Raw genomic sequence first — 112,969 nt, forward strand, 5'->3', positions numbered from 1 at the left:
ATATAGCATTGCGCACGAATCCGCACCGCTGCATGATGCAGCAGTGGACTCGCGGGAACCTTCTGACACGAGCGACTCGGCGCGACTTGTGTGCGCTTTCGCTTAATATTGACCTCGGCGGGTCTTATTGATTGCCACGCCACAGCGCCGTAACTTTTGACCAGCAACCATGCGCGGCGGCTGCGACTCGATTACATGCTAGCAAACATATTGCAGGAAACCAAGGAAAGATTCCACATGAAAGAACGTTCCGCGCTTTCGCGCGGCTGTCGTTCGGCATTTTTTTCCATCGTCGCCTGCGGCCATATCGGCCGATCAATTCGCAATGCAATGAAGAGGAACCTCTAAAGAAACCATATAACTTGCTTAAGCAAAGACGCCACGCAGATTACGCGCCGTTTCACCTGCGCCGCTCGACGCGCACTTCACACGCGGCACACTTCTTAAGATTGGTTTAAGTCTGAGAGACTAAAACGTCATCAAACGCGGGCAAGATAGTGCCCCTTGCAATTTGCTTCGTATCGGTTTTCACGAAAACGTCCACGCGGATGGTCAGGCCGGGCAACGCCGCACGCGCAATCCAACAGCGCGATCAGGCGCAGGCGACGACCATCCCATTCAGCCCGGCAGAAATGCCGGGCTTCTTTTTAACCGCGCCCTCCGCGCACTTGCGGCGCGCCATTGCCGGTCTGCGTAATGGCGACGGGCAGATCGAAGTGAAACGTGGTGCCCGTGTCTTTCGAATCGATCAGGCGAATCTGGCTGCCGTGCAATTGCAGCATGCGTTGTACGATGAGCAGCCCTAGCCCGCCGCGATGCGCGCCGCCCGAAGCGAACGGACGCATGAAAAGCGCCTTGCGCATTTCCGGCGGAATGCCCGTACCCGTATCGCTGATCGTGACTTCCACTCTGTCAGATTGTTCGCGCGCAAGTGCAAGTGTCACGTCGACGACGCCTTGCGCAGGCGTATGACGGATCGCGTTATCGAGCAGATTCGTGAACACGCGCTCGATCATGCCGAGATCCGCCGTTACGTTCGGCAAGCGTGGCGCGATCTGGGCATTCAGGCGCACGCCCCGCGATTGCGCGGGCAGTTCGAACTTTTCGAATACGTCCTGCACCAGATCGGCGAGAGAGAACGCCTCGGCTTCGGGCGCGACCATGCCGTGTTCGAGTTTCGCCAGTTCGAACAATGACTGCGCGAGATGACCCACCTTCGCGCTCTGTGCAAGCGCGATCGACAGATAACGACGCCGATCGGTATCCGGCAGCGTGTCGGACTTGAGCGACAGCGTCTCGAGATAACCATGCAGCGATGACAGCGGCGTGCGCAAATCGTGCGAGATGTTCGCGACCATCTCGCGACGCTCGCGATCCTGCTGACCCAGCGCGCGCCACTGCTCGCCGATGCGTTCCGCCATCTGCGCGAACGCGCTTTCGAGCACGACGATCTCGTCGCGTTCGTTCGCCCGCGCATCGGGCGTGTCGATGCGCGCGAGCGCCGGCGGTTCTGCTGGCGCGCCACGCGCGTCGAACTTGCGCATTGCTTCGGTGAGGCGGCGCAGCGGCCGCGTAACGAGCCCGAATGCAACCAGGCCCGCGACGAGCCCGAGCAATGTGACGAGACCCATCGACGCGAGCGTGGTGCGCAACACCGCGCTCGCCGATGCCTTCGCAGCCAGCGCATCGTGCTCCTCGCCGAGCAGCACGACATAGACATAGCCGAACGGCGGCTTGCCGGGCGCGGCGAGCGGCGCTGCGCTGAAGACTTTGCGCTTGCCCTCGCTGCGCGGATCGTCACCGAGAATCGGCAACACGGCGCCGTCGAGGAACTGCCGCACCGGCGCGAGATCGACATGATCGCGCTTGAGATGTCCGGGCGGCGCATCGTCGGCACGCACGCGCCCCGTGTTATCGAGCAGATAGACTTCGACGCTCGGGTTCACCACCATCAACTGACTGAAGAGCCGGCGCACGGCGGGCGCATCGATGTCGTTGGCATCGGCGAGCGCGCCGTCACGCGCGATATGCGCCGCAAGCCCGCGCGAAAGACTCTGAATGACTTCCTTCTCGCGCAGATCGCTCGCGCGAATCTGCAGCCACGCCGATGCGCCGCAGCACGCGAGCAACAGCACGCAGAACACCGCGAAGAGCCGTTGCGACAAGGTGAGCTTCACGACGCGCCAACCTTGCCGTCAGGCGATTGCGCCGCGAGCTTATAGCCGTGGCCCCATACCGTGAGAATGCGCTTCGGATCGGCTGCATCTTTCTCTACTTTCGCGCGCAAACGATTGATATGCGTATTGACCGTGTGCTCATAACCTTCATGCCGATAACCCCACACCGCATTGAGCAGGTCCATGCGCGAGAACACCTTGCCCGGATGACGCGCGAAGTGATAAAGCAGATCGAACTCGCGCGGCGTGAGTTCGATGCGCGCGCCATCCACCCATGCTTCGCGCGCGAGCGGATCGATCGCGATGCCCGCCACTTCGATGCGCCCCGTCTCCAGCCGCGAGTCCTTCGCGACCGCATCGACGCGGCGCAGCAGCGCCTTCACGCGCGCGACGAGTTCGAGCACCGAGAACGGCTTCGCAAGATAGTCGTCCGCGCCGAGTTCGAGGCCGAGAATGCGATGCACCTCGCTCGAACGCGCGCTCGTGATGATGATCGGCGTATAGCGTGTCATCGCGCGCGCACGCCGGCAGATTTCGAGGCCGTCGACGCCGGGCAGCATCAGATCCAGAATCAGCGCATCCCATCCGCCCTGTTCGAGCAGGCGCAGCCCTTCGGCGCCATCGGCGCTATGCACGACTTCGTAGCGTTCGTCGCGCAGGTTGAGACTCAGCACATCGGCGATATGCATGTCGTCTTCGACAATCAGAATGCGTTTCGGATGATCCATGAGGAATGTTATCGGCAGAGAAAAACACGCGCGCCCAATCCGCAGAACAATGGACGGGCGTCTGTGCCATTGTGCAGAAAAGCGCGCGGCCAAGTATCACATTTAATTTAACTTTCGGTGAGGACTCGGGGATGCGCGCGCGAATACGATGCCGGTACACCACTCGAACCCGAGGCACGCATCATGCAAACCCGCCGCCGCTTTCTCCTCACAGGCACCGCGGCCGCCGCCGCAGCGTTCGCACTGGGCGGACGCTTTCGCGCGCTCGCGGCCGATCCGAAGACGCAGGAAAGCTTCGAAATCGTCCATAGCGACGATGAATGGCATCGTCTACTCGATCCGGTGCAATTCGACGTATTACGCCGCGAAGGCACCGAACGCCCTTATACGAGCCCGCTCAACGACGAGCATCGCGCGGGCACGTTCAGTTGCGCGGGTTGCAAGCTGGCGGTGTTCTCCTCGCGCACCAAGTTCGACAGTCATACCGGCTGGCCCAGTTTCTGGGCGCCGCTCGATCATGCGGTCGCGACGCGCATCGACGGCTCGTTCGGCGTCGTGCGTACCGAAGTGCATTGCCGGCGCTGCGGCGGTCATCTGGGCCACGTCTTCGACGACGGTCCGAAGCCCACGGGCCTGCGCTACTGCATGAACGGCGTCGCGATGAACTTCACGCCCGGCGCAGCCTGAATCGCGCCAGCACTCCGATCAACCTCGACCACCCGATACCATCATGCTGCTCATCGTTCTTGCCTATCTCGGCGGCGCGCTGACGATTCTCAGTCCGTGCATCCTGCCGGTGCTTCCCTTCGTGTTCGCGCGCGCGGATCAGCCGTTCGTGAAAAGCGGCTTGCCGTTGCTCGCGGGCATGGGCCTGACCTTCGCCGTCGTCGCGACGCTCGCGGCCGTCGGTGGCGGCTGGGTCACGCAGGCCAATCAATACGGTCGCTGGGCGGCCATCGTCCTGCTCGCAGTGTTCGGCCTCACACTGCTGTTGCCGAGTCTCGCCGAGCGCGTGATGCATCCGCTCGTGAGCGCGGGCAATCGTCTCACCGCATTCGCGCAACGCGGCGACGGCAAGCCGAGCTTCGTCGGATCGTTCATGCTCGGCATCGCGACCGGTCTTCTGTGGGCGCCCTGCGCAGGCCCGATCCTCGGACTCGTGTTGACGGGCGCGGCGCTCAACGGCGCGAGCGTCGGCACGACTCTGCTCCTGCTCGCGTATGCAGCGGGCGCGGCGACCTCGCTCGCGGTTGCCTTGCTGATCGGCGGACGCGTGTTCGCCGCGATGAAGCGCTCGCTCGGCGCAGGCGAATGGGTGCGGCGCGGCATCGGCGGGGCGATGCTGCTCGGCGTTGTCGCGATCGGGCTCGGGCTGGACACCGGCGTGCTCGCTCGTGTATCGACGGTCGCGACCTCGGGGATCGAACAACAGCTCGTCGACAAGCTCTCGAACAAGAACCAGGGCGCGATGATGATGTCCGCGAACGCGGCGAACGTCGATAACAACGGACCCGCGATGATGCGCGCGAGCACCGAGCCGCCGAAGTCGCCGAACCCCGCGCCGCTGCCCGTGGAAGGCACGCTGCCTTCGCTCGATGGCGCGGTGCAATGGCTCAACTCGCCGCCGCTTACAAAGGAAGCGTTGCGTGGCAAGGTCGTGCTCGTCGATGTATGGACGTACTCGTGCATCAACTGCCTGCGCACGTTGCCGTATGTGAAGACGTGGGCGCAGAAGTATCGCGATCAGGGGCTTGTCGTGATCGGCGTGCATGCACCGGAGTTCGCATTCGAGCGCAACGTCGATAACGTGAAGAAGGCGGTTCACGATCTCGGTATCGATTATCCCGTTGCGATCGACAACAACTTCGCGATCTGGCGCGCGTTGAATAATCAGTACTGGCCGGCGCATTATTTCATCGACGCCAAGGGGGATATCCGCTATCACCACTTCGGCGAAGGCGATTATGCGCACTCCGAGCAGGTGATTCAGCAACTGCTTGCCGAAGCGGGTCACGGCGCCGCGCCTGCCATGGCGATGAGCGCGAAGCATGACGATAACGACATCGGTCAGGGCGCGATGATGCAGGCCGACAACGCGGACATGCGTTCGCCTGAAACGTATATCGGTTACGAACGCGCGCAGCAGTTCATGTCGCCGGGCGGCGAAACGCAGGATCGCATTCACGACTATGCCGCGCCCAACGCCCTCGACGTCAACGACTGGGGACTCGCGGGCGCGTGGAAGGTCGGCGCCGAGCACGCGACGCTCGAAGGCGCGACGGGGCGCATCGTGTATCGCTTTCATGCGCGCGATCTGCATCTCGTGCTCGGGCCGTCGAAAGATGGCAAGCCGGTGCGCTTTCGCGTGAGCATCGATGGCGCGGCGCCGGGCGCATCGCATGGCAGCGACATTCAGGCGGACGGAAGCGGCACCGTGACCGAACAGCGCCTCTATCAGTTGGTGCGGCAGGCGGGCCCCGTCGCCGACCGCACGTTCACCATCGAATTTCTCGACCCCGGCGTCGAAGCGTATGCCTTCACGTTCGGTTGAATGCGACTTCTTGAGGAGCAGACATGTTCAGGACCAACAGCATGACATTCAAGGCCGTCAGCGTGGCCGTATTGTTCGCGGGCGCGTTCGCACTGCAGCGCGTCGCGCATTCGAGCGAGGAAGCCGTGAAGATTCCGCCGCCCGTGCATGACGAAAGCGCGACGGCCGTGCATACGGAAACGGCCGTATTCGCGGGCGGCTGCTTCTGGGGCGTGCAAGGCGTGTTTCAGCACGTTCGCGGCGTGAAGGAAGCGCTGTCGGGCTATGCGGGCGGCGCGGCCGGCACGGCGCAATACGATCGCGTGAGCGGAGGCGATACCGGTCATGCGGAATCGGTGCGGATCACGTATGACCCGGCGCAGGTGTCGTACGGCAAGCTGCTGCAGATCTTCTTTTCGGTCGCGCACAATCCGACGCAACTGAACTATCAAGGCCCCGATCACGGCACGCAATATCGCTCGGCCGTATTCCCGACGAACGCAGCGCAGCGCGAAATCGCCAATGCGTATATCGCGCAGCTCGACAAGGCGCATGTGTATGGCGGCAGGATCGTCACGAAGATCGAAGACTACAAGGGCTTCTATCCGGCCGAACGCTATCACCAGAACTATCTGACGGAGCATCCGGAAAGCCCTTATATCGCGATCAACGATCTGCCGAAAGTGGCGAACCTGAAGCAGATGTATCCGGACGCCTATCGTCAGGACGCGGTGCTCGTGACGGTCGCATCCAAATAGGCATCGACGATCGCGAGCACATCGGGCATGTTGCGCCTGCCGAAACCGAGGCGCACATGCTCGTCGCCGTGATCGACCAGCGTCGAGGGCAAGAGCAGGACGCCCGTGCGTTCGAGCAGTTCTGCGCAGAACCGCTCGGCGCTTTCGCGCTTCAACCGCACGAAACCGATCGTGCCCGCGCGCGGACGATGCCACTCGAAACGATCCGCATGGCGCGCGAAGAAGGCGTCTAGCACGCCCAGATTCGCGCGGATGATCGAAACATTGCGTTCGATAAGCGCATCAGTGTGGCGCACTGCAATCGCCGACAGATACTCGCTCGGCGCGCTGTTGCTGATGGTGAGATAGTCCTTGAACGTGCTCATGCGTTCGAGCACTTGCGCGCTCTTCGTCGCGATCCAGCCGAGGCGCAGGCCGGCGAGCCCGTGCGTCTTCGAGAGCGCACCGAGTGAAATCGCGCGCTCGTACACATCGCATGCGGCGGGCAGACGATCCGCGCGATCATGTTCGAGCCCGCGATACACCTCGTCGCTGAATAGCCATAGTCCATGCTTGCGCGCGAACGCGACGATCGCATCGAACACGTCGCGCGACGGCAGATAACCGGTCGGATTGTGCGGCACGCACATCACGAGCGCGCGTGTGGCCGGCGTGACGAGCGTTTCGAGCTCCGCCGGATCGAGCGACCAGCCCGCTTCTTCGCGCGCCTTCCACGGCGCAACGCTCACGCCCAGCGCCTCGGCCACCGTGTAATGCGACTGATAGCCCGGCATATGCACGATCATCTGATCGCCTGGCGCGAGCATCGTGTTCATGAACGAATAGATCGCTTCCTGAGCGCCCGTGTGCACGATGATCTCGTCAGCATCGATGTTCTCGTACAGCGTCGCCAGTTCGCGCCGCAGCGCGGGTGCGCCGGGATATTCCGTATAACCGAGCCAGGTATCGCGCAGACCGTCGATCGAGTCCGGTTCATATGCAAGCAGTTCGCCGATCGACATCGATTCGGGATCGGAACTGCACAACAGATGGCGCGCGGTGAATTCGTGCTGCGAGAAATAGCGTTCGAGTTTGAACGGGTTCGGTTGCATCGCGTCGCTTGATCGGAATGGAAGAAGGCTCTAGTTTGCGCGTCTGATGTACATTCACGCAGCTAAACTTTCTAATTCCGATTAAGGAACGCTAATGCTCGACTACGCTCTCCTCGATTCGCTGCTTGCCGTCGTGCGCACCGGTTCTTTCGAGCGTGCGGCGCGCGAACTGAACGTCACGCCTTCGGCCGTCTCGCAGCGCGTGAAGCTCCTTGAAGAGCGCGTGGCCGCCCTGCTCGTCAAGCGCGGCCAACCATGCGAAGCAACCGCTTCCGGCGCGCTCTTGTGCCGCCACACCGAACGCGTGCAATTGCTCGAAGCCGAACTCGGCGGGCACATGCCAGCCTTGCCGGGCGCGCAGAGCGGGCGGCGCGCGAAATTGCGCATCGCGGTGAACGACGACAGCATGAGCACATGGTTCATCGACGCCGCGGCGGACTTTTGCATCGAACGTGAACTGCTGCTCGATGTCGTCGTCGACGATCAGGATCACACGGCGCAACGCATCCGCGAAGGCGATGTGCAAGGCGCGATCACCACGCAAGCCGAGCCCGTTCCCGGCTGGCGTTCGATGAAGCTCGGACGCATGCGTTATCGCGCGGTATGTTCGCCCGCGTACTTCGCGCGCTATTTCGCCGATGGCCTCACGCGCGATGCGTTGCGCCGCGCGCCCTGCGTCAATTTCAACGAAAAGGATGAATTGCAGAAGCGCTTCATCAAACGCATGAGCCGCGCGGAGATCGAACCGCCCGCGCATGTCGTGCCGCATGGCGAGGGCTTCGTGCGCGCGTGCACGTCGGGGCTGGCGTGGGGAATGTGTCCGCAACGGCTCGTCGCGCAGCACGTCGAAAACGGCGACCTGGTGGAAGTGTCGCCCGGTGCGCGCTTCGACGTCGATCTTTACTGGCAGAGCTGGCGTCTTTCGATCGGCTGGCTGGACGACTTCAGCGCGATGCTCAAACATCGCCCCAGATCGTTCCTCGATTGAGCATTACGCTTCGCGGGTTTCGATCGAATCCACGCGATCTCGATAGAACGCGAGATGATCTTTTATCGACGCAACAGCCTCATAAGGAGACTCATACGACCACACCGCGTTGGCCGACTTTTGTCCACCTGAGGGGATACTGTAATAGCTGCACTCACCCTTGTAAGGGCAGTATGTCGTGTGCGACGTGCGTTCGAGTTGCGACATGTCCACGTCCTTGCGCGGCACATATAGCACCTCGGGATACGATGCCTCGCGCAATGAAAGCGCTTCGGTCGTATTGGCGATCACGCGTCCGCCCGCTTTGACCAGCACGCGCGACGGACTGCGCTCGATCGTGATCGGATGATCGGGACCGGGAATCTTGACGGCTTTATCCATGAGTGTCTTCCTGCGAACGAACGCACCATAGCGAACGGAAGAATCGATGGTAACGCCGTTGCGTCGAACACGCAGAACCCGGCCCCTCGCAGCATCAATGACCGAAATAAAGGGGCTTGGTGCCGTCGTTGTCCATCCGCGGCATCGCGCGCATGCCTGCAGCCGAGCGGCCGCTGGTTGCGCCGCCGTAGGAATTCATATCGGCGTTATAGGCATTGTTCTGCCCCGATGCGCGGCGCTCGGCGCGCTGGATATCCGACGGATACGAAGTCTGGTCCGAGCGCGACGGATCGTAGCCCGCTGCTTCGACCTGCCTCAGATCTTCCTTCACCTGACCCCGCGTAAGCGACGAATCGGTTTGCGCGAATGAAAGCGCCGGCGCCACCACTACAGCGGCGACGGCCACGGCTTTGACGAACGATTTCATGGTGAACCTCCGGTATGTTGGCCTGCGCACGGTGATTTCTGTGCGTGCTTCATACTCAGCATCGCCCGTGCCCGGCAACGACCGTCGTCCGTCTAGAACGCGCCTACGAACCCTTGCTCTCGATTGCCTTGACGAGCGCATGCAGCACGCGATTCGCCGGCGTCGGCACGCCGAGCGCTTCGCCACGCCGCACGATCAGCCCGTTCAGATGATCGATCTCGCTCTTCTTGCCGCGCGCGAGATCCTGCGCCGTCGACGAGAACTGATTCGGCATCGTCTCGGCGATACGGCGCACGGCGGCATCGACATCGCCGGGAATCGTCACGTTGTCCGCTTTCGCGACCGCAAGGCATTCGTCGACGACATCGCGCATCGTGCGTGTAATGCCCTCGCCCTGCACGAGCTTTCCATAAGGCAACTGCGTGATCGCGGACAGCGCGTTGTAGGCGCAATTCAGCACGAGCTTCGCCCATAGCGCGCCGCGCACGTTGTCGGAGATTTCGGTCGGCACGCCCGCCGCCACGAGCGCACGCGCAACGCCTTCGCTCTTCGTCGATGGCTCGATCACGAGTTCACCGCGTCCGTTGTGCTTCACGTGCCCCGGCCCCGCCATTTCCGTCGCGACGTACACGACAGCGGCCGCCGCCTCTTGCGGCAACAGTTCGCGCAGGCGCTCCGCATTCTCGACGCCGTTTTGCAGCGACAGCAGCAGCGCATCGTGTTCGAGATAAGGCGCGAGTGCCTTCGCGGCGCTTTCGGTGTCCGTGGACTTCACGCAGAAGAGCACGAGTTGCGCGCCCTTCACGGCGCTCGCATCGGTGCTCGCGGCGACGTGTACCCGTTCGTCGAAATGCTGCGTGTCGAGCCGCAAGCCGTCGCGTTCGATCGCCTCGACATGCTGCGGCCGCGCGATCAGCACGACCTCGTGACTCGCGCGCGCGAGCATGCCGCCGTAATAACAACCGACCGCGCCCGCACCCATGACGGCGACTTTCATGTTTCGCTTCTCCCGTTGCGATGTTGAACTGTGGCTCGAAAAGGTAACACATGGCTGCGGACGGTCCGTTACGTCACGGATGTTGCGCAAACGCTTGCGGACTTCGCATGGATTCGCGCATCTGCCCGTGTCCACGCGATTTTGTGGTCGGACGCACCATAGTCAGTCGAATTCGCGGCTCACCATATTGTTAAAACGGGCCACGCACAATACGCTTCTTTCAGCGGATCGACGATGCTGTCCAAACAATGCCGACCGCTGCGGGGTGTGCGGCCAAGGCCGCATCGAGTAGTCAAATCCGGGGGACCAAATACACGGCGTGCCGGGCAAGCGCATCGCGCGAGCGGTCGACCGTGCGGCGCACCGAGGCGCCGTGAACTTAGACAAGCGCTGGCCTTGCCGCTCGGCGACGAGCAGCTCGAAGCCGCAGGCGCGGGCGTTATCACGAGAACAAAAACATGAATCATGGATATGAAGCATCGCTCGTCAAGCGCGTGGTGAATCAACTCGTCGCGGGCATCGTGAGCGGCGAATACCAGGACAACGTGCTTCCGCCACAAGTCATTCTTTCGAAGAAGCACGGTGTGAGCCGGACCATCATGCGAGAGGCGTTGAGCATTCTCATCTCGCGCCGCATGCTCGACGTGCGGCCCAAGACGGGGACGCGCATCAAGCCTGCACGCGAATGGCTCATCATGGACCCGGAAGTCGCCGAGTGGCGCATGCGTGCGCTGCACGATCCCGACTGCATCCGCAGGCTGATGGAATTTCGCGCGCTCGTCGATCCGCCTGCCGCCGCGCTCGCCGCGACGCGTGCGAACCGGCATCAGCGCATCGCCATCAACGCGGCCTATCAGCGGCTCCTGCATGCGAGCCCGTCCGAACCCTTGCAGTCCGCCGCCGAAGAGGCGCTGCAGGCCGCCATCGTCGATGCAAGCGGCGATGAAGTGCTAAGGCAGATGGGCAGCGTCGTGCGCGTCGGCATCCGCACCATGAAGGCGGCGCTGCGCAATCAGCCCCATGCGCTGCCGCGCGTGCCCGATTCGCAGCTCGGCGATTACGGCAGGCTCGTGCGCGCGATCGAAACCGCCGACGGCGACGGCGCGCGAGCGGCCATGTCGCAAGTGCTATCGCGCACGGCCTCGCTCTGGATCGAAGAAATCGCCTGAAGCCGGTTCTGAATCACCATTCGGATGCAGCGGCGGGCAGGCCGCCCGCATCGCCTCCATGGCCCGCCGGGAGCGCATCTTGCGCGCCCGGACGCCGCACTTTCGCCTCGCATGCGCCGCGCGCGTGACTACAATGAGTCATGCCTGTGCATGCGCGGCGTTGGAAAACGGAGGCAAGAATGGCAGAGCTCGAAAAGGAAAGGGTCGTCGGCGTCCTGAACAAGATTCTCGAATCCGAACTGGCGGGTGTCGTGCGTTACACGCACTATTCGTTTCTCGTCTTCGGCTTCGGACGCATTCCCATCGTCTCGTGGCTGCGCGCGCAGGCCGATGAGTCCCTGCTGCACGCGCATCAGGCCGGCGAATGGATCACGACGCTCGGCGCGTATCCGTCGCTTGAGATAGGCCCGCTGCTCGACAATCACACGTTCGACATCGCGACGATCCTGCGCGAATCGCTGCAATCGGAAAACGTCGCGCTCGGTCAATATCGCGAGTTGCTCTCGCTCGTCGAAGACCGTTCCGTCGCGCTGGAGGAATACGCGCGGCAGATGATCCAGGTCGAGGAACTGCACGCGGGCGAAGTGGACAAGATGCTGCGCAGGCCCGGCGAAGTCGAAACGTCGCCCGAGCGACGCACGGGGCATAACTGAGCGAAATGAAAAGCGCCGGTCCGCATTTCGCGGGCCGGCGCCTGAGACGCCCGGAAGCGCCGTGTCTTACTTCGGCTGCGCGACCGTGCGCAGATAGGGCTTCAGCGTCTTGAAGCCTTCGGGATACTTCTTCTTCGCGTCTTCATCCGAGACGGACGTCGGAATGATGACGTCATCGCCCGGCTTCCAGTTCACCGGCGTCGCGACCGTGTGCTTCGCGTTCAGTTGCAGCGCGTCGAGCAGGCGCAGCACTTCGTCGAAGTTGCGGCCCGCGCTCATCGGATACGTGAACGTGGCCTTCACCTTCTTGTCCGGACCGACGATGAACACCGCGCGGATCGTCGCGTTGTCGTTCGCCGTGCGCGGATTCGCGCCGCTCGCGTTCGGATGGATCATGTCGTAGAGCTTCGCGACGTTGAGATCCGCGTCGCCGATCATCGGATAGTTGACCGCCGCGCCCTGCGTTTCCTCGATGTCCTTCGCCCACTGCGAGTGATTCGTCACCGGGTCGATCGAGAGGCCGATCACCTTCGTATTGCGCTTGTCGAACTCGGGCTTGAGCTTGGCCATATAACCGAGCTCGGTCGTGCAAACCGGCGTGAAGTCCTTCGGATGCGAGAACAGGATTGCCCATTTGTCGCCGATCCACTCGTGAAAGCGAATCGTGCCTTCGGTCGTCTCTGCCGTGAAATCGGGGGCTTCATCACCAATGCGTATAGCCATATCAAATCTCCACGTGAGGAAAAGGCCGGTGAACGTTCCATATGCATAAGAACGGTTTCCGGGTTAAGGATTGCAATCGTGAATGTGATTATAGTGCGCGATGCATCGGCAATTGATGACCGCTGGCGTCGTGTGGTCATGCGTCGCGCCGCACGAGCCACGGCGGATATAGTCAGCGGCACGTTTCCTGCTCCGTACCCGCGACGCCGTGAATAAGCATATTTCGTAAATGTCCGTTGCTCGCGTTTCGCACGGCGCCGCGCTCGAATTCGCCGGCGAAATCTGCTATCACGAGACACATACGTCAGACCGAACGTGCAAGTGCAAGGCCGCAGGCACCTGGATCATCGCGCAGTCGAACAGGCGACAGAATTCGCCGCGCCACCCGGCGTGGCCACGCTGCCGCCGCATAAGGAGGCGATCGTGACCGTCATGCAAAGAAAGTCCGTTGCTGCGTTGCAAAGCGAAGCGGCCGAAAGCGAGGAAGTGCTTCAGGAACACGGCGGCCACGCGCTGAAGCGTTCGCTCACCGCGCTCGATGTCGTGTTGCTCGGCATCGGCTGCATCATCGGCGCGGGGATTTTCGTGCTGACGGGCCACGCGGCCGCCACCAACGCCGGCCCCGCGATCATCATCTCTTTCGTGCTCGGCGCAATCGTTTGTGCGCTCGCTGGCCTGTGTTATGCAGAGATGGCTTCCACCGTGCCCGTATCGGGGAGCGCGTACACCTACGCTTATGCGACGATGGGCGAACTGATCGCGTGGCTCATCGGCTGGGATCTGATACTCGAATACGCGGTCGGCGCAACGACCGTCGCGATCGGATGGTCGGGTTATGTCGTGAGCTTTCTGCATTCGATCGGCATCGACATACCCGAACAGCTTGCGAAAGCGCCGTTCGCTTACGATCCCGGTCACGGCTGGAGTCATGTCGGCGCGATCCTCAACGTGCCCGCGATGGTGATCGTCGGGCTCATCACGATTCTTCTGGTTATCGGCATACGCGAGTCGGCGCGTGTGAACAGCTTCATCGTCGTCATCAAGGTGCTGATCGTGCTCGCGTTCATCGCGGCGGGCATCGCCTATGTCGATACGAACCACTGGGTCACTCCGCAAAATCCGACCGGCGCGTTCATACCGCCGAATACCGGCGAGTCGGGCGTGTTCGGCATGAGCGGCGTGTTGCGTGGCGCGGCCGTCGTGTTCTTTGCCTATATCGGTTTCGATTCGGTATCGTGCGTCGCGCAGGAGACGCGCAATCCGCGACGCGACATGCCGATCGGCCTTCTCGGTTCGCTCACGATCTGCACCATTCTCTACGTGCTCGTTTCGTACGTACTCACCGGCATCGTGTCTTACGACAAGCTGAACGTGTCGGACCCGATCGCAGTCGGCGTCGATGCGATCGGCATGCGCTGGCTTTCGCCCATCGTGAAACTGGGCGCGATTTTCGGTCTGACGTCGGTGATTCTCGTGCTGTTGCTGTCGCAGCCGCGCATCTTCTATTCGATGGCGAAGGACGGACTCTTGCCACCGTTCGCATCGAAGATTCACCCGCGCTTTCACACGCCCTATATCACGACCATCATCACCGGCATCATCGTGATGATTCTTGCGGGACTGTTGCCCATCGGTCTCGTCGGTGAACTCGTGAGCATCGGCACGCTGTTCGCGTTCATGGTGGTGTGCATCGGCGTGCTCGTGTTGCGCATCACGCAGCCGAATCTCGAACGCGCATTCAAGACGCCCGCGGTGTATGTGGTCGCGCCGCTCGGCGCGTTGTCATCGCTCTTTCTGATGTCCGGCCTGCCCGCCGATACGTGGATACGGCTCATCGTCTGGATGGCGATCGGCGTCGTCATTTACTTCGGCTACGGCATACGTCATAGCAGGCTGCGCAATCAGCGAGAAGCCGCGCCGCGTCGCCCCGCTCGCGGATGACATTCGAAGGGCCGCTCGAATCGCGGCCCTTGCTTCATTCCGACGCGCGTTTCGATTCGTGTTCGCGCGCTTCTTCAGGGCTTTCGTAGATATACGGCGCGACGCCGCGACGTTTCAGTGCGTCGCCGAGTTTCAGCCTTAGAAAGCTGCTCGTCGTATAGCGCGTCACGCGGTCATAGTGTCCATCGACGAGCTTCGTGACCATTTCCGAATACGCGTCGAGCATGTCGGGGCGAATCGAAAAGTTATCGTAGTTCACGATCGCGTGCGGCTTCGTCGTCACGCCCGCTAACTGCTTTTCGACTTCGCGGCGAATCGCTTCGACATCGCTCAGGCTCTTCACTTCATGGCCTTCGAAGTTGATGAAGAAGAGATTCTTCTCCGCGTCGTAGCTGAAGCGTTCGGAGAGATCGAGCCTCAGCAGGATATTGCGCAAGCCCATTGGCGCATCGCGGAAGATGCGTTCGTCCATCAGACGCGGCGGCGTGTCCATGATCGGCGCGAAACCCATTTGCGCGACGATGTCTCGCTCGATATCGACGCCCGGTGCGACCTCGGTCAGCGCAAGTCCCTTGTCCGTGAGTTCGAACACGCAACGCTCGGTGATATAGATCACGGTCTGCCCGCGCTCCGCCGCATAACGCCCGCTGAACGTGCGATGCTCGACGGCATCGACGAACTTGCGGCATTCGCCTTCGCGGCGAACCTCGAGCTTGCCTTCGTTGATCGCGACATCGAGCTTGCCCGCATTGAAAGTGCCGACGAACACGACCTTCTTCGCCGCCTGGCTGATATTGATGAAGCCGCCCGCGCCCGCGAGCTTCGGCCCGAACTTGCTCACGTTGAGATTGCCTTCGCCGTCCGCTTGCGCAAGACCTAGGAACGCGATGTCGAGGCCGCCGCCATCGTAGAAGTCGAACTGATACGGCTGATCGATGATCGCCTGCGTATTCGTCGCCGCGCCGAAATTGAGGCCGCCCGCGGGAATGCCGCCGATCACGCCCGGCTCCGTCGTCATCGTGAAGAGATCGATCACCTGCTCTTCGTTCGCGACGCTCGCGATGCCCTCCGGCATGCCGATGCCGAGATTCACGACGCTATTGGCCATCAATTCGAACGCCGCTCGCCGCGCGATGATCTTGCGTTCCGTAAGCGACATCGGCGGCACCGAACTCGCGGCCACGCGCAATTCGCTCGAAAACGCCGCGCTGTATTGCTCGCCGAAGGTCTGCCAGTGATTGTCGGGCTTTGCCAGTACGACGCAGTCGACCATCACGCCGGGTATCTTCACTTGGCGCGAGTTGAGCGTGTTCGATTCCGCAAGCCGCTCGACTTGCGCGATCACGATGCCGCCCGAATTGCGCGCGGCCATCGCGATGGACAACGCTTCGAGCGTCAGCGCTTCCTTTTCCATCGTGACGTTGCCGTTGAGATCGGCGGTCGTGCCGCGCACGATGGCGACGTCGATCGGAAAGGTCTTGTAGTAGAGATAATCCGTGCCGTCGATCTCCATGAGCCGCACGAGATCTTCCGTCGTGCGCGCATTGAGCTTGCCGCCGCCGTTGCGCGGATCGACGAAGGTGCCGAGCCCGACCGTCGAAAGTTGCCCTGGCCGATGCGCGGCGATATCGCGAAAGAGCTGCGAGATCACGCCTTGCGGCAGGTTATACGCTTCGATGCGATTCTCGATCGCCATCTTCTGAAGGCCCGGCACGAGTCCCCAGTGCCCGCCGATCACGCGCTTGACGAGCCCTTCGCGCGCCAGATGATTGAGGCCTTTGCTGCGGCCATCGCCCTGGCCCGCCGCATACACGAGCGTGAGGTCCGCGATCGGATCGTCGCCTTCGACGAAGCGTTCTTCGAGCGCGATCGCCACTTCCTCCGCGAAGCCGATGCCGACGAAACCGCTCGTCGCGATCGTGTCGCCCGAGCGGATCAGACGCACGGCCTCGCGCGCGGACGAGATCTTGCCGCGTTCGACGAGGCGCGCTGTCGATGGAAACGGATGGCGGGTCGGCGTGTTGCTGGCGGTCATGGCGTCTCCTGTCTGCCGCATTTCTTATCGTGAGTTTCGCTTGAATACGCGCCGCCTGCTTGCGTCGAACGCACGCAAATCAGCTGATTTGCGCCGTCATATCTCGACGCGCGCGCCGAGTTCGATCACGCGATCGGCCGGTAATCGCAAATAGGCCGCGACGTTGCCGACATTGTGCAACATGATCGCGAACAGCCGTTCGCGCCATAAGGCCATGCCGGCGCCGGGCGTCGGCACGACGGTCGCGCGCGACATGAAGTACGAGATCGTCGCGCGATCGAATTTCAGCCCGGCCCCGCGGCACTTTTCCAGCGCGGCGGGAAGATCGACTTCGTCCTTGAAACCGTAGTTCACCGTCACCTGGAAGCAGCCGTTGCCGAGCGTTTCGATCGACACGCGGCGCGCTTCGTCGACCCATGGCACAGGCTCGGTCGCGACCGTCAAAAAGACCGTGTGTTCGTGCAGCACGCGGTTATGCATGAGGTTGTTCAGCAGCGAATGCGGCACGCCGCTCGGATCGTTCGACATGAAGATCGCCGTGCCTTCCACGCGCGCCGGCGAACGTTCGAGCAGGTTGGCGAGAAACGGCTTGAGCGGCATCGTGCCCGCACGCGCGCGCGCTTCCTGGATCATCATCTGCGCACCGCGTCCCCACGTCGCCATGATCGTGAACATCACGAGACCGATCGCCACCGGGAACCAGCCGCCGTCCGCAATCTTCAGGCAATTCGCCGAAAAGAACATCGCGTCGATCACGAAGAAGAACGCGGTGGCGAAGATACATAGTGCCCAGTTGTATCGCCACGCATAGCGGATCACGAAGAACGTCAGCAACGTGGTGATGAGCATCGTGCCCGTGACCGCGATGCCGTATGCGGAGCCGAGCGCCGTCGACGAGCCGAAGCCGAGCACGGCCGCGACCACTGCGAGCAGGAGCGTCCAGTTGATGCCCGGCACATAGATCTGCCCGATCTCCCGAGCCGATGTGTACACGACGCTCATGCGCGGCAGAAAGCCGAGCTGCATCGCCTGCTTGGTCATCGAATAGGTGCCCGAGATCACGGCCTGCGATGCGATGACGGTCGCGATGGTGGAGAGCACGACCATCGGATAGAGCATCCACGATGGAAAGAGCCGGTAGAACGGATTCTGCAACGCGGCGGGATCGGCGATAAGAAGCGCGCCCTGACCGAGATAGTTGAGCGCGAGCGCGGGGAAGACGATCGCGAACCATGTCAGGCGGATGGGCCGCGAACCGAAGTGGCCCATGTCGGCATAGAGCGCTTCGGCGCCCGTGAGCGAAAGCACGACCGCGCCCAGCGCAACGAACGCGAGCCACCGATGCCGCATGCAGAACTCGAGTCCTTCGAGCGGATTGAGCGCCGCGAGGATATGCGGCGATTCCTTGATGTTCATGAGCCCCGACACGGCCAGCACGATGAACCACAGCACCATCACCGGCCCGAAGACGGCGCCGATGCCCGACGTACCGTGCTTTTGCATCACGAACAGCGCGACCAGCGCGACGAGCGTGAGGGGCACGACATAAGGCTGAAGGCCGGGCGCCGCCACTTCGAGGCCTTCCACTGCGCTCAGCACGGAAATGGCGGGCGTGATGACGCCATCGCCGTAAAAGAGCGCCGCGCCCATCACGCCGACGAGCAGCAGCACATGCTTCAGCCGCTTCTTCGATTCCACCGACGATGCCGCGAGCGCGAGCAGCGCCATGATGCCGCCTTCGCCGTGATTGTTGGCGCGCAGGATCAGCGTCACGTACTTGAGCGACACGATGATGGTGAGCGACCAGAAGATCAGCGACACGATGCCGATCACGTTCGCCGGCTGCAAAGGCAGGCCGCCCGCGGGATCGAACACGGTCTTGAGCGTATAGAGCGGACTCGTGCCGATATCACCGTAGACTACGCCGAGCGCCGCGAGCGAGAGCCCCATCAATGCCGGATGGCCGTGCGGCTTCGGCGCGTGATTGTCATCGGCCGGCAAGCCGGGTGCAGTCGATCCCATGATTCCTCCCTGCTTTTCCGAGCCGCGCATGCGGGCGGCCTATTTGTCAGAGGATGAGCGTCTGCCTTGCTGTGTCGATAAAAGTATAGGAACGAAGCGCGGTTATGTCCGCGCAGGCTTCGTTACGCGTATTTGATCTGAGCGACCGCGCGCAGCTCGTCGGCAGTGGCGGTGCCGTAGCCGAAGAACTCCAGATACGCCGGAATCATCTCGAACAGCATGTCCGTGCCGACCTGCACGGCGCAGCCCTTGTCTTTCGCGGCGCGCAGGAGCGGCGTGTATTCCGACTTCATCACCACTTCGCCGACGAACGTGCCTGGCGCGATGCGGTCGATATCGAACGGCAGCGGGTCCGTGTCCTTCATGCCGAGCGGTGTCGCGTTGACGATGACGTCGAAGCCGTCGGGATCTTTCGTATCGGTTCTGACGATCAGGTTCGGATAGTGCTCGCGCAAGCGCGAGGCGAGCCCTTCGACGGACGCCGTGTTGGTGTCGAAGATAGCGAGTTCCGCGACGCCCGCCGCCGCGAGCGATGCCGCGATCGGCGAGCCGACGCCGCCGCTGCCGAGCACGAGCACGCGTGTGCCCGCGAGTTTGCGGCCCTTGCGCTCGACGCCGCGCACGAACCCAGCGCCGTCGAACTGATCGCCGACGAGCGTGCCGTCTTCGCGCTTCAGGATTGCGTTGCAGGCTCCGGCGATGCGCGCGGTGGGACTCACTTCATCCATCAGGCCGACGGTCGTGATCTTGTGCGGCATGGTGACGAGCGCGCCGCGGATGTTCGTCAGCTTGAACAGATGCGGCAGGAACGCGACGTAATCGTCGGGTTTGACGCCCATCGGCACGACGACCGCATCGATGCCCTGTTTGTCGAACCAGGGGTTGTAGATCATCGGCGCCTTGAACGCTTCGGTCGGGTAGCCGAGGTGAGCAATCAGAGTGGTCTTGCCGCTGATCATGGCAGCTCCTTTCACGATGTCGGACGCGCGCGGTCGCGCTCCGATCATGATAGAGCGGATTGCGTCTGCCGCAGTGCGGCAATCAGTGACTCGCGCCGAGGTAGGCCGCCTTCACCGACGGATCATTGCGCAACTGCTCTGCCGGGCCGTGCGTCGCGACGCGCCCGTTTTCGAGCACGTAGCCGTAATCCGCGACATTGAGCGCTGCGGCTGCGAACTGTTCGACTAGCAGCATCGTGACGCCGTCCGCTTTGAGGCGCTCGATGATGCGAAAGACTTCGTCGACGAGAATGGGCGCGAGACCCATCGACGGTTCGTCGAGCAGGACGAGGTCCGGATTGAGCATGATGGCGCGCGCCATGGCGAGCATCTGCTGTTCGCCGCCCGATAGCGTGCCGGCGAGTTGATTGCGACGTTCTTTCAGACGCGGAAAGAGTTCGATCGCGCGTTCGAGATCGGCGCTGACATCGCCCTTCGGGCGCGACCATGTGAGACGCGGAAAAGCGCCGAGCAGCAGGTTATCGGTGACGGACATGGTCGCGAATACGCGGCGTCCTTCCGGTGAATGCGCGAGTCCGAGGCGCGCGATCTTGTGCGAATCGAGCGAATCGATGCGCTTGGAGTTGCTGCCGACGCCCATTGTGATTTCGCCTTCGGTCGGCTTGATCATGCCGGAGATGGCGCGCATCGTCGTGGTCTTGCCGGCGCCGTTCGAGCCGATCAGCGTGACGACTTTTGCCTTCGGCACGGTTAGTGAGATGCCGTGGAGGACTTTGACTTTGCCGTAGCCGGCGTGGAGGTTTGTTATCGTCAGCATTTTTCTTTTTCGGCTTTTGGGGGAATCCTGTGATCGTGTCGGTCTATTAGCACTGCCCCTGTGCGGGGCGGCACTCACTTTCTTTGCTGCTGCAAAGAAAGTAAGCAAAGAAAGCAGCTTCCGATACGCCCGCGGTCACACGCAATTTGGGTAGTCCTCTCGTCCTTCGTGGGCTGCCTAACGAGTGCCCTCATAGGTCCCATCGGGCTTGGCTCGCGCACGGTCCGCCTCGTCGCACCACACAACAAACTGGTTCAGCACCAAACAGCTCCAGCCCGCTTCGCGGCCGACCGGTCAATCGGGTCCGCGCGTGCTTCTCTACTAACGTCTCCATCTCACTGCAATCGCCGCCCTTTGGTTTCCCTTGCGGACCCGGCGGCAGCGCGTAGCGCTGTGCCGAAGCTCTTTCGTGCTGAACCAGCGGCCATCTAAAACTAGCTCGTCAGACCGTGCGCGATCCAAGCCCGATTGGTCCTTTGAGGGCGACACTTAGGCGAGTGCCACCGAGGACGAGAGAACTACCCAAATTGCGTGTGACCGCGGGCTTGAAAAGCTGCTTTCTTTGCCTACTTTCTTTGCAGCAGCAAAGAAAGTAGGTGCCGCCCCGCACAGGGGCAACGCTAATAGACCACTAAAAAAACGGGATCCGGCGAAAACAAAACCTAAGCCACCTGCGCCGCCTGCCCCCCCAAATAAGCCTCGATAACCTTCTCATTAGCCTGAATCTCGGAAGGCTTCCCTTCGGCGATTTTCTGCCCGAAGTCCAGCACGGAAACCGTATCGCAAACGCTCATCACCACATCCATATGATGCTCGATCAACACAAGCGTGATGCCATGATTGCGCACCTTGCGAATGATCGCGACGAGTTCGCGAATATCCGGCGCGGTCAATCCGGCCGCGGGTTCATCGAGCAGAAGCAATTGCGGATCGAGCGCCAACGCACGCGCGATTTCAAGCAGACGCTGCTTGCCGTAGGGCAGATTGCGCGCTTCCTCTCCGGCGACATGCTCCAGGCCCACAAAACGAAGCATGTTGAACGCACGCTCGCGCGCCGAGCGCTCTTCGCGCCGATATCGCGGACTCATCACGCCGACATCCGCGATGTTCGATCTGAACGTGTGATGCAAGCCGACGAGCACATTCTCCAAAGCCGTCATCTCGCCGAAGAGCTGCACGTTTTGAAACGTCCGAGCGATGCCCGACAGCGCAATCTTCGACGACGTACGCCCCGCGAGCGATTGCCCCTCGTATTCGATCGCGCCAGCAGTCGGGACATAGATGCCCGTCAGCACGTTCATCATCGTGCTCTTGCCGGAACCGTTGGGACCGATGAGGCCGTGGATCGTGCCGCGCTTCACAGTGAGATTCACATCGTTCAACGCCTTCAGGCCGCTGAACTGCATCAGCACGCCGCGCACGTCGAGGATCGTATCCGCGCCTTCCGTATCGACCGCCGCGACGGCATCGTCCTGGCGCGTATGGCTCGCGAGCTCATCGGTATCGACCTTCGTCACGCGCACGCGGCCAAGGTTCAGCGTCTTGCGCACGAAGCCGACGATGCCATCCTGCAGGTAATAAACGACGAGCAGGATCATCAGACCGAAGATGGTCAGACGCCAGTCGGTGAGCGCCTCGATCCAGAACGAAAACACCGCTAGTCCCGCCGTGCCGACGATCGGCACCGCAACGCGCTGCGGCGTCGTCGTCTTCTTCGCGAGCGCAAGCGCGGCGCCCGCGACGACGACGACCGCCAGCGCCGTCGCGACGACGCGGAAGTTGGAGATATCGTCGAGCAGCTTGGGTAACATGACGATCACCGTCGAACCGATGATCGCGCCCGTGCGCGTCTTGCGTCCGCCCATGATGATGGCGAGCAGGAAGAGGATGGTCAGTTCGAAGTTATAGGTGTTAGGCGAAATGTATTGCTCGGAATACGAGTACAGGCAGCCCGCGAGGCCCGCGAATCCCGCACTGATTACGAATGCAATTACCTTGTAGCGATACACCGACACGCCCATGCAGTCCGATGCGATCGGGCTGTCTCGCAGCGCTTCGAATGCGCGCCCGAGATGCGACTTCAGCACGCGATGCACGACGATCAGCGACACGACGAGCAGCGCCGCGACGAGCCAGTAGTACTGCACCTCGTCGAGCCTGTGTCCCGCGAACATCGGCTTCGGGATCTTGAGACCCATCGGTCCGTTGGTGAGGAAATCCATCTCGTTGATGAGAATCTGGATGATCGTGCCGAACGCGAGCGTCACCATCGCGAGATACGGACCGGACACGCGCAGCGCGGGCAATGCAAGGATCGCGCCGAAGCCGGCTGTGATCAGAATCGAAAGCGGCGCGGTCAGATAGAACGGCATGCCGAGCTTGATGAACAGCACGCCCGCCGTGTATGCGCCCACGCCGAACAATCCCGCGTGACCGAGCGACACTTGCCCCGTGTAACCCACGACGATATCGAGCCCGAACAGCAGGATCGCGTAGATCATGATGGTTTCGACGAGGTGGATGTAGTACGGATTGCCTGACGCCACCGGGAAAATTGCGAGTGCGGCGAGTCCGACGAGCGCCGCGATCCAGTTCTTTGCTTTCATCGTCGCCGCCTCAGACTTTCTTGATCGCCGTCTTGCCGAAGAGACCTGCGGGCTTGACCGCGAGCACGATCAAGAGCAGCACGAGTCCCGGCACGTCCTTGTAGCCGGTGGAGATATAGAAGCCGGTCGTCGTCTCCGCGATGCCCAGGATCATCCCGCCGACGATGATGCCCATGCCGCTCGACAAGCCACCGATGATCGCCACGGCAAACGCCTTGAGGCCGAGCACCGCGCCCATCGTCGCGCCGGTCAATGTCAGCGGCGCGATCAAAACCCCTGCAAATGCAGCGGTCAACGAGGAAAGCGCATATGAAAACGTGATGACGAGGCCGGTGTTGATGCCCATGAGCGACGCTGCATCGCGATCGTTCGCGGTCGCGACCACGGCCTTGCCGAAGATCGTCTTGCGGTTGAAGAACTCGACCGCGAGCATCATCACGAGCGCGCCGCCGACGACGAGCAGTTCCATCGGCAGCACGTTTGCGCCGAAGACCTTCAGTGGCGCTTCGGGCAGGGGCGAAGGAAAGCGCAGATCGTCGCGGCCCCAGACGTTTTCCGCGACGTTCTTGAAGATGATGCCGAGCGCGATCGTCGACATGATCCAGCCGAACTCGGACTTGATCTTGATGGCGGGCCGCACGCCGATGCGTTCGACGAACGCGCCCTGCGTGAGGCCGAAGAGACACACGAGCGGAATCATCAGCCAGTAGTTGACGCCAGCGGATACGAGCGTGAGGCCGACGAGCGCGCCGAGCATCAGGGCATCGCCCTGGCCGAAGTTCAGCGTGCCGGATGTGGCGAAGGTGAGTTGATAGCCGAACGCGATCACGGCGTAGATCATGCCGAGTGCTATGCCGCTATAGACGAGTTGAAGGAGGATCATGGTCGGGGTTTTTCTTGTGCAGGTCTGCGCTTCTTGAGATTCCTGATTTCGCTTCGGTCTATAGCTTTTGCGTGATGCTGTTTTGCTGGATCGCGTTTTCGTGTCGGCTCGGTGTCGTCGCCGGATCCCGCTCTCGCGTCGGTCTATTAGCACTGCCCCTGTGCGGGGCGGCACTCACTTTCTTTGCTGCTGCAAAGAAAGTAAGCAAAGAAAGCAGCTCCTGATACGCCCGCGGTCACACGCAATTTGGGTAGTCCTCTCGTCCATCGTGGGCTGCCTAAAGAGTGCCCTCAAACACCTAATCGGGCTCGGCTCGCGCACGGTCTGTGTCATCGCACCACACAACAAACGGGTTCAGCACCAAATAGCTCCGGCCCGCTTCGCGGCCGACCGGTCAAGCGGGGATGCATGTGCTTCTCTACTAACGTCTCCATCTCACGGCACTCGCCGCTCGCCGCTTTCCCTTGCGGACCCGGCGGCAGCGCGTAGCGCTGTGCCGAAGCTCTTTCGTGCTGAACCAGCGCCCTTCGAAAACTGGTTCGGCGGACCGTGCGCGAGCCAAGCCCGATTGGTCCTTCGAGGGCACTCTTTAGGCGAGTGCCGCCTGGGACGAGAGAACTACCCAAATTGCGTGTGACCGCGGGCTTGAAAAGCTGCTTTCTTTGCCTACTTTCTTTGCAGCAGCAAAGAAAGTAGGTGCCGCCCCGCACAGGGGCAACGCTAATAGACCGACACGAATACGGGATCCGGCGATATAAAAAAATCAATTCGAAGCAGTAGTGGTCTGCTTGGACCGCAGAGTCCCGCCGCCTTTCTTATCGGCGTCATACGCATAGATCACCCGCCCGCCCTTCACCTCCCCGATAACCGGCACATTCGGCGTAATAGCCTCGTGATCGCCCTTCGTAAAGGGCTTGTCGTACACCATCACGACACCTTCCACCTTAGTGTTCAAATTCTCGAGCGCTTCCTTGACCTTCGGCCCATCCGTCGTCCCCGCCTGCTTGATCGCCGCAGCAAGCAAATACACCGAGTCATAACCTTGCGCAGCAGAAACCGGCGAATCGATCCGCTCGTTCTTCGGCTTGAATTCCTTCAGATAAGCCTCGATGAAGGCCTTGCGCTTCGGCGTGTTCGCTTCCTGAATGAAAGTCTGCGGCATGCGCGCACCTTCGCCGTTAGTGCCGGCATTGTCGATGTAATTGGCCATCGAAAGCGTCCAGCTACCGATCAAAGGCACCTTCCATCCAAGCTTGGCCATGCCGTTCGCGATCTGCGCAAGCTCGGGCCCGATGCCGTAAGTCAGCACCGCTTCCGCACCCGCCTCCTTCGCCTTCAGCAACTGGGCCGTCATGTCGACGTCCTTGATGTTGAACTTCTCCACGGCGACGGGCTTCACGCCTTTCGCGGCAAGCGCCTTTTCCAGATCCTCGCGGCCGAGCTGGCCGTAGTTGGTCGAATCGGCGAGAATCGCGACCTTCTTGAAGCCACGCTTCGTCACCGCTTCCTCGACGATCATCGGTGCCTGAATGCGATCGGCGGCAGCGTTGCGGAACACGTAGTTATCGGGCTGATCGTCGAATTGCTTCGTCACCACCGTGCCGGTCGCGACATTGTTGAACACCGGAATCTTCGCTTCCTGAAAGAAGCGCTGCGATGCGAGCGCTACGCCCGTGTTGATATAGCCGACAACCGCGACAACCTTCTCCTTGTTGATGAGCTCCTGCGCGATCTGCACGCCGCGCTCGTTCTTCGCTTCGTCATCGCGCTCGACCAGCACGATCTGACGCCCAAGCACGCCGCCCGATTTGTTGATCTCGGCGGTGGCAAGACGCACGCCATCGCGCATGCTGACACCCATGGAAGACGAACCGCCCGTGAACGGACCATCGACGCCGATCTTGATCGGGTCGGCCGCGTGCGCCAACGAGAAAACGCCGAACGCGAGCGTGCTCGCAATGAGCTTCATCTTCATGTGTGTCTCCGTCGCCTGATTCGTTATTTGAAAGTCCCATGCAACGCGGCGAATTTCGCAATGCCTTTTAAACGCATTCCGCGTTATCGATTACATAGACTGTGAGCGAGTTTAGAAAAATGTAAGGATATGACCATATTCGGACATACCCGAAGAGCACGAGCGTTAGGCCACACCCAATGCATCGCAACTGTGCAAAGCCCGGCATAACCCGGAAAAGATGCGAATTTAGACAGCATCCCAAAGCGTTTTCATGGCTTTCGAAACGGAGAAAACAGCGGGTATACGCGTAACGCCAAAGAAAAAAACGCGCGGCATCCCGGAGGATGACCGCGCGTAACCTTGCGCACTCTTCAGGCTATCGCAGCGATGACAGCGTTTGCGCGATGCACTTGTTATCGCGGCGCACCGGTTTCGATCGCGTGCGCGAACTGACGCAGCACCGCGCCCGATGCATCGGTGACGGCCCAGAACGTCATGCCATCGTGATTCCAGCGCGCGAGCGCGTAACCATCGTCGGATTGCGTGACGACCGGCTCCGTCTTCGCTTCGCCCTTGCGCTCGGGAAATACGTACACGTCGATCGGATGCTTCAGGTAGCGATACACGACGACCGCCACCGGCCGATGATCGATGTAATCCAGCCGTCCGCCGACGAGCGCGAAGCCCGGACCCGCCGGATCGATCACCGGCGGCGCATAGTCGATCCGGCCGTTGAACCACGGCTTAACCGTGTGCTTGTCGCTGGACAACACGTCGATCGGACGATCCGACATCAGCGCGCGCACATGGCTCGACACGATCTCCTGCGCGATGGGCGAGCCCGTCGATACGGACGAGACGAGCGGCAGCGCCTGGAACCACAGCATCGTGCCGAGCACGAGCGCCGAGAGCGTCGCGCCCGCGAATGCGCCGCCGAAGAACGGCCACGGCGCGGCAAACGGATTGCGCGAGCCGCGTTTCGCCGGACGCGCCGGCTCGCGCCTGCACGCCTCTTCCTCGGCCTGAGCCCGCACGCGCGCCAGCACTTGCATGCGCAGATGCACCGGCGCGCGCTGATACAGCGAACCATCGGTAAGCCTCGCATCGAGCGAGGCAATGTCGTTATTTTCCATTTCCCGACTCCTCTGCGTGACCCGGTCCCGCGCGGCGCACGAGCCGCACGCTCGGCTTGTCCTGCCCGCCCTGGGCCGCGCGCACCGCCCCCGCCAGCATCTTGCGGCCGCGCGCGAGCCGTGACATCACCGTGCCGATCGGCACGCCGGTCACGGAAGCGACTTCCTTGTAGCTCATGTCTTCGAGTTCGCGTAACACCAGCACCTCGCGAAAGGCGATCGGCAGCGCCTCCAGCGCGCGATGCACCAGATGAATTTCGTCGCGGCGCACGGCGAGCGTTTCGGGATCGGCCGCGCCTTCCTCCGACCATCCCGGCAAGGCTTCGTCGCCGCCCAGTTCCTCGTCGTAGGGCGTCGCGTCGGCGAGTTGCACGCGCCGCCGCCATTCCGTGAACCACGTATTGCGCACGATCGCGAGCAGCCACGCACGCGCGTTCGCCTCCTCGCCGCCTTCGAATCCGCCGAAGAAACGGAACGCGCGCAGATAGGCTTCCTGCACGACATCGTCGGCATCGTTCGCGCTTCCCGACAGCCAGCGCGCGAGGTTGTACGCGGCGTCCAGATGCGGCATCACCGTCGCTTCGAAGCGCGCGTGTGCCGCCTCGGCGTCCGCCTGGCCGCGGCGCCCGGACCTGTCTTCTTTCGACCTGCCTGGCCACATCGCGCGGGTCTCCTTTCCACAATCACGTTCGGAAAACTTCGTTCGGGCGCGGCGGCATCGCTTTTCCGCGCCTTCCCATCCGTTACTCCTCACGCGGGCGCTTTATTCCCGTTTGCAACGGCGACTCAAAAAAATATAGCGGGAATATCCCGCCGCATTCGCTGGTTCGATGGACGGATGCCAACGTGATCCTGCCCGCCGCAACGGGCATCGCCGGCTTCGCGCCCATGCACCGAGCCGCCGTGGGCCCGACTTCACCGATTCGAACGACAAGAACCGCGGCCGTCATCATCAAAGGAACCATCATGAAACCCGACCCGAACGCACTGCCGCCCGCGCAGCAACGCGACGAACTCGACGAGCACGGCAAGCGCCGCCGCACCGCACTTTCGTGCATGGCCTGGGCGGGCGCCGGCGTCATCTGGACGGTGAGCGGCGGCGTGCCCGTTTCGCGCCTGATCTCGTCGGCGGAAGCGGCCGAGCAGACCGGCTCGTTCAGCTTCGTGCAGATCAGCGACAGTCACATCGGCTTCAACAAGGATCCGAACACGGAGCCGACGAGCACGCTCGAAGAAGCCATCAACCGCGTGAGCGCGATGGAAAAACGCCCCGCGTTCATGATCCACACGGGCGACATCACGCATCTGTCGAAGCCCGCGCAATTCGACACGGCGACGCAGATCATCGGCAAGTCGGGCATGGACGTGCATTACGTTCCCGGCGAGCACGACGTGCTGGTCGAAGAAGGCAACGCGTTTTTCGACCGCTTTTCCGGGCAATACGGCAAAGGCAGCACGCGTCACTGGTACAGCTTCGATCAGGGCGGCGTGCATTTCATCGGCCTGACCAACGTGATCGACCTGAAGGGCGGCGGCCTCGGCTTTCTCGGCGATGCGCAGCTCGCGTGGCTCAAGGCGGATCTGCAGGGCAAATCGAGCAGCACGCCGATCGTCGTGTTCGCGCACATTCCGCTGTGGGCGTTGTATCCGCAATGGGGATGGGGCACCGACGACAGCGCGCAGGCGCTCGCGCTCTTGAAACGCTTCGGCTCGGTAACGGTGCTGAACGGCCACGTCCATCAGGTGGCGCAGAAAGTGGAGGGAGAGATGCGCTTTTATTCGGCGATGTCGACGGCGTTTCCGCAGCCCGCGCCGGGCGCACCGTCCGGTCCGGGGCCGATGAAAGTGCCATCCGAACAATTGCGCACGATGCTCGGCCTGCGCGAAGTCACGCATATCGCGGGACGCGGGCAACTTGCCGTCACCGATACGTCGCTCGCGGGGGTGCAGTCATGATCGCATCGACGATTGCGCACTACGTTTCGCCCGACAATCTCCGCCCGCTCGCCGGCAAGCTGCTGCGCCAGGCCGCGCTTGCGCTGGTCGTGAAAGGCGTCATCGGCGTGGCGATTCCGTCGGCGTGCGCGGCAGAACCCGCGCAACAGGTCGCGCTGGCGAACGCGCCGACCGTTTCCATCGACAACTTCGCGTTCAATCAGGCGACGATTACCGTGCCCGTCGGTACGAAGGTGACGTGGGTGAATCACGACGACATGCTGCATACCGTCGCCGACGAGGGAAAGAGCTTCAAGTCCGATCCGCTCGACAGCGGCGACAGCTTCTCGCATGTGTTCGACAAACCGGGCACGTACAAGTACTTCTGTTCGCTGCATCCGCACATGACGGGGACGGTCGTCGTGCAATGAGTCGCGTCAGCCGCGCGCCTTCGCGATCGCGGCGAGATTGCCCTCGCCGAATCCGTGATGCCCGCGCCGCTCGACGATCTCGAAGAACATGTCGCCGGGCTTGCGCTCGACGAACGTCTGCAGAAAAAGCTGCGGCGTGCCGTCTCCGAGAATCTCGCCGTCGACGAGAATGCCGCGCGTGCGCAGCTTTCCGATGTCGAGACCGTGGCCCGGCAGACGCTCGTCGATCTCGTCGTAATAGCGCGGCGGCGGCTGCAGGAAGCGCACGCCGCGCGCCATCAATGCATCGACGGAAGCGAAAATATCCGCCGATGCCAGCGCGATATGCTGCACGCCCTCGCCTTCGTGATCGGGCAGATATTGCTGCATCAGATCCGTGCGATAGGTGCCTTCCTCGTACACCGGAATGCGGATCGAGCCGCACGGCGAAAGCGTGACGGCGGAATCCTGCGAGACGTGCCAGTCCGGATGCACCTGATGAATCTCCGAGAAGTGCAGCACTTCCCGATAGAAATCGAGCCATTCCTGAATGCGGCCTGCGCCGACCGTCTGCGTGAAGTGGTCGACTTCGAGCAGGCCGGTGCCGTTGAGATCCGCGCGTGCTCCGGGAATCGGACGAAAGTCGATGTCGTAGATCGACGTCTCGCCGCTGTTCTTGCCCGGCCAGTGATCGACGAAATAGATATGGGAATCGCCGATGCCTTGAATCGCCGGAATCGCAAGCTCGTTCGGGCCGATTTTTTCGCCCTCGAAATCCCACGCGCCGTATTCGAGCGCGCGCTCGTGGGCGACCTGCGCATCGAGCACGCGAATGCCGATCGCCGCGATGCCGACGCCATGCGACTCGGCAAAGCGCGACGCGAACGAATCCGGCTCCGCGTTCAACAGAAAATTCATGCTGCGCTGGCGAAAGAGCGTCACCGCCTTGCTGATGTGCTGCGCGACGGGCACGAAGCCGAGCGTCTCGAACAGTCGGGCGAGCCCTGCAGGATCGGGGCTGGAAAACTCGACGAACTCCAGCCCCGCGATGCCGAGCGGATTGTCGCCGAGGTTCGAATCGGGCGTCGCGCGGGCGGAGGAAGAGGAGTCGGGCTGGGTCATCGGCAATACCTCGAAAATGTACGATCTGGTTCACGGACGCAAAACTACCACGACCTGCTGCTTCCGTGCGACCGGCGGCTTCATCCAAATGGCCGCGACGATGCGCCTAGAGTAGCGGCAGCGGGATTGCCGTGTCAAAGCCGGGGCCGCCCGACGCGTCCCGGCCGATCGTACGCGCCTTCAGGCGGCGAGGCGCGCCGCGCTCATCGACGGACGCTTCGCTTGCGGCGGAAACACGTTCCAGGTGCCGTCGTCATGACGGAAGAAGATGATCGCGAGCGGGCCGCCCGGATGCTGCGCCTCGATGCAGACGTAGCGCGCGCCGGTGACATGCGAACGGCACAGACGCACGACGCGTGCCGGATGCGCGGCAGTCGGGGCGAGCCATTTGTCGACGGCCCAGTGCAGCGAGTTTTCGGTGGTTTGCATGATGGTCTCCTCGGAATCGATCGGCAAAACGTGAGGTTCAGGCTGCGAGCGCCACGTTCATGCGGCGGCGGCGTTCGGCGGCGACATAGGCGCGGAAGAGTCCCGCCACGGCTCTGACGGCCGCGTGGGGATCGATGAAGCACGCTTGCACCTGACGGCTGCGGGCGCGGCCGTCGAGGCACCACGTAACGAAGTGCTCGCAGTTGTTGGTGAGCAGGTGATAGTTGTCTTCGCCGAGGCGGCTGCGGGCGCGGCGCACCGCTTCCATGCCGACGAACTTCGCGGCCGGGTTCTGGCGGATCGTGACTTCATGACCGGCGGCGAACTGCTCGACCGGGACTTCCTCGACCGGGCCGCGATGCAGCGACTTCGCGAAACCGGCATAGTGGATGACCATGCCGTTGCCGGCATAGATGCCGTGATGTTCATAGCCGGAACGGCGCGTGACGAGTTCGGTGCCGAGCGCGGGTTCGTCGTCGAGCGAGAAGCCGTTCGCGGCGGCTTGCTGTTCGATCAGTCCGATTTGCTGGATGGTTGACATGGCTGGCTCCGATTTTTCTTTGCCTGGCGCCAGGTGTTTGTTCGGCGCCGGGTTGCCTAGCCTTTCGCATCTTCCTTGCCAGTTCCGATAAGCCATTGATTACGCGTGGTTATTGCGGAATCGGGAGCGTGTTTCGACGGCGTTGTGTTTTTCATCGGCCAACAGTTTTCTTGCGCGTTTGTTGGACCTGCTGCACCAGAATTCGCGTCGTGCGGGCCGATCGGACGCGCGCCGCGTGTGTTGGTTATGCGGCGCGACGCCAACATCGCTTGTTGGCGACGATCCAACGGATGCGATTCGGCATGCAGCCAGCCTCGTTTGCGCCGATGCCGCCAGGACGCCGTCCCATCGGCGATTCGGACGCAACCTCCGCCATTTGGCGTGCGTCGGCATGGGCCTTGCATTGATCCGTGCGTCCTGCTCACAGGCCATCCCGGAGAAACGACATGTGCGCCTTGACCGTCAGCGATCTCGAATACGACCGCGTGCTGGATCACGCGGCGATGTCGGCCATCAGCGGCGGAGGCGGTGCGCCGTGGGTGTTCGGCTGGATCACGCCTTTCGTGGAGCGTTCATCGGGCGGCGGGGCCGCAGCCGGCGCGATTACGCTGGTCGATGTGACCAACAACATCTACGCGGTCACGAACAACATCACCAATAACGTGACGAACATCACGGTCGGCCAGATGGTCAATCAGTTTCAGAACGTCGCGGTCAGCAATACTGGCAACGGCGCGAGCCTTACCGTCAGCCCGAATTCGGTCGCGGGGAATCGCGCGGGCTAAAGCGGTGCAGATCAAGATTCGCTTCGGACGCGCGTTGGTACACAATGAGCGGGATCGTCCGCAAGGCCCGCCCGACGCCGCGTCACCCAGCATTCCGGAGGTTGCCGTGACCTTCACCACCGAGTTTCGATGGACATCCGCCGCCCGCACCGACACCGGCTGCGTCCGGCAGATCAACGAAGACGCGCTGCTCGATGCGCCCGAGCGCGGACTGTGGGCCGTCGCCGATGGCATGGGCGGCCACGCGGTCGGCGATCTGGCGAGCCGGATGGTGATCGAGAGCCTCGCGAAGGTATCGCCGGCGAACGATCTTGCGGGCACCATCGCCGATGCCCGCGCGCGTCTTCTCGACGTGAACGACAAGCTGCGTGCGGAAGCGGCGCGGCGCCAGGTGTCGCGCATCGGCAGCACGGTCGTCGTGCTCGCTGCGCGCGATGGCGCGTGCGGTTATGTATGGGCCGGCGACAGCCGCATCTATCTGCTGCGCCAGGGACGGCTCGTGCAGCTCACGCGCGATCACAGCCACGTCGAGGAACTGAAGGCGCGCGGGCAACTCACGGCGGAAGAAGCGCTGCATCATCCGGCGCAGCATCTCATCACGCGCGCGGTCGGCGCGCTCGATGTGCTCGAACTCGACGAGAACACGCTCGCCCTGAACGACGGCGATACGTTCCTGCTATGCAGCGACGGTTTATCGAACGAAGTCAGCGAAGCCGAAATGATGAGCGAGCTCGCGCCGGGCAATTGCGATGTCGCCGCGCAAAGGCTGCTGGAAATCGCGCTCGCGCGGGGCGGGCGCGACAATATTTCAGTGGTCGTCGCGCATGCGGTCGATTTGATGGCGACGGATAAGACGCAGGTGAATCCGTCGATTTAAAGGCGGCTCAACCGCCCGCCTCCTTGTTCTTCTGCGCCGCCGCTCGAAACTCCTTCGAATGCAGCCCGTGCTTTTTCAAAAGCATCTGCAGATGCGAGCGGTTCATCTCGTACCGTCTCGCAAGCTCGGCCACCGTTCCGCCGGTTTCCTGCAAGCCTCGTTCGAGAAACGCGCGCTCCGCTTCGTCGCTGGCGACGCGCTTCGCTTCCGCGAGCGAGCTCGCCGTCGCGATGCCGTTTCCGCTCGCCGCCGGCCCGCCCATTGCGAGCGAGAGCGATGACTTCGGCCGTATGTCGACCGGCAGATGATCGATGTCGGCCATATCGCCCGCAAGACACGCGAGGCGGTACACCACGTTCCGCAACTCGCGGATGTTCCCCGGATAGTCATAGTTGCGCAGAAAATCCCGTAGCCGCGGCGACAACTTCACCGGCCGGCGCTTCAATGTCGCGGCCGCTTCGTCGCCGAAATACGCGAGCAGCAGCGGAATTTCATCGCGGCGTTCACGCAAAGCAGGCAGCGTCAGATGAATGACGCTCAGCCGATAAAACAGATCCTCGCGAAAACGCCCCTCGTCGCAGAACTTGCGCAAGTTGCGATTCGTTGCCGCGACGATGCGCGTATCCACCGCGATGGGCTCGTCCGAACCCACGCGCTGAATTTCATGCGCTTCCAGTACGCGCAACAGCTTCACCTGCCCCTGCAAAGGCAGTTCGCCGATCTCGTCGAGAAAGATCGTGCCCGTGTGCGCGCTTTCGAATTTTCCCTTGCGATCATTGCTCGCTCCGGTGAACGCGCCCTTGCGATGCCCGAATAGTTCGGACTCCAGCAGATTGTCCGGAATCGCGCCGCAGTTCACCGAGATATACGGCTTGTCGGCACGCGATCCGTTCGCGTGAATGACCTTCGCCATCAATTCCTTGCCGGTGCCGCTTTCGCCATCGATCAATACCGGCAAGTCCGTCGGCGCGGCTTTTTCCGCGATTTCCAGCGCTTCCAGCAACTTCGGGTTATCGCCGAACGTGCCTTCGAATACGAAGCTGCGTTCGATCAGCGCCTGCCGCCGCGCGCCCGGCGGAAGATCGCGCTTCGGTTCGGCGGCCGCCGCCTGCACGAAGCGCTCCTTGTGCGACAGTTGCATGACTTCGTCGCGCAGGGTGCTCGCCTGCCGCAACAGCTTTTCGATCTCGGGACGCTCGAGCCGCGAGGTCCATCGAAGCGTCGAGCGCAAGATCTCGATCTTCTCGATGAGCCCCGCATACGAAATCGCCGATGACGCGGGCGCGCTGGTATCGCTTTCCGGTTGGTCGAGTATTTTCATGCTGCGCTCAGTTGCTTTTGCACGAGTTGGTAGTACATGCCCTTTCTCGCGACGAGTTCGTCATGCTTGCCCTGTTCGACGATGCCGCCTTCGTACAGCACGAGAATCTTGTCGGCGCGCATGATCGTCGAAAGGCGGTGCGCGATGATGACCGCCGTGCGCCCTTTCAAAATCTCCTGCATGTTGCCGAGAATATTGCTTTCCGATTGCGTATCGAGCGCGGACGTCGCTTCGTCGAATACGAGCAGACGTGGATCGTGATACAGCGCCCGCGCGATGCATAAGCGCTGAATCTGTCCGCCCGACAATCCTACGCCGCGCTCGCCGACCACCTGCTCATAACCGAGCGGCATCTTCGCGATGAACGCGTGCGCGTCGGCCATCTTCGCGACTTCTTCGATACGCCTTCTGTCCGGCGCTTCATCGCCGCTCGCGATGTTCTCCGCGATCGTCCCCGAAAACAGCAGGTTGCTCTGCATCACATAGCCGATCTGCGCGCGAAAGAAACCTTTATCGACGACGTTGATATCGTAGCCATCGACGGTCATCTTGCCTTCGCTCGGCGCATAGAAACCGACGAGCAGTTTCGCGAGCGTCGTTTTACCGGATCCGCTGCGCCCGACGATCGCAATCAGCTCGCCCGGCTTGATATCGAAGCTGATGTTCTCCAGCACGTAGGGCGCATCGCCTTCGCCATAACGGAAGTACACGCCGTTGAAACTGATATCGCCCTGCAGGTCGGGCAGCATGACGCGCTGCTGCATGTCTTCGGGCTTCTGCTCCGGCTCGATATCGAGCACGTCGCCGAGCCGCTCCATCGCGACGCCCGCATCGTTCAGCAGGCTCCACAAGTTGATGAGACCCATCAGCGGCGCGAGCACGCTGCCCATGTAGGCATTGAACGCGATCAGTTGCCCGATGGTCAGTTCGCGCGCAAGCACGAGATTCGCGCCGACCCATAACACGCCGATGGTCGTCGCCGCATTGAGCAACTGGCTGCACAAGCCCACCACGATATTGAAGCGCTGCGACTTGTATTGCACTTCGAGCGACTTCGCATACTTCTTTTCCCACTTGAGACGCACCGCGCGCTCGATACCCATGCCCTTCACCGTCTCGACGCCGCCGAGTGCTTCCATCAGATACGAACGCGCATCCGTTCCCGCTGAGAACGTTTCGCGCGCGTTCTGCTTGATGCGCGGCGTCGCGACGACCGTGAGCACCATCATCGGGATGACGAACGCGATCAGCAGCAACGTGAGCTTCACGTTGTAGAGGAACATGATCGTGAAGTAGATGAAGATCATCAGCAGGTTCAGCACGGTCGATACCGTCGATTCGGTGAGAAACGCGCGAATCGTGTGATTCTCCTGAAAGCGCGCGAACACATCGCCGGTCTTGCGCTTCGCGAAGAAGCCGAACGGCAGCGAGAACGTGTGCCTGAAGAACTGCGACATCATCGCGAAGTCCATGTTGCGGACCATGAAGTTCGCGAGATACGCGCGTATCGTCGTCATGAGCTGCGTGAACAGGCTCGCGATGATGAGCCCTGCGATCAGCACATGAAGCAGGTTCACGTTCTGATGCACGATCACGCCATCGAGAATGTTCTGGATGATGAGCGGCGGTATCACGCCCAGCACTTGAATGACGAAGGTCGCGAGAAAGAGATGCAGCAGGATCTTCTTGTACGGCTTCAGATAGCCGACGAAACGCAGCCACGGCGAACGCGACACGGCCTTTTGCGTAAGATCCTGCCCCGGCGTGAAAAGCAGACACGTGCCGCTCCAGCCGCGCTCGAACTCGCCGACGGTCATCTTCCTGAAGCCGATCGCCGGGTCCGCGACCCATACGTTCTCGCTCGACACGCCATAGACGATGATGTAGTGGTATCCCTCCCAATGCGCGATGAACGGCATCTCGAAGCCGCGCAACGATTCGAACGTGCACTGCACGCCGCGCGTCGTGAAGCCGAGCGATTCGCCGGCGCGTGCGAGTGAATCCAGCGTCGCGCCGGATGTCGTGACGTTGGCCAGTTCGCGCAGCTTGCCGAGCGTCATGTTGATGCCGTAGTGACGGCAGATCATCGCGAGACAGGCCGCGCCGCAATCCATCTCCTCCGCCTGCTCGATCCACGCGAAGCGCTTGATGACGCGCTCGCCCAGTTCGGGCTTCGTGTGCAGATCGAGCATTGCGGGCAGCTTGCGGCGCTCGGTGATCTTCTTCTGCCGCTGCAATTCGCGCTCGGTAAAGCGGATGCGCTCTTCGAGCACTTCGCGCAGCTTCACGTTTCGCTCGATGATGAAGTGCACGGTCTTCTCGGGAATCACGAGCAGGCGCGTATCGGTGCTCGCGATGGCGGAGGCCATCTGCTCCTGGCGCATCACGCAGGCCTTCTCGCCGAAGATCTCGCCGGGACCGAGCGTCGCGAGCACATGCCGCTCGCCGCCCTCTTCGCGCACGATCCGCACTTCGCCTTGCCGCACGACATAGAGACGCCGGTCGTCGCGCGACTCCTGCTTGAGAATCTCCTTGCCTTCCGCGACACGCTTCACGCCGACGCTGCGCACGCATTCTTCGAGTTCGGCCTTGTCGAGCTTGCCGCGCAAATCGAAGAGCTTTGCGACGAAACCGCCCGCCGAGTTAATGGCGACATAGCTCGTGACGAAGGCGAGCGCGGCGGGATTCTTCGCGATGACGGGGTCGATCGCCGTGCGCGGGATGAACAGCAGCTCGGTCTTGCCGGAGGAGCGCACCGACGACTCATGGCGATAGTCGCGCAGCATCGCGATATCCGCGAAGGTCTCGCGCTCCTTCTTCACCCCCATGCTGATTTCCTTGCCGTGCTCTTCGGTGAAGATACGCACGGACCCCGCTTTCACGATATAGAGTCCATCGGCCGCATCGCCCGCATTGCACACGGTCTCGCCGAAACCGAAGCGCCGCGACTCCGCTTGCGCCGCGAATTGCTCGATTTCCTCGCGCGTGAAGGGCGAAAGAATCTCCACCGACGAAAGAAAGTCGGCAGGCGAATCAAGGCTCGATGGAGCGTCCATGTCGTGTCGCGTTCCGGTCGATCAGCGTGCTTCGATGACGTGTTCCTGCGCACGCGCCATCATCCAGTCTTCGCGCAGCAGGCGGCGAATTTCCGCGGACACGTCCTCGTCGAGCTTCGCCGGATACTTCGCCGTCACCGCGAAAATCTCATACGATGCGCCGTCCGCCGATACGAACGGCCCGAGCAGATCGCCGACCTCCGCGTTGAAGACTTTCGCCTCGACGTCCGGTTTCATCTGTCCGCGCATCACGCGGCCGATCACGCCGCCCGCGTCGCGCGTGTCGGCGAGCGAGTGCTCGCGCGCCATGTCGGCGAAGCTGTCGGGATCGTCGTTCAGATACGAGATCATTTCCTTCGCGCTGCCTTCGGTGTCGAGCAGGATATGACTGACTTCGATGCTGTCGAACTTCGGCGAGTTGAGCTGGAAGTACTCTTCGATCTCGCGCGCCGTGCCTACCTTGTCGAGCATCTTTTCCTGATACAGCGTGTCGGTGATGAAGACCTCGAACTCGTCGAGGCTCACATGCAGCGCATCGAGATAATTGTTCATGTCCGCCGCGCGATGCAGACCGCGAATGCGCCGGAACTGATCGGCGCGATTCTGGATTTCATCGTCGCTCACGGCGATACCCGACTTCTTCGCCGCGCGCACCGTGAGCTTGTCGCGCACGAGCTGCTCGATGAGACTGTCGAACTGACCATTCAACTTCAATAACCTGATGAATTCGCCGACGTCGACCACTTCGTCGTCGATACGCACAATCGCCGTCATATCGTTCTCCGTTCGGTTCCATGTTGAATTGCGCATCATGTTCGCGTTGCGGCGCCCGTGTAACCCCCCATATTTATCCCGCTACATTGCGGAACGGATCCAGCCCGAGATCGATGAGGCGCCGCTCGCGCACGACGATCTCAGCGGTCGCCGTCATGCCGTAACGCAGCGGATACTTCGTGTCCGCGATCTGATAGGAATCGCGATCGAGCGTCACGCGTCCTTCGTAGACGGGTTGCTTGCTCGTCGGGCTCGGCTTGGTCGCGGGCGAAATGAACGCGAGCGTGCCCTCGATCACGCCATAGCGCTGATAAGGAAACGCATTGAACTTGAGCTTCACGCGCTGCCCTTCGCGCAGAAACGCGCGGTCGTGCTCGGCGATCTCGATCTTGAGCACCGGCTTCGCATTGGCCGGCGCGATGCCGCCGAGCGGCGTGTTCGCCTGTATCTTGTCGCCGGGCTGCGTCGATGTCACGTCCGTCACCACGCCGGACACCGGCGCGAGAATCAACAGGAAATTGTCCTTGTCGATGTTCTCGAACTTGATGCGCGCGGCCGCATCCGCGACGAGGCGCGCGGTCTGTAGTTGCAAACGCAACTTGTCTTCGGTGCTCGCGACTTCGCGCATCGCGGCTTCGTATTGCAGACGCAGGCTCGTCGCTTCCTGACCGCTCGTTTCCAGTTGACGCTTGGCCTGCGTGAAATCGTGACTCAGACGGAAGTCGAGTTCCGCGAGCCGCGATTGCTCGACGCGATACGCGCCGTCCGCTTCGAGATAGGCATTGCGTTTCTGATCGACCTGCGCTTCCGCAATGCCGCCGCCGCCCGGCAACGCGAGCAGACGCTGAAAGCGGTCGAGTTCGACCTTCGCGGCATCGCGGGCGCGGCGCGCGTTTTCGAGCGTGCTGCGTGCTTCCTGCAACTGCGCCTTCTGACCTTCCGCGAGCTTGCTCGTGCCTTCGGCCACGCGCTGCTGATGTTGATGCTCTTCCACATCCATCTGATCCTTGAGCGCGGCGATCTTGCGCTCCATCAGCAGCTTCTTTTCGGGGAACTGCTTCCATTCACGCTCGGCATCGTCGAGCTTGAGCTGCGCTTCGAGCGCATTGGTCGCCGCTTCGATCGCACCGCGCGCATTCAGGCGCGCGACGACATCGTCCTTGCGCACGGGCTGCCCTTCGGCGATATAGAGATCGGCGAGCTCGCCGTCGATCGGCGCATAGAAACGCCGCACTTCCGATTCCGGCGCGAGCGTGCCTTGCGCCGTCACCATCACGTCCGCATGGCCGACAAACGACCACACGAGCGCCGACGCGACGAGCGCCACCATCGCGAAGACAAGGCCCTGCGTGAGCCGCGCGGGCTCCGCCGTGAGAATCGCGATGCCTTCGGCGCCGTGTTCGCCTAGCGCCTCCGACAGCGGCTTAAGGTGTGCGTCTCTCTTCACTGCTCGTGCCTCCGCCGATCAGACTCAGCTTGGTATTGAGAAGCCCCGGTTCGAGCACCATCCGCAGATCCTGCAGCGAACGCCGTTGCAGATCCGCTTCGGTGTCGATCTCATTGGCGAGCGCGGTCCACTTCGCCGTCGCGCTGTCCGCCTTCACCTGCCGGAAAATACGCATGCCGCGCGTGGCCGCGTCTTCCGCGTCGGACAGCAGCCGTGCCTGCGTCCGGAACACATCCGACACGCCCGATTCGAGCCGCTGCGATCCGCCGATGCCGCCGTTCGTCCGATACTGCTGCCACGACGTTTGCGCCTGCGTCATCAACGCTTGCGCGCGGGCCGTCGCCCTGTCCTTCAACGCGGTGAATTCGGGCGCGACGGCTTTCGCGTAGAACGCGTCGCTCTCGAGATCGAGCGTCTCGTAGAACGACAGCAGCGCGTCTTCGTAGCCCTTCGAGCCGCGCGCCTTTTGCAGCTCGGCGAACTGCGCGGCCACGGCTTTCTTGTGCGCGAGTTCCTTCTGCACGGTCTGCGTCCACGAGCCTTGAGGCAGCTTTTGCAGCGCGTCGATCGCCTGCGCGCTCTGTCCGCGATTCCATGCATCCGCGACGCTCGTGTATTGCGCGAGCACGTCGGGCGGCGGCAACTGGCTCGCGGTCATCTGCCGAAATTTTTCCTGGAACGGCGGCGTCGAGAAATGGGCCTTGCTGACCGAACCCGCGAGCGGCGCGAGGCTCGCACCGTTGATGCTGCGTCGCAAGCCCGCGTAGGCATCGAGATCGGCGCGCACGCGATCGAGACCCGCGAGCCGCGGATACTTGTCCGCATATTCCTTCAACGCCGCACCGATCGCATCGGGATCGTCCTGGCCGAGATTCTTCGCGATGCTGGCATCGAGCCTCTCGATGGCCGCGAGATACACCGAATCGTCGCTTTGCAGCTTGCGCAGATGACTCAGCGCGAGCGCATACGGATCGCGGAACTCGGGCACATAGCCCGCGATGCGGTCCAGATCGCGCTGATGTCCCGCCGCGTCCGCTTCCCAATGCTTCAGGATTGCGCCGATGCGCGGCTCGTCGCCGTACATGCGGATCGGCGCTTCGGCGCCGCCACGGCTCATCACAAAACTTTCCAGCTTGCCGATCCATTCGAGTTCGTCGATAAGCGAATGCACGTCTGCGTTGTGCTCGCTGAGCGAACGCATCTGCGCGATGATCGCGTCCGCGTTCGCGAAATCGCCCTTTTTCAGTGCAGCAAGCCAGCGCGGCACGTTCGACTTGAGCACGGCCTCGGTGTTCATCGACGTGAACGGCGCGTCCTTCGGATGCGTCTTCAGATATTCGTTCGTGACGGCCGCGGCCTCGGCGTACTCGCCGTGCTCCATCAGCGATTTGGCCTCACGCTCGTTCGAACCGCTATAGAAAAGCGCGGCGCCGACTGCAACGAGCGCCGTCAGCACGCACGCCACGATGATGCGCGTGCGGCGCGCGGCGCGCGCATCGTCGTTCGCGAGCACACGGCGCAACTCCGACACGAAGAGCCCGAACTTGCTGCGCTTCGCGGCGCGCGCGTCCGGGCGCTTTTCCTCGGCGGGTGTCGGCTGCGCCTCTTCGTTGACTTCATCCTCGCGCGCCGCGGCCTGATCGACGCAGAAGATGTCGAGAAACGAATGCGCCGAGCCGACGAAGGTCGTCTTGTCGCTGTCGGATTCGTCGTCGTGCGATGGCGCGGCGACCTGCGCGACGATTTCCGTGAGCGTCGATTCGCTTTCGTCGCCGTGCAGATGCACCACGTACGCGAAGTGCGTTCCGCCGAACGCGACGGTATCGCCGTTCTTCAGTTCGACCGCCGACGCGCCGAGCCGCTCGCCGTTCACGAACGTGCCATTGGTGCTGCCGAGGTCTTCGACGAACGGCGCGCCGCTCTTGATGAACACATGCGCGTGGCGCCGTGACACGTAATTGACCTGATGCGGATACTCATCGCGATAACGCGAAAACGTGTCGTCGGTCTTGCTGACGAGAAACGGAAACTGCGCGAGTTCGATCGGCCGAAGACCGAGATCGTCGCGCTGCGGCGTAAGCGTGAGGCCGATTGGTTTCGGCGCATTCGGACGCCGCGCGCGCGGCGCGAACTGCACGCGATACGACAGCTTGCTGCCGAACGAAATGACATCGCCGCTTCGCACGCGCGCGGGCGTCTCGCGCACGGGCGTGCCATTTACGGCCGTGCCGTTCTTGCTGGCGAGATCGGCGATATAGACGAACCCGTGCTCGATGAAGATGCGCGCATGACGGCGCGAGAGCTGCGCCACGGCTTCGGGCGGACTCGTATCGAACGGCGCTTCGGCGCGGCCGATAGCGAAGAGATTTTCGTCGATACGGATCTCCGTGAGTCTCTCCGCCAGCTCGCGCGCAAGCTCGCCATGCGGCGCGGGCTTCAGGACGACGTCGAACGCCTCGCCCACGCTCGGCTGCGGATCCGCCACGGAAAAGCCTTGAGCCATGTCCATGTCACGAGGTACGTCCAGCCGCTGCCGCCGACGCGCCAGAGGATTGCCCGGCAACGTCGGGCGCATGGACAAGTTGGACCGCGCCGTAATCGAAGTCATTTGCAGCCGGCGGCTGTTGAGAGTTTAAGTCACGCATCGTCGTAGTCAATCGTGCTGCAGCGCTGCATCACGCCATCCATGAGCGATTCGGCACGATCGTTAGCAATTCATATTATTAATTTGGTGCACATTATTCATGGAGTGCTTCACTTCAATCCGTCCTTGCTTGCGCTTTGTACATCGACGGTCGGCCAGCCGCCGCCGAGCGCCTTATAAAGCGTCACCGTGTCCGACAGAATTTGCTGATGGTTCGCGAGCAGCGCGAGTTGCGCCGCGAGCAGCGTGCGCTCCGTCTCGAACACCTGAAGCTGCGAGATCACGCCCTCTTTCAGTTGCGCGTCGATCTGCGCGGCGACGATCGTCAACTGGTCCACTTCCTGTTGCAGCTCGACGCGCTGCTTCGTATGCGAATCGAGATTGACCAGCGCGTTCTCCACTTCTTCGAACGCGTTCATCACCGTGCTGCGATATTGCTGTTCGGCCACCGTCGTCTGCGCCTCGGTCGTCTTGACGTGAGCGCGCACGGACGGATCGAGAATCGGGATATTGATGCTCGGCACGAAACTCAGCGTGAAGATCTTCAGGAGATCGGTCAGTTGAAAGCTTGCAGTGCCCGCGCGTCCAGTCAGGTTGATGGTCGGCAGTTGCGCGAGCTTTGCCTGGCCGACGAGGTCATACGCTTCGAGCACGCGATATTCGGCCGCGATCAGATCGGGGCGACGCGCGAGCAACTGCGATGGCAATCCCTCCGGCACCGGCGGAATCTGCACACGCTTTTGCAGCTTGCCGTCGGGCATCCGGAACTCGCCTGCCGGCACGCCCATCAGCGTCGAGAGCGCGTTGTTCGCGAGATCGCGCGAGCGGCGCAACTCCAGCAACTCGCGCGTCAGCCGGTTGAGTTCGGCGCGCTGCGTGAGCACCTGCGTCTTCGGCACGAGGCCGTTCTTCTGCATGCCTTCGAAGATCGTCAGGATCTGCTGGTTGGTCGCGATGGTCTGCTTCTGCTGATCGATCTGATCGTCGAACTGGAGAATCTGGAAGTACGTCGTCGAGACGAGTGCGACGAGTTCGAGATAACCGGCGCGCCAGTCGGCCTCGGTCGCGCGGAATTCGGCTTTCTGCGCCTGCACGCCCTTCTCCACCGAGCCCCAGATATCGATGTCCCAGCTCACCTGCGTCGCCAGGTTGTACTGCTTCGAGAACTGCTGGCCGGTCGTCTTCTCGAAGCTCGCGCCCGCGCCGAGATCCATCGACGGCAACGCGCCCGCGCGCGCCTCGCCGATCTGCGCGCCCGCCACCTGGATGCGCGCGGCCAGCACCTTGATGTCGAAGTTGCCGCTGATGGCCTTTTCAACCAGCGAGTCGAGATACGGGTCGTTGAACTGCTTCCACCAGTCGGGCCGGATCGTGTCGGATGCGGCGACCTTCGCTGCGTCGGTCTTCGTGAAGGCGGTTTTCTCGGGCGTGTCGGGCCGCTGATACGTCGGCGGCGTCACGTCGATGCAGCCCGAAAGCAGCGCGGCTGCAACCAGCCCTAACGATGGCAACAAGGCTCGCACGATCTCGCTCCCGGTGAACGCGCACCGACGGTCAGTTTCATGGGTGAGAAGCACGGCGCCGGCCGTCCGGTCATTCAAGTAAATCACACGGCGCGCCGCGACTCCATACGGGTTAAGTCACGTTGCGCGCGCGTGCTCTTGAGGCACGTCGCGCGTCGTCGTGACGCGGTCCGGCGACGGATGCGACCCGCGCGCGAACCACTACGCCCGATGCTGAGGGCGGTGTTACGGCGAAGCTCCCCGCGCCCCGCCTTTGCTGCGACTACCTCGATGCTTACCGCACCGATATGCGGTTCATTCCTCGCGACGTTTCGCTTATGCGAGATCGCCCGCGATGCCGAGGTTCACGTTGGCGATGTTCTTCGCGCTCTGCGTCGGCGTGACCGTCGACTGCGACTTCAGCGCTTCGGCGAAGGCGATGTTGCTGCCGTTCTGATTGAACGTCGTCTGCGTCTGATTGATGATCTGCTGCGGATTGAACGGCATCGAGAGCGTCGTGCCGTTCATCGAGATGAAGCCGGGAAACAGGACCGCGGAGCCGCCGCGCACCGCCGACATCGCACGCGTGTCGAGATCTTCGGTGACGGGAAGGTCCTTGATGGTCAGCGTCTTCATTTCCGCTCTCCTTGGGTGCGCGTCGCGCATTCGGTGGTGGCTCGGAGCAACTTGTCTGCTCGCCGCCATTCAATGCACAGGCTGTGCCAATCGCGTCATGCGTCATGCGTTTTTCTCTGCGCGCCGCGCTGCATATCGGCTGCGCCGATTTACGCTGCATCTGTCCTTCTAAGCCGATGATGCTGCCCGCCCGACACTTCCGATCTTCACTGTCTGTTGCCCGGCAACACCCGTGCGATTTGCAGGGGACGAACGATCCCCTCCGCGATACGCACGCGGATACGAGTTGGATGAAAGCAACCGGGAAAGGCGCCGCTCGATGCATCACGCGGCGCCCGGACTTACTTGACGTAGATCGTGATCTTTCGGGAATAGACGGGCGGGTTATGCGGTATGTGCTTGTCATCGCCCATCAAAAGCTGAAGCGTGTGCTTGCCCGGCGGCAGTTCGATCATCGTTTCGGTTTCGCCGGCGCCGTAGTGCAGATGATTGCGATCCGATGGAATCTCCTGATCCATCGGCGGCAGGTCCACATCGATCAGCAAATGATGATGCCCCGTGTTCGGAAACTTCACGCCGCGCGGCGCGACGCCCATGAAACGCAGCCCGAACCAGACGCGGAACGGCTTGCCCGCGGGCACGGTCTGGCCATCGTTCGGAAAGCCGATGTACGCATACGCGTTGGCCGGCGCGGGCGTCGTCCCGGCGAGCGCATGAGACGCGGCGAACGCCGTCGCGAGCGTGGCGGCGACGAGGAGCGAACGCGGCAGCGCGAGCGCATCAGCGGATCGTTTTTTCATGTCATGTGCCCTCGGCAAGTGCACAGCTCATTTCACGATGATCGTGATCTTCTTCGAATACACCGGCGGGTCGTGCGGAACGTGGTTGTAGTCGCCCATCAGCAACTGCAAGGTGTGCTTGCCCGGCGGCAATTCGAGGCGAGCATCGGTTTCGCCCGCGCCGTAATGCAGGTGATTGCGATCGGACGGGATCTCCTGATCGAGCGGCGGCAGATCGGTATCGACGAGCAGATGGTGATGCCCCACGTTCGGCAGATCGACGCCCTTCGGACATACGCCCATGTTGCGCAAGCCCATGCGCACCCAAAGCTTGCCGCCCGTGATCACGGCGCCGTCCGGCGGCCAGATGATGTACGCCTCGGCGTTCGGCGGCGCGGGCGTGCGGGCACGCGCGGCGGAAAACGACGAATCGGCGGCCAATGCGGCCAGGGAAGCCAGCGCGCCAAGCACGGTTCTTCTCAGCATGTTATGCACGCCTCTCTCGTTGAAAGGCCTCGCGGATGGGCCAGGGAAATCGCTCCGGGCACGGACGAACGCTCGTGCTCGAGCGCGATGCGGATTACCTGATGCTGCGTCGCTGGTTTTTAGATTAGGACGTAACGTTTAAAAAAGATACGGTCACGCGGGGGGCCTGATTAACCTCATGACGGATACCTCCTTTCAGGGGATTAAGCGGCGTCTGAGCGCGTGCTATCGTTGTTGATGCCGTACCCGAAGCGTTGGCACCGCACGCGAATGCAGTGCGATGCCCTCCACTCAAAGCCGGACGGACAGGGTGTGAACATGTGGCGAACTCTTCTTATCGCGAGCGTTGTCCTGACGATCGGCCAGACGCTCGTATCAGCGAACGCGGCATCGGTCACAGCGCCGCCCTCTTCCCCGATCTCGACGATCGCACACGCGCCCCGTCATCTCGCGCTCGTGATCGGCAATGCCGACTATCTCGATCGGCCGCTCGCGAGCGCATCGCGCGATGCCGACGACATGAGCATCGCGCTGAACGCGCTCGGTTTCGACGTCACGCGCCGCACGAATCTCGACGAAGCCGCGATGCGCCAGGCACTCGATGCGTTCGCCGCGCGCCTCGGCCCCGACGATACGGCGCTCGTCTATTTCGCCGGCCACGGATTGCAGGCGGGCGGCGATGCGTTGCTCGTGCCGCTCGACGCGCGCGAGCAACGCCCCGCGACGCTCGTGCGCGATGCGATTTCCGCGCGGGACATCGTCGAGCGCATCACGCGGGCGCGGCCGGACGCGGCGAACATCGTCGTGCTCGACATGTGTCTCACCGATCCCTTCGAGACAACGCGCGCGCGGACGTGGACGCTGCCGCCGCGCACGCTCGTCGCGTATGCGGCTGCGCCGGGCGATGCCGCATCCGAAGACGCGCGCAACGGGCGCTATACCGCGGCGTTGCTGCACGCGTTGGGCGCGCGGTCATCGGTGACGCCGGCGGCGTTCGCTGCGGCGGCATCGGATGTCGCGCGGGCATCGCATGGCGCGCAGCGGCCGTGGATCGCGTCGACGCTCGATGACGGCTTCGCCATCGCCGATACGACGTCGAACATGCGTATAGCGGACGCGACCGCCATCGTGCCTGCCGAATCCGCCAGCATCGTCCGCACGCGCGGCATTCTGCCGAAAGACAGCAACGAGCAGTACGAACTGACGTTCTGGGATTCGATCAAGGACAGCACCTATCCGAGCGATTACGAAGCCTATTTGAAGGCTTATCCGAACGGCCGATTCGCGGCGCTCGCGAAGGCGCGCATCGAGCGTTTGCGCGCAGCCGGAAATGCAAAGCCCGCCGCTTCCGCGCCACCTGCCGCGACCGCCGCACCGGCCGCACCCGCACCCGCGCCGAAGCCGACGCCCGCGCCGTCCGCGCCGGCTACCGCTGCCGCGCCTGAAAAACCGCGCCCGAGCACGGCGGCAGCGCCTGCCGCGCCGCCCGCCGCCGTGACCACCAAACCGGCCGCCAAGACGGCGAGCGGCGGCGAGATCAAGGATTGCCCGGCGTGCCCTGTGCTGATCCCGATCGCCGCGGGCAGCTTCACGATGGGCAGCAACAACGACGATCCCGCCGAGAAGCCGCCGCATCGCGTGTCGGTCGGGCGTGCGTTCGCCATCGGCAAATACGAAGTCACCGTCGAGCAATGGAACGCCTGCGCCGATGCGGGCGCATGCACGCGCGTCGCGCCCGAAGGCGAATCGACGCCGCCCGGCAACGCGCCGATGCGCAACGTGAGCTGGGACGACGCGCAGGTCTACGTCAAATGGCTGAGCAAGGTGGGCGGCAAGCCGTATCGCTTGCCGACGGAAGCGGAATGGGAATACGCCGCGCGCGGCGGCACGCAATCGACGTACTGGTGGGGCGATCAGATGAAAAAAGGCACCGCCGACTGCAAGGATTGCGGCGATCCGTACAAGCCCGAAGCGCCGACGCCGGTCGGATCGTTCGCCGCGAACCCGTACGGCCTCTACGACATGAACGGCAGCGTCTGGGAATGGGTCGCCGACTGCTGGCACAGTTCCTACAAGAACGCGCCCGCCGATGGCCGCGCCTGGGACGATCCGTCGTGCAGCGTGCGCGTGATTCGCGGCGGCTCGTGGCGCGAAGGCGCGGCCTACATGCAGTCGGCGACGCGCTTCAAGTACAGCTCGAGCGTGCGGCAATCGCAGAACGGCTTTCGCGTCGCGCGGGACATGGAGTGAGGTTCATCCGCCCAGCGCTTTCAGGATGATCTGCGCCTGCGTGTCCCGCTCGATTTTCTTGAGCAGCGGCAGCGCCGCCCGAAAATCGTCGGGCGTGCAGACTTGCTTGCCGAAGCGGGCGTCGAGCGTGCGCGATATCTGGATCACGTTGGTCGACGGATCGAATACATAGCGCGCGCGATAACGAAAAACATCGCTTGTCAGATCGAGATCGTCGGGCACTTCGGCGACGTGCGTCGTCTTCGGCAGCGTGATCTGCGCGGTTTCGTCGAACGTGCCGCCGATGCACAGATACGGCTGCGTGCGCGTGCGCTCGGCGAGCCAGTTGCGCACCGCCGTCGCGATGCCGCCCGACAGGCTCGACAGCGCGGGCAATGCCGTCGTGCCCGTCGGCCAGACGATGTCGTCGAGCGTGCCGCGCAGCGTCGTCGCGAACGGGCCGCCGGTTGCATCGACGTCGCTCGTCGTCAACGCGCCCGCGCCGCGCAGATTCGTGTAACGGAGCCGGTCCGCCGCGATCTGGTCGCGCCGTTGCGCATTCGCGAGACGCAGGTTGATCCGCTCGATTTCCGCGCTCCATCCCGCGTCCTCGACCCAGTAGGCGAAGTTCGCCTCGCCCTTGTCCGCGACCTCGATCTGCAGGCGTGCCGTGCGCGCGAGCGGCTGCGTCGCGGGCGTGCGGGCCAGCGCGCCGGTATTCACGAGCAGCGCGGGCCGGTCCATGTCGGCGAGCGGCAGAAAGCCGAATTCGACGCTCGCCGCCGTGCTGTCCGCGAACACGTTCAGATCCGGCAGCCAGGTGACGATGTGGTTGATCGCGCCCGATCCGTAACCGGGCACCGACGGCAGCGTATAGACCGAACCGAGCCCGATGAGCGCGGGCTCGTTGCGAATGCCGACGGCATCGAGCAGCGCGCCGTAGAGCGCGACGTGATCCTTGCAATCGCCGTAGCGATTCGCGAGCACGTCCGTCACGCGATGCGGCACGGCCGGACTCTGCCCGATGAACATCGCGACGTAGCGGATATGGTGACGCACCCAGTCGTAGAGCGTTTTGGCTTTGGCGCGGTCGTCGGCGGCGTTTTGCGTGAGCGATTGCGCGAGCGCGCGGATTGCGGGATCGGTCGCGCCCGGATCGACGGCGGCGTCGCGGTAGGCCTTCGCGAAGCTCGCGTAATCGGGAAAGGTCGTGACCATCAGCCGATCGCCGTATTGCGCATAGCCCACGGAGCCGCTTTCGATGCGCGCGAAACGATCGTGCCGGTACGTGAACGCGTAACGCGTGCGCCCGTTCGCCGTGACGGGCGGCTCGGCGACATAGCCGCGCGCATCGGCATAAAGCGGCTTGTCGGCGGGCAGATCGAAGACGAGCGTCTGCTGCACGACGGGCCGCTGCCCCGGATCGACGTAATAGTTGAATTGCCCGGGAATGACCGCCGCCGCCTGGCTCTTGCGAAAACGCAGATGCACGGTCGAGCCGATGCCCATCGCCGGAAAGATCACCGCGCGCAGTTTCGCGTCCTGAAACGTCGGCGCGCCCGCCGAGCGCGGCTCCTGAACGTCGCGGATCTGATCCGGCGAGACGTCGTGGCGCGCGCCGCTCGCATCGATCGAATAGGCCTCGACGATCTCCACCTTCGACACGCTCTTGTCATACCAGACGTAGCGCTGCGCGATTTCGTCGACGCCCGCCGACGTGTTCGCGCGCAGCACGGTGATGTCGTCTTCGGTGAGCGAGCCGTCGCTCGCGACGACGAACTCGTGAACGTCGCTGACGATCGTCGACGGGTCTTCGTCCGCCGCGACCGCCGCGCACGGCCACGCGCACGCGAACGCGATGTAGCACGCCATCCGGGAAATGTTGCGACGTGCCATGTCGAAGTGTCCGCGCCGCGCAAGGGAAAATTCATCGTACAGGAGGACATGGCGGCCGCGCACGCCCGTTCAACCGGATCAAAAGTGCGACGAATCCTGGGACGAATCGAAGCGCGCGACAATTTGTATCATATTGCGATACAATTTCACGATTGTCGCACGCTTGCTTTTCGCGCCCTCGATCCGGCCAGCCAGTGTGACCTTCCACTGACTCTTCCCGGAACGCTGAAAAGTGACGCGTATCGCATTGCTTCGCTGGCTCCAAGGCTTTCTTCCCGCTCCGGTCACGCTGCGCTGGACCGAGCGATTGCGCGCGGGGCTTGGCGCGCTGATCGGCATTGCGCTGACGGGCGGGCTGGCGCATCTGCTGATCGGCGATGCATCCGCGATTCCGTATCTCATCGCGCCGATGGGCGCGTCCGCCGTGCTGCTCTTCGCCGTGCCCGCGAGTCCGCTCGCGCAGCCGTGGTCGATCATCGGCGGGAACATCGTGTCGGCGACGGTCGGCGTCAGCTGCGCGATGTTCGTTCACGATCCCGTCGACGCTGCCGCGCTCGCCATCTGTCTCGCGATCTGCACGATGTTCGCGCTGCGCTGCGTGCATCCGCCTTCGGGCGCGGTCGCGCTGACCGCCGTGCTCGGCGGGCCGTCGATTCACGCGCTCGGCTATGGCTTCGTGTTCGCGCCGGTGGCGATCCAGTCGGCGGCGCTGCTCGTGTCGGCGATCGCATTTCACGCGCTCACCGGGCATCGCTATCCGCACGGCCACGCCGCGCCGAAACCCGCGGTCGCGCCGCCCGGCGCCGACTCGTTCACGCGCGCCGACCTGCAGGCCGTGCTGTCGCGCCGCAGCGAATTGCTCGACGTCGATCCGGACGATCTCGAAGCGCTGCTTCGCGAAGCGCAGTTGCAGGCCTACGCGCGCCGGTTCACGGAGTTCACGTGCGCCGACATCATGTCGCGCGCGATCGTCTCCGTGACGCCCGAGACGAGCGCGCAGGCGGCGCTCGCGCTCATCGACAGGCATCAGGTGAAGGCGCTGCCGGTGATCGACGCGACGCGACGCGTGTGCGGCATCGTCACGCGCGCGGACCTGGCGCCGGTGCGCCGCGACGGCATCGGGCAACGCGCGCAGCAGGCGATCGAGCGGCTGATGCGCGGCCCGTCGACGACGCCGCCGCTCGTCGCCTCGCTGATGACAACCGACGTCTGCACCGTGAAGACGAGCACCGCCATCGCCGATCTGGTGCCGATGTTCGCGCACTTGGGGCATCACCACATTCCGGTGGTCGGCGCGCACGATCAGCTCGCGGGCATGATCACCGAAGCCGATCTGATCTCCGGCCTCTATCGACAGTCGTTCGCGGGCGAGCGCAAGACCGCCTGAGCGCGTCCACTGAAATCCGATGAACACTCCGCGCAAACTCGACAAGCCGGACTTCGAGCAACTGTCCGAATTCCGCTATCAGATGCGGCGCTTCGAGCGCTTCTCCGAGCAGGCCGCGCAGAACGAAGGCATCACGCCGCTGCAATATCTGCTGCTCCTGCACATCAAGGGCTATCCGGGGCGCGAATGGGCAACGGTCGGCGAACTCGCGGAGCGGCTGCAATCGCATCATCACGGCGTGGTGGCGCTGGTCACGCGCTGCGAGGCGGCCGGGCTCGTGCGACGCGCGCAGAGCGAAGAGGATCGCCGTCAGGTGCGAGTGCATCTCGAAGCGCGCGGCGAAGAAGTGCTCACGCGCCTCGCCGCGCTGCATCGCGCGGAGATCAAGTCTCTCGATGGCGCGTTCCGCGTGCCGCAGATCGATTTCTGAATTCCTGGAGCGCCTTCATGGACCATCACAAACGTGACTTTTCGGTCAACGACCGGCTGCTGAAGATATGCGGACTCGCCGCCGTCATCGGCGGCATCGCCACGCTCGCGGCCGTCGTGCTCCTTGCGCTCATCCATCTGTTCACGAACCTGTTTTTCTTCGGCACGCTTTCACTCGAGGACAACTCGCCCGCGCTCAATACGCTCGGGCCGTGGGTGATCGGCATTCCCGTGATCGGCGGACTGATCGTCGGCATGATGGCGCGCTTCGGCTCGGACAAGATTCGCGGACACGGCATTCCGGAGGCGATCGAGGCGATCCTGTTCGGCAAGAGCCGCATGTCGCCGAAGGTGGCGATCCTGAAGCCGCTGTCGTCGGGGATCGTGATCGGCAGCGGCGGGCCGTTCGGCGCGGAAGGCCCGATCATCATGACGGGCGGCGCGCTCGGCTCGCTGATCGCGCAATGCATCGACGTGACCGCCGCGGAGCGCAAGACGCTCTTGGTCGCGGGCGCGGCGGCGGGCATGACGGCCGTGTTCGGCACGCCGGTCGCGGCGGTGCTGCTCGCGGTCGAACTGCTGCTATTCGAATGGCGGCCGCGCAGCTTTCTGCCGGTCGCGCTCGCTTGCGCGGTCGCGGGCTTCGCGCGCGCGGCGGTGTTCGGTACGGGCGCGCTCTTTCCGCTCCAAACGCCGCCGCCGCACATGATTTCGCTGCTTTCGTGCCTCGTGGCCGGGCTGTTGTCGGGCGCGCTGGCGTCGGGGCTGTCGGCTGCGCTCTACAAGCTCGAAGACCTGTTCCACAAGCTGCCGATTCACTGGATGTGGTGGCCGGCGCTCGGCGCGGTGATCGTCGGTATCGGCGGATATCTCGAGCCGCGCGCGCTCGGCGTGGGCTACGACGTGATCGGCGATCTGCTGCATCAGCACATCGCGATTCAGGTGGCGCTGTCGATTCTCGCCGTGAAGGCGATCATCTGGGTCGTCGCGCTGGCCTCGGGCACCTCGGGCGGCGTGCTCGCGCCGCTATTGATGCTCGGCGCGGGCCTCGGCACCGCGCTCGGCGCGATCCTGCCCGGCCACGACACCGCGCTCTGGCCGCTCGTGTGCATGGCCGCGACGCTCGGCGCGACGCTGGGCGCGCCGCTCACCGCGATCGTCTTCGCCTTCGGCCTCACGCACGATGCGAACGCGCTCCTGCCGCTGCTCGCCGCGACGCTCGTCGCGCACGGCTTCGCGACCGTCGTCATGAAGCGCTCGATCATGACCGAGAAGATCGCGCGGCGCGGTTATCACATCTATCGCGAATACGGCGTGGATCCGCTGGAGCGCCATCACGTCGATGAAGTCATGACGCGCGACGTGCTGACGATCGACGCCGCCACGCCGCTTTCCGACGTGCTCGCGAAGCATTTCGGGCCGCAGCAGGTGCATCGGGCGTATCCGGTGGTGCGCGACGGCGTGCTCGTCGGCATGCTGGACCGGGCGTCGCTCGGGACGTTGATCGGGGCGTCGCCGGTGGCGCAGTCGGGCGTCAGCATCGGCGATGCCTTGCAGCGCATGGAGCACGGCGCGCCGGCGTTCGCGCTGCCGGGCGAGCCGTGCCGCCTTGCCGCGACGCGTCTCGCCGTGCATGAACTGGAGCGCCTGCCGGTGGTCGCGGACGAGGCGTCGCGGCGGCTCGTCGGCATCGTGTCGCGCAGCGATCTCGTGAAGCCCGCGCGCGCGCACTTCGACGAGGAACATCGGCGCGAGCGCTTCAGGGGCTTTCGGCGGACGGCGCCGGCGCTGAAGAAGCACTGAAGGATGCGAGGTCGGCGCAGAGATCGGCGAGCGGCTGCGTCCAGTCGCCCAGTTCGGTCTGACGATACAGCCGCATCGACGGATACCACGGCGTGAAGCGCTGACAGTCGAGCCAGCGGCTGTCGCAGGCCCGCGACAGCAACACCCGCACCGGCCGATTCAGCGCGCCGGCGAGATGCCCCGTGCCTGTATCGATGGTGACGAGCAGATCGAGCTTCTCCAGCACGCGGGCCGTGTCGCCGAAGGTCGAGAGATGCGGCGCGATATCGGTCACGCCGTGGCGGTTCATGATCGCGCGTTCGTCGTCGCCGAGTTCGCCGACTTGCAGCGAATAGAACTGACAAGCCTGATTCGTCAGCAAGGATTCGAGCCGCTGAAGCGGCATCGAACGATACGGTTCGTGCCGCACGCCGCTCGCGCTTCTCCAGATCAGGCCGATTTTCGGGCGCGTCGTTTCGACGTTCAACAGCGCATTGGCGTCATCGGACAAACGCTTGGCCGGATCGATGGCGATGCGCGCGGCGGGATTTTCCATCGGAAAGTATGGCGAGCGTTGATAGCGCGCGTAGAGACTGAAACCGAAGGTCACGCGATCGCAGCACGCGAGTTCGGCCGCGCGCTGCTCTTGCGTCGCCATCGACAGCTTGACCTGCTCGCTCTGTCGGAAGACTTCCTCCCAACCCGAAAATTGCTCGGAGACGATCATGCTCGCCCCTTCGCGCAGCAGCGCGTCGATGTAGCGCGAGAACTGCACGAAATCGCCGAAGCCGCCCTCCGCGGAAATGAAAATTCGCTTGCCCGCGACGGACTCGTCCATGCCGAGCAGCTTGTCCGGGAGCGCGCCGGCCCAATCGGGATCGGATTCGAGAACGAGTTGATGAAAGACTTCGGCATACGATCTGCCGCGGATCGTGCGATAGCGTTCGTTCGCCTCGTGAAACCTGCCGAGGGCGAACTGCACCATGCATAGCTCTTCGGTCAGCGCGTATCGATTGGCCTGCGAAAGCGGCTCTTCGAGTCCGAGCTTCAGGAATTTCTCGGCTTGCGCGTGCATCCCGAGAAAGCTGAGGTCGACGCCGAGTTGGGCAAGCCAGCAATCCGGGTTCGCCGACGCGGCGAGTTGCGCGGCGAGCGCACAGGCTTCGGCGGCGCGTCCTGCTGCTCGCAAAGTGCGGATGAGGTCGAGCGGCGCCATGTCTCGTATGTTGTCGATATCGGCCATGCTGATTTTTTGTAGGAAGGCTGCGGGCGGGAGGCGGTATGTTAGTTCCCCGATGCATCGCGAGCGCAAAAAAGCGTCAATCCAAGGTAGATGTATCGGCCCAATGGGGGAAGGCACTTTGCGTCAAAAGGCGTTTCGGGGAGAGAAAGAATCGTGGGTGGCACTGGGCTGTGCCGATGAAAGCATCGGCGTCGGATTGCGCGTTCGCTGACGAACGTTCGAAACGGATCGCCCGATGTTCTCTACTATGCAAACTCTCCCGCTGACATCGCCCCGCCCATGCCCAACCGCCGCGCTTTCCTCCGCCTGACCGCCGCCGCGCTCGCCACGCAGGCATTCGACACGGCACAGGCAGCCCAACCCATGCACACCCGCCCGATCCCGTCGACGAAAGAGCCTTTGCCCGTCATCGGCTGCGGCACCTGGCGCACCTTCGACGCCGGCGACGACCCCGCCCGCCGCCGCGAGCTCGCCGAGGTCCTGCGCGCGCTTTTCGCCGCGGGCGGCTCGGTAATCGATTCATCGCCGATGTACGGCTCCTCCGAAGCCGTCGCGGGCGCGCTGCTCGCGCAATCGCATACGCGCGACAAAGCGTTCATCGCGACGAAAGTCTGGACCGACGGACGCGAGGCCGGCATCGCGCAGATGGAGCAATCGCTGCGCTTGTGGCAGACCGATCGCGTCGATCTCATGCAGATTCACAATCTGCTCGACTGGCGCACGCATCTCGCCACGCTGCGCGACTGGAAAGCCGCCGGCAAGGTCCGCTACATCGGCGTCACGCATTACACGTCGAGCGCGTTTGCGCAGGTCGAGGCGGTGCTGCGCTCGGAGCGCATCGATTTCGTGCAGATCAACTACGCCGCCAACGACCGCGATGCCGAAGCGCGCCTTCTGCCGCTCGCCGCCGAGCGCGGCGTCGCGGTCATGGTGAATCAGCCGTTCGGCGGCGGATCGCTGCTCGCGGGCCTGCGCAACCGGCCGCTGCCGGATTTCGCGCAGGAAATCGGCTGCACGTCGTGGGCACAGCTCCTGCTGAAGTTCGTGCTGGGCAACCCGGCCGTGACCTGCGTGATCCCCGGCACCGGACGCCGCGAATACATGATCGATAACGCGCGCGCGGGCATCGGCAACTATCCCGATGAAGCGATGCGAAAGCGCATCGCCGATGCGGTCGCGTAAGGAGATGAGCATGAGCGATCCGTACGACCTGCAGCGTTTCGTCGACGCACAGGAAAGCGTCATCGACGACGTGCGCGCCGAGCTTTCCGCCGGCCACAAACGCACGCACTGGATGTGGTTCGTGTTCCCTCAGATCGTCGGCCTCGGGCACAGCGCAATGGCGCAGCACTACGCGATTTCGTCGCGCGACGAAGCCCGCGCCTATCTCGCGCATCCCGTGCTGGGCGCGCGGCTCGTCGAGCTGACGCGCATCGTCAACGGGCTGCAGGGACGCACTGCCGGGCAGATTTTCGGCTATCCGGACGACATGAAATTCCATTCGTCGATGACCCTTTTCGCGCACGCCGCCGACGATCCCGCCGTCTTCGAAGAAGCGCTGCGCCGATATTTCGACGGCCAGTCCGACGAGGCGACGCTTTCCCGCCTGACATGACGGGCATGGCCGTTGCGCTTCGGGAAACGTCCACTTTTTCCGGGAGCGCAAGCCATGGGCCAATCCTTCAAGCTGCACGATCACGTCCGCTGGAATACGCCGCAAGGCGAAACGACGGGCCGCATCGTGCGCATCGTCACCGAGCGCACGACGCTCGACGGCCACACGGTCAACGCATCGCACGACGATCCGCATTTCGAAGTCGAAAGCGACAAGAGCGGCAAGCGCGCCGTTCACAAAGGCGACGCGCTCAAGCGGATCTCGCATTGACCGCGCGCACCGCACGTTCGCACTATTGCAGTGCGCGCGACGCCACCTGACACCGTTCCTGCAGAAACCACGATAAACGTTCAAACTTCTACCGCGCTGGAAGCTTGAATCGCGCATTTCAATTGAACCGGATTGCCCCAATCCTTTGAGGAATCGAACCAATGAAATCGAAACTCGTGGCACTGCTCGTTGCATCGTCGGCACTTGGCCTGACTTCCACGGCATCGTTCGCCCAAGTCGCAGGCACGCAGCCGCTCGGCGTATCCGTCGAAGTATCGACCGCCATCATCGATGGCTGGAGCATCAAGAAATCCGTGTTGAACAAGCCGGTCGTCAACGAACAGGGACAACGCGTCGGCGTCATCAACGACATCATCGTCGCGCCCGACAAGTCCGTTTCGTTCGCGATCATCGCCGCTAACAAGTTCCTCGGCGTGGCGCGTCACGACGTCGCGATTCCGATCGAGCAACTGGACGTGAAAAACGGCCAGTTCGTGCTCGCGGGCGCGACCAAGGAGGCGATCAAGGCGCTGCCCGAGTTCCAGTACAACAAGGTGAAGGCGACGCCGATTCCGCGCGCGCAATTCGAGCATCATTGATTCGCCGTAGTGCCTGACGGGGCGGCCGCGCGCCGCCTCGCCCGAACTCAACCGGAGCCAGCCGATGTTCAAAGCCCTCATCCTCGACAAACAGGACGACCGCACGGTCGCGTCCATTCAGTCGATCGACGAAGCCCGACTCGCTTCATCCGGCGATGGCGGCGACGTGCTCGTGCGCGTCGACTTCTCCACGCTCAACTACAAGGACGGACTCGCGATCACCGGCAAGGCGCCCGTCGTACGCACCTGGCCGATGGTGCCGGGCATCGACTTCGCGGGTGTCGTCGAGACGAGTTCGCATCCGGATTACAAGCCCGGCGACAAAGTCGTGATGAACGGCTGGGGCGCCGGCGAAACGCATTGGGGCGGGCTCGCGCAGAAGGCGCGCGTGAGCGCCGCTCATCTGATCGGGCTGCCCGCGAACATCACGACGCGCCAGGCGATGGCCGTCGGCACCGCGGGCTATACCGCGATGCTTTGCGTGCAGGCGCTGGAAAAGCACGGCATCGGCGCACAGGACGGCGACGTGCTCGTGACGGGCGCGAACGGCGGCGTCGGCAGCTTCGCGGTCGCGATTCTGGCAAAGCGCGGCTATCGCGTGATCGCGTCGACGGGCCGTCCCGAGGAAGCCGCGCGGCTGCGCGAACTGGGCGCGGCGGATATCGTCGAGCGCGCGACGCTTTCCGAGCCGGGCAAGCCGCTGCAGAAAGAGCGCTGGGCGGCGGCCGTCGATTGCGTCGGCAGTCACACGCTCGCGAACATCTGCGCGAGCCTGCGCTATGGCGGCGCAGTCGCCGCGTGCGGCCTCGCGCAAGGCATGGATCTGCCGGCGTCGGTCGCGCCGTTCATCCTGCGCGGCGTCGCGCTGCTCGGCGTGGACAGCGTCTACGTGCCGCGCGAGCGGCGCATCGCGGCGTGGCGGGCAATCGCCGATGAAGTGCCGGTCGCGACCATCGAAAGCGTCGCGACGACGATCCCGCTCGCCGATGCGCCCGACGTCGCCGCGCGTCTGCTGCGCGGCGAGGTGAAGGGGCGCGTGATCGTCGACGTGAACGCCTGAAGCGGCGTCAGAACGTGCTCCAGCCGTCGGCGGTGGCGGGCTGCGCCACGGCCGCTTGAGCGACGCGCGGCGCGGGTTTCGCAACCGGCGTGCGCGGCGCGTGCGCCACGCGCGGCGCGGCCTGCGTGATCGCAGCCGTCGCGCCTTCCACCGTGAAGAACGCGACCGCCTCGTTGAGCCTGCGCCCCTGCTCTTCGAGCGACGTCGCGGCGGCGGCGGCTTCTTCGACGAGCGCGGCGTTCTGCTGCGTGACCTCGTCCATCTGCGTGATCGCGAGATTCACCTGCTCGATGCCGCGCCCCTGCTCCGCGGACGCCGCCGCGATCTCCTGCATGATGTCCGTCACGCGCGCGACGGCCTGCGTCACTTCGGCCATCGTCGTGCCCGCTTCGCTTGCCAGCAGCGAGCCGTCGCGCACCTTGCCCACCGAATCCGCGATCAGTTCCTTGATTTCCTTCGCCGCCGTCGACGAACGCTGCGCGAGGCTGCGCACTTCGCTCGCGACGACCGCGAAACCGCGGCCCTGCTCGCCCGCGCGCGCCGCTTCCACGGCCGCGTTGAGCGCGAGAATGTTGGTCTGGAACGCGATGCCCTCGATGATGCCCGTGATATCCGCGATCCTGTCCGAGCTGTCGCTGATGCCGTTCATCGTGTTCACGACTCGGCCGACGACATCGCTGCCCTTCTTCGCGATATCCGACGCGTTCGATGCAAGCGAACTCGCCTGCTGCGCGTTCTCGGCGTTCTGACGCACCGTCGACGTGAGCTCTTCCATGCTCGCCGCCGTCTCCTGCAGGGAAGCGGCCTGCTCTTCGGTGCGCTGGCTCAGATCGGTATTGCCGGTCGCGAGCTCCTTTGCCGCGCCGCCGACCGCGCCGCTGCTTTCGCGCACGCGGCTCACGATGTCGGTGAGGCGCGCGCTCATCGTGGCGAGCGCGCGCAGCAAATCGCCCGTTTCGTCCTTCGTATTCGCGACGATGCGGCTCGTCAGATCGCCGCGCGCCACCGTCTGCGCGATGCCGACCGCCTCGCCGATCGGCGCCGTGATCGAGCGCGTGACCAGCACGCCGCCGATCACCGCGAAGAGCGCCGCCACCACGCATAGCGCGATCAGCACGTTGCGCTGCGTCCGATAGCTCGCCTGATCCGCGCGCACGATTTCCTCGCGGCGCGTCGCGGTGTAGGCCGCGTAGTCGTCGGTGGCCTTGACGAGTTGCGCGAGCAGCGGACGGCACTCGTCGTCGAGCGCCGTCACCGCTTCCTCGTGCTTGCCCGCGAGCGCCAGCCCGGCGATCTTCGTCGCGACGGGACCGTACAGCGCCTCCACGCGCATCATTTCGGCGGCGAGACTCTTCGCCTTGTCGCTCGTATCGCTCGCGCTGGCGAGCATGTCGTCGAGTTGCTTCAGGCGCGCCTGCACGTCCTCGTGGGCGCGCGTGGCTTCGGCTTGCTCGAGTTCGATATCGGACGGTTTCGTGACGAGCACGAGATTGCGCGCGGCGATCGCGCGGCGGTCGACGGCCGTGCGAATCTGACCGGCGACATCGGCGCGCGCGTTGATGCCGTTGACATAGTGCGCGAAGCCGTCCGTCGCGACGGACAGCGCGCGCAGCGACATGCCTGCCACCAGCACGACCAGCACCGCCAGAATGCCGAAGCCAGCGATCAGCCTGTTCTTGATCGTGATGTTCTTGAGGTTCATTTTCAGGGTTCTCTCAGGGTCCGTTCGGGGGACATACGGCGTCCGTGTGATCGCTTCGCGCGGCATACTGCTACGCGAGCGAACGATCGAGCGCAAAAGATGCGCGACGCTCTAAAGCTGATTACGGCTCACGATTTTTGGACTGAAGGGAAAAGATGCAAATAGTCTGCACTTTGTCCACGACGTTCGGTAATACCGTTACCATACAGATGCGCGAAGTTAGGTAAGCATTTCATTTTCTTTCCACGAACTTCTACATTCCGATGCCCGAGATCCTCGATCACCGCACGCCCGGATTCGCCGATGCGCTCGCGACGCTTCCGCCGACGCCAACCGCCGGTCTCGCCACGAACGAACGCTACTGGGATGCGGTGCGCGCGCTGTGGCGTCACTCCGACGAGCTCATCAACCTTGAGAACGGCTTCTGGGGTGCGATGACCGAGCCGGTCAAGGCGATGTTCCATTACTGGACCGAGCGCGTGAACCGCGAGACGACGCTTCTGATCCGCCCGCATCTGATGTCGCTGTATCAGGGTTTGCGGGAGCGCGTCGCGATCGAAATGGGCTGCGCGGTCGAGGAGATCGAGCTGACGCGCAACGCGACCGAAGCGCTGCTCGCGCTCATCAGCGGCTACAACCGCCTCGCGCCGGGCGAGACGGTGCTCTACAGCGATCTCGATTACCCGTGCGGCAAGGACGCGATGGAATGGCTGCGCGAGCGGCGCGGCGTCACGCCCGTGCGTATTACGATGCCGGAGCCCGCGACGCGCGAAGCGGTGCTCGACACCTACGCGAAGGCGCTGCGCGCGCATCCGCGCACGCGGCTCGTGCTGTTGTCGCACGTCTGCTTCGCGACGGGCCTCGTGATCCCGGTCGCGGAGATTTCGGCGATGGCGAAGGAAGCCGGCGCGGAAGTGATCGTCGATGCCGCGCATTCGTGGGGGCAACTCGCTTTCGACGTGCCCGACTTGAACGCGCCGTTCGCCGCGCTGAACCTGCACAAGTGGATCGGCGCGCCGCTCGGCTGCGGCGCGATCTACATCCGGAAGGGACACGTCGCGTCGATCGATCCGTATCTCGGCGACCGCTCCTGGCCCGCCGACGATATCCGCGCGCGCGTGCACACCGGCTCGCCGAACTTCGCCGCGTGGTTCACGCTGCCGTCGGCGCTGGACGTGCATCGGCGCATCGGTGCGAAGGCGAAGGAAGCGCGTCTGCGTGCGTTGCGCGATGCCTGGGCGAAGCCCGCGAGCGAGCTTCCCGGCGTGCAGATTCTGACGCCGCACGATCCGTCGATGACCGCCGGCATCACTGCGTTCCGCCTGAACGGGCGCGCGACGAAAGCAGGTTGCGATGCGATCGTCGCCGCGCTGCGCGATCGCTTCGGCGTCTTCACGGTGACGCGGCCCGGCCCCGACGCGGGCGAAGTCGTCCGCGTGACGCCCGCGCTCTTCTCGCGCATGTCGGATGCCGAGCGTCTCGTCGAAGGCATCGCGGCGCTTGCGCGCGAAGCGAAGTAAGCGTCAGCGCGTCACCGGCCGTGCGTCGAGATGCTCGATCAGGCGTTCGAGCGCGTCCGAGCACGGCGCTTCGACTTTCAGCGCGAGGAGCGCGTCGGCGCGTGTCTTGCCGATGTTGATGGCCGCGATCGGCTTGCCGCTTTTCGCGGCCCACTCGCAAAAGCGATAGCCCGAATACACCATCAGCGATGAGCCGACGACGAGCATCGCATCGGCGGCTTCGAGCGAGCGTGCCGCGTCGTCGACGAGCGCGCGCGGCACGCTCTCGCCGAAGAACACGACGTCGGGCTTGAGCACGCCGCCGCAGCGCGTGCAGCCGGGCACGTCGAAGGCGGCGAAATCGAGATCTTCGATATGCGCGTCGCCGTCGGGCACCGCGGGCGCCGTATAGCCGACGAAATCCGGATTCGCCGCTTCCAGCATCCGCTGCACGGCCGCGCGCGTATGCCGCTCGCCGCATTCGATGCAGCGCACTCGCCCGATATTGCCGTGCAGCTCGATCACATCGGGATTGCCGGCGCGCGTGTGCAATCCGTCGACATTCTGCGTGACGAGCCGATGTACCCGGGAACGCGCGGCGAGCCCGCGCAGCGCGTGATGCGCGGCGTTCGGCTGCGCGTTCTGCACGACCGGCCAGCCGATGAGGCTGCGCGCCCAATAGCGCCGGCGCGCGTAGTCCGAACCGAGAAAGTCCTTCAGCAGAATGGGCGCGCGGCCCGTGCGCTGGCCTTCGCGATCGCGATAACAGGGAATGCCCGATTCCGTGCTGATGCCCGCGCCCGACAGCACGAAAAGCCGCGGATGCCGCTCGACGAATTCATGAAGCTGCTGCACTTGCCGTCCTTTTTTCGCTTGTCCGAGCGATTTGCTCTGGTGGAAATATAAGGCGAAACCGCCCGCGCCGCTGGCTGCGCATCCGGCCTTACCACTTTTTCGATATTGAAATTGGCTTGACCAAATCGGCGCGCATCGTTAGATTGACGGACGCCCCACTCCAACGACATATCGAGACATCCAGCATGCTGACCGTCATCTGCGAAACGCCCGGAACCCTGAAAGCCGAACAGCGCGAGAAACCGCAGCGCGCCGACAACGAAGTGCTGCTGCGCGTGAAGCGCGTCGGCGTGTGCGGCACGGACCTGCACATCTTCACCGGCAATCAGCCTTATCTGTCGTATCCGCGCGTGATGGGCCACGAGTTGTCGGGCGTGATCGAGGAAGCGGACGCATCGAGCGGGCTGAAGGCGGGCGACACCGTCTACGTGATGCCGTATCTGTCGTGCGGCAAGTGCATCGCGTGCCGTCAGGGCAAGACGAATTGCTGCGTGAACATTCAGGTGCTCGGCGTGCATCGCGATGGCGCGTTCACCGAATATCTGAATCTGCCCGCGCAATTCGTCCATAAGGCCGAGGGCGTCACGCTCGATCAGGCCGCGATGATCGAATTCCTCGCGATCGGCGCCCACGCCGTGCGTCGCGCGGACGTGCAGCCGGGGCAGCGCGTGCTGGTTGTCGGCACGGGTCCGATCGGCATGGCGGCCATCACCTTCTCGCGGCTGCGCGGCGCGAACGTCACCGCGCTCGATACGCGCGAAGACCGGCTCGCGTTCTGCAAGCGCGAACTGAAAGTGGACGCGACCGTGCAGATCGGCGAGCAGGACAAGGAACAACTGTCGACGCTCACGAATGGCGAATTCTTCGATGTGGTGTTCGACGCGACCGGCAATTCGCGCGCGATGGAACGCGGCTTCGAATTCATCGCGCACGGCGGGAAGTACGTGCTGGTGTCGATCGTGCCGGATCGCATTTCCTTCGCCGATCCGGAGTTCCACAAGCGCGAAGCGACGCTGCTCGCGAGCCGCAACGCGACGCCCGAGGACTTCGAGACCGTGCTCGCCGCGATGCGCAAGGGCGAAGTGCCGACGGATGCGCTCAACACGCATCGTCTGACGCTGAGCGATGTGCCGACGCAGTTCTCGTCGCTGCTCGATCCGAAAGCGGGCGTCGTGAAAGCAATCGTCGAATGCTGACCGGTTGAATCAGGGCGCGCCGCGTACAAAGCGCGGCCGTCCTTGCGCGTCGTGCCACGGCTCGGCGCTTTTGCACCAGATTTCGTACTGCGGCGGATAAAGGCCGGTTTCATCGAAGATGCCGGTCGGCACCTCGATTTCGTCGACGCCGTCGAACGCCAGATAGACCGGCGATCCGCACAGCGGGCAATGATGCCGCCTGCCCGTCGCGGAGCTCGCCCACGCGACCGTTTCGCCCGTCACGGCAAACGCATCGCGCGGAAAGATCGCGTAAACGCCGAACGGCGCACCGTGGATGCGCCGGCACGTCATGCAGTGACACAGATTCACTTCCTTCGGCGCGCCCGCGACGCGCACCCGCACCGCGCCGCACGCACATCCGCCTTCGTGAAGCGGCTGATTCATCGGGTGAAGTAGCCGCGGTTCTGCATGCATTCGCTGTAGGCGCGCCAGTAGCGCGTCATCGGCGGCTCGGGCGGCGGCAGCGGCGGCATCTTCATGTCGCCGCCGTAGATCGCGTCGGATGCGCCGGATGCGCCCGCCGCCATCGATGCGGGCATCGCCGGCATGCCGGGCATCGCGCCGGATGCGGGATGCGGCAAGGCGGTCACGCCCGTCGCGCCGGACGCACCCGACGCGGCGATCGCCGCCGATGCGCCCGATGCAGGCGCCGCCGCAGACGCCGCGAGCGCACCCGATGCGCCCGCCGCACTCGCCGGCAACGGCGGCTCGACCGGACGCGGCGGCGTGAGCGTGCGCGTGTCGCGCTGCGCCTGAGCGTCGCGCGATGGCGCTTGCGACTCGCGCGCCATGTTCACTTTGGTCGTCTGATTGGCGTAGCCGTAGCAGGCGGCGTTATCGATCGATTGCTGCCACGCGCTCTGGCTGCGGCCTGGCACGGTGAGCGGCTGTTGCGCGAAGGCGGCGCCACACGCCGCGAGCAAAACGAATCCCGCGTAAGTGGAAGGTCTCATTGGCTTGCAGTTCCCCGATGCGGTTTTATTAGTCGTTGCAGTTTCTTGCGCCGCTCGGACACACTTCGAGCGACGCGAGTCTGCGCCGGGCCTGCTGTCAAGGATACCGCGCCCGCCGAACCGTCCACGCCAGAAGCACTGGCATCTTCCGCCAACTTTCAGACGATGCGCGGCGCGGCGCACATTTGCCGCGATGAACCGCGCATCAGAACTTCATGCCGACGCCAAGGCCGATCACCCACGGATCGATCTTGAGCGAGCCGAGATCGGCGCCGCCCGCCGATGCGCTCGTTCGCATCCAGATCTTCTTCACGTCGGCGTTGACGAACAAATTCTTCGCCACCTGTACGTCGACGCCCACCTGCAACGCCGGGCCGAAGCTGCTGTGCTTGATCGACACCGGCGTGTCGCCCGCCTTGAGCTTGTCGTTGTAGAAGTACGTATAGTTCACGCCCGCGCCGACATACGGACGCACGCGCCCCGCGTGATTGAAGTGATATTGCAGGAGCAGCGTCGGCGGCAGCACGCCCACGCCGCCAAGCCCGCCGATGTTCGATGTCACCTGATGCCGCGACGTGCCGAGAATCAATTCCACACCGATGTCATCGCGGATCATGTACGTGAAATCGAGCTCCGGCACGATCGCGTTGTTGACGTTGACACCGAGCGTGCCGAGCGTGCCCCCCGCTGTCACATCCGGCTGAATGCTGATCGCGCGCAGGCGAACCAGCACATCGCCGGCGTGGATGCCGCCCATCGCATCGCTCGACGATGCATCGCCTGCCGCCTGCGCCGCGCCCGCGAACAACGCCGCGCATGCCATGACGATTGCCCCGAGACCCTTTCTCATTTTTAGCTCACTCACGTTAAAGTGAGAATTGTCCGAGCGAGGGTCGGTCGCGCCTTTGACCACAATCAACGCGCGCCAGACGCGCGCCGCCTATCGCGGCAAGCCTTGCGCGCGGACAAGCATGCTTTACGCATCGGCGGGTCTGCGACCGCGCGCCACTTGCGGGCGGGTCCGCGCCTTGCTGAACGAAGAGAACGTGCAGAACAAAGGGAGGAAGCAGATGAGACCCACAATCGGCACACTCGGGCGCATGACGGGGATTCTGCTCGGCGGCACATTGGCCGTCGTGGCGAGCGCGCAGCAGGCGCCGCAAAAACCGAACAAGCTCGATTACGACAGTACGCCCGCGTATCAGGAGAAAAACGTGACGCCGCCCGCTGCGGCCGCCGCGAATGCCAGCGATGCGCTGAAGACGCGGCCGGGCAAGACGTCATCGGGCAAGGGCGCAGCGCCCGACCGGCCGAACGGACTCGGCTTCGACTCGGGCGCGAGCGGCATGAGCAAGAAGCAGTAGATCACGCGTCGGCCGGCTTGTCCGGCCACGGCCACGTCGAATAGCGCGACGGCTTTTCCGCTTCCGCTGCCGGCGTGGCTTCGTGCGCAGGCGCCGCGCTCGTTGCGACTTCGGGGAGATCCTCGCCGAACCACGGCACTTCCTTGCGCCGCTCTTCCATGTAGGCGTTCCAGCCCTTCGCGTTGTCCGCGAAAAGATCGTGCTTCACGGTGTTCGCCAGCATCGGGCGATTCAGCGTTTCATCGAGCAGCGCTTTCGGCCAAACGAAAAACGCACCCGATGCACGGCGGATGAAATCGCGCGGCGGCATGGTCGCGTCGACGAAGCCGAGCAGCGTGAAGCCCGCGAGCGCGTCGTTGCCCTTCACCGCTTCGCCGATGCTCGCGTATTCGTCGGCGCATTGGCTCAGGCAAAACACGGACTCCAGCACGTCGCCGAGATGCAGCAGCAGTGCGCGTCGTTCGTAGGGATCTTGCGTGGCGGTCTCTTGTTTCGTCATTCGCTGTTCCGATATGTCGAGGGTGGATTCTGCGGCGCGCGCACTGTCGCACGGGCCGCGTTCATCTCGAATTTTAGCGAACCCGGCGTCACGCGTCGGCGCGCCAGCGCCCCGATCACTTCACAAAGCGCGTGCGAAAGCTCAGTCGATAATCATTCGGCGATACACCGAGCCGCCGCGTGAACACGAGCCGCATGCGGTCCGCCGTGCCGAAGCCGCAGTCGTAGGCGACGGTTTTCAGCGGCGTGTCGCTGCTTTCGAGCATATTGCGCGCCGCGTCGACGCGCGCCCGTTCGACGAACTCGTGCGGCGTCAACTGCGCGAGTTGCACGAAGGCGCGCGCGAAGTTGCGCTCGCTCATGCCCGCGACGCTCGCCATGCGCGCGACGGACAGCCGCTCGCCGATGTGCTCCATGACGTACGCCTGCACTTTCGCGACCGGCGACGTGTCGTCGGCGGGGGCGCTCAGATACGGGCTGAACTGCGATTGTCCGCCGCGCCGCTGCGCGAATACGACGAGCCGTTTCGCGACCGCGAGCGCGACTTGCGCGCCGTGATCTTCGGCGACGAGCGCGAGCGCGACATCGATGCCCGCCGTCACGCCCGCCGACGTGACGAGATTGCCGTCGCGCATATAAATGCGATCGAGTTCGACGCGTGCGCGCGGAAAACGCTCCGCGAGCCGCGGCGCATTCTGCCAGTGCGTGGTGACATTGCGGCCGTCGAGCAGGCCCGCGTGACCGAGCGCGAATGCGCCGGTGCAGATCGAGCCGTAACGCTCGCAGCGCGATGCGGTATCGACGAGCCAGGTGCAGAGGCGCCGATCGGGTTCATCGACGGGAAGGCTCGGACCGCCCGCGACGAGCGCCGTGCCGTAATGGCGATCGGCTTTGTCGAACGGCAGATCCGCGACGAGCCGCGTGCCGTTCGACGCGCGCACGATGCGCTCCTCCGGTCCGACAAGCGTGATCTCATACGCGTCCGAGGCAGCGATGAAGCCGTTCGCTTCCGCGAAGACATCGACGGGACCGGCCACATCGAGCGCCTGCACGCCCTGAAAGATTGCGATTGCAACTGTCGGCATCGGAGAGAAAGTCGGTGATGAGCGCGCGTGGCGGAAGACGGCGTGCGCCTGGCAGAGTTCGACGCGTCGTTTCGATTGAGACGCGAGCGCCTTTTGAAGAGACTGAAGGCATCGGACGCGCTGCGCGATTTTAGCAACGCACGACGCTTCGCGTCTTTCATCGACTCACATTCCGGAGCTTCAAACATGAGCGAAATCATCGCAGGCATCAGCATTCCCGACAGCCAGATGGCGCGCGAAGCCACGCAACTCGTACGCGATACGGAACCCGACCTGCTCTATCATCACTCGCGCCGCGTGTTCCTGTTCGGCGCGCTCGCGGGCGAACGCAAGCGGCTGAAATACGATCCCGAACTGCTTTATATCGGCGCGATGTTCCACGACATGGGCCTCACCGATGCATACAGCAGCCCGCACGACCGCTTCGAAGTCGATGGCGCGAACGCGGCGCGCGATTTCCTGCGCGGGCATGGCATCGGCGAAAGCGAGATCGAGCAGGTGTGGGATGCGATCGCGCTGCACACGACGCCCGGCATTCCGCAGCACAAGAAATCGGTGGTCGCGCTCGTCACGGCGGGCGTCGAGATGGATGTGCTCGGTCTCGCCTACGACGAGTTCAGCGCCGATCAACGCCGGCTCGTCGTCGCGGCGCATCCGCGCGAGGCGAACTTCAAGGAAGGCATCATCGACGCCTTCGCCAAAGGGACGATCGCCAAGCCGGAATCCACTTTCGGCAACGTCAAGGCCGATGTCCTCGCGCTGAAAGACCCGAACTACAGGCGCCTGAACTTCTGCAGCATCATCCTCGGATCGGCGTGGAACGATCAGCCGCACGATCATGCGACGTGCCGCAATCCTTCGCATCGACACGCGTAGTTCAGCGACAAACGCGATACGGACCCATGTCGACGTGAAAGTGCGTCTTGTGCAAGGCGTTGTAGTCGGGGCCTAATGTGGTATCGAAGGCATGACACGCGCCTTCGTGAACGCGGCGCAGGAACTGGCCGTCGGGCGACGCGGCATCGTCCCAACGAGCGAGCGTGATGCGGCGTCCGTCATCGAGCACGGAGCCGGTCAGATCGATGGCGTTCGCGCTCGCGTGCTGGCTCAGCGCCGCGTCCTGCTGATGATTCACATTGCGGCAAGCATAACTTCCGACATGCTCGATGCGCGCGATGCGCTCGCCATACGTATCGAGCGCGGCCGCCTGAAGATATTGATGCTCGAAGTAGGCGATGCCGAGCGCGAGCGGACACGTCGCGAGAAACGGCGCGCTGAAGCGCACGTCTTGCGATTGCGTGACGCGTACGACGCTTTGGAGCGCGCATCCGCCCGGTCCGGTCGCATCGGCCATCTCGCGATAGACGAGACCCGAGCGTGCGAGCGCGGCATCGCAGCGTTGCGCGTCGTGCATCGTGCGCCATAATTTGAAGCGCGTGAGCGGACCTTGCGGCGCGCGCACGTCGAGCGGTGCGAACGGATCGTAACGCTCGGGCAGCACGATGCGTTTCGAATAGACCGCGTAGCCGAACATCGCCGCGCCGGCAAGCCACGCGAGCAACAGCCATCCGACGATGCGTGCGATCACGCGTGATCGGCCGTGTGCGCCGCGCTCACGCGCTCGGCGAGCTTGGCGTCGTAGCTCGAATGTACATGCACGCGCTTTTTCTCGGGATACGCGTACGAATACGCCTTGCGCAACGCGAGCGACGCTTCGTGAAAGCCCGACAGAATGAGCTTCTGCTTGTTCGGATAGTTGGCGATATCGCCGACTGCGAAAATGCCCGGCCGCGACGATTCATAGTTGGACGTATCCACTTCGATGCGGCCGCCGCGCACGTCGAGATTCCATGTCGCGATCGGCCCGAGCTCCGACACGAGACCGTAGAGCGCGACGATCTTGTCGACGGCCAGATCGGTCGAGCCTTCCACCTGCTTGATGCGTGCGCCGCGCAGCACGCCATCGGGCGCATCGAGCGATTCGATCATGCCGACGACGAACGACATCTCACCGGCTTCGACCGCGCGCTTCATCGTCGCGACGGAATTCGCGGCTGCTGAAAACCCGTTGCGCCGATGCACGAGCGTGAGCTTCCTGGCAATGTCCTTCAATGCGAGCGCCCAGTCGAGCGCCGAGTCGCCGCCGCCCGCGACGATGATCTCCTTGTCCGCGAAATCGGCCGCGCGCGAGACGCTGTAATGCACGTCGCGGCCTTCGAGCGCGGCGGCTTCGGGCAACTGCAGACGCTGCGGAACGAACGCGCCGTTGCCCGCGGCGATGAGGATCGCGGCGCAATCGAAAGTCATGCCGTTTTCCGTAGTCACGGTCCAGCGATGATCGTCATCGCGCTGCGTGACGGATTGCACGCGTTGATCGAGGTGGATCGGCACGTCGAAGGGACGAATCTGTTCCAGCAGGCGATCGACGAGTTCGCGCGCGGTGCATGAGGGAATCGCGGGGATATCGTAGATCGGCTTGTCGGGGTAGAGCTCGATGCACTGTCCGCCGATGCGGCCGAGCGTATCGACGATCTGGCACGAGAGGCCGATGACGCCCGCCTCGAAGGCCGCGAATAGCCCGACCGGGCCCGCGCCTATGATCAACACGTCGGTTTTTATCGCTTCGCTTTGAGGTTCCATTTCGGGGTTCTTTCCTTGGCCTGCTGAGTTTTTCAGCATTCTTCGGGCCACGATACAGAAAGCGTTCTCTCGCGGCAACGAAACCCCTTGCGGCTTAGCGGCGATTGCTTTCAGGCGTCAGGCGCGGGCATCGAAGGCTTCGTCGAAAGAAACGGTTCCGGCGGGGACTTTTTCGCTGAAAGCTAACGCCTGGAAGTATTCGGCGGGCACGCCGGGGAGCGTGAGCGCGGATTCGGGTCGGAAGCCGAAGCGTCCGTAATAACCTGGATCGCCGAGCACGACGCAGCCCGCGGCGCCATCGCGCTTCAGGTGCGCGAGCGCTTCCTTCACGAGTTCGCCGCCGATGCCTTCGCGTTGACGCGCGGGCGTCACGGAAAGCGGACCGAGGCCGAACCAGCCGCTCGCGGTTGCGCTGATGCTGATGGGCGAGATCGCGATATGCCCAATGATGTCGCCGTTTTCCACCGCAACGAGGGATAGCGTGAGGCGGCCCGTTTTTCGCAATGCGTTGACGATGAACTGCTCGGTGTGGCTCGAATAGGGCATATCGAGAAATGCGGCAGTGGTCAGTATTTCGATCGCGTCGATGTCGCTGAGTTGCTCGTGGCGGATTGATGTGGATGCCTTCATAGGGTGCTCTGTCTTGCGGTGGTGAGGCGTGCATTCTAGCTCTGGGCTATGTCGCCGGATCCCGTTTTCGTGTCGGTCTGTTGGCGTTGCCCCTGTGCGGGCGGCACTCACTTTCTTTGCCGCTGCAAAGAAAGTAAGCAAAGAAAGCAGCTTTTCAGGCCCGCGGTCACACGCAATTTGGGTAGTTCTCTCATCGCAGATGGCACTCGCCTAAAGAGTGCCCTCATAGGCCCAATCCAGCTTGGATCGCGCACGGTCTGCCGCCCGAATGCGTTGAGCGCGCCGGTTCAGCACGAAAAAGCATCGGCACAGCGCTACGCGCTGCCGCCGGGCATTCAAGGGAAACCATCGGTTTGCGCACGCAGTGCGATAGCGATGTCACTAGCGAAGCACACGCATCCCCGATTGCCAAATCGCGCATGACCGCGGGCCTATCAGTAGCTGCTTTCTTTAGTTTTAGTTACTGCAGCCCCGCACAGGGGCAGTGCCAATAGACCGACGCGTAATCGGATTTGATAGAAGCCGAAGGCAAACCAAACATCACTTCGCATTCGCCCCCGAATTCAACTCCCGCGCGTAATACATGGCAGCAGCATCGATCTCCTCGGGCGTCATGTTGCGCGCGACATTGCGCATGACCCCATCGATATCGTTGGCCCGCGTCCCATTGGCAAACGCCAGCAACTGCGATTTGGTGTAAGCCGCCGGCAGGCCATCGAGCCACGGACTCCCCGCCTTCGTATCGATGCCCCCATGACACACCGCGCAAGGAGCGATATTTCTCATCGGCGCACCGTGCGCGACGATCGGCGGCGCAAGCGCACTGCTCACCTTGCGCTGCGCCGGCGGCCGCGGCAAGTTCGCGTAATACGCAGCGAGATCGCGCATGTCCTGATCCGAAAGATTCATCGCCATCGGCGACATCACCGCGTTGTTCCGCGCGCCCTTCTGAAAATCGATCAACTGCTTGTAAATCACCGACGCATATTGCCCCGCCAGATTCGGCGAGTTGGCCTCGCTCATGCCACGCTCGCCGTGACACATCGTGCAGCGTAGAGCCAGCGTCGCGCCACGTCCGATCGAATTCGCGCTCACCTTGTCGAGCAGTTGAGGCGTCATCTCGACGCTCGTCAGCTTCTCTTTCGGCTCGACCGCCGCGCCGCCCGCATACCACTCGCGCGGCACGCCCGCCGCGCTGCAGATCGCATTCCAGATGCCGGCGAACTGCGCATCGCGCTGCACCGAAGGCAGCCACACGAACCCTATCAGCGCCGATGCCACCGCGACCGCGATCGTCCCCAACACGCTGACCGTGAACCAGCGATTGCGAAATGTGAAGAGGCGTTCGTCGCTCATCGCTGCGCTCCGATCGGCACCGCAGGCACCGCCGTGTCCGAACGCGCCAGCAACTGCGCAATCGGATAGCCGTAGTTGACGAGCGTAAGCCCGATCATCAGCACGAGCCACAGCGCAAAGCTGTTCAACGCCACCGGAAGCGTGCGCGGCTCATGCACCGCGCGGCTGAAGCGGAACGCCTCGGGCTGCACCAGCGGCGCGCGATGTCCCCTTATGAGCACGATGAAAAACAGCACCGCCGACACAACCAGAATCAGCCCGCCGACAACCGATATCACGACGGACAGCGCCTGCGCCGCAAGCGCCGGATCGTTGTAGTCGTAGAACGCCATGCGTCGCGGCATGCCAAGAATGCCGACGAAATGCCACGGAAAAGTCAGCACGATCATGCCGATGAACCACAGCCACAATTGCCAGCGCATCAGCTTCACGCTCTGCAATGCGCGGCCCGTCAGATGCGGCCACAGATCGTAGGCGATCACGAAGTACATGATGACGATCGCGCCGCCGAAGATCAGATGGAAATGCCCCGTCACCCATTGCGTGTTGTGCACGGTCGAATCGAGCTGATAGCTCATGTTGATGAGCCCGCCCGCGCCGCCGAAACCGAGCATCACGAACGAGAACGCGAGCGCAAGCATCATCGGGTTATCCCACGGCAACGCCTTGATCCAGCCGAGCGGGCCGCGTCCGCCGCGCAGCCGCGCCGCAATCTCCACCGACGCGCAGATCGTGAACACGGTCAGCAACGTCGGCACGGCGACGAGCGTCGTAAAGACCGAATGCATGAACTTGAAGCCCGAGCCGACTTGCGGATCGGCGAACAAGTGATGAATGCCGATGGGCATCGACACGACGAGGAACAGGATGAACGAGATGCGTGCCATCGCATCGCTGTAGAGACGGCCGCCGATCGCGCGCGGAATGATCGTGTAATACGCGATATACGCCGGCATCAGCCAGAAGTAGACGATCGCGTGCAGCGTCCACGAGAAGAACACGCGCGCGAGTCCCGCGTCGATGGTCGTCTTCCAGCCGATCGCGACAGGCAGAATCATGAACAGCACTTCGATGGCCGCGCCCACCGCCGTCCAACCCCAAAGATACGCGCCCGCGACGGTCGCGAACATCGCGAGCGGGATCGGCTTGCCGCGATTCTCGCGCTTCCACGACGCGAGATTCACCGACATCAGCGCCACCCAGACCCACGATCCGACCACGACGAACACGACGCCGACGTAATAGAACACGTTGCCGATCATCGGCGGATAAAAGGTATAGAGCACGGATGCGAGACCCATCGCGACGGGCACAGTGGCCGTCACCGCGCCGATCGCGACGAGCCAGAAGCCGAGCCACGCGAAGCGCAAACCCACGAGCGGGCGCTTCAACGCAAGCTCGCTGACTGCATAGCCGAAGCCCATCGCGATGAGCGTCGGGAACGCGTAGCCCATCACCGTGCCGTGCTCCGTCACCGAGCGATAGTAAAGCTCCGGATTCTGCAGCCACGGATGCAGCGGACTGCGCACGAGCATCTGCCATGCGCCGAGCAGCAGCGCGACACCGAAGGCGATGAACGCCAGCCAGAAATGCGCGAGGACGAGGCGCTTGCTATTGAACACAGGACACTCTCCGCGAATTGGCCGGCATCTTGTCGGCCATCTGCATGAATTCGGCGCGATCCACCACCTTCACATGCGCCCACATGTTCTGATGCCCGGTGCCGCAATACTCGTGACAAGGCATCAGATGGTCGCCCGGCTTGTCGAAGGTCGTCTTGAAGGTCGAGACATAGCCCGGCTCCAGCATCGAATTGATGTTCGTGTCGGTGATCAGAAAGCCGTGCACGACATCCGAACTCGTCGCGCGGAACGTGACCGGCACGCCCGCCGGCACGACAAGACATTGCGGCGTGAACGAATACTGCTGCGCGACGATACGCACCGTCACGGAGCCGTCCGCCTCGGGCGCGCTGCCGAGATTGCTTTCGATGAATTCGCCCGATACGTGCAGCGTTTCCGGGCGGACCGTCTCGACGCGCGAGGGCGGCATCATCGCCCAGTGCACGCCGGTGTAGACGACCATGCCGACCAGCACGACGACGATCGCGAGCACGAGAATCGCCCAGCGCCGTTCGACCCGTTCGGCGACATCGTGCGAGCTTGGATGGATGGCCATATGCGACGCCTTAATGAATCACTGGATCACGCCGCGCGGCAGGAACACGGCGAAGTAAAAGATGAACCAGATGCCGATCACGATCGCGGTCGAAATGCCCGCGAGCGCGATCGCGCCCGACGGGCCGCGCTTCACGATCTCGTCGAGTTGCGCGTCTTCCTTCGCGAGTTCATTCGGGTCTTCGGTCATGGTGTCGTCGATGCTCAATAAAGTGGCGCCGAACGCAGCTCGTTCACTTCCTTCACGGAAACCGGCGTGCCGTGGTTGCCCCACGCGGTGCGGATATACGTGACGACCGCCGCGACCTCGACATCCGAGAGCGACTGCGCGAACGGCGGCATGCCGTAAGGCTTCGGGTTCTTGAACGTGCCCGGCGGATAGCCGCCGTTCAGCACCATGCGGATCGGATTCACCGACGAGTTCATCACGATCGATTGATTGTTCGCGAGCGGCGGGAAATCGGGCGGCTTGCCCTGGCCTTGCGTCGCGTGACATTCGGCGCAGTGCTGGTCGTAGACCTTCTTGCCGAGCGGCGCGAGATCCGAGCGCGCCTCGACGGCCGCCTGGCTCGGCGGCGCGGGCTTGTCGCCGGAACGCGCGGGCAGCGCCTTCAGATAGACGGCCATCGCGCGCACGTCTTCCTCGCTCAGATATTGCAGACTGTCGTAGACAACTTCGGCCATCGGTCCATACACCGCACCGCGATTCGACACGCCCGCATGCAGCAGGCCGACGATGTCCTCCATGCTCCAGTCGCCGAGACCCGCTTCCTTGTTCGACGTGAGCGACGGCGCGTACCAGTTCTGGATCGGGATCAGCCCGCCTTCGAACGCCTTCGACTTCACATTGCCGCCGAGCGCGTTGATCGCGGTGTGGCACATCGAGCAATGACCGAGCCCTTCGACGAGATACGCGCCGCGGTTCCATTCCGCCGATTGCGTCGCGTCCGGCTGATACTCGCCCTCGCGAAAGAAGAGCGAACGCCAGCCGTACAGCAGCTCGCGTCGGTTGAACGGAAAACGCAATTCGTGCGGCCGGTTGGGCTGATGCACCGGCGGCGTGGACATCAGGAATGCGTAGATTGCGTCGGAGTCGGCGCGCGTGACTTTTGTATAGGACGTATAGGGCATCGCGGGATAAAGCAGCGAGCCGTCGCGTGACTTGCCCGAGTGCATCATCGTGTAGAACTCGCCGGCGCTCCAGCTGCCGATGCCCGTCTCCTTGTCCGACGAGATGTTGGGCGTGAAGAGCGTGCCGAAGGGCGTGTCCATCGGACGGCCGCCGCCGAACGTCTTGCCCGCCGGCAGCGTATGGCACGCGATGCAATCGCCCGCGCGCGCGAGATATTCGCCGCGCTTGACGGTCGCGGCGTCGGCGCTCTGCGCGATGGCATGTTCGATCGGCGCGGCGCACGCCGCCATGAAGACCGCGACGGTCAGCGCTCGGAATGGGCGAAAACGGAGCACGTCGGGTCCTCGTTAGTTGTGGACGCTGCCGCACGCGAGCGGCATCTTGAGCGAACCGGCGGCGACCGGCACCGGATCGGCCGGCGCGGGCAGCGTCGCGAGGTAGGCTGCGATCGCGGTGATGTCGCGGTCGGAGAGCAGTTTCGCGACCTGCCCCATGCAATCCGGCGCGACCGTCGAGCGCGTGCCGTATCGCCATGCGCCGAGTTGCGCGCTGATGTAGTCGGCATGCAGGCCGAGCAGACCGGGAATCGCCGGCTCCATGCCGGTCATCGACGCGCCGTGGCAGCTCACGCAGGCGGGCACGTTGCGCGTAGCGTTGCCCTTCGTGACGAGCGTCTTGCCGAGCTCTAGCGTCTTCGAATCGACGGTGACGGGCGACGGCGGCGGAAACGGCGGATGTTCGCTCGCGAAGTATTCCGCGATCTGCTTCAAATACGCGTCGGGAAGATACGCGAGCAGGTAATTCATCGGCGGATACTTGCGCCGGCCGTCGCGAAAAGCGAGCAGTTGGTTGTACAGATAGCCGGCGGGCTTGCCGGACAGACGAGGGAAGTAGTCGTTGTCGGTGCCCTGGCCCTGCGAGCCGTGGCATGTGGCGCATCCCATCACGCGGGCCTGCATCGTGTCGGGCGCGCGCTCCAGCGGCGCGTTGTCGGCCGCGAACGCTCCGATGCTGAAAAACGCGAAGAGCGCGGACCAAAAGAATGTGCCGAGCTTTGCCACGTTTCGCACGTAACCCCCGTTGTCGATTTGCCGTGTTCGATGTGCCGGGCGCGTGCTGCTCGTCCGGCTCGGTTCTTCAAGGCGCTGCAATGTTCTTGCTGCAGATGGGTTGCGCTAGGCTTTTCTGATCTTAGAAGAGATCGCCCGTTTTTCCCAACTCAGAGATTGTCTCAATCTGTCACATCGATGCGCGTGACAAATCCAAGTGTTTTTTGCGTTCGAACAATGAACCGCATCTTTTTGAGACGAGCAACGACGTCGACCCGATCTGCTAAGGACTGTAGATAGTCGCTTTGCGCGGCCATGTCCATCATTTCGAGATGAACGAGGTGTTGCTCATTTGAGCCCGAGGCGCTTGGCGAGGCGATTGAGATTCGCGCGATCCAGACCGAGCTCGCGCGCCGCCGACGCCCAGTTCTGGTTGTGACGCTTCAACGCGTCGAGGATGAGCGTGCGCTCGTAGGCCGTCACGGCGTCGCGGAAGTCGGCGCCCGGCGCGGGCAGCGGCGCGGCTTCGACGCGCGTCGCGGCATCGGCGGCCAGTGCGGTGTCGCCGGCGAGCGTGAGGTCGGCGGCGGTGAGCGTGAGGATGCGCGGACGTTCGCGATGCGCCGCGAGCGCCTTCAATGCGCTGCGTCCGATCAGATGCTCCAGTTCGCGCACGTTGCCGGGCCAGCGATACGCGAGCAGCGCGGCTTGCGCATCGGCGGAAAGACGCAGGCTCAGGAGGCCGAGGCGCGAGCGGTTCTCTTCGAGAAAGTAGCCGGCGAGCAGCAAGACGTCGCGTCCGCGTTCGCGCAACGGCGGCACGACGAGCGGATACACCGACAGCCGATGATAGAAGTCCGCGCGAAAGCGCCCTTCACGCACTTCCTCGGCGAGATCGCGATTGGTGGCGGCAATGAGCCGCACGTCGACCTTGTGCTCGCTGTCCGAGCCGATCCGCTGCAACTGGCCGTTCTGAAGCACGCGCAGCAGCTTGGCCTGCACGGGCAGCGGCAGCTCGCCGACTTCATCGAGAAAGAGCGTGCCGCCATCGGCGAGTTCGAACTTCCCGCGCCGGTCCGACGACGCGCCCGAAAACGCACCGCGCACGTGCCCGAAGAGCTCGCTTTCGACGAGCGTATCGGGCAGCGCCGCGCAATTCAGGCTGACGAGCGGTTTGTCGGCGCGCGGCGAAAGCGCGTGAATCTCGCTCGCGACGAGCTCCTTGCCGACGCCCGTCTCGCCGGTGATGAGCACGGTCAGATCGCTCGACGCGACGATCGCAATCTCTTCCTGCAAGCGGTTATGCGGCTCGCTGCTGCCGATCATTTCGCGCCTTCGCGGCCCGCTCGCCTGCCGATACACCTCCGCACGCTGACGCTCGGCCTCGCTCGATTTCGCGAGCGCATCGATGCGCTCGGCGACGCTCACGGTCGCCGCCGCGAGACTCAAGAACGCCTGCAGCGAAGCCATGTCGATGCCGTCGAAGCGCGCGGGATCGAGCGCGTCGAGCGTCAGCAAGCCCCACGCGCGCCCGTTGATGACGAGCGGGCAGCCGAGACAATCGTGCACCTCCAGATCGCCGCTCACGCCCTTGACCAGTCCGTCGTAGGGATCGGGCAAGTCCGAGCCGGCGGCGAAGCGCGTCGGTTCAGCGCGCGCGAGAATGCGTGCGAATCGCGGATGCTCGCTCACGCGAAAGCGCCGGCCGAGCGTATCGCCCGAAAGACCGTCGATGGCGAGCGGCACGAGCGTATCGCCGTCGAGCCGCAACAGCGCGGACGCATCGCTCGGAAACAGCGCGCGCGATGTGTGCAGCAAACGGCGGTAGCGCTCGGTGTCGGGCATCTCGCTCGACAGGTCCTCGATAAGCGGAACGAGCGCATCGAGCAGCACGCGTGAAGTCATTGCGACTACGTCAGCAGTCCTTTTGACTAGAGTCGAATCGACCATGTTTGATAATAAACGATTGATTTATCGACGATTCTACTCTGGCACGGATCGTGTATAGATTCTGCCGAACATTCAGACGCGAAAGCGCCCCGCTTTCGCCTTTATCACACGAGGAAACGAACAATGCTGTCAGCAGAACACCGTGCCATCGTCAAAGCGACCGTTCCCCTTCTGGAAAGCGGCGGCGAAGCCCTCACCACGCACTTCTATAACAAGATGCTCAGCGAGTATCCCGAGGTCCGCCCGATGTTCAACCAGGCGCACCAGGCAAGCGGCGCGCAACCACGCGCGCTCGCCAACGGCGTGCTGATGTACGCACGGCACATCGACGAACTCGAGAAGCTCGGCGGGCTCGTCGGCCAGATCATCAACAAGCACGTCGCGCTGGACATCCAGCCGGAACATTATCCGATCGTCGGACGCTGCCTGCTCGCGTCGATCCGTGAGGTGCTCGGCGCGGAAATCGCCACCGACGCCGTCATCGAGGCGTGGGCCGCGGCCTATGGGCAACTTGCGGATCTGCTGATCGGACTCGAGGAAGGCATCTACAGCGAGCGCGAAAACGCGCCGGGCGGCTGGCGCGGCACGCGGCGTTTCGTCGTCGCGCGCAAGGAGAAGGAAAGCGACGAGATCACGTCCTTCTATCTCGTCCCGGAAGACGGCGGCGCGCTGCTCGACTTCCATCCGGGTCAGTACATCGGCTTGCGCCTGTTCATCGACGGCGAGGAACTGCGCCGCAACTACTCGCTCTCGGCCGCACCGAACGGCCGCGAATATCGCATCAGCGTGAAGCGTGAGGCGAATGGCAAGGTGTCGAATTTCCTGCATGAACACGTCGGCGAAAACAGCGTGCTCGATCTCTATCCGCCCGCAGGCGACTTCAAGCTCGAACACAACGACAAGCCGCTCGTGCTCATCAGCGGCGGGGTCGGCATCACGCCGACGCTCGCCATGCTGCAAGCCGCGCTCAAAACGCAACGCCCGGTGCACTTCATCCACTCGGCGCGGCACGGCGGCGTGCACGCGTTCCGTGCGGCGATCGAGGAACTGGCGGCGCGCCATCCGCAACTGAAGCGCTTCTACTGCTACGAGCACAAGCGCGATGGCGATCTCGAAGCGCACGGCATCGGCTTTGTCGACGAAACGCTGCTCGATACGTGGCTGCCGAAGAACCGCGATGTCGATGCCTACTTCCTCGGGCCGAAGGCGTTCATGAAGGCGGTGAAGAGGCATCTGAAGGCGCTCGGCGTGCCCGAAGCGCAGAGCCGCTACGAGTTCTTCGGCCCGGCCGCCGCGCTCGACTGATTCCGTGCCCGGTGCGGCCCTGTCGACCCGCGGCGCATTTGGCCGTGGGTTTTTTTGCGCGTTCCAGCCTTTGCAAGTGGTTACCTCGATTTTGTAGAAACTGGACATTTCAAAAGGCCAGCCAGACGCCTAATCTGCTCTTGCCGCGCCGATCTGGCGCACTTTCAGAACCCAGGCAAGGAGGATACGCAAATGGAACCCCGTCTCGACTTCTACAAAGCCAATCCCGCAGCAATCAAGGCGCTGGTCGGCGTCGAGGAGCGCATCGCGAAGTCCGCGCTCGAGAAATCGCTGACCGAACTGGTACGGCTACGCGCATCGCAGATCAACGGCTGCGCGTTTTGCGTCGACATGCATACGACCGATGCGCGCAAGGGCGGCGAGACTGATCGGCGGCTGGCGACGGTCGTTGTCTGGCGCGAGACGCCGTTCTTCACCGATCGCGAACGCGCCGCGCTCGAATGGACCGAGGCGTTGACGCTGGTGTCGCAAGACCACGTACCCGATGCCGTGTGGGAAGCCGTGAAGCCCCATTTCAGCGACGATGAAATTGTCGACCTGACGCTGCTCGTTTCCGCGATCAATAGCTGGAACCGTTTCGCGATCGCTTTCCGCAAGCTGCCGGCGTGAGGGCATCGACATGAGAAAGCGCGAAATTCTCGTGCTGGCGGCCGCGCTGACGATCGGTGCAGCGAGCGCCGGCGCGCACGACGCGGCGGGCGCGGAACTCGTCACGCCGATGATCAAGCAGGCCGTGCCGGAAGTGGCCGGCAAGAACGTGCTGATGGCGACCGTCTCGTACAAGCCGGGACAGTCGTCGGAGGCGCACATGCATCCGGGGTCGATCTTCGCTTACGTGCTGGAGGGCCGCGTGACATCGCAGCTCGAAGGCGGAAGCGCGAAGACGTATGGCCCCGGCGAATCGTGGTACGAACCGCCGGGCGCGCATCACATCGTGTCGAAGAATGCGAGCGCGACGAAGCCGGCAAAGCTGCTCGTGTTCGCGATCGTCGGCGATGGCGATCCGGTCAAGCAGCCGATCCCGCATTGAGGACAACATGAAGATCGCAGAACCCGACACCGTTTTCATCGCGACGCCGCAGAAGCGTTCGCCGGAGCATCGGCCGCGTTTCGCGCTGTTCGATCTCGGCTTCCGGCCGTTCTACCTGTGCGGCGCGGCGTTCGGCGCGCTCTCGGTGACGGTGTGGCTACTGGTGCTGTCGGGCGTGCCGCTGTTCGGCGGCTATCTGCTGCGCGCGGATCCGGTCGCTTGGCACGCGCACGAGATGGTGTTCGGGTTCGCGGCGGCGATCGTCGCCGGCTTTCTGCTGACGGCCGTGCGCGCGTGGACCGGACGCGACACGGCCAAGGGCGCGACACTCGCATCGCTCGTGCTGCTGTGGCTCGCCGGGCGCGTGCTCGTGTGGAGCGGCCCGGCGCTGCCGGCGGCGATCGTCGATAGCGCGTTCCTGCCGGTCGCCGCGATTCTGCTGCTGCGGGTGCTCGTCGAGGCGGGCAACCGGCGCAACTACTTCATCGCGGTCGTTGTGTTCGCGTTCGGCGCGCTGAACGCCGCGTTCCACGCGTTCGCGATCGACGCGCGCCCCGATCTCGCGATGCGCGCGGTGTGTGCGTCGGCGGGCATCGTCGTGTTGCTCGTCGGCGTGATCGGCGGACGCGTGATCCCGATGTTCACCGCCAATGCAATGCCCGGTTTCATCGCACGGCGCTGGCGCTTCGTCGAGTTGATGGCCGCGCCGCTCACGATCGCGGCGTTTGTCGCGGACGCCTTCGCGCTCGATGGCGCGATCGTCGCGCCGATCGCCTTGCTGGCCTGCGGCGTGCATCTCGCGCGGATGATCGGCTGGCGCTCGTACGCGGTGCGCGGCCGGCCGATTCTCGCGATCCTGCATCTCGCTTATGCGTGGCTGCCGCTCGGCTTCGCACTGCTCGCGCTGTCGGCGCTCGGATGGACACGCGTGCCGCACAGTCTCGCGATGCATGCGTTCGCGGCTGGCGCGATCGGCGGCGCGATCATCGCGATGATCACGCGCACCGCGCGCGGGCATACCGGACGGCCGCTCGTCGCGGACACGCGCGATGTCGCGTGCTACGCGCTCGTGATGTCAGCGGGCGCACTGCGCGTGCTCGGGCCGCTCGTCGCGCCTTCGTGGCATTCGACGTGGGTCTTTGCGGCTGGGTCGTGCTGGGTTCTTGCGTTCGGGCTCTACGTCGCCGCTTATGCCGCGCCGCTCTTCAAGCCGCGTGCGGATGGCAAGCCAGGTTGAGACGGCGACGGATTTTGACATCGGGAAGCGAGGGTTCCGCGAGAATCGCGTCCGGCTTTCCCGATTCCGATTCCGATCCCGCCATGAAGCACCTTCGTTCTCTTTGCGCCGCGGCGATGCTCATCGCCGCTTTGCTCGCCCTTTCCGGCTGCGGCCTCTTCGGATGCAGCGGCTTTGCCACCAACGGCGGCGGCTTCGGCGGCTGCAGCGTCGGCACGCGGTTCTGATTCGATGGCGCGAGGCGGGCGACAAGCCGGGTCGCAAGGATCATCGTCATCACAGCGCAACGCCGCCCGCGGCCTTCGCCTTTTTGGCGCCCGAATACCTCGCCTTCAATCCGAGCGCCTGCTTCTCGATCAAATACCAAGAGAGCGCGCCCGCGAGCCAGGAACCGGGCAGCGCGATCAGCATCATTTGTAGCGCGGAGCCGTCCGGATGGAAGTGATTCACGACCTGCTGAATCGGCCAGCCATAGAGATAGATCCCGTACGAATAGTCTTCGATGGGTCCGAGATTGAGCTTTGGCGCGAAGGCGATCATGAACACGCCATAGGCAATCACCGCGCCGCAGGCAATCTCGAACGCCGGCTGACGGTAGGAAAGCACCGCCGCAAGCAGCAGCGCGAAGAGACCCTGGCGGTTCAGCGGGATGAAATCCCGGTTGACGTAGAGAAAGACACCAGCGGCGAAAAACACGGCAACGCGAAGGTTGGACGGATCGCCCGTGATGAACGGCATGTAGGTCGGCGCGAAGAGTCCGATCGCGACCAGGGCGGCGATGCAGAGGTTAGCGACCCATCGACTGCGAAGCGCGCCGAGCGCGCCGAACACCAGTACCAGGACGTAAAGCCGGACCTCGACCCAGATGCTCCACAGCGTTCCGTTCACGGCGTTCCGCGCGTGATTGTCCGCGAAGACGCCGGGCAAGCGCTCGGCATACTCATACAGAGAGGCGTTGCGCCAGACAAAGCCGTACGTCTCGGGTGACTCGAAGTAGATTCCGCGCGAAAGCGTCGTCAACGACGGTCCGAGCACGAAGGCGAGCAGCGCCATGCAAACGACCAGCGCCGGGAACAGACGCAGGGCGCGCGAGATGACGAAGTCTTTCACGCTGTGCCGACGATCGAAGCTGAACGTGATGAGAAATCCGCTGATGACGAAAAAGATATGCAGACCGAGATCGCCCGAATATCGGTAATGCAGGATCGACGTCGTGAAATCTCTGAGACCGTTGGTCGTGGCGGCAAGCGCGAACGAATGCCCATAGACAACGAGCGAAGCGGCGATAAGACGCAACAGCAGGAAATTATTACTGTCCTCTCGGCCGTTCTTATTAAAAGCTTGTCCCAGCGTTCTCATGAATGCCGCCTATTTGGAAGGCGGAATTGTAACGCGGTGTGACACAAATTAATAAGTTGCCGAAGCGGCAACCCGTTTGACCCGCTCCCTTCTCCGCGCGGCTTCAGCCGAAGACGCGCGGAGAGGACCTTCACACGAGCACTGCTCGGCCACGAACCGGCACAAGGACGTTCGCGGACGACAGTGAAAACCAGGCTAATTTCAGGAAGATATCTGGTTCGTTTTGGTTAGCCCTTGTTGCATGAGACTTTGCTGGGTCTGCGAATGTGCATTGCGCATCGGCTTCAGCACGAAAAGCGCGAGCAGCGCCGATATCGCCGCCATCCCCGCCGCAAGCATGAACACGGCGTGCCAGCTGCCGGTCATCGTCGTGATGACGCTCGAGAACGGCACCAGCAACGCCGCCGTGCCCTTCGCCGTGTACAGCAGGCCCGCGTTCGTCGCCGCGAACTTCGGACCGAAGGTATCGCCGCACGTCGCCGGGAAGAGACTGTAGATTTCGCCCCACGCGAAGAACACGATGCCCGTCAGCACGACAAACGCGATCGGGCTATGCCCGTACTTCGACAACGCGACGATGCCCACCGCCTCGATCGCGAACGCGACGAACATCGTGTTTTCCCGTCCGATGCGATCCGAGACCCAACCGAAGAACGGCCGCGTCAGACCGTTGAGCACGCGGTCGATCGTGAGCGCGAAGGTCAGCGCGGGCAAGGTCAAGCCGAGTATCGACACGGGCGAATCGTGCAAGCCGAAGTCCTTCGCGATCGGACCGAGCTGCGCGGTCGCCATCAGGCCGCCGGCGGCCATCATCACGAACATCAGATACATGACCCAGAAGATCGGCGACTGCAGCACCTGCTTCGGACTCGCGTTGTAGACCGCGGCCTTGACCGTGCTCTTCACCGTCGCGAGCAACTGCGCGGGCGGCGCATAGAGCGCCATGCCGAGCAGGAAGACCACGAGGCCTTGGCCGAGACCGAACCACAGGAACGTCGCTTCATAGCCGCTCGATTTGATCATGTGCGCGATCGGCACGACGGTCGCGGCGGAACCCATCCCGAAGCCTGCCGCCGTGATGCCCGCAGCAAGTCCGCGCCGCGTCGGGAACCACTTGAGCGCGTTGCCGACGCACGTGCCGTACACCGCGCCCGCACCCACGCCACCGACCGCCGCGGCGAAGTACAGAAGCGGCAGCGACGACGCCACCGAGTTGATCGCCCACGCGATCGCGCATAGCAGCCCGCCACCGACCACCACCGGCCTTGGACCGTACTTGTCGACGAGATAACCCTCGATAGGCACGAGCCATGTCTCCGTCACGACGAAGATCGTAAACGCCACCTGAATGGCCGCGCGGCCCCAGTGGTACTTCTCGTCGATCGGATTGACGAAGAGCGTCCAGCCGTACTGCATGTTCGCGATCATCGCCATGCAAATCACGCCGAAAACCAACTGCACCCACGGCGACGCGAGGCGCGACGCCTTGTCATCGCGGCCCATCTGGTTCATTCCCATGCCTGTCTCCTTGGCAAATATGCCTTGTGTATGCGGACGTCGAACGACGCCTCCCGCGACGCCCATTCATGCTGCGCGCATATACACAGTATGTGATATATCAAGTAAGTCAAGCGAAAGAAATGGCGGGGTTTTCACTTAGAGGATGAAACGGTGTAAGCGCATGAAAGCTGCAGTGAGCGCGGATCGTACAGACGAAAAAAAGCCCGGCAGAGGGAGACCTGCCGGGCGATGAGCGTGGGCGAGACATGGCAATCCGCAGCACGCCCTCTCTTTATAAATGAAAGTTAAACGTAATGTAAACGGGTATTTTTGTAGGGTTTACGCTGCGGTGTTTTTAGGCGTTTTCAGAACACGTTCACGGGGACATTGACCATCAGCCGGTAGACGTCGCTCGTGTCGTCCGGATAGTACGCGCTATTGCTGTGGTGATGCATGTAGTAGAACTTGATCGACGTGTTCTTGAACTTGCCGTCGGGAATCGTGTAGCTCGGGATCACGCCGATTTCGTAGTGCGTACCGCTGATCGGCTTGCCGTTCACCAGATAGTTAGCCGCCTGAGCGCTGTCGCCGTTAGCCATCGCGCTGCCATCCGCGCCCCAGCCGTAAGCACCCCACAACGCGAACTTCGCGCCGGGCAGGCCGTATTCCTTGAGGTTGAGCGAATAGGACAGGCTCACCGATTTTTCATGCGGCTGGTTGTAGTCGACATCGAGCGAATTCGACAGATAATCGCCCGCAGATTGCCCCATGTAGTCGAACGTCTGATCGCTCACGATCTGCTGGAACGCGAACTGCACCGTATGCGCGCCGTGCGTGCCGGCGAGCGCGAGCGAATACGCGTTATTGTTGATCGACCCTTGACGCTTGTCGCCGATCGCGCCGGTGTAGTAGTAGTTCAACGAACCCGTCCAGCGGATGCTCTTCGGATCGCCGATGCTCTGCGTCGCCGTCAGGTAGTACTGCTGCCATACGTTGTTCGCGACGCTGCCGTAGAGCGAGACGGCCGTATCGTCACCGTGTGTCCAGTCGCCGCCGAAGTACGTGAACTGCGAGACGTGCGTGCCGCCGTATTCCGTCGTGAGGCCGGTGACGGTCGTCATGCCGCGCGCGATCACGCCATCGACCGTGCCGGCCTTGAGCGTCAGGTTCTTGATCTCGTCGCTGGCAAGCGAGAAGCCGCGATACGTCGGCGGCAACGCGCGGTTGTCGTGCGGCACGAGGAACGGGTTATCGAAGAGTTGCTGACCGTATTTAAGCACCGTGTTCGACACGCGCGCCTTCACGTCCCACACGCCCGGATACGCCCACGCGAGCTGGTTCGCGCCGCTCGGGTCGCCGCTCGAGGAAACGTGCACGCGATTACCCGCGCCCTGCCCGCCGTTCAGCTTGAACGCACCGAAGAGCGACACGTCCGCACCCACGCCGATCAGCCCTTTCGTATAGCCCGACTCGAACACGGCCTGCGCACCGAGGACCCACGCGTCCTTCTTGCCTGCGCCCTTGAATTCGTCATGCTCTGTGAAGGACCGCATCAACAGATTCAAGTGCGAATCCTCGATGAATCCCTTCGATTTCGCCTGATTGCTGACGGGCGCATCGGCTTCCGTGTTGGGCGGCGAATCCGGTGCCAGCGCCTTTTGACGCGTGAGCAGATCATCGTCGGCGGATGGCTGCTGCGCCTGCGCGGCCTGCGTCGGCGCCTGTTGCGCATGTGCCGGAACGGCTGCGGCGATATAAGCGCCGAAAAGCAAAATGGACAATGCCGCTGACGTTTTTTGTTTTTTCATGAAAAGTATCTCCACTGACTCGACCCGCAAACAACATGAAATGAACAACTAGAAAGGATTCCGAATTACTCGACAAAGTGAACCGTGCCCGTCGATCGCGAAGGATCGGCACGAACGGTCCGTTCAGGGACGCGCTAGTAAAAGAGAAAGTGTCCCTTTACGCCGGGGCCATCACGCATACAGACAGGCGGCCGACGAACTCTCACCAAGCGCGCGCAACACCGGTACTTCGCGTGCGCAACGCGCGTCGGCCATCGGACAGCGCGTATGAAACACGCAGCCCGAAGGCGGATCGATCGGGCTCGGAATGTCGCCCGACAGAATCTGCACGGTCTTTGCGCGCTCGACGGCCGGATCGGGTACCGGTACCGCCGACAGCAACGCCCGCGTATACGGATGGCGCGGCGTGTCATAGAGCGCGTGCTTCTCCGCGAGCTCCATCACGCGGCCGAGATACATCACCATCACGCGATCGGAGATGTGCCGCACCACGGCCAGATCGTGCGCGATGAAGATAAGCGCGAGCTTCATCTCTTTTTGCAGCGACTTCAGCAGATTGACGATCTGCGCCTGAATCGACACATCGAGCGCGGACACCGGTTCATCGCAGATGACGAGCTTCGGCTCGACGATCAGCGCCCGCGCAATGCCAATGCGCTGACACTGCCCGCCCGAAAACTCGTGCGGATAGCGGTTGATCATCTGCTCGCGCAGACCGACCTTGGCCATCATCGCGCGCACGCGTTCTTCGACTTCGCGCGTGTTCATGCCGGGTCGATGCTCGACGAGCGGCTCCGCGATGATCTGCCCGATCGTCATGCGCGGATCGAGCGATGCGAGCGGGTCCTGAAAGATCATCTGCACGTCGCCGCGCACGCGATGCCATTCACGCGTCGAAGCGCCCGACAAGCGCGCGCCCATCCACACGATGTCGCCGCTCGTCGCGGGAATGAGATTGAGGATCGCGCGCGACAACGTGGACTTGCCGCAACCCGATTCGCCGACGACGCCGAGCGTCTCGCCCGCCTTGAGATCGAAGCTCACGCCGTCGACGGCCTTTAGCGTGCGGCGCGCCGCCCACGGCAGACGGTTCTTCGGCTTCACCTGAAAATGCACGCGCATGTCGCGCACGGAGAGAATCGTCGCGTCAGACATGGCTCGCTTCCTTCTTGATCAGATGAACCGGACGATGACAGGCCCGCAGCCAGCCCGGTCCGATCGCCTTCAGCGCGGGCGCATCGACGGCGCATTCATCGCTTGCATCGGCGCATCGTTCGTGGAACGGACAGCCCGCCGGCGGATGGGCCATGTTCGGCGGATTGCCGGGGATGCCGGTCAGCTCGCCGCCGTCGTGATCGAGACGCGGCAACGCGCGCAATAGGCCGACCGTGTACGGATGCGAAGGCTGCGCGAACAACGTGCTCGCATCGCACTGCTCCATCACACGCCCGCCGTACATCACCATGACTTTTTCGCACAAGCCGGCGACGACGCCGAGATCGTGCGTGATCAATACGATCGACGTGCCGAAGTCATGCTGGAGATTGCGCAACAATTGCAGAATCTGCGCTTGCACGGTGACGTCGAGCGCGGTGGTCGGCTCGTCGGCGAACAGCACTTCGGGCTCGCACAGCAACGCCATTGCGATCATCACCCGCTGACGCATGCCGCCCGACAACTCGTGCGGATACTGCCCGATGCGATGCGCGGCCTCGGGAATGCGCACGGCTTCGAGCAACGAGATTGCGCGCCTCTTCGCTTCGCGGCGCGTGACGTTCTTGTGCAGTTCGAGCACTTCGGTCATCTGCCGCTCGATCGTGAGATACGGATTGAGCGAGCTCATCGGATCCTGGAAGATCATCGACAGGCGATTGCCGCGGATGCGGTTCATCGCGCGATTCGTCATGCCGATGAGATTCTCGCCGCGATACATCGCGCGTCCGCTCGCGCGCCCATTCGATGCGAGCAGGCCGAGCATCGCGAGCACGCTCTGGCTCTTGCCCGAGCCCGACTCGCCGACAATGCCGAGCGTCTCGCCCTCTTCCAGCGTGAAATTCACGCCGTTGACGGCGCGCACGGCGGCGTCGTGCGTCCTGAATTCGACTTGCAGATCGTTGACTTCGAGTAGCGGCATGGCTCACCTGTCCTTCGGATCGAGCGCGTCGCGCAGCCCGTCGCCGACAAAGTTGATGCAGTAAAGCGTGATCGAGAGCAGCGCCGCCGGAAACAGCAGAATCCACGGCGACGACTCCATCACGCCGACGCCGTCTTGAATCAGCACGCCCCAGCTCGTCATCGGTTCCTGCACGCCGAGGCCGAGGAACGACAGCACGGATTCCGTGAGGATGACGGCAGGCACGGTGACAGTCGTATAGATCGCGACGATGCCGAGCAGATTCGGCACCACATGCCGCGGGATGATGCGCCGCGTCGGCACGCCGATCGCGCGCGCCGCTTCGACATATTCCTTGGAGCGGATCGACAGCGTCTGGCCGCGCACGACGCGCGCCATGTCCATCCACGAAAAGATCGTGATGGTGATGACGACGAGATAGAACTCGCGGCCGAGCAGCGTCACCATCAGAATCGCGATGAGCAGATACGGAATCGCGTACATCATGTCGACGATACGCATCATCGCGTTATCGACGCGTCCGCCGACGAAGCCCGCGACCGCGCCCCACAGGATGCCGAGCGTCACCGACGTGAGCGTGGCGAGTGCGCCGATCATCAGGGACACGCGCCCGCCGATCAGGCAGCGCACGAGCAGATCGCGGCCAGTGTCGTCCGTGCCGAACAGATGCCAGTTGGCGAGCGTCGGCGCGACGCTCGTCGCGTTCCAGTCGGTCGAGTCGAATTCGTTCGGCAACAACCACGGTCCGACGATGCACGCGAGCGTGATCAGCACGAGCAGCACGAGACTCACGACCGCCGCCTTGTTGCGCAGGAAACGCGCGCGCGCGTCCTGCCACGGGCTGCGGCCGGCGACCGCCCTTTCGAGCATCGGTGCAAGAGAAGCAGATTTCATCGCGCGCCCTTTCAGTAACGAATCTTCGGATCGAGCCACGCATACGTGAGATCGACCAGCAGGTTGAGCAGCACGGCCACCACCGTGACGAGCACGACGAGTCCGAGCACGAGCGTGTAATCGCGATTGGCCGCGCCGTTCACGATCAGCTTGCCGATGCCCGGCAGCGAGAACACCGATTCCGTGACGACCGCCGCCGTGATCGACGAGATCGCGAGCGGGCCGATCACCGAGACGACAGGAATGAGCGTCGGCTTCAGCGCATGGCGCAGCACGATGGTGCGCATCGGCAAGCCTTTCGCGCGCGCGGTGCGGATGTAGTTCGTGTTCAGCACTTCGATCAGACTCGCGCGCGTCACGCGGCCGACCGTGGCGACGTTGATCATCACGAGCAGCGCGACGGGCAGCGCCATATAGCGCAACTGGAAGTCGTTCCAGCCGCCCGCGGGCAGCCACTTGAGCAGGATCGCGAAGACGAGGATCAACACCGGCCCGAGCACGAACGACGGGAACGCATTGCCCGCGTTGCTGGCGAGCATCAGCACATAGTCCGCGATGCTATTGCGGCGCAGTGCCGCGGCGATGCCGAGCGCGACGCCGATCACGATGGCAAGCAGCATCGACACGCCGCCGATCGTCAGCGACACCGGCAGCGCACGAAGCACGAGATCGTTCACGCTCCAGTCGGCATAACGGAACGACGCACCGAGATCGCCGTGCAGAAGGTCTCGAAGATAGAACACATACTGCTTCCACAGCGGCTCGTCGAGGTGATACTTCGCCTGCAGATTCGCGAGCACTTCCGCCGGAATCTTGCGCTCACCATCGAACGGACCGCCCGGCGTTGCGTGCAGGAGCAGATAGCAGATCGTCACGACGATCAGCAGCGTCGGCAGCGTGAGCAACACGCGCCGCAAGGTATAGGACCACATGAAAGGCTCCTTGCCGTCAGTGCTTGACGATGTAGAGATCCTTGCTGCCGTAATGATCCATCGGATTCTTCAGCGAGTATCCGCCGACGTAGCTCTTCACGAGGCGCGGCAGGCCGTATTGCAGGAGCGGCAGCATCGGATAGTCGTCCATTACGATCTTCGCGGCCTGCGTCTGCAACTGCGTGCGCTTGGCTTGATCCGTGGTTTCGCCGGCTTCCTTGATGAGCGCGTCGGCCTTCGGGTTGCAGCTGAAATTGTCGTTCTGCTCCGACTTGCATTGCACGAGCGTAAGGAAGGTCGTCGCGTCGTTGTAATCGGCGACCCAGCCGTTGCGTGCGATCTGATAGTCGCCTTCATGGCGCTTCTTCAACAGCACCTTGAACTCCATCGATTCGATGTCCATCGTGAGGCCGAGCTTCGACTTCCATTCCGATGCGACGAAGATCGCCATCTTCTTGTTGTAATCGCTCGTGTTCATCGCGAATCGCAGCTTCGTTCCGGGCTTCACGCCCGCCTGTTCGAGCAGCTTCTTGGCTTCCTCGACCCGCTTGGCCATCGGCCACGTCGCCCATTCGTAATTCGACACGTCGGCGCCGCTCACGCCCTTCGGCAGCAGGCCGTAAAGCGGCGTCTGACCATCGGCGGTCACGCGTTGCGCGAGCAGGTCGCGGTCGATGACCATCGAGAGCGCCTTGCGCACGCGCACGTCCTTCAGCAGCGGATCGCGATTGTTGAAGCTGTAGTAGCGCGTGCCGAGAATCAGCGAGTTGCGGATGTCCTTCGGGAACTGCTGGCTGTACTTCGCATAGGTGCCGGTCGGAAGCTGATACGTCATGTCGTTCTCGCCGGACTGGAACAGCTTGACGTCGGTGTTCTCGTCTTCGACCGGCAGATACGTGACTTGCGTCAGTTGAACGTTCGCCTTGTCCCAGTAGTTCGCGTTCTTCGTCAGCACGAGCTTGCTGTTGACCTGCCAGTCCTTCAACTGGAACGCGCCGTTGCTGACGATGTTGCCCGGCTTCGTCCATTCCTTGCCGAATTTCTCGATCGTAGCGCGATGCACCGGCCCGAGGTTCGGATTCGACATCAGTTCCGGCAGGAACGGCACGGGTCCGGCGGTCTTGATTTCGACGGTGCTCGCGTCGATGGCGCGCACCCCGAGCGCGCTCGCCGGCTTCTTGCCCGCGGCGATATCCGCGCCGTTCAGCAGGAACGGGCCGTACACGCTCGCATACGACGACGCCGTTTTCGGGTCGAGGAAGCGCTGGCAGCCGTACACGAAATCGTTTGCGGTGACGGCGTCGCCATTGGACCAGCGGGCGTTCTTGCGCAGATGGAAAATCCAGGTCGTCGCGTCCTTCTGTTCCCATTTTTCCGCGACACCGGGCACGACCGTGCCGTCCGAATTCGTCGCGGTCAGGCTCTCGAACAGGTCGCGCGAGACGTTGGCCGCCACCACGGTTTCGACCAGCGCCGGATCGAGCGTCTCGACCTCCGAGCCGTTGTTGCGCACGAGTTCCTGCTTCGCGGCGAGCGCAACACCCGGCGGCACGATGGCGGCCGACGCGTTCAGCGCGGAGAACGCGAGCAGCGCCGCGGCGGCGGCGAGTTTCGTGCGTTGGATCGATGCGTGGGGAACGGCAAAAAACGTCATGGGGAATCCTCTTTCCTGTCTCGTTTATCGATTGTTGCCTTTCGCCGGGCTTTCGAAATTTGGCAGTCCTTCGTGTAGCGGATCGTTTATCGCCGTTGGGATAAACAAAGCAGCTTCAAGCCCGGAGAATCTAACGTATTGCTTTCTATCTTCTGTCGGCGCGCCAATGCCGATAACTCGTTGAAAACCGCGCGTCTGGCGGATATTTCTTACGTAGACGCTTTCATTCGTGCTTCAGGCTGGCGGCGAGTATTTCGTATCAATAAGACGGATGCCACTCACATGTGCTTATAGTCACTAAATTTTTCGAATAGTCGTTCAATTTGTTGGTTTAACGCACTTTCGGGCTTTGGTTAGCTGAACAGGGTTAAGGCAGCAAGTGTTTGTTTCCTATAAGATTGCGTCGCCGTATAACCGCCGCTTCAGAGCCGTCCGAAAGATGATCCGTTTCCGCCAGATCGAGGCATTTCGCAGCCTCATCATGACCGGCACCAGTGTCGGCGCAGCAAAAAAACTCCATGTGACGCAGCCCGCAATCAGCCGCCTGATCGCCGATCTCGAAGCCGATCTCGGTTTCAGCCTGTTCTCGCGCATCGGCGGCCGTCTCAATCCGACGACCGCCGGCCTGCGCTTCTACAAGTCCGTCGAGGAAAACTTCCTCGGCCTGGAGCGCTTGAAGCAGGTCGCCGCAATGATTCGCGAGGAAGCTTCAGACAGCCTCACGGTCGCATGCATGCCCGTGCTCGCGACCACGCTTTTGCCGCCCGTACTCGCCGATTTCACCGAACGTCATCCCGGCGTGCCGATCAAGGTCGATTCGGTGAAAGTGCCGGAAGTGCTGGTGAACCTGCAGAACCACAAGGCCGATGTCGCGTTGAGCCTGGCGTTTCCGGCGGTCGCGGGCATCGAGGTGGAGACGCTGCTCAAGGCGCGCGCGTCGTGCGCGATGCCCACGACGCACAAGCTCGCGAAGAAGAAGATCGTGCGCCCTTCCGACTTGCGCGGCGAAAAGCTCATCGGCTGGCTGCCGAACGCGCGCCAGCCGTACGAGGCGGAGCAATCGCTGATTTCATCGACGGAAGACCGGCCGCGTTACACCGTTTTCACCGACACGGCGCACACGCGTTACGCGATGGTGGCGGGCGGGCTCGGCATTTCGATCGTCGAGCCGTTCGCGGCCAAGGTCTGGCGCGCGCACGGCGTGGTCGTGCGGCCGTTCGAGACCGACATCGAGTATGAATACGTGCTGTCGTATCCGAGCAGCGGCATCCGCTCCGATCTCGTCGCATCGTTCCGAAGTTCGGTGAAGCGCGTGGTCGAGCACTATTCGTTCGAGGCCGCCGAAGAAGCGCCTCTCGCGGAGGACTGACGCGCCGCGCGCCACTCGGCCGCCGATCGGTTTTCCGTTTCATACTCTCGTCTGTTGCGCCCGCTTCAAACCCTCATCCATACGGAGCACACATGCACGATCTGAAAGGCAAGTCGATTCTCATCACCGGCGCGAGCACCGGCATAGGCGCCGCGGCGGCGCGGGCGTTCGCGCAATACGGCGCGAATGTCGCGGTGCACTACAACAGCTCGAAAGACAAGGCCGAGGAAGTCGCGAAGGACGTGCGCGCGCTCGGCGTCACGGCGATCACCGTCGGCGCGGATGTGCGCGATTCAAAAGCCATCGATGCCGCCGTGGCGCAAGTCGCCGATACGTTCGGCAAGATCGACGTGCTCATCAATAACGCGGGCAGTCTCGTGAAACGCGAGCCGATCGCGTCCGCGAGCGACGAGCTCTTCGACGAGATCATGCACATCAACGCGCGCTCGGTCGTCGCGTTCACGCGCGCGGCGCTGCCGTCGCTGCGCTCGGGCGGCGGCGGCTCGATCATCAACGTGACATCGGTGGCGGCGCGCAACGGCGGCGGGCCGGGCGCGCTCCTCTACGCGGCGTCGAAGGGCTTCGTCAGCACCATCACCAAGGGCATGGCGAAGGAACTGATGCCGGATCGCATCCGCGTGAATGCGGTCGCGCCCGGCGTGATCCAGACGCCGTTTCAGGAGCGCTTCACATCGCCGGAACAACTCGAATCCTTCCGCAAGGCAATTCCGATGGGCTTCATCGGCGAGCCGGACGATTGCAGCGGCGCGTTCCTCTATCTCGCGTCGGAAGCGATGTCGCGCTATGTGACGGGCCAGATCATCGACGTGAACGGCGGCCAGTTGATGCCCTGAGCGTCGCGCGGCTCGTGGTATATAAAGCGCTGGTCTTTCGTCGCATGCAATAAAGGAGAACGCAGGAGATGCTTTTGAAAAAGGAACTTCGCATCCGCTCGGTCGCACTCGGCGCCATCGTCGCGTCGGCGCTCATGACGGCGGGATTCGTCGAGACGGCGCCGGCTTACGCAAAAACCACCGACAATCAGCCGGCGGTGCTGACCGCGTCGGCTGTCGCGGTCGCCGACAAATACGCCGCCGACACCGCGGAACAAATCTTCAAGCTCGGCGGCAATGCGGTCGATGCGGCCGTCGCGATCGCCTTCACGCTCGCCGTGACGTATCCGGAAGCGGGCAATATCGGCGGCGGTGGCTTCATGACGCTCTACGTCGATCATCGTCCGTACTTCCTCGACTATCGCGAGCGCGCGCCGCTTTCGGCCACGCGCAACATGTATCTCGACGACAAGGGCGAGGTCATCAAGGGCATGAGCCTCATCGGGCATCGCGCGGTGGGCGTGCCGGGCACGGTCCAGGGCATGTGGGAAGCGCAGAAGCGCTTCGGCAAGTTGAAGTGGAAACAGGTGCTCGCGCCGGCCATCAAGTACGCGCAGGACGGCTTCGAAGTCGACGATCAACTCGTTTCGCGACGCGACAACGCATCGAAGGAGTTCGCCGGCAAGACCAACTTCGATCTGTACTTCGGCGGCATGAAGGCCGGTCAGGTGTTCAAGCAGCCGGATCTCGCCAAGACCTTGCAGCGCATCTCCGATAAAGGCGCGAAAGGCTTCTACGAAGGCGAAACCGCCGAGCTGATCGCCAAGTCGATGGAAGGCCACGGCCTCATCACGACGCGCGACCTGAAGGACTACAAGGCGGTGTGGCGTCAGCCGATCACGGCAAGCTGGAACGGCTATCGCGTGATCACCGCGCCGCCGCCGAGCTCCGGCGGCGTCGGCCTCGTGCAGTTGCTCAAGATGAAGGCCGACCTCAAGGACAAGTTCCAGGACGTGCCGCTCGATTCCGCGCAGTACATCCATCTCGTGGCCGAAATCGAGAAGCGCGTGTTCGCGGACCGCGCGCAATATCTCGGCGATCCGGACTTCTACAAGGTGCCGGTCGCGCAGCTCACCAACGACGACTACATCCTGAAGCGTGCGCAGGAAGTCAATCCCGACAAGCCTTCGGACACGAAGAGCGTGCAGCCGGGACTCGGCACGTCGATGCCCGAGAAGGCGGAAACGACGCACTTTTCGGTCGTCGACAAATGGGGCAACGCGGTGTCGAACACGTACACGATCAACGGCTATTTCGGCTCGGGCGTGATCGCGGAAGGCACGGGCGTCGTGCTCAACGACGAAATGGACGACTTCGCGTCGAAGCCGGGCGTGCCGAACATGTTCGGCGTCGTCGGCAGCGATGCGAACGCCATCGCGCCGAAAAAGCGTCCGCTTTCGTCGATGACGCCGACCATCCTCACGAAGGACGACAAGGTCGCGATGGTGATCGGCACGCCGGGCGGCTCGCGCATCTTCACGTCGATTTTCCAGGTCATCACGAACGTGTACGACTTCGACATGCCGCTGGCGGAAGCCGTCGGCGCGACGCGATTCCATCATCAGTTGCTGCCGCCGGACACCATCTATCAGGAGCCGTTCCATCAGCTCGACGCGAGCGTCGTCAAGCAGCTCGAAGACAAGGGCTACAAGTTCACGATGCAGAACTTCAATGGCGACATTCAGGCGATCCGCATCGACGGCGACAAGCCCGAACCGATGTCCGATCCGCGCGGACGCGGCGTGTCGCGCGTCATCCAGTAACGCGCCTTACAACGTCGAACGAGTAAAATAGCGGTCCGGTCCGGACTAGGCGTTTCCCCTAGTCCGGCCTTTTTTCGCTCATGCGGGAGCCCCGTCCCGCGCGGGATTCGCGGCATATAAGCCGCTCGGCATGAGCGGCATGTTTTTCATGGGATTGGACCCCGCGTTCTGTTCCCCTAGTCTCTGTCCTGACCGAGTGCAGCCATCAGAGCGCGTCACCCGGCATTCATCCAGAACTACATACGAGACGACCCTGACGATGGACCCGCGGTGCCGGCGAGCTGACAAGCGCGGCGCACGGCGTTCCGTTTCAGCGTGCTGATAAAGGAGCAGCTCATGTTGGAATCCTCCGCCCAGCAGCTTGGCGACATCGACATCACCCCCACAGAACGAGAGGAAAGCGTTCAGACCGCCAGCGGCGGATTTCTCGATCGCTATTTCGGCATTTCCAAAACCGGCAGCACGGAAAAACGCGAGATCGTCGCGGGCGTTACGACGTTCCTCGCGATGGTCTACTCCGTGTTCGTCGTGCCGGGCATGCTCGGCAAGGCCGGCTTCGACACGAGCGCTGTGTTCGTCGCGGTGTGCCTCACGACCGCGTTCGGCTCGCTGCTGATGGGCGTGTGGGCGCGTCTGCCGATCGCGATCGGCTGCGCAATCTCGCTGACTGCGTTCACGGCCTTCGGTCTCGTGCTCGGCAAGGGATTGACGCCGAACATCGCGCTCGGCGCCGTGTTCCTGATGGGCGTCGTGTTCACCGCGATCTCCGTCACCGGCGTGCGTTCGTGGATCCTGCGCAATCTGCCGACGGGCGTCGCGCACGGCACGGGCATCGGCATCGGCTTGTTCCTGCTGCTGATCGCATCGAACGATGTCGGGCTCATCATCAAGAATCCCGCGCCCGGCATGCCGGTGTCGCTCGGGCATATCACGGCGTTTCCGGTGCTGATGTCGGTGGCGGGCCTCGCCGCGATCTTCGGTCTGGAGCGCCGGCGCGTGCCGGGCGGCATCCTGCTGGTGGTGATCGGCCTGTCGGCGATCGGCCTGATCTTCGATCCGTCCGTGCGCTTTCATGGCGTGTTCGCGCTGCCGGCGTTGTCGGCGCCGGGCCATGCATCGCTGATCGGTGCGATGGACATCAAGGGAGCACTCTCGATGGCCGTACTGCCGAGCGTGCTCGCGCTCGTGATGACCGCCGTGTTCGACGCGACCGGCACGATCCGCGCGGTCGCGGGCCAAGCGGGCCAGATCGACAAGAACGGACGCATCGTCAACGGCGGCCGCGCGCTGACCGCCGATTCGCTCAGCTCGATCTTCTCCGCCTGCTTCGGCGGCGCGCCGGCTGCGGCGTATATCGAATCGTCGGTGGGCGTGGCGGCGGGCGCGAAGACGGGTCTCGCGGCAAGCGTCGTCGGCGTGCTGTTCCTGGTGGTGATGTTCCTGTCGCCGCTCGCCGCGCTCGTGCCTTCCTACGCGACGGCGCCTGCGCTGATGTACGTCGGCCTGCTGATGCTCGGCAACGTGAGCAAGCTGCATTTCGAGGACACGGTCGACACGATGTCGGGCCTCGTTTGCGCGGTGTATATCGTGCTGTCGGCGAATATCGTGACGGGCATCATGCTCGGCTTTTGCACGCTCGTGATCGGCCGCATCGTCGCGGGCGAATGGCGCAAGCTGAATGTCGGCACGGTGGCGATCGCGGTCGTGCTCGCGGTTTTCTATCTCGGCGGCTGGGCGATCTGATCGACGGCTCGATCGCGTGAAGCGAAACGGCGCGCTACCCGAGAGGACAGCGCGCCGTTTTTCATGGCCGTGTTACTTCGTGACGAGCGCGACGGAACCCGTCTCCAACAACGACTTCAAATTCGACAGAATCTTCGGCCATCCGCCCGACACGGCCTCGATGAACGGTTTGCTCTCGCTGACGTGCGTGACCGTGAGCTTGACCGCATCGCCGAGCGCCTCGATGTCGTAGGTGCAGCGCGACCAGCCCGCGTCCTTCAGATCGTCGCGAAATTCGTTGCGCCATTTCAGCACGAGGCGCTTGCCCGGCTCGGCTTCGAGCACTTCTCCGGCATCCGCGACGCGTCCATCGGAAAACAGCATCTTCCACGCGGAGCCTGCTGACCAGTCGGATTCCTGATGCATCCCGAACCAGTACTGCCGAACGAACTCAGGCGTCGTCAGCGCTTCCCACAGCTTTCCCGGCGTCGTGCGGATGTAGGTCACATACACAAACGTGTCGCTACTCATGATCGTCTCCTTCAAGCGAGCGTTTCAGGTCGGACAAAGCGTCCAGCCGCGGACGCTCGAACTTGCTGATCCAGCGTTGCGCGATCTCGTGGATCGGCACCGGATTAAGGAAATGACGCTTCTCGCGGCCATGACGCTGCGTCGACACGAGATTCGCGTCTTCGAGTATCGCGAGATGCTTCGACACGGCCTGCCGCGTCATGACGAGGCCGTCGCATAAATCGCCGAGCGTCTGGCCATTCGCCTCGCGAAGCCGGTCGAGCAGTTGCCTGCGGCTCGCGTCGGCGAGCGCGCGAAAAACCGAATCGTCATCCATGAACGGATTATGCAACCATTTGGTTGCATGTCAAGCGCGAAAACGACAACGCCCCGGAAGCTCTTCACTTCCGGGGCGTTGCGGATGATGCTCTTGACCGGGATGCTGTCGCGCGCGGCTTACTTGCGGCGATACGATTCGACGAGAATCTCGCAGTTCTGGAGATGCAGTTGCAGCGCACGGTTCCACTCACGACGCACCGCAGCCTTTGCCGCGCGCAGCCAGGAACCGAACGAAACGACCAGGGATTGTTGTGCGGTGGTTTTCATGTGGGTCTCTCAGGGTAAGTAGCTAGGGAATAACCCTAACTATACGCCTTTCTCGCTGCACCGCAACACGTTTTCAAAAAAGCAACAGGGTATTCCCTAGGTCGATCGGTCAATTTTTCTCCGGCGCGTCGGGCGCCAACTGCACGCCCTTTTTGAAGATGAAGCAGCCGTAACCCCGAGATTCGCCGGTGGCGATCACGCAATACGCGTTCTTCGCGCGCTCGTAGAAGGCAAAACGCTCGATCGACGCCAGCGGCACGGCGCGCCCCTCGGCGTCATCGACTTCACGCTGCGCTTCGCGTTGCACGGCGGGCAGCGCGGCCGCGTCGCCGACGACCTCCATGCGCTGAGCAGGATGATCGACGAACGTATCGAGCGGCAGCACCGACAGCACCGCCCGCACCGCGCGCGGCGAACTCACGCCGTCGAGCCGCAGCACGCGCCCGAGCACCGTCTGTCGCGCGACGGAATCGGCGGGAAAGTTGGCGTCGCAGATCACGACTTCGTCGCCGTGACCCATCGCGCAGAGCGCGTGCAGGATGTCCGCGTTGAGCAGCGGATCGATGTTCTTGAGCATGTTTCTTGTTCTCCATGACGTAAGGCCAGCCGAATATATGGTACCCGCCGCCGCGCAACCGAGGCGCAGCTAAGGCACGAGCAGGTCGCCCTGCCGCGCCGCGTCCGCGCCCGCGATGCGCGCGACCAGCATTCCCGCCGTCGCGAAGCGCGTCCAGTGCCGCGCGTAGAGCAGCCCTTCCGTCTGCGCCACGAGCGGCACGAGGCGATCGTCGAGCGGATCGAGCACGTCGGCGATGACGTCGCGCGCGCGAATCCGCTCGCCGATTTCCCGCCGATGCAGAATCACGCCCGACATCGGCGCGTGGATGTACTCGCATCCCGCAAGCGGCGTCGCGGGATTGCGCAGCGGCGGCGGCTTCGGCGCATCGCCTGCGATCATGCCGATGTGCGTCAGATAATCGACGATCGCCTGTGCATCGCGCGCCGCCATCTCGTGCGACACGTCCCGCACGCCGCGCAGTTCGAGCGTGACGGATTGCGCGCCCATCGGAATCGGAAAGCGCTCGCCGAGCGCACCGCGCAGATAGCGCCACGCCGCCGTGCACGCCTCGTCGAACGGCTCGCCGCCCGACACGTCCGCAAGCAATTGCGCCTCGCTGCCGAGATAGCGCGCGAGCGGTTCGATCGCGGGCCACGCGCCGGGCGTCGTGTAGAGATGCGCGACGGCTTCCCAGTCGCAATGCAGGTCGATGACGAGATCCGCGTCGCACGCGAGTTTCATCAGCTCGATGCGTTGCGATTCGAGCTCGGTCGCCGCTTCGAGCGCCGCCAGATGCTCGCGCAGCGCCGCGCGGATGAGCCGAGCGTTCCGCGTCGCGTCGCCCGTCAGACGGTTCTTGAGTTCGAGCGCCAATTCCGCGCCGAACTCGGGAAAGCGCCGGTTGAAGTCCTGCCCCGAGCGCATCTCGAAGCGGCCCATCTGCGTGCCGAACCAATGCTGGTTCAATCCCGCCGGATTCGCGACCGGCACGACTACGACACGCGCGTTCAGCTTCCCCGCTGCTTCCAGTTCGGCGAAGCGCCGCTTCAGATACCACGCGACGACCATGCCCGGCAATTCGTCGGCATGCAGCGAAGCCTGGATATAGACCTTCGGCGCCGCGTCGCCGTCTTGCGGACCGAATCGATAGCTCGTGATCGCGCGCCCTGTGCCGAGCGACGCGCCGACGAGCGGATGATGATGAACCTGCATCTTCGATGTATCTCTCGTCGAAAGCGAAAAGAAAAGGCATCGCGAACGATGCCTTTCCGGTCGAAAACGAATGCGGCGGACGGCGCTTACTGGATCGAGATATCCGTCTCGAAATACTTCGCCATGATGCGCTTGAACGTGCCGTTCTTCTTGATCTCGGCGAACGCGTTGTTCAGGCCGTTCTTCAGATCGGCGTCGCCCTTGCGCAGACCGATGGCCGTGCCCGGACCGATGATCGCCTTGTCCTCGACGATCGGGCCGACGAGCGCGAACGGCTTGCCCTGCGGCTTCTTCAGAAAGCCGATGGCGGCTTGCGCGGCGTCGGTGAAGATCGCGTCGATGCGGCCCGCGACGAGATCGGCCTCGACCTGTTCCTGATCGCCGTAAGCCACGACGGTCACGCCTTGCGGCTCCCATTTCACTTTCGCGTAACGCTCCTGCACCGTGCCTTGCTCGACGCCGACGCGCTTGCCCTTCAATGCCTGCGGCGTCGGCAGGATGCCCGAGCCGGCGCGCGCGACGAGTTGCGCGTGCGTGTCATAGAGCGGATCGGTGAAATCGATCTGCTTCAGGCGCTCTTCGGTGATGCCCATGTCGGACAACACGGCGTCGAATTTGCGGGCCTTGAGGCCGGGAATCATGCCGTCGAAATTGTTTTCGACCCACACGCACTTGACCTTCATCTGCGCGCAGAGCGCATTGCCGAGATCGATATCGAAGCCGGCGAGCTTGCCGTCGGCCTGCTTGGATTCGAACGGCGGATAGGACGGATCGACGGCGAAACGGATTTGCGTGATTTCCTTCGCTTGCGCCGAGAAAGACACGGCGGCGAGTGCTGCAAGCATCGCGAACGATGCGGACTTCTTCAATGACATGCTTTTCCTTCAGGACTTTCGATGAGACCGCGAAACGTCGCGCGCGGACGCGCGCGAAAAACCGTGAATGGTAACAAAATCGCACGATTGATCGGACGACGCGCGTCAAGGCACGACCGAAAGAAACAGGAAAGCCGCGAAGATCACGAGATGCACGACGCCTTGGAGCACGGTCGAGCGGCCCGTGCCGAGCGTAATGACGGACACGAGCAGCGTGAGCGCGAGCATGACGATTTCCTTGGGCGCGAGCCCGAGCGAAATCGGCTGGCCCATGAAGATCGACACGACGGCCACTGTGGGAATGGTCAATCCGATGCTCGCGAGCGCCGAACCGAGCGCGAGATTCAAGCTCGTCTGGAGGCGGTTCAGGCGCGCCGCGCGCAAGGCGGCGAGTCCTTCCGGCAGCAGCACGAGCGCGGCGATCACCACGCCGACCACAGTCTCGGGCGCGCCCGCCGCCGCGACGCCCGCTTCCACCGCCGGCGACAGCAGCTTCGCCAGCCCGACCACCGAAACCAGCGAAAGCATCAGAAAGATGAGCGCGACCCACGCCTCCCGGTTGCTCGGCGGCGGCGCGTGCGGCGCCTCGTCCTCGTCCTGCACGCCCGCGGCGGCCGGCGGCGTGAACGGCAGGAAATAATCGCGATGGCGGATCGTCTGCACGAACACGAACGTCACGTACAGCACGAGCGAAATCACGCCGACGAAGATCAGTTGCGACGTCGAAAGCGCGGGACCGGCGACCGTGCTCGTGAAATTCGGCAAGACCAGTGTAAGCACGGAAAGCGCGCACAGGATCGCGAGCGCGGCGCTCGCGCCTTGCAGCTGAAAATCCTGCACGTGATGCCGCAAGCCGCCGATCAGCAGACACAGCCCGACGATCCCGCAACTGCAGATCATGATCGCGGCGAACACCGTGTCGCGCGGCAGACCGGCTTTTTCCGGGCCCCCGGAAAGCATCACGGAGACGATCAGCGCGACTTCGATCACCGTGACGGCGACCGCGAGCACCAGCGTGCCGAACGGCTCGCCGACGCGATGCGCGACCACTTCGGCGTGATGCACCGCCGCGAACACGGCGAACGCCAGCGCGATGGCCGCGAGCACGATCAGCGCGCCGCTGTGTATGAAAGCGGCCGCGGCCAGCACGACGAGCGCGAGAATCGGGGAAACGAGGGTCCAGTCCAGCTTGAATTTCATCGGCGCTCCGGGCGGATCGGTTGAATGGGATCGTCGGCTCTTGCGATGTAGCCACGAGGTTGCAGCAAAAACGCGCCGAATGCATCGGACCTGCGCGAGCGCCGCGCGTGCGAAGGGATTGCCGTGACAAAGGGCCGCAGACCATCGGCATCATAGCGAAAACGCAACCGCGCGCCTTCGGCACGAACGGGTGTATTTATTGCGCAATTGTCAGAGAATAACGGCTCCAGTGGTTACGTTAAGCACGGAGACACATGCTCGTCGCACCGATACCCGAGAACGAATCCGCCCGCCTTGCCACCCTGCGCACGCTCGGCATCCTCGATACGCCCGCCGAAGAACGCTTCGACCGGTTGACGCGTCTCGCGCGCCGCGTCTTCGACGTACCCATCGCGCTCGTCTCGCTCATCGACGAAAACCGTCAGTGGTTCAAGTCGTGCGCGGGTCTCGGCGTGCAGGAAACCTCGCGCGACATTTCTTTCTGCGGACACGCGATCCTGCAAGACGACGTCTTCATGATTCCCGACGCCCGCGCAGACGTCCGCTTTCACGACAACCCGCTCGTCTCGGGCCATCCGGGCATCCGTTTCTACGCCGGTCAGCCGCTCATGGTGCCCAACGGCAGCAAGCTCGGCACACTCTGTCTCATTGACACGCGCCCGCGCGAGCTGGACGGCGACGAACGCGGCCTGTTGCGCGATCTCGCGCATATCGCGGAACAGGAGATCGCGGCGATCGAGCTCGCGACCGTCGACGAGCTGACGCTCATCGCGAACCGGCGCGGCTTCGAAGCGCTCGCGCAGCATGCGCTGAACGTCTGCAAGCGCCTTGAGCGCGACGCGTCGCTGCTCTTCTTCGATCTCGACGATTTCAAGCAGATCAACGACACCTTCGGTCATGCGGAAGGGGATCGCGCGCTCGTGACCTTCGCCGCCGCGCTGCGCGAATCGCTGCGGGAGAGCGATGTCATCGGCCGTCTGGGCGGCGACGAATTCGTCGCCCTTCTGACCGACGCCCGCGAAGACGAAACGCGCCGCGCGCTCGATCGCCTGCGCGAATTGCTCGCCGCGAGCAATGCGGCATCGGCGCCGGGTTATCGGATTCGCTTCAGCGTCGGGCAGACACAGTTCGACGCCGCTCGGCATTCGTCGGTGATCGATCTGCTCGCGGCAAGCGACAGCAAGATGTACGCGCAGAAAGCCGCGCGCAAAAGCGCTCCGGCGCGCTAGCGCCAACGAGCATTGCGATCTGTGCATTGATCCGAAACAGATTGCGCTTATTCAAATGAAAGGCGTCGCAGGCAGCGATTGTCCAGCGCGCCGCCAAACGAAATACTTATTCAACGCGCCGAAAATACGGCGGGAATAAGTTCGACGTCAAAAAACGTAATAATCGCGTCAGCCGGGCACGAAGCAAAAACCGAAAATCAGTGTTTCAGTTGAACTGACGCACTTCCATCATATAATTTATTTCAATCGGCAAAGAAAATTTACGCGGACTAAATCATGTTACTATAACAAAAAGGTATTCTCTGATGATTATCTCGTCGAATTTCAATCATCAATTCAGGAGAAGACAATGACGACTATCTTCGCGAAACTCGCGCTGTGCGCCGCGGTTGCAGGCGCGTTATGCAGCATGGTAAGCGCATCGGCGAAGGAAACGGCGACCGCGCATAAACCAGATCCCGCCGCAATGGAAGCGCTGGCCAAAATGAGCGCTTATATGCAAACCGTGAAGCAGTTCGTTCTGGATGTCGATTCGACGACAGATCAAATCATGGTGGACGGTAAAACGGCACAATTGGTCCAGTTGTCGCACACGACGAAGCTGACCGTAAATCGCCCCGATCATCTCAAGGCGGATATTTCCGGCGGTGCGCCTGGCAGCAGTCGTCACGCCTATTTCGACGGAAAGCACTTCACGCTTTACACTGAGCCGGGCAAATAATATGCGACGGTGCCGGCGCCGGCCACCATCAAGGAACTGATCAACGATCTCGGCGACAAGTACGGAATCGAATTGCCGTTAAGCGATATTTTCACGCTGGGAGCGAATCCGGACGACATGAAAAGAGTGCTTTCCGCCGCCTATCTCGGTGACGAGACAATAAACGGCGCGACGTGCTCACATTATGCATACCACGAAAAATCGGTCGATTGGCAGCTCTGGGTTCAGAAAGGCGATAAACCGCTGCCGTGCAAGTTGAATATCGTGACATTGTCGGACAAGGAGCGGCCGCAATACACGGCGATTTATCGCTGGAACCTCAATCCTGAAATCGGAAATGGCGCATTCGCATTCTCGGCCCCTGAGAGCGCGCGCGAAATCAAAATCGTGCAGGTCAAAGACACGCAATAATCGATTAATGTAGAGATCATCATCATGAATTTGAAGAACTTCTCAAGCACGGCATGCGCGGCGCTCTTACTGGCAGCAATCGCGTCGACGGCAAGCGCCTTTCAAGTCCGCGGCGGCGCTCAAACGTCCGTGAATAGCGGCGCCTGGCAGAGCGCGCATGAAACCAATGTCGCGACACGGCAAGCCAACCGCACGACGCGTGAGGGCAACCGGCAGGACACCGTTCAGCAGGTCAGTTCGAACCGAACGAACGCGGCGACAAACATCAGCAATAACCGGATGAATGCGGCGCAGAACATCAGTGAAACCACGGCTGCTGCTACAACAACGGCGGCTGGTACAACGACCATCCGGTGGCAACCGCTGCCGCCGTCACGACAACCGTGGTCGCGACGGCAGCCATAGTCGGCTCCATCGTTCATACACTGCCGCCCAGTTGCTCCGCGATCAGCGTCAACGGCGTGACGTATCAGCAATGCGGCTCGACGTGGTATCAGCCGCAATACTCGGGCACGTCCGTTCAGTACGTGGTGGTCAACGCGCCTCACTGACCCGCGGTCGAGTTCGCTTCACTCGCTGCCGCTCTCGCGGAAATACAGGCGGCGCGGCAGGCCCCACACGATCAGCATCGCGCCCAGCAGGCACGCGCATGCGATCGCATAGAGGCCGGGCGTCGCGCTGCCGGTCATCGTCTTCACTTTGCCGACCATGTACGGACTGATGATCCCGCCGAACTGCCCGACCGAATTGATGAGCGCGATGCCGCTCGCCGCTGCGATACCGGTGAGAAAGCGCGTCGGCAGAATCCAGAACAGCCCGAGCGACGTAATGATGCCCGTCGCGGCGATCGTGAGGCCGATCACGAGCATCACCGTGTTCGTCGGGAAAAAGCCGCACAGCACGTAACCGATCGTGCCCGCGAGCGCGCATGCGCCGAGGTGCCAGCGCCGTTCGCCGGTCCGGTCCGAATGCTTGCCGATCAGGATCATGCCGATGCCCGCGACCGCGTAAGGCAGCATCGAGATCAGGCCGATCATGAACGGATCGCTCGTGCCCGCGGTTTTCACGAGCTGCGGCATCCAAAAGACGAGCCCGTAGATGCCCATCGCGAGGAACAGATAGATGAGCGCCATCACGAGCGTGACGGGCTGGCTGAACGCGGCCTTCAGCGAATGCACTTCGCCGACTTTCGGATCGCGCGCGAGTTGCGCTTTCAGCGCGCGCTTTTCGCCGGCGTCGAGCCACTTTGCGTGATCGACGTCGTCATCGACGAACGCGAGCACGACAAAGCCGAGCAGCACCGACGGAATGCCTTCGAGCAGAAAGAGCCATTGCCATCCGGGCATGCCGTTCAGGCCATCGCAGAACTTCATGATCGCGCCCGACAGCGGGCTGCCGATGATCCCGCACAGCGCGATCGACGCCATGAAAAACGAGTTGATGCGCCCGCGCCGCGACGACGGAAACCACTTCGTGAAGAAGTACAGCGCGCCCGGCACGAAGCCCGCTTCGAGCGCGCCGATCAGAAAGCGCAGCACGTAGAACCACGTTTCGCTGCGCACGAACATCATGCACGCCGACGCGATGCCCCACGTAATCATGATGCGCGCGATCCAGCGCTTCGCCCCGACGCGATGCAAAACGATATTGCTTGGCACTTCGAATAAAAAGTATCCGACGAAGAATACGCTCGCCCCGAAGCCGTACATGGCGTCGGAGAAGCCGAGCTCGCTTTGCATCTGCAGCTTCGCAAAGCTGATGTTGATGCGATCGAGATACGAAAACACGAAGCACGCGACGAACAGCGGCACGAAGCGCCAGAACACTTTCTTGTAGATGCGGCTGTCGTCGAGCGTCGCCTCGCGCGGGGCGGCGAAGGTATTCATGTGGCTTGTCTCCTTGATTTTCTTGTCTTGACGCGTGTGTTCAGTAAGTCGCGCGTCCTCCGGAGAGATCGAAGACCGCGCCCGTCGTGAACGAGTTCTCCGACGAAGCGAGGAACGCGACCATCGATGCGATCTCGTTCACTTCGACGAAGCGTCCGCGCGGAATCTTCGACAGCATGTAGTCGATGTGCTCCTGCTTCATCTGCTCGAAGATTTTCGTGCGCGCGGCGGCGGGCGTCACGGCGTTCACCGCGATATCGAGGCCGGCCGTTTCCTTGCCGAGACTCTTCGTCAGCGCGATCACGCCCGCCTTCGCCGCACTGTACGCCGACGCGTTCGGATTGCCCTCCTTGCCCGCGATCGACGCGATGTTGACGATGCGTCCATAGCCGCGCGCGATCATCGCCCTGACGATCGCCTGATTCACATGGAACGCCGCGTTGAGGTCGACGTCGATCACGCGCGACCATTCTTCCGGCGCGTAATCGGCGACCGTCGCGTTCGCGCCCGCGATGCCCGCGCTGTGCACGAGCACGTCGATTTGCCCGAAGCGCTCCAGCGTGCGCGACGTCGCGTTGGCAACTGCATCGCGATCCGTCAGATCGACGAGCACGGTCTGAACGTCGCCCAGACGCGCGCGGGCATTCGCCAGCGCGGCTTCATCGCGATCCCACAACGAGACGCGCGCGCCGCCTTCGAATAGACGCTGCGCCACCGCGTAGCCGATGCCCTGCGCGCCGCCCGTCACGACAGCCGCGCGATTCGTGAAGTCGTATCGGTTCATGCGTCCACCGTGCGTTGTTGTTGAACGCCCAGACCTTCGATGCCGAGGCGCATCGTCTGTCCCGCGCGCAAATAGATGGCGTCCGGCTTCTGCCCCATGCCGACGCCCGGCGGCGTGCCCGTCGAAATGACATCGCCCGGTTGCAGGCTCATGAAGCGCGAGAGATACGCGACGATCTCGCCGACCTTGAAGATCATCGTGCTCGTGTTGCCGTTCTGATAACGCTTGCCGTCGACTTCGAGCCAGAGCGGGAGCTTGTGCGGATCGGGCACTTCGTCGGCGGTGACGAGCCACGGACCGATCGGGCCGAACGTATCGCAGCCCTTGCCCTTGTCCCAGGTGCCGCCGCGCTCGATCTGATATTCGCGCTCGGAGACATCGTTGATGACGCAATAACCGGCGACGTGACTCATCGCATCGGCTTCGTCGATATACGCGCCGCCCTTGCCGATCACGACGCCCAGTTCCACTTCCCAATCGGTCTTCTTCGAGCCGCGTGGAATGCGCACATCGTCGTTCGGGCCGACGACCGCCGAGAGCCACTTGTTGAACACGACCGGCTCCGACGGCACCGGCAGATTCGATTCCGCCGCGTGATCGGCGTAATTGAGCCCGATGCAGATGAACTTGCCGATGCGTCCGACACACGGCCCGATGCGTTCGTTCGAAGGCACGACGGGCAGCGTCGATGGATCGAGCTTCGCGAGACGTGCGAGCGATTCGGGCAGGAGCGCATCGCCCGCGATATCGCCGACGACGCCGGACAAGTCGCGGATCGCGCCGCTGGAATCGAGAAGGCCGGGTTTTTCGCGGCCGGGAGCGCCGTATCGCAGCAGCTTCATGAGTCGGTTTTTCCTTGAAGAGGTGAACGGAACCCACAATGTAGAGAACGCTGCATCGCTTGAATAATGAAAGCTGCTGCGGGGGCAATAACTTTCCGTTATCTTCTCGTTGTCCCTATGCCTGCCGAAACCATGCTGCCGAATGCCGATTCCATCGCCGCGCGCTTGCGGCTCAAGCAACTGCGCCTGCTGATCGCGCTCGACGATCATGGCTCGCTGCATCGCGCCGCCGACGAAATGGCGCTTACGCAGCCCGGCGCGACCAAGGCGCTGCGCGAGATCGAAGCGACGCTCGGCGCCACGCTCTTCACGCGTTCGGCGCAAGGCATTCAGCCGAACGAACTCGGGCGCTGCGTGATCCGCTATGCGCGGCTGATTCACATGGACGTCGCGCATTTACGCGAGGAAATGGCGGGCATTCTGCAAGGCACGGGCGGACGGCTCGCCATCGGCGCGATCACCGGCGCGGTGTCGGGCGTGCTCGTCGATGCACTCGCCCGACTGCGCGAGCGGCAGCCGGCGCTGACCATCGAAGTCGTCGAAGACACGAGCGCGCGCCTGCTCGCGCTGCTGGATCAAGGCAGGCTCGACGTCGCGATCTGCCGTGCGAGCGTCGCGCGTCAGCCGGATCATTACCACTACGTCGAGTTGCGCGACGAACCGCTCGCGATCGTCGCGGGCGTCTCCCATGCGCTCGTCGATGCACCGCGCGTCGAGTTGAGCGAACTCGCTTCCAGCCGATGGATCGTCTATCCGGCCATCATGCCGATCCGCAGCCTCTACGAGCGCGAGTTCAAGGAAGCGGGGCTGCCGCTGCCCTTGCATCCGATCGAAACGGCATCGACCATCACGACCGTCCTGCTGCTGCAGCGCGATCCGACGCTCGTCGCGATGATGCCGCTCGACATGGCGACGTTTCTCGCCGGACACGGACTCGCGAAGCGGCTTGCCATCGCGGTGCGTTCGCGCACGGAGCCGTATGGCGTCGTGACCAGAAAAGGCGCGGCATTGCCGGCGCCCGCGCGGCTCATCATCGAGGAACTGACGCGCGAAAAAAACGCGGACGGGTGATGTGCCCGTCCGCGTTTTCGGCTTCGACTGCCACGCCGCTTACGACACCAGCTCGGCGTTCAACGTGATCTTCGCGTTGCCCGCAAACAGCTTCGACACCGGACAGCCCTCTTTCGCGGCCTGCGCAGCCTTGTCGAAAGCGGCTTTGTCGGCGCCGGGAATCTTCGCCTTGAGATCGAGCTGGCAGGCGGTGATCGTGAAGCCGTCGCCGTCTTTATCGAGCGTCACGGTCGACTTGGTTTCGAGGCTCTCGGCCTTCATGCCGGCCAGCTCGAGTTGCAGCGAGAGCGCCATCGTGAAGCAGCCCGCGTGCGCCGCGCCGATCAGCTCTTCCGGATTGGTGCCCGGACCTTCCTCGAAGCGCGACTTGAAGCCGTACGGCGCCTCGTTGAGCACGCCGGTCTGCGTCGAGATGAAACCCTTGCCGTCCTTGATGCCGCCGCTCCATTTTGCCGATGCTGTCTTTTGCACGAGAGTTCTCCAGAAGATGAATTGGAACCGACGATTCGCACGCGCCGTGCCCGAACGGCGCCCTTCGATAGCCCGAGCGCTTGCATCGTAGCCGATCGCTCGAGCGGGTGCAGGGAGCCTGCGCATTGGACTATCATCGCCCGTTCGCGTTTAACACAACACCACATCACATGGGTCCACCTACCGAACGCATCACCGAAGACCGCACGCCGCCCGATCACGTCGATGTCGTCGTCGTGGGCGGCGGCGTCATCGGCATCAGCACGGCGCGCGCGCTCGCCGAAAAAGGCTTGTCGGTCGCCGTGTGCGAAAAGGGCTATATCGCCGGCGAGCAATCGAGCCGCAACTGGGGATGGTGCCGCGCGACGCATCGCGACCTGCGCGAACTCGAACTGAGCCTCGAAAGCCTCAAGCTCTGGCGGCGCATCGATGCGGAACTGGGCATCGACACCGGCTTTCGCGAATGCGGCATTCTCTACGCCGCCGACGATGCCAAAGCCCTCGCCGATCACGAAGCCTGGCTCGCGCGCGCCGTCGCGCTCGTCGGCCGCGACGCGCTCGATTCGCGTATCACGTCGCCCGACGAAACCGGCGCGTTGATGTCCGGCACGTCGCGACGCTTCGCGGGCGGCATCTACACACCGAGCGATGGCCGCGCGGAACCGCAACGCGCCGTGCCCGCCATGGCCGCAGCGCTGCGCGAACGCGGCGTGAAAGTGCTCACGCCCTGTGCGGTGCGCGGCATCGAAACGAGCGGCGGCGCGATACACGGCGTGGTCACGGAACACGGACGCATCCGCTGTTCGAGCGTGGTCATCGCGGGCGGCGCGTGGACGCGCTATTTCGCGGGCAGTCTCGGCGTAGATGTGCCGCAACTCATGGTGCGTTCGTCGGTCATGCGCACCGCGCCGCTCGACGGCGGACCCGACGTCAGCGCGTGCAATCAGGAAATCGGCTATCGCAAGCGTCTGGACGGCGGCTACACCATCGCGAATGCGTTTCACAGCTATCACGACATCACGCCCGACAGCTTTCGGCTCCTCGTCAAATTCCTGCCCGCGCTCAGGAGCCAGATCGGTTCGATCAAGCTCGGACTCAACACGCGCTTCTTCGAGGAACTTCGACGCCCGCGCCGCTGGCCGCTCGACCGGCCGACCGTCTTCGAAACCGCGCGCACGCTCGATCCGGTGCCGGTCGAATCGTTCAACGAAGCGGCGGTCACGGAGTTCCGCAAGCTCTTTCCGGCGCTGAATCCATTGCGCATCGAACAAGCGTGGGCGGGCTATATCGACGTGACGCCAGATGCCGTGCCGGTCATCTCCCGCGTGGATGGCAAACCGGGGCTTTTCATCGCGACGGGTTTCTCGGGGCACGGCTTCGGCATCGGTCCGGGCGCGGGCCGACTGATGGCGGATATCGTCGCGAACGACGCACCGATCGTCGATCCGCGCGCGTTTCGCCTGTCGCGCTTCTTCGACGGCACCAAGATCGAGCTCGACGGCGGATTCTGATGCGTCGCGCGACCGCGCGTCGGCGGCGCGCACGCGCTAACATACCGGTTTTGCGGACGTCGCCGGAAACGCGGCGTTCGCCCGGTTCAGTCAAACGGCGCAAACACGCGCCGTTCGTTTTTGAGGCTCACATGGCATCCACGTCAGTTCTTTATATCGACGTCTGGTCGGACTTCGTGTGTCCGTTCTGCTATCTCGAGACGCCCGTGCTCGACCAGTTCCGCAACGCATACGGCGATGCGGTCGAGATTCGCTGGCACGCGTTCGAATTGCGTCCGGAGCCGACGCCGCTCGTCGATCCGAACAGCGAGCAGATCGTCGAATCGTGGGAGAAATCGGTGCGTCCGCTCGCGGAAGAACGCGGCGTGACGATGCGTATGCCGCCGGTCGCGCCGCGCAGCCGCAAGGCATTCGAGACGGCGATGTTCGCGCGCGAATCCGGCCGTTACGATCTCGTGCATCGGGCGATTTTCAAGGCGTATTTCGAGGAAGGCATCGATATCGGCGATACCGACGCGCTGCTCGACATCGCGGCGACCTGCGGCGTCGATCCCGAACTGCTCGAGGAAGCGCTCGATGACGGCACCTACACCGATCTCGTGATCGAAGACGAAGAGTTCGCGAAGAAGCTCGGCGTGACGGGCGTGCCGTTCGCTGTGCTGTCGCGCGAGCCCGCACCCGGCCAGGAACCGCCGCCGCCGATCGCGCTGCGCGGCGCCGCGCCGATTCAGCATTTCGAGGCGGCGGTCGAGCGGCTCTTTCCCGACGGCTTTCCGGGCGCCTGAAGCGCGTCGAGGCCGCTTAGCTGTGCTCGGCCATGAACGATTTCAGCGCGATCCGCTGCGACGGTTCGAGCGTTTCGAACTCGAGCCCGTACGCCGCGCTGCCATCGGCAGGATCGGTCGCGCCGACATGGCGCACGATCGCGATGGTCTCGATCTTCACCTCGACGCCATCGGTCCTGAACTGAAATGAAAGTTGCAGACGCTCGCCCATGTGCGCGACCGGATTCGCGACGGTCAGCGACATGCCGTACGGACTGATGTCGCTCACGCGGCCCAGTTGCAGCGCGCTCTGCGGCTCCCCGACGGCCGCGAAATGCGCCGCGAGACGAGTCGGCATCC

The 112,969-nt window shown here is 63.2% G+C and carries 104 protein-coding genes and 2 pseudogenes (1 of these 106 cut by a window edge); 39 read left to right on the forward strand and 67 right to left on the reverse strand.

Going from position 1 to position 112,969, the window contains the following annotated elements; all coding sequences use genetic code 11:
* Positions 1–647 precede the first annotated feature (647 nt).
* Both NCS00_RS17570 and NCS00_RS17575 read right to left on the reverse strand, forming a co-directional pair.
* Complete coding sequence (locus tag NCS00_RS17570) at positions 648–2,177, reverse strand: sensor histidine kinase (RefSeq protein WP_250435852.1); 1,530 nt, start codon at positions 2,175–2,177, stop codon at positions 648–650.
* Positions 2,174–2,905 carry a response regulator transcription factor gene (locus NCS00_RS17575; RefSeq protein ID WP_250440622.1) on the reverse strand — a complete coding sequence of 244 codons (732 nt, stop codon included), beginning with the start codon at positions 2,903–2,905 and terminating at the stop codon, positions 2,174–2,176. Before NCS00_RS17575 ends, NCS00_RS17570 begins: the two co-directional genes overlap by 4 nt.
* A gap of 183 nt (positions 2,906–3,088) precedes the next feature.
* Between NCS00_RS17575 and msrB the strand changes: the two genes are divergently transcribed.
* From msrB to msrA, 3 genes are read left to right on the forward strand one after another with little or no spacing between them, the layout of a single operon-like run.
* On the forward strand, positions 3,089–3,592 hold the full coding sequence (msrB, locus tag NCS00_RS17580; protein WP_008353296.1) for a peptide-methionine (R)-S-oxide reductase MsrB: 504 nt from the start codon (positions 3,089–3,091) through the stop codon (positions 3,590–3,592).
* 43 nt (positions 3,593–3,635) lie between these two features.
* Positions 3,636–5,456, forward strand: a complete 1,821-nt coding sequence (locus NCS00_RS17585) for a cytochrome c biogenesis protein DipZ (RefSeq protein WP_250440623.1) — start codon at positions 3,636–3,638, stop codon at positions 5,454–5,456.
* Positions 5,457–5,497: 41 nt separating this feature from the next.
* On the forward strand, positions 5,498–6,193 hold the full coding sequence (gene msrA / locus NCS00_RS17590) for a peptide-methionine (S)-S-oxide reductase MsrA (protein WP_250440705.1): 696 nt from the start codon (positions 5,498–5,500) through the stop codon (positions 6,191–6,193).
* Here the strand turns inward: msrA and NCS00_RS17595 are convergent.
* Positions 6,157–7,284 carry an aminotransferase class I/II-fold pyridoxal phosphate-dependent enzyme gene (locus NCS00_RS17595; protein ID WP_250440624.1) on the reverse strand — a complete coding sequence of 376 codons (1,128 nt, stop codon included), beginning with the start codon at positions 7,282–7,284 and terminating at the stop codon, positions 6,157–6,159. The two genes, msrA and NCS00_RS17595, sit on opposite strands and share 37 nt — an antisense overlap.
* Positions 7,285–7,378: 94 nt before the next feature.
* Here NCS00_RS17595 and NCS00_RS17600 point away from each other — a divergent pair, with 94 nt between their 5' ends.
* Positions 7,379–8,272, forward strand: a complete 894-nt coding sequence (locus tag NCS00_RS17600) for a LysR family transcriptional regulator ArgP (protein WP_250440625.1) — start codon at positions 7,379–7,381, stop codon at positions 8,270–8,272.
* 3 nt (positions 8,273–8,275) lie between these two features.
* Here the strand turns inward: NCS00_RS17600 and NCS00_RS17605 are convergent, their stop codons facing one another.
* The 3 genes from NCS00_RS17605 to NCS00_RS17615 form a co-directional block, all read right to left on the reverse strand.
* The gene (locus NCS00_RS17605; RefSeq protein WP_250440626.1) at positions 8,276–8,653 is read right to left on the reverse strand and encodes a DUF427 domain-containing protein; all 378 of its coding nucleotides are present in this window, start codon (positions 8,651–8,653) and stop codon (positions 8,276–8,278) included.
* A 94-nt stretch (positions 8,654–8,747) separates the two neighbouring features.
* Positions 8,748–9,080: a DUF4148 domain-containing protein gene (locus tag NCS00_RS17610; protein WP_008353289.1), complete on the reverse strand. Its 333-nt coding sequence runs from the start codon at positions 9,078–9,080 to the stop codon at positions 8,748–8,750.
* A gap of 103 nt (positions 9,081–9,183) precedes the next feature.
* Complete coding sequence (locus NCS00_RS17615) at positions 9,184–10,077, reverse strand: ketopantoate reductase family protein (protein WP_250435858.1); 894 nt, start codon at positions 10,075–10,077, stop codon at positions 9,184–9,186.
* A 458-nt stretch (positions 10,078–10,535) separates the two neighbouring features.
* Here NCS00_RS17615 and NCS00_RS17620 point away from each other — a divergent pair, with 458 nt between their 5' ends.
* Both NCS00_RS17620 and NCS00_RS17625 read left to right on the forward strand, forming a co-directional pair.
* A complete protein-coding gene (locus NCS00_RS17620; RefSeq protein WP_008353287.1) occupies positions 10,536–11,246 on the forward strand; it encodes a FadR/GntR family transcriptional regulator in 711 nt (236 codons plus the stop codon).
* Between the two features lie 179 nt (positions 11,247–11,425).
* Positions 11,426–11,899 (forward strand): ferritin-like domain-containing protein, encoded by a 474-nt coding sequence (locus tag NCS00_RS17625; RefSeq protein ID WP_008353286.1) that lies wholly within the window; start codon positions 11,426–11,428, stop codon positions 11,897–11,899.
* 66 nt (positions 11,900–11,965) lie between these two features.
* Here the strand turns inward: NCS00_RS17625 and NCS00_RS17630 are convergent, their stop codons facing one another.
* Positions 11,966–12,622 (reverse strand): peroxiredoxin, encoded by a 657-nt coding sequence (locus tag NCS00_RS17630; RefSeq protein ID WP_250440627.1) that lies wholly within the window; start codon positions 12,620–12,622, stop codon positions 11,966–11,968.
* A gap of 432 nt (positions 12,623–13,054) precedes the next feature.
* Here NCS00_RS17630 and NCS00_RS17635 point away from each other — a divergent pair, with 432 nt between their 5' ends.
* Entirely contained in the window at positions 13,055–14,563 is a 1,509-nt protein-coding gene (locus NCS00_RS17635) for an amino acid permease (RefSeq protein ID WP_175979570.1), read from the forward strand.
* Between the two features lie 34 nt (positions 14,564–14,597).
* Here the strand turns inward: NCS00_RS17635 and NCS00_RS17640 are convergent, their stop codons facing one another.
* From NCS00_RS17640 to NCS00_RS17680, 9 genes are all read right to left on the reverse strand, one after another.
* Complete coding sequence (locus NCS00_RS17640) at positions 14,598–16,598, reverse strand: acyl CoA:acetate/3-ketoacid CoA transferase (protein ID WP_250440628.1); 2,001 nt, start codon at positions 16,596–16,598, stop codon at positions 14,598–14,600.
* 96 nt (positions 16,599–16,694) lie between these two features.
* Positions 16,695–18,620: a potassium transporter Kup gene (locus NCS00_RS17645; protein WP_175979374.1), complete on the reverse strand. Its 1,926-nt coding sequence runs from the start codon at positions 18,618–18,620 to the stop codon at positions 16,695–16,697.
* A gap of 122 nt (positions 18,621–18,742) precedes the next feature.
* Positions 18,743–19,579, reverse strand: coding sequence for a shikimate dehydrogenase family protein (locus tag NCS00_RS17650; protein ID WP_250440629.1), 837 nt, complete (start codon positions 19,577–19,579; stop codon positions 18,743–18,745).
* A gap of 82 nt (positions 19,580–19,661) precedes the next feature.
* Positions 19,662–20,396 carry an ABC transporter ATP-binding protein gene (locus NCS00_RS17655; protein ID WP_175979375.1) on the reverse strand — a complete coding sequence of 245 codons (735 nt, stop codon included), beginning with the start codon at positions 20,394–20,396 and terminating at the stop codon, positions 19,662–19,664.
* A gap of 662 nt (positions 20,397–21,058) precedes the next feature.
* Positions 21,059–23,002, reverse strand: coding sequence for a branched-chain amino acid ABC transporter ATP-binding protein/permease (locus tag NCS00_RS17660; RefSeq protein WP_175979376.1), 1,944 nt, complete (start codon positions 23,000–23,002; stop codon positions 21,059–21,061).
* A gap of 10 nt (positions 23,003–23,012) precedes the next feature.
* The gene (locus tag NCS00_RS17665; RefSeq protein WP_008353273.1) at positions 23,013–23,885 is read right to left on the reverse strand and encodes a branched-chain amino acid ABC transporter permease; all 873 of its coding nucleotides are present in this window, start codon (positions 23,883–23,885) and stop codon (positions 23,013–23,015) included.
* Positions 23,886–24,648: 763 nt separating this feature from the next.
* A complete protein-coding gene (locus tag NCS00_RS17670; protein WP_008353271.1) occupies positions 24,649–25,860 on the reverse strand; it encodes an ABC transporter substrate-binding protein in 1,212 nt (403 codons plus the stop codon).
* 395 nt (positions 25,861–26,255) lie between these two features.
* Positions 26,256–26,975 (reverse strand): anti-sigma factor family protein, encoded by a 720-nt coding sequence (locus NCS00_RS17675; protein ID WP_250440630.1) that lies wholly within the window; start codon positions 26,973–26,975, stop codon positions 26,256–26,258.
* Complete coding sequence (locus tag NCS00_RS17680; RefSeq protein ID WP_250440631.1) at positions 26,965–27,636, reverse strand: RNA polymerase sigma factor; 672 nt, start codon at positions 27,634–27,636, stop codon at positions 26,965–26,967. Before NCS00_RS17680 ends, NCS00_RS17675 begins: the two co-directional genes overlap by 11 nt.
* A 305-nt stretch (positions 27,637–27,941) precedes the next feature.
* On the opposite strand from NCS00_RS17680, the gene NCS00_RS17685 reads away from it, so the two are divergent.
* The gene (locus tag NCS00_RS17685) at positions 27,942–28,931 is read left to right on the forward strand and encodes a metallophosphoesterase family protein (RefSeq protein ID WP_175979380.1); all 990 of its coding nucleotides are present in this window, start codon (positions 27,942–27,944) and stop codon (positions 28,929–28,931) included.
* Positions 28,928–29,341, forward strand: coding sequence for a cupredoxin domain-containing protein (locus tag NCS00_RS17690; RefSeq protein ID WP_008353264.1), 414 nt, complete (start codon positions 28,928–28,930; stop codon positions 29,339–29,341). Before NCS00_RS17685 ends, NCS00_RS17690 begins: the two co-directional genes overlap by 4 nt.
* 6 nt (positions 29,342–29,347) lie before the next feature.
* On the opposite strand, the gene NCS00_RS17695 is transcribed toward NCS00_RS17690, so the two are convergent.
* The 3 genes from NCS00_RS17695 to NCS00_RS17705 all read right to left on the reverse strand — a co-directional run bounded on the left by NCS00_RS17695 (position 29,348) and on the right by NCS00_RS17705 (position 31,412).
* Positions 29,348–30,442 (reverse strand): 4-hydroxyphenylpyruvate dioxygenase family protein, encoded by a 1,095-nt coding sequence (locus NCS00_RS17695; RefSeq protein ID WP_175979381.1) that lies wholly within the window; start codon positions 30,440–30,442, stop codon positions 29,348–29,350.
* 180 nt (positions 30,443–30,622) lie between these two features.
* Positions 30,623–30,871 carry a hypothetical protein gene (locus NCS00_RS17700; RefSeq protein ID WP_033537064.1) on the reverse strand — a complete coding sequence of 83 codons (249 nt, stop codon included), beginning with the start codon at positions 30,869–30,871 and terminating at the stop codon, positions 30,623–30,625.
* 37 nt (positions 30,872–30,908) lie between these two features.
* Positions 30,909–31,412, reverse strand: coding sequence for a lecithin retinol acyltransferase family protein (locus NCS00_RS17705; RefSeq protein WP_250440632.1), 504 nt, complete (start codon positions 31,410–31,412; stop codon positions 30,909–30,911).
* A 446-nt stretch (positions 31,413–31,858) separates the two neighbouring features.
* On the opposite strand from NCS00_RS17705, the gene NCS00_RS17710 reads away from it, so the two are divergent.
* Together NCS00_RS17710 and NCS00_RS17715 are read left to right on the forward strand one after the other, a co-directional pair.
* The gene (locus NCS00_RS17710; protein ID WP_250440633.1) at positions 31,859–32,197 is read left to right on the forward strand and encodes a hypothetical protein; all 339 of its coding nucleotides are present in this window, start codon (positions 31,859–31,861) and stop codon (positions 32,195–32,197) included.
* A gap of 106 nt (positions 32,198–32,303) precedes the next feature.
* A complete protein-coding gene (locus tag NCS00_RS17715) occupies positions 32,304–33,074 on the forward strand; it encodes a PP2C family protein-serine/threonine phosphatase (RefSeq protein WP_250435870.1) in 771 nt (256 codons plus the stop codon).
* A gap of 7 nt (positions 33,075–33,081) precedes the next feature.
* Here NCS00_RS17715 and NCS00_RS17720 read toward each other — a convergent pair whose 3' ends face one another.
* From NCS00_RS17720 to NCS00_RS17760, 9 genes are all read right to left on the reverse strand, one after another.
* Positions 33,082–34,395 carry a sigma-54 interaction domain-containing protein gene (locus NCS00_RS17720; RefSeq protein WP_008353257.1) on the reverse strand — a complete coding sequence of 438 codons (1,314 nt, stop codon included), beginning with the start codon at positions 34,393–34,395 and terminating at the stop codon, positions 33,082–33,084.
* The gene (locus NCS00_RS17725) at positions 34,392–37,451 is read right to left on the reverse strand and encodes a peptidase domain-containing ABC transporter (protein WP_008353255.1); all 3,060 of its coding nucleotides are present in this window, start codon (positions 37,449–37,451) and stop codon (positions 34,392–34,394) included. Before NCS00_RS17725 ends, NCS00_RS17720 begins: the two co-directional genes overlap by 4 nt.
* 21 nt (positions 37,452–37,472) lie before the next feature.
* Positions 37,473–38,225, reverse strand: a complete 753-nt coding sequence (locus NCS00_RS17730; RefSeq protein WP_008353254.1) for a peptidylprolyl isomerase — start codon at positions 38,223–38,225, stop codon at positions 37,473–37,475.
* Between the two features lie 73 nt (positions 38,226–38,298).
* Positions 38,299–39,672 carry a beta-barrel domain-containing protein gene (locus tag NCS00_RS17735; protein WP_008353252.1) on the reverse strand — a complete coding sequence of 458 codons (1,374 nt, stop codon included), beginning with the start codon at positions 39,670–39,672 and terminating at the stop codon, positions 38,299–38,301.
* A complete protein-coding gene (locus NCS00_RS17740; protein ID WP_250440706.1) occupies positions 39,650–42,175 on the reverse strand; it encodes an FHA domain-containing protein in 2,526 nt (841 codons plus the stop codon). The genes NCS00_RS17735 and NCS00_RS17740 overlap by 23 nt, the downstream gene beginning before the upstream one ends.
* A 251-nt stretch (positions 42,176–42,426) precedes the next feature.
* Positions 42,427–43,839, reverse strand: a complete 1,413-nt coding sequence (locus NCS00_RS17745; protein ID WP_239294402.1) for an efflux transporter outer membrane subunit — start codon at positions 43,837–43,839, stop codon at positions 42,427–42,429.
* A 315-nt stretch (positions 43,840–44,154) separates the two neighbouring features.
* Positions 44,155–44,454 (reverse strand): hypothetical protein, encoded by a 300-nt coding sequence (locus NCS00_RS17750; protein WP_250440634.1) that lies wholly within the window; start codon positions 44,452–44,454, stop codon positions 44,155–44,157.
* A 341-nt stretch (positions 44,455–44,795) separates the two neighbouring features.
* Complete coding sequence (locus NCS00_RS17755; protein WP_250440635.1) at positions 44,796–45,254, reverse strand: DUF4399 domain-containing protein; 459 nt, start codon at positions 45,252–45,254, stop codon at positions 44,796–44,798.
* A gap of 27 nt (positions 45,255–45,281) precedes the next feature.
* Entirely contained in the window at positions 45,282–45,719 is a 438-nt protein-coding gene (locus NCS00_RS17760) for a DUF4399 domain-containing protein (RefSeq protein WP_033537047.1), read from the reverse strand.
* A gap of 318 nt (positions 45,720–46,037) precedes the next feature.
* Here NCS00_RS17760 and NCS00_RS17765 point away from each other — a divergent pair, with 318 nt between their 5' ends.
* Entirely contained in the window at positions 46,038–47,969 is a 1,932-nt protein-coding gene (locus tag NCS00_RS17765; protein ID WP_250440636.1) for an SUMF1/EgtB/PvdO family nonheme iron enzyme, read from the forward strand.
* Positions 47,970–47,972: 3 nt separating this feature from the next.
* Here NCS00_RS17765 and NCS00_RS17770 read toward each other — a convergent pair whose 3' ends face one another.
* Positions 47,973–49,820, reverse strand: coding sequence for a DUF3857 domain-containing transglutaminase family protein (locus NCS00_RS17770; protein ID WP_502801588.1), 1,848 nt, complete (start codon positions 49,818–49,820; stop codon positions 47,973–47,975).
* A 256-nt stretch (positions 49,821–50,076) separates the two neighbouring features.
* Here NCS00_RS17770 and NCS00_RS17775 point away from each other — a divergent pair, with 256 nt between their 5' ends.
* The 3 genes from NCS00_RS17775 to NCS00_RS17785 are packed head-to-tail and all read left to right on the forward strand — an operon-like array spanning position 50,077 to position 53,463.
* Complete coding sequence (locus tag NCS00_RS17775) at positions 50,077–51,231, forward strand: HPP family protein (RefSeq protein WP_250440638.1); 1,155 nt, start codon at positions 50,077–50,079, stop codon at positions 51,229–51,231.
* Between the two features lie 19 nt (positions 51,232–51,250).
* Positions 51,251–51,661, forward strand: a complete 411-nt coding sequence (locus NCS00_RS17780; RefSeq protein WP_008353238.1) for a MarR family winged helix-turn-helix transcriptional regulator — start codon at positions 51,251–51,253, stop codon at positions 51,659–51,661.
* A gap of 17 nt (positions 51,662–51,678) precedes the next feature.
* The gene (locus NCS00_RS17785; RefSeq protein ID WP_250440639.1) at positions 51,679–53,463 is read left to right on the forward strand and encodes a chloride channel protein; all 1,785 of its coding nucleotides are present in this window, start codon (positions 51,679–51,681) and stop codon (positions 53,461–53,463) included.
* Here NCS00_RS17785 and NCS00_RS17790 read toward each other — a convergent pair.
* Positions 53,420–54,685 carry a glycosyltransferase family 9 protein gene (locus NCS00_RS17790; RefSeq protein WP_250440640.1) on the reverse strand — a complete coding sequence of 422 codons (1,266 nt, stop codon included), beginning with the start codon at positions 54,683–54,685 and terminating at the stop codon, positions 53,420–53,422. The genes NCS00_RS17785 and NCS00_RS17790 overlap by 44 nt on opposite strands.
* Before the next feature lie 279 nt (positions 54,686–54,964).
* On the opposite strand from NCS00_RS17790, the gene NCS00_RS17795 reads away from it, so the two are divergent.
* The 5 genes from NCS00_RS17795 (at position 54,965) to acuI (ending at position 58,229) form a co-directional block, all read left to right on the forward strand.
* Positions 54,965–55,867 (forward strand): aldo/keto reductase, encoded by a 903-nt coding sequence (locus tag NCS00_RS17795; RefSeq protein ID WP_250440641.1) that lies wholly within the window; start codon positions 54,965–54,967, stop codon positions 55,865–55,867.
* A gap of 10 nt (positions 55,868–55,877) precedes the next feature.
* Complete coding sequence (locus NCS00_RS17800) at positions 55,878–56,300, forward strand: DUF1810 domain-containing protein (RefSeq protein ID WP_175979389.1); 423 nt, start codon at positions 55,878–55,880, stop codon at positions 56,298–56,300.
* Positions 56,301–56,354: 54 nt separating this feature from the next.
* A complete protein-coding gene (locus tag NCS00_RS17805; protein ID WP_034471954.1) occupies positions 56,355–56,570 on the forward strand; it encodes a hypervirulence associated TUDOR domain-containing protein in 216 nt (71 codons plus the stop codon).
* Positions 56,571–56,731: 161 nt separating this feature from the next.
* Positions 56,732–57,169 carry a PRC-barrel domain containing protein gene (locus NCS00_RS17810; protein WP_008353227.1) on the forward strand — a complete coding sequence of 146 codons (438 nt, stop codon included), beginning with the start codon at positions 56,732–56,734 and terminating at the stop codon, positions 57,167–57,169.
* Between the two features lie 64 nt (positions 57,170–57,233).
* Positions 57,234–58,229, forward strand: a complete 996-nt coding sequence (gene acuI / locus NCS00_RS17815) for an acrylyl-CoA reductase (NADPH) (protein ID WP_175979391.1) — start codon at positions 57,234–57,236, stop codon at positions 58,227–58,229.
* Positions 58,230–58,236: 7 nt separating this feature from the next.
* Here the strand turns inward: acuI and NCS00_RS17820 are convergent, their stop codons facing one another.
* Positions 58,237–59,931 carry a methyl-accepting chemotaxis protein gene (locus tag NCS00_RS17820; RefSeq protein WP_250440642.1) on the reverse strand — a complete coding sequence of 565 codons (1,695 nt, stop codon included), beginning with the start codon at positions 59,929–59,931 and terminating at the stop codon, positions 58,237–58,239.
* A gap of 263 nt (positions 59,932–60,194) precedes the next feature.
* On the opposite strand from NCS00_RS17820, the gene NCS00_RS17825 reads away from it, so the two are divergent.
* Complete coding sequence (locus NCS00_RS17825; RefSeq protein WP_250440643.1) at positions 60,195–61,451, forward strand: aminotransferase class V-fold PLP-dependent enzyme; 1,257 nt, start codon at positions 60,195–60,197, stop codon at positions 61,449–61,451.
* Positions 61,452–61,454: 3 nt separating this feature from the next.
* Here the strand turns inward: NCS00_RS17825 and NCS00_RS17830 are convergent.
* Positions 61,455–62,291: pseudogene (locus NCS00_RS17830) on the reverse strand (NAD-dependent protein deacetylase); the annotation flags it as partial.
* Between the two features lie 179 nt (positions 62,292–62,470).
* On the opposite strand from NCS00_RS17830, the gene NCS00_RS17835 reads away from it, so the two are divergent.
* Entirely contained in the window at positions 62,471–63,481 is a 1,011-nt protein-coding gene (locus tag NCS00_RS17835) for a zinc-binding alcohol dehydrogenase family protein (protein WP_250440644.1), read from the forward strand.
* Positions 63,482–63,490: 9 nt separating this feature from the next.
* Here NCS00_RS17835 and NCS00_RS17840 read toward each other — a convergent pair whose 3' ends face one another.
* The 3 genes from NCS00_RS17840 to NCS00_RS17850 all read right to left on the reverse strand — a co-directional run bounded on the left by NCS00_RS17840 (position 63,491) and on the right by NCS00_RS17850 (position 65,278).
* Positions 63,491–63,886, reverse strand: a complete 396-nt coding sequence (locus NCS00_RS17840; RefSeq protein WP_250440645.1) for a GFA family protein — start codon at positions 63,884–63,886, stop codon at positions 63,491–63,493.
* A complete protein-coding gene (locus NCS00_RS17845; protein ID WP_033537049.1) occupies positions 63,883–64,455 on the reverse strand; it encodes a hypothetical protein in 573 nt (190 codons plus the stop codon). Before NCS00_RS17845 ends, NCS00_RS17840 begins: the two co-directional genes overlap by 4 nt.
* Before the next feature lie 205 nt (positions 64,456–64,660).
* A complete protein-coding gene (locus NCS00_RS17850; protein WP_175979572.1) occupies positions 64,661–65,278 on the reverse strand; it encodes an OmpW/AlkL family protein in 618 nt (205 codons plus the stop codon).
* 247 nt (positions 65,279–65,525) lie between these two features.
* Between NCS00_RS17850 and NCS00_RS17855 the strand changes: the two genes are divergently transcribed.
* Positions 65,526–65,819 (forward strand): hypothetical protein, encoded by a 294-nt coding sequence (locus NCS00_RS17855; RefSeq protein WP_144403815.1) that lies wholly within the window; start codon positions 65,526–65,528, stop codon positions 65,817–65,819.
* A 1-nt stretch (position 65,820) separates the two neighbouring features.
* On the opposite strand, the gene NCS00_RS17860 is transcribed toward NCS00_RS17855, so the two are convergent.
* A complete protein-coding gene (locus NCS00_RS17860; RefSeq protein ID WP_008353214.1) occupies positions 65,821–66,318 on the reverse strand; it encodes a hypothetical protein in 498 nt (165 codons plus the stop codon).
* A gap of 115 nt (positions 66,319–66,433) precedes the next feature.
* Positions 66,434–67,402, reverse strand: a complete 969-nt coding sequence (locus NCS00_RS17865) for a GlxA family transcriptional regulator (protein ID WP_250435885.1) — start codon at positions 67,400–67,402, stop codon at positions 66,434–66,436.
* 186 nt (positions 67,403–67,588) lie between these two features.
* Between NCS00_RS17865 and NCS00_RS17870 the strand changes: the two genes are divergently transcribed.
* Entirely contained in the window at positions 67,589–68,278 is a 690-nt protein-coding gene (locus NCS00_RS17870; protein ID WP_250440646.1) for an HD domain-containing protein, read from the forward strand.
* 1 nt (position 68,279) lies between these two features.
* On the opposite strand, the gene NCS00_RS17875 is transcribed toward NCS00_RS17870, so the two are convergent.
* The 10 genes from NCS00_RS17875 to norR form a co-directional block, all read right to left on the reverse strand.
* Complete coding sequence (locus tag NCS00_RS17875; protein WP_250440647.1) at positions 68,280–68,990, reverse strand: extensin-like domain-containing protein; 711 nt, start codon at positions 68,988–68,990, stop codon at positions 68,280–68,282.
* Positions 68,987–70,042, reverse strand: a complete 1,056-nt coding sequence (locus tag NCS00_RS17880; protein WP_175979399.1) for an NAD(P)/FAD-dependent oxidoreductase — start codon at positions 70,040–70,042, stop codon at positions 68,987–68,989. The genes NCS00_RS17875 and NCS00_RS17880 overlap by 4 nt, the downstream gene beginning before the upstream one ends.
* Positions 70,043–70,159: 117 nt before the next feature.
* Positions 70,160–70,672, reverse strand: a complete 513-nt coding sequence (locus tag NCS00_RS17885; protein ID WP_250440648.1) for a GNAT family N-acetyltransferase — start codon at positions 70,670–70,672, stop codon at positions 70,160–70,162.
* A gap of 540 nt (positions 70,673–71,212) precedes the next feature.
* Positions 71,213–72,028, reverse strand: coding sequence for a c-type cytochrome (locus tag NCS00_RS17890; protein ID WP_250440649.1), 816 nt, complete (start codon positions 72,026–72,028; stop codon positions 71,213–71,215).
* Entirely contained in the window at positions 72,025–73,650 is a 1,626-nt protein-coding gene (locus NCS00_RS17895) for a b(o/a)3-type cytochrome-c oxidase subunit 1 (RefSeq protein ID WP_008353201.1), read from the reverse strand. Before NCS00_RS17895 ends, NCS00_RS17890 begins: the two co-directional genes overlap by 4 nt.
* Positions 73,640–74,206: a cupredoxin domain-containing protein gene (locus NCS00_RS17900; protein WP_175979402.1), complete on the reverse strand. Its 567-nt coding sequence runs from the start codon at positions 74,204–74,206 to the stop codon at positions 73,640–73,642. Before NCS00_RS17900 ends, NCS00_RS17895 begins: the two co-directional genes overlap by 11 nt.
* A gap of 18 nt (positions 74,207–74,224) precedes the next feature.
* Complete coding sequence (locus tag NCS00_RS17905; protein WP_033537070.1) at positions 74,225–74,395, reverse strand: hypothetical protein; 171 nt, start codon at positions 74,393–74,395, stop codon at positions 74,225–74,227.
* Positions 74,396–74,409: 14 nt separating this feature from the next.
* Complete coding sequence (locus tag NCS00_RS17910) at positions 74,410–75,627, reverse strand: c-type cytochrome (protein ID WP_008353197.1); 1,218 nt, start codon at positions 75,625–75,627, stop codon at positions 74,410–74,412.
* Between the two features lie 57 nt (positions 75,628–75,684).
* The gene (locus tag NCS00_RS17915; protein ID WP_033537071.1) at positions 75,685–76,347 is read right to left on the reverse strand and encodes a c-type cytochrome; all 663 of its coding nucleotides are present in this window, start codon (positions 76,345–76,347) and stop codon (positions 75,685–75,687) included.
* Between the two features lie 387 nt (positions 76,348–76,734).
* Positions 76,735–78,336 carry a nitric oxide reductase transcriptional regulator NorR gene (gene norR / locus NCS00_RS17920; RefSeq protein ID WP_250440650.1) on the reverse strand — a complete coding sequence of 534 codons (1,602 nt, stop codon included), beginning with the start codon at positions 78,334–78,336 and terminating at the stop codon, positions 76,735–76,737.
* Between the two features lie 123 nt (positions 78,337–78,459).
* Here norR and hmpA point away from each other — a divergent pair, with 123 nt between their 5' ends.
* The 5 genes from hmpA to NCS00_RS17945 all read left to right on the forward strand — a co-directional run bounded on the left by hmpA (position 78,460) and on the right by NCS00_RS17945 (position 82,156).
* Complete coding sequence (hmpA, locus tag NCS00_RS17925; protein ID WP_250440651.1) at positions 78,460–79,641, forward strand: NO-inducible flavohemoprotein; 1,182 nt, start codon at positions 78,460–78,462, stop codon at positions 79,639–79,641.
* A gap of 192 nt (positions 79,642–79,833) precedes the next feature.
* Positions 79,834–80,271, forward strand: coding sequence for a carboxymuconolactone decarboxylase family protein (locus tag NCS00_RS17930; RefSeq protein WP_008353193.1), 438 nt, complete (start codon positions 79,834–79,836; stop codon positions 80,269–80,271).
* A 10-nt stretch (positions 80,272–80,281) separates the two neighbouring features.
* The gene (locus NCS00_RS17935; protein ID WP_250440652.1) at positions 80,282–80,692 is read left to right on the forward strand and encodes a cupin domain-containing protein; all 411 of its coding nucleotides are present in this window, start codon (positions 80,282–80,284) and stop codon (positions 80,690–80,692) included.
* A gap of 7 nt (positions 80,693–80,699) precedes the next feature.
* The gene (locus NCS00_RS17940) at positions 80,700–81,929 is read left to right on the forward strand and encodes an NnrS family protein (RefSeq protein WP_008353189.1); all 1,230 of its coding nucleotides are present in this window, start codon (positions 80,700–80,702) and stop codon (positions 81,927–81,929) included.
* A gap of 83 nt (positions 81,930–82,012) precedes the next feature.
* Positions 82,013–82,156, forward strand: a complete 144-nt coding sequence (locus tag NCS00_RS17945) for a hypothetical protein (RefSeq protein WP_250435901.1) — start codon at positions 82,013–82,015, stop codon at positions 82,154–82,156.
* Between the two features lie 49 nt (positions 82,157–82,205).
* On the opposite strand, the gene NCS00_RS17950 is transcribed toward NCS00_RS17945, so the two are convergent.
* From NCS00_RS17950 to NCS00_RS17985, 8 genes are all read right to left on the reverse strand, one after another.
* Complete coding sequence (locus NCS00_RS17950) at positions 82,206–83,288, reverse strand: acyltransferase family protein (protein WP_175979408.1); 1,083 nt, start codon at positions 83,286–83,288, stop codon at positions 82,206–82,208.
* 201 nt (positions 83,289–83,489) lie between these two features.
* Positions 83,490–84,806: an oxalate/formate MFS antiporter gene (gene oxlT, locus NCS00_RS17955; protein WP_008353183.1), complete on the reverse strand. Its 1,317-nt coding sequence runs from the start codon at positions 84,804–84,806 to the stop codon at positions 83,490–83,492.
* 347 nt (positions 84,807–85,153) lie between these two features.
* Positions 85,154–86,596 (reverse strand): OprD family outer membrane porin, encoded by a 1,443-nt coding sequence (locus NCS00_RS17960; RefSeq protein WP_250440653.1) that lies wholly within the window; start codon positions 86,594–86,596, stop codon positions 85,154–85,156.
* A 171-nt stretch (positions 86,597–86,767) separates the two neighbouring features.
* Positions 86,768–87,751, reverse strand: coding sequence for a murein tripeptide/oligopeptide ABC transporter ATP binding protein OppF (oppF, locus tag NCS00_RS17965; RefSeq protein ID WP_175979410.1), 984 nt, complete (start codon positions 87,749–87,751; stop codon positions 86,768–86,770).
* A complete protein-coding gene (locus NCS00_RS17970) occupies positions 87,744–88,730 on the reverse strand; it encodes an ABC transporter ATP-binding protein (RefSeq protein WP_250440654.1) in 987 nt (328 codons plus the stop codon). Before NCS00_RS17970 ends, oppF begins: the two co-directional genes overlap by 8 nt.
* 3 nt (positions 88,731–88,733) lie before the next feature.
* Entirely contained in the window at positions 88,734–89,624 is an 891-nt protein-coding gene (locus NCS00_RS17975; protein ID WP_502801586.1) for an ABC transporter permease subunit, read from the reverse strand.
* 11 nt (positions 89,625–89,635) lie between these two features.
* Positions 89,636–90,556, reverse strand: a complete 921-nt coding sequence (gene oppB, locus NCS00_RS17980; protein WP_250440655.1) for an oligopeptide ABC transporter permease OppB — start codon at positions 90,554–90,556, stop codon at positions 89,636–89,638.
* Between the two features lie 16 nt (positions 90,557–90,572).
* Positions 90,573–92,210 (reverse strand): peptide ABC transporter substrate-binding protein, encoded by a 1,638-nt coding sequence (locus NCS00_RS17985; RefSeq protein ID WP_008353176.1) that lies wholly within the window; start codon positions 92,208–92,210, stop codon positions 90,573–90,575.
* A gap of 439 nt (positions 92,211–92,649) precedes the next feature.
* Here NCS00_RS17985 and NCS00_RS17990 point away from each other — a divergent pair, with 439 nt between their 5' ends.
* From NCS00_RS17990 to NCS00_RS18005, 4 genes are all read left to right on the forward strand, one after another.
* Positions 92,650–93,579 (forward strand): LysR substrate-binding domain-containing protein, encoded by a 930-nt coding sequence (locus tag NCS00_RS17990; RefSeq protein WP_008353175.1) that lies wholly within the window; start codon positions 92,650–92,652, stop codon positions 93,577–93,579.
* Positions 93,580–93,671: 92 nt separating this feature from the next.
* On the forward strand, positions 93,672–94,433 hold the full coding sequence (locus NCS00_RS17995; protein WP_008353174.1) for an SDR family NAD(P)-dependent oxidoreductase: 762 nt from the start codon (positions 93,672–93,674) through the stop codon (positions 94,431–94,433).
* Positions 94,434–94,567: 134 nt separating this feature from the next.
* Positions 94,568–96,235: a gamma-glutamyltransferase gene (gene ggt, locus NCS00_RS18000; RefSeq protein WP_372492488.1), complete on the forward strand. Its 1,668-nt coding sequence runs from the start codon at positions 94,568–94,570 to the stop codon at positions 96,233–96,235.
* Positions 96,236–96,571: 336 nt separating this feature from the next.
* Positions 96,572–97,978 carry an NCS2 family permease gene (locus NCS00_RS18005; RefSeq protein ID WP_008353171.1) on the forward strand — a complete coding sequence of 469 codons (1,407 nt, stop codon included), beginning with the start codon at positions 96,572–96,574 and terminating at the stop codon, positions 97,976–97,978.
* Between the two features lie 72 nt (positions 97,979–98,050).
* Here NCS00_RS18005 and NCS00_RS18010 read toward each other — a convergent pair whose 3' ends face one another.
* The 7 genes from NCS00_RS18010 to NCS00_RS18040 form a co-directional block, all read right to left on the reverse strand.
* On the reverse strand, positions 98,051–98,488 hold the full coding sequence (locus tag NCS00_RS18010) for an SRPBCC family protein (protein ID WP_008353168.1): 438 nt from the start codon (positions 98,486–98,488) through the stop codon (positions 98,051–98,053).
* Positions 98,481–98,804: an ArsR/SmtB family transcription factor gene (locus tag NCS00_RS18015; protein ID WP_250440656.1), complete on the reverse strand. Its 324-nt coding sequence runs from the start codon at positions 98,802–98,804 to the stop codon at positions 98,481–98,483. Before NCS00_RS18015 ends, NCS00_RS18010 begins: the two co-directional genes overlap by 8 nt.
* 119 nt (positions 98,805–98,923) lie before the next feature.
* Positions 98,924–99,073 carry a hypothetical protein gene (locus tag NCS00_RS18020; protein WP_157695790.1) on the reverse strand — a complete coding sequence of 50 codons (150 nt, stop codon included), beginning with the start codon at positions 99,071–99,073 and terminating at the stop codon, positions 98,924–98,926.
* A 109-nt stretch (positions 99,074–99,182) separates the two neighbouring features.
* On the reverse strand, positions 99,183–99,650 hold the full coding sequence (locus NCS00_RS18025; protein ID WP_008353164.1) for an RbsD/FucU family protein: 468 nt from the start codon (positions 99,648–99,650) through the stop codon (positions 99,183–99,185).
* Between the two features lie 69 nt (positions 99,651–99,719).
* Positions 99,720–100,844 carry a succinylglutamate desuccinylase/aspartoacylase family protein gene (locus NCS00_RS18030; protein ID WP_250440657.1) on the reverse strand — a complete coding sequence of 375 codons (1,125 nt, stop codon included), beginning with the start codon at positions 100,842–100,844 and terminating at the stop codon, positions 99,720–99,722.
* Between the two features lie 86 nt (positions 100,845–100,930).
* Positions 100,931–101,719: an ABC transporter substrate-binding protein gene (locus NCS00_RS18035; protein ID WP_008353160.1), complete on the reverse strand. Its 789-nt coding sequence runs from the start codon at positions 101,717–101,719 to the stop codon at positions 100,931–100,933.
* Between the two features lie 105 nt (positions 101,720–101,824).
* Positions 101,825–102,919, reverse strand: a complete 1,095-nt coding sequence (locus tag NCS00_RS18040; RefSeq protein WP_250440658.1) for a calcium:cation antiporter — start codon at positions 102,917–102,919, stop codon at positions 101,825–101,827.
* Positions 102,920–103,173: 254 nt separating this feature from the next.
* Between NCS00_RS18040 and NCS00_RS18045 the strand changes: the two genes are divergently transcribed.
* From NCS00_RS18045 to NCS00_RS33515, 3 genes and pseudogenes are all read left to right on the forward strand, one after another.
* Positions 103,174–104,148 carry a GGDEF domain-containing protein gene (locus NCS00_RS18045; protein WP_175979417.1) on the forward strand — a complete coding sequence of 325 codons (975 nt, stop codon included), beginning with the start codon at positions 103,174–103,176 and terminating at the stop codon, positions 104,146–104,148.
* Positions 104,149–104,614: 466 nt separating this feature from the next.
* A pseudogene (locus NCS00_RS18050) lies at positions 104,615–105,280 on the forward strand (DUF2092 domain-containing protein).
* A 353-nt stretch (positions 105,281–105,633) separates the two neighbouring features.
* On the forward strand, positions 105,634–105,831 hold the full coding sequence (locus tag NCS00_RS33515; RefSeq protein ID WP_350029724.1) for a DUF6515 family protein: 198 nt from the start codon (positions 105,634–105,636) through the stop codon (positions 105,829–105,831).
* Positions 105,832–105,849: 18 nt separating this feature from the next.
* On the opposite strand, the gene NCS00_RS18060 is transcribed toward NCS00_RS33515, so the two are convergent.
* Genes NCS00_RS18060 through NCS00_RS18070 form a run of 3 tightly spaced genes read right to left on the reverse strand, consistent with a single transcriptional unit; the run spans position 105,850 to position 108,792 of the window.
* Positions 105,850–107,166 (reverse strand): MFS transporter, encoded by a 1,317-nt coding sequence (locus NCS00_RS18060; RefSeq protein WP_008353154.1) that lies wholly within the window; start codon positions 107,164–107,166, stop codon positions 105,850–105,852.
* Between the two features lie 40 nt (positions 107,167–107,206).
* Positions 107,207–107,950: an SDR family oxidoreductase gene (locus NCS00_RS18065; protein ID WP_008353153.1), complete on the reverse strand. Its 744-nt coding sequence runs from the start codon at positions 107,948–107,950 to the stop codon at positions 107,207–107,209.
* On the reverse strand, positions 107,947–108,792 hold the full coding sequence (locus NCS00_RS18070; protein ID WP_008353152.1) for a fumarylacetoacetate hydrolase family protein: 846 nt from the start codon (positions 108,790–108,792) through the stop codon (positions 107,947–107,949). Before NCS00_RS18070 ends, NCS00_RS18065 begins: the two co-directional genes overlap by 4 nt.
* 132 nt (positions 108,793–108,924) lie before the next feature.
* Here NCS00_RS18070 and NCS00_RS18075 point away from each other — a divergent pair, with 132 nt between their 5' ends.
* On the forward strand, positions 108,925–109,863 hold the full coding sequence (locus tag NCS00_RS18075) for a LysR family transcriptional regulator (protein ID WP_008353151.1): 939 nt from the start codon (positions 108,925–108,927) through the stop codon (positions 109,861–109,863).
* A gap of 39 nt (positions 109,864–109,902) precedes the next feature.
* Here NCS00_RS18075 and NCS00_RS18080 read toward each other — a convergent pair whose 3' ends face one another.
* Positions 109,903–110,334 (reverse strand): OsmC family protein, encoded by a 432-nt coding sequence (locus NCS00_RS18080; RefSeq protein ID WP_008353150.1) that lies wholly within the window; start codon positions 110,332–110,334, stop codon positions 109,903–109,905.
* Positions 110,335–110,504: 170 nt separating this feature from the next.
* On the opposite strand from NCS00_RS18080, the gene NCS00_RS18085 reads away from it, so the two are divergent.
* Positions 110,505–111,845: an NAD(P)/FAD-dependent oxidoreductase gene (locus NCS00_RS18085; RefSeq protein ID WP_250440659.1), complete on the forward strand. Its 1,341-nt coding sequence runs from the start codon at positions 110,505–110,507 to the stop codon at positions 111,843–111,845.
* A 131-nt stretch (positions 111,846–111,976) separates the two neighbouring features.
* Positions 111,977–112,630, forward strand: a complete 654-nt coding sequence (locus NCS00_RS18090) for a DsbA family oxidoreductase (RefSeq protein WP_033537055.1) — start codon at positions 111,977–111,979, stop codon at positions 112,628–112,630.
* Positions 112,631–112,646: 16 nt separating this feature from the next.
* On the opposite strand, the gene NCS00_RS18095 is transcribed toward NCS00_RS18090, so the two are convergent.
* On the reverse strand, positions 112,647–112,969 hold the final stretch of the coding sequence (locus NCS00_RS18095; RefSeq protein WP_008353144.1) for a flagellar brake protein. The gene runs 580 nt beyond the window's last position; only the last 323 of its 903 coding nucleotides appear in the window; its start codon lies off the right edge, out of view; it ends in the stop codon at positions 112,647–112,649.

The sequence above is a fragment of the Caballeronia sp. AZ1_KS37 genome (genome assembly GCF_023631165.1).
GTDB classification, from domain to species: Bacteria; Pseudomonadota; Gammaproteobacteria; order Burkholderiales; family Burkholderiaceae; genus Caballeronia; species Caballeronia zhejiangensis.

Excerpts from the sequence above, each read along its gene's own strand:
- NCS00_RS17685 (WP_175979380.1), top strand. The coding sequence starts at position 27,942 with ATGAAACCCGACCCGAACGCACTGCCGCCCGCGCAGCAACGCGACGAA.
- NCS00_RS17680 (WP_250440631.1), bottom strand. The coding sequence starts at position 27,636 with ATGTGGCCAGGCAGGTCGAAAGAAGACAGGTCCGGGCGCCGCGGCCAG.
- NCS00_RS17900 (WP_175979402.1), bottom strand. The coding sequence starts at position 74,206 with ATGGCCATCCATCCAAGCTCGCACGATGTCGCCGAACGGGTCGAACGG.
- NCS00_RS17690 (WP_008353264.1), top strand. The coding sequence starts at position 28,928 with ATGATCGCATCGACGATTGCGCACTACGTTTCGCCCGACAATCTCCGC.
- NCS00_RS17740 (WP_250440706.1), bottom strand. The coding sequence starts at position 42,175 with ATGGCTCAAGGCTTTTCCGTGGCGGATCCGCAGCCGAGCGTGGGCGAG.
- NCS00_RS17860 (WP_008353214.1), bottom strand. The coding sequence starts at position 66,318 with ATGACGAAACAAGAGACCGCCACGCAAGATCCCTACGAACGACGCGCA.
- NCS00_RS18075 (WP_008353151.1), top strand. The coding sequence starts at position 108,925 with ATGCTGCCGAATGCCGATTCCATCGCCGCGCGCTTGCGGCTCAAGCAA.
- NCS00_RS17985 (WP_008353176.1), bottom strand. The coding sequence starts at position 92,210 with ATGACGTTTTTTGCCGTTCCCCACGCATCGATCCAACGCACGAAACTC.
- NCS00_RS17765 (WP_250440636.1), top strand. The coding sequence starts at position 46,038 with ATGTGGCGAACTCTTCTTATCGCGAGCGTTGTCCTGACGATCGGCCAG.
- NCS00_RS17930 (WP_008353193.1), top strand. The coding sequence starts at position 79,834 with ATGGAACCCCGTCTCGACTTCTACAAAGCCAATCCCGCAGCAATCAAG.
- NCS00_RS17605 (WP_250440626.1), bottom strand. The coding sequence starts at position 8,653 with ATGGATAAAGCCGTCAAGATTCCCGGTCCCGATCATCCGATCACGATC.
- NCS00_RS17600 (WP_250440625.1), top strand. The coding sequence starts at position 7,379 with ATGCTCGACTACGCTCTCCTCGATTCGCTGCTTGCCGTCGTGCGCACC.
- NCS00_RS17905 (WP_033537070.1), bottom strand. The coding sequence starts at position 74,395 with ATGACCGAAGACCCGAATGAACTCGCGAAGGAAGACGCGCAACTCGAC.
- NCS00_RS18030 (WP_250440657.1), bottom strand. The coding sequence starts at position 100,844 with ATGCAGGTTCATCATCATCCGCTCGTCGGCGCGTCGCTCGGCACAGGG.
- hmpA (WP_250440651.1), top strand. The coding sequence starts at position 78,460 with ATGCTGTCAGCAGAACACCGTGCCATCGTCAAAGCGACCGTTCCCCTT.
- NCS00_RS18020 (WP_157695790.1), bottom strand. The coding sequence starts at position 99,073 with ATGAAAACCACCGCACAACAATCCCTGGTCGTTTCGTTCGGTTCCTGG.
- oxlT (WP_008353183.1), bottom strand. The coding sequence starts at position 84,806 with ATGGGAATGAACCAGATGGGCCGCGATGACAAGGCGTCGCGCCTCGCG.
- NCS00_RS18035 (WP_008353160.1), bottom strand. The coding sequence starts at position 101,719 with ATGTCATTGAAGAAGTCCGCATCGTTCGCGATGCTTGCAGCACTCGCC.
- NCS00_RS18015 (WP_250440656.1), bottom strand. The coding sequence starts at position 98,804 with ATGGATGACGATTCGGTTTTTCGCGCGCTCGCCGACGCGAGCCGCAGG.
- NCS00_RS17665 (WP_008353273.1), bottom strand. The coding sequence starts at position 23,885 with ATGATCCTCCTTCAACTCGTCTATAGCGGCATAGCACTCGGCATGATC.
- NCS00_RS17645 (WP_175979374.1), bottom strand. The coding sequence starts at position 18,620 with ATGGGATCGACTGCACCCGGCTTGCCGGCCGATGACAATCACGCGCCG.
- NCS00_RS17650 (WP_250440629.1), bottom strand. The coding sequence starts at position 19,579 with ATGATCAGCGGCAAGACCACTCTGATTGCTCACCTCGGCTACCCGACC.
- NCS00_RS17890 (WP_250440649.1), bottom strand. The coding sequence starts at position 72,028 with ATGAGCGACGAACGCCTCTTCACATTTCGCAATCGCTGGTTCACGGTC.
- NCS00_RS17840 (WP_250440645.1), bottom strand. The coding sequence starts at position 63,886 with ATGAATCAGCCGCTTCACGAAGGCGGATGTGCGTGCGGCGCGGTGCGG.
- NCS00_RS17990 (WP_008353175.1), top strand. The coding sequence starts at position 92,650 with ATGATCCGTTTCCGCCAGATCGAGGCATTTCGCAGCCTCATCATGACC.
- NCS00_RS17720 (WP_008353257.1), bottom strand. The coding sequence starts at position 34,395 with ATGAAAATACTCGACCAACCGGAAAGCGATACCAGCGCGCCCGCGTCA.
- NCS00_RS17810 (WP_008353227.1), top strand. The coding sequence starts at position 56,732 with ATGAAATCGAAACTCGTGGCACTGCTCGTTGCATCGTCGGCACTTGGC.
- NCS00_RS18060 (WP_008353154.1), bottom strand. The coding sequence starts at position 107,166 with ATGAATACCTTCGCCGCCCCGCGCGAGGCGACGCTCGACGACAGCCGC.
- NCS00_RS17885 (WP_250440648.1), bottom strand. The coding sequence starts at position 70,672 with ATGAAGGCATCCACATCAATCCGCCACGAGCAACTCAGCGACATCGAC.
- NCS00_RS17945 (WP_250435901.1), top strand. The coding sequence starts at position 82,013 with ATGAAGCACCTTCGTTCTCTTTGCGCCGCGGCGATGCTCATCGCCGCT.
- NCS00_RS17770 (WP_502801588.1), bottom strand. The coding sequence starts at position 49,820 with ATGGCGTGCTACATCGCGTTCGCGTGCGCGTGGCCGTGCGCGGCGGTC.
- oppF (WP_175979410.1), bottom strand. The coding sequence starts at position 87,751 with ATGTCTGACGCGACGATTCTCTCCGTGCGCGACATGCGCGTGCATTTT.
- NCS00_RS17610 (WP_008353289.1), bottom strand. The coding sequence starts at position 9,080 with ATGAAATCGTTCGTCAAAGCCGTGGCCGTCGCCGCTGTAGTGGTGGCG.
- NCS00_RS18090 (WP_033537055.1), top strand. The coding sequence starts at position 111,977 with ATGGCATCCACGTCAGTTCTTTATATCGACGTCTGGTCGGACTTCGTG.
- NCS00_RS17575 (WP_250440622.1), bottom strand. The coding sequence starts at position 2,905 with ATGGATCATCCGAAACGCATTCTGATTGTCGAAGACGACATGCATATC.
- NCS00_RS17640 (WP_250440628.1), bottom strand. The coding sequence starts at position 16,598 with ATGACCGCCAGCAACACGCCGACCCGCCATCCGTTTCCATCGACAGCG.
- NCS00_RS17725 (WP_008353255.1), bottom strand. The coding sequence starts at position 37,451 with ATGGACGCTCCATCGAGCCTTGATTCGCCTGCCGACTTTCTTTCGTCG.
- NCS00_RS18005 (WP_008353171.1), top strand. The coding sequence starts at position 96,572 with ATGTTGGAATCCTCCGCCCAGCAGCTTGGCGACATCGACATCACCCCC.
- norR (WP_250440650.1), bottom strand. The coding sequence starts at position 78,336 with ATGGTCGATTCGACTCTAGTCAAAAGGACTGCTGACGTAGTCGCAATG.
- NCS00_RS17960 (WP_250440653.1), bottom strand. The coding sequence starts at position 86,596 with ATGAAAAAACAAAAAACGTCAGCGGCATTGTCCATTTTGCTTTTCGGC.
- NCS00_RS18045 (WP_175979417.1), top strand. The coding sequence starts at position 103,174 with ATGCTCGTCGCACCGATACCCGAGAACGAATCCGCCCGCCTTGCCACC.
- NCS00_RS17935 (WP_250440652.1), top strand. The coding sequence starts at position 80,282 with ATGAGAAAGCGCGAAATTCTCGTGCTGGCGGCCGCGCTGACGATCGGT.
- NCS00_RS17630 (WP_250440627.1), bottom strand. The coding sequence starts at position 12,622 with ATGGCTATACGCATTGGTGATGAAGCCCCCGATTTCACGGCAGAGACG.
- NCS00_RS17835 (WP_250440644.1), top strand. The coding sequence starts at position 62,471 with ATGCTGACCGTCATCTGCGAAACGCCCGGAACCCTGAAAGCCGAACAG.
- NCS00_RS17595 (WP_250440624.1), bottom strand. The coding sequence starts at position 7,284 with ATGCAACCGAACCCGTTCAAACTCGAACGCTATTTCTCGCAGCACGAA.
- NCS00_RS18065 (WP_008353153.1), bottom strand. The coding sequence starts at position 107,950 with ATGAACCGATACGACTTCACGAATCGCGCGGCTGTCGTGACGGGCGGC.
- NCS00_RS17675 (WP_250440630.1), bottom strand. The coding sequence starts at position 26,975 with ATGGAAAATAACGACATTGCCTCGCTCGATGCGAGGCTTACCGATGGT.
- NCS00_RS17780 (WP_008353238.1), top strand. The coding sequence starts at position 51,251 with ATGAACACTCCGCGCAAACTCGACAAGCCGGACTTCGAGCAACTGTCC.
- oppB (WP_250440655.1), bottom strand. The coding sequence starts at position 90,556 with ATGTGGTCCTATACCTTGCGGCGCGTGTTGCTCACGCTGCCGACGCTG.
- NCS00_RS17635 (WP_175979570.1), top strand. The coding sequence starts at position 13,055 with ATGCAAAGAAAGTCCGTTGCTGCGTTGCAAAGCGAAGCGGCCGAAAGC.
- NCS00_RS17795 (WP_250440641.1), top strand. The coding sequence starts at position 54,965 with ATGCCCAACCGCCGCGCTTTCCTCCGCCTGACCGCCGCCGCGCTCGCC.
- NCS00_RS17750 (WP_250440634.1), bottom strand. The coding sequence starts at position 44,454 with ATGAAGACGCTGACCATCAAGGACCTTCCCGTCACCGAAGATCTCGAC.
- NCS00_RS17620 (WP_008353287.1), top strand. The coding sequence starts at position 10,536 with ATGAATCATGGATATGAAGCATCGCTCGTCAAGCGCGTGGTGAATCAA.
- NCS00_RS17755 (WP_250440635.1), bottom strand. The coding sequence starts at position 45,254 with ATGAAAAAACGATCCGCTGATGCGCTCGCGCTGCCGCGTTCGCTCCTC.
- NCS00_RS17825 (WP_250440643.1), top strand. The coding sequence starts at position 60,195 with ATGCCCGAGATCCTCGATCACCGCACGCCCGGATTCGCCGATGCGCTC.
- NCS00_RS18085 (WP_250440659.1), top strand. The coding sequence starts at position 110,505 with ATGGGTCCACCTACCGAACGCATCACCGAAGACCGCACGCCGCCCGAT.
- NCS00_RS17705 (WP_250440632.1), bottom strand. The coding sequence starts at position 31,412 with ATGTCAACCATCCAGCAAATCGGACTGATCGAACAGCAAGCCGCCGCG.
- NCS00_RS17805 (WP_034471954.1), top strand. The coding sequence starts at position 56,355 with ATGGGCCAATCCTTCAAGCTGCACGATCACGTCCGCTGGAATACGCCG.
- NCS00_RS17615 (WP_250435858.1), bottom strand. The coding sequence starts at position 10,077 with ATGAAAGTCGCCGTCATGGGTGCGGGCGCGGTCGGTTGTTATTACGGC.
- acuI (WP_175979391.1), top strand. The coding sequence starts at position 57,234 with ATGTTCAAAGCCCTCATCCTCGACAAACAGGACGACCGCACGGTCGCG.
- NCS00_RS17660 (WP_175979376.1), bottom strand. The coding sequence starts at position 23,002 with ATGAAAGCAAAGAACTGGATCGCGGCGCTCGTCGGACTCGCCGCACTC.
- msrB (WP_008353296.1), top strand. The coding sequence starts at position 3,089 with ATGCAAACCCGCCGCCGCTTTCTCCTCACAGGCACCGCGGCCGCCGCC.
- NCS00_RS17585 (WP_250440623.1), top strand. The coding sequence starts at position 3,636 with ATGCTGCTCATCGTTCTTGCCTATCTCGGCGGCGCGCTGACGATTCTC.
- NCS00_RS17670 (WP_008353271.1), bottom strand. The coding sequence starts at position 25,860 with ATGAAGATGAAGCTCATTGCGAGCACGCTCGCGTTCGGCGTTTTCTCG.
- NCS00_RS17940 (WP_008353189.1), top strand. The coding sequence starts at position 80,700 with ATGAAGATCGCAGAACCCGACACCGTTTTCATCGCGACGCCGCAGAAG.
- NCS00_RS17910 (WP_008353197.1), bottom strand. The coding sequence starts at position 75,627 with ATGGCGGCGTGCGCCGCGCCGATCGAACATGCCATCGCGCAGAGCGCC.
- NCS00_RS17880 (WP_175979399.1), bottom strand. The coding sequence starts at position 70,042 with ATGGAACCTCAAAGCGAAGCGATAAAAACCGACGTGTTGATCATAGGC.
- NCS00_RS17730 (WP_008353254.1), bottom strand. The coding sequence starts at position 38,225 with ATGACGGCGATTGTGCGTATCGACGACGAAGTGGTCGACGTCGGCGAA.
- NCS00_RS17845 (WP_033537049.1), bottom strand. The coding sequence starts at position 64,455 with ATGAGACCTTCCACTTACGCGGGATTCGTTTTGCTCGCGGCGTGTGGC.
- NCS00_RS17655 (WP_175979375.1), bottom strand. The coding sequence starts at position 20,396 with ATGCTGACGATAACAAACCTCCACGCCGGCTACGGCAAAGTCAAAGTC.
- NCS00_RS17710 (WP_250440633.1), top strand. The coding sequence starts at position 31,859 with ATGTGCGCCTTGACCGTCAGCGATCTCGAATACGACCGCGTGCTGGAT.
- NCS00_RS17820 (WP_250440642.1), bottom strand. The coding sequence starts at position 59,931 with ATGAACCTCAAGAACATCACGATCAAGAACAGGCTGATCGCTGGCTTC.
- NCS00_RS18025 (WP_008353164.1), bottom strand. The coding sequence starts at position 99,650 with ATGCTCAAGAACATCGATCCGCTGCTCAACGCGGACATCCTGCACGCG.
- NCS00_RS17695 (WP_175979381.1), bottom strand. The coding sequence starts at position 30,442 with ATGACCCAGCCCGACTCCTCTTCCTCCGCCCGCGCGACGCCCGATTCG.
- NCS00_RS17855 (WP_144403815.1), top strand. The coding sequence starts at position 65,526 with ATGAGACCCACAATCGGCACACTCGGGCGCATGACGGGGATTCTGCTC.
- NCS00_RS17760 (WP_033537047.1), bottom strand. The coding sequence starts at position 45,719 with ATGCTGAGAAGAACCGTGCTTGGCGCGCTGGCTTCCCTGGCCGCATTG.
- NCS00_RS17970 (WP_250440654.1), bottom strand. The coding sequence starts at position 88,730 with ATGCCGCTACTCGAAGTCAACGATCTGCAAGTCGAATTCAGGACGCAC.
- NCS00_RS18040 (WP_250440658.1), bottom strand. The coding sequence starts at position 102,919 with ATGAAATTCAAGCTGGACTGGACCCTCGTTTCCCCGATTCTCGCGCTC.
- NCS00_RS17870 (WP_250440646.1), top strand. The coding sequence starts at position 67,589 with ATGAGCGAAATCATCGCAGGCATCAGCATTCCCGACAGCCAGATGGCG.
- NCS00_RS17700 (WP_033537064.1), bottom strand. The coding sequence starts at position 30,871 with ATGCAAACCACCGAAAACTCGCTGCACTGGGCCGTCGACAAATGGCTC.
- ggt (WP_372492488.1), top strand. The coding sequence starts at position 94,568 with ATGACGGCGGGATTCGTCGAGACGGCGCCGGCTTACGCAAAAACCACC.
- NCS00_RS18010 (WP_008353168.1), bottom strand. The coding sequence starts at position 98,488 with ATGAGTAGCGACACGTTTGTGTATGTGACCTACATCCGCACGACGCCG.
- NCS00_RS17800 (WP_175979389.1), top strand. The coding sequence starts at position 55,878 with ATGAGCGATCCGTACGACCTGCAGCGTTTCGTCGACGCACAGGAAAGC.
- NCS00_RS17785 (WP_250440639.1), top strand. The coding sequence starts at position 51,679 with ATGGACCATCACAAACGTGACTTTTCGGTCAACGACCGGCTGCTGAAG.
- msrA (WP_250440705.1), top strand. The coding sequence starts at position 5,498 with ATGACATTCAAGGCCGTCAGCGTGGCCGTATTGTTCGCGGGCGCGTTC.
- NCS00_RS17625 (WP_008353286.1), top strand. The coding sequence starts at position 11,426 with ATGGCAGAGCTCGAAAAGGAAAGGGTCGTCGGCGTCCTGAACAAGATT.
- NCS00_RS17790 (WP_250440640.1), bottom strand. The coding sequence starts at position 54,685 with ATGGCCGATATCGACAACATACGAGACATGGCGCCGCTCGACCTCATC.
- NCS00_RS18070 (WP_008353152.1), bottom strand. The coding sequence starts at position 108,792 with ATGAAGCTGCTGCGATACGGCGCTCCCGGCCGCGAAAAACCCGGCCTT.
- NCS00_RS17865 (WP_250435885.1), bottom strand. The coding sequence starts at position 67,402 with ATGCCGACAGTTGCAATCGCAATCTTTCAGGGCGTGCAGGCGCTCGAT.
- NCS00_RS17950 (WP_175979408.1), bottom strand. The coding sequence starts at position 83,288 with ATGAGAACGCTGGGACAAGCTTTTAATAAGAACGGCCGAGAGGACAGT.
- NCS00_RS17995 (WP_008353174.1), top strand. The coding sequence starts at position 93,672 with ATGCACGATCTGAAAGGCAAGTCGATTCTCATCACCGGCGCGAGCACC.
- NCS00_RS17975 (WP_502801586.1), bottom strand. The coding sequence starts at position 89,624 with ATGAAATCTGCTTCTCTTGCACCGATGCTCGAAAGGGCGGTCGCCGGC.
- NCS00_RS17850 (WP_175979572.1), bottom strand. The coding sequence starts at position 65,278 with ATGGCATGCGCGGCGTTGTTCGCGGGCGCGGCGCAGGCGGCAGGCGAT.